Annotated in this window: 99 protein-coding genes, 3 tRNA genes, 1 other RNA gene and 1 pseudogene (2 of these 104 running past the window's edge); 64 read left to right on the plus strand and 40 right to left on the minus strand. The window is 70.0% G+C overall.

Going from position 1 to position 114,279, the window contains the following annotated elements; translation table 11 throughout:
• The 7 genes from nusG to QNI14_RS10165 all read left to right on the plus strand — a co-directional run.
• On the plus strand, positions 1–379 hold the 3' portion of the coding sequence (gene nusG / locus QNI14_RS10135) for a transcription termination/antitermination protein NusG (RefSeq protein ID WP_283716475.1). The gene continues 623 nt to the left of window position 1, outside the view; the window shows 379 of its 1,002 coding nt (coding positions 624–1,002); its start codon lies beyond the left edge, outside the window; it ends in the stop codon at positions 377–379.
• Positions 380–562: 183 nt separating this feature from the next.
• Complete coding sequence (gene rplK / locus QNI14_RS10140) at positions 563–994, plus strand: 50S ribosomal protein L11 (protein ID WP_184219227.1); 432 nt, start codon at positions 563–565, stop codon at positions 992–994.
• 13 nt (positions 995–1,007) lie between these two features.
• The gene (gene rplA / locus QNI14_RS10145; protein ID WP_283716476.1) at positions 1,008–1,697 is read left to right on the plus strand and encodes a 50S ribosomal protein L1; all 690 of its coding nucleotides are present in this window, start codon (positions 1,008–1,010) and stop codon (positions 1,695–1,697) included.
• Between the two features lie 70 nt (positions 1,698–1,767).
• Entirely contained in the window at positions 1,768–2,808 is a 1,041-nt protein-coding gene (locus tag QNI14_RS10150; RefSeq protein WP_283716477.1) for an NAD(P)H-dependent flavin oxidoreductase, read from the plus strand.
• Positions 2,809–2,927: 119 nt separating this feature from the next.
• Positions 2,928–3,725, plus strand: a complete 798-nt coding sequence (locus QNI14_RS10155) for an amino acid ABC transporter substrate-binding protein (protein WP_283716478.1) — start codon at positions 2,928–2,930, stop codon at positions 3,723–3,725.
• Between the two features lie 70 nt (positions 3,726–3,795).
• Positions 3,796–4,470: an amino acid ABC transporter permease gene (locus QNI14_RS10160; protein WP_283716479.1), complete on the plus strand. Its 675-nt coding sequence runs from the start codon at positions 3,796–3,798 to the stop codon at positions 4,468–4,470.
• On the plus strand, positions 4,457–5,227 hold the full coding sequence (locus QNI14_RS10165; RefSeq protein WP_283716480.1) for an amino acid ABC transporter ATP-binding protein: 771 nt from the start codon (positions 4,457–4,459) through the stop codon (positions 5,225–5,227). Before QNI14_RS10160 ends, QNI14_RS10165 begins: the two co-directional genes overlap by 14 nt.
• A 7-nt stretch (positions 5,228–5,234) precedes the next feature.
• Here QNI14_RS10165 and QNI14_RS10170 read toward each other — a convergent pair whose 3' ends face one another.
• The 4 genes from QNI14_RS10170 to QNI14_RS10185 all read right to left on the minus strand — a co-directional run bounded on the left by QNI14_RS10170 (position 5,235) and on the right by QNI14_RS10185 (position 9,455).
• Entirely contained in the window at positions 5,235–6,266 is a 1,032-nt protein-coding gene (locus QNI14_RS10170) for an NADP-dependent oxidoreductase (RefSeq protein ID WP_283716481.1), read from the minus strand.
• A 122-nt stretch (positions 6,267–6,388) separates the two neighbouring features.
• Positions 6,389–6,850, minus strand: coding sequence for a MarR family winged helix-turn-helix transcriptional regulator (locus tag QNI14_RS10175; RefSeq protein ID WP_347177834.1), 462 nt, complete (start codon positions 6,848–6,850; stop codon positions 6,389–6,391).
• The gene (locus QNI14_RS10180) at positions 6,843–8,510 is read right to left on the minus strand and encodes an MDR family MFS transporter (RefSeq protein WP_283716482.1); all 1,668 of its coding nucleotides are present in this window, start codon (positions 8,508–8,510) and stop codon (positions 6,843–6,845) included. Before QNI14_RS10180 ends, QNI14_RS10175 begins: the two co-directional genes overlap by 8 nt.
• A 267-nt stretch (positions 8,511–8,777) precedes the next feature.
• Positions 8,778–9,455 carry a YqaJ viral recombinase family protein gene (locus QNI14_RS10185; RefSeq protein WP_283716483.1) on the minus strand — a complete coding sequence of 226 codons (678 nt, stop codon included), beginning with the start codon at positions 9,453–9,455 and terminating at the stop codon, positions 8,778–8,780.
• Between the two features lie 328 nt (positions 9,456–9,783).
• Here QNI14_RS10185 and rplJ point away from each other — a divergent pair, with 328 nt between their 5' ends.
• Both rplJ and rplL read left to right on the plus strand, forming a co-directional pair.
• Positions 9,784–10,272, plus strand: coding sequence for a 50S ribosomal protein L10 (gene rplJ, locus QNI14_RS10190; RefSeq protein ID WP_283716484.1), 489 nt, complete (start codon positions 9,784–9,786; stop codon positions 10,270–10,272).
• Positions 10,273–10,323: 51 nt separating this feature from the next.
• Positions 10,324–10,704 carry a 50S ribosomal protein L7/L12 gene (gene rplL / locus QNI14_RS10195; RefSeq protein ID WP_283716485.1) on the plus strand — a complete coding sequence of 127 codons (381 nt, stop codon included), beginning with the start codon at positions 10,324–10,326 and terminating at the stop codon, positions 10,702–10,704.
• Between the two features lie 96 nt (positions 10,705–10,800).
• On the opposite strand, the gene QNI14_RS10200 is transcribed toward rplL, so the two are convergent.
• Positions 10,801–11,850, minus strand: a complete 1,050-nt coding sequence (locus QNI14_RS10200; RefSeq protein WP_283716486.1) for a LacI family DNA-binding transcriptional regulator — start codon at positions 11,848–11,850, stop codon at positions 10,801–10,803.
• 250 nt (positions 11,851–12,100) lie between these two features.
• Between QNI14_RS10200 and QNI14_RS10205 the strand changes: the two genes are divergently transcribed.
• The 3 genes from QNI14_RS10205 (at position 12,101) to QNI14_RS10215 (ending at position 15,498) form a co-directional block, all read left to right on the plus strand.
• The gene (locus QNI14_RS10205) at positions 12,101–13,456 is read left to right on the plus strand and encodes an ABC transporter substrate-binding protein (RefSeq protein ID WP_283716487.1); all 1,356 of its coding nucleotides are present in this window, start codon (positions 12,101–12,103) and stop codon (positions 13,454–13,456) included.
• Between the two features lie 129 nt (positions 13,457–13,585).
• A complete protein-coding gene (locus tag QNI14_RS10210) occupies positions 13,586–14,566 on the plus strand; it encodes a carbohydrate ABC transporter permease (RefSeq protein ID WP_283716488.1) in 981 nt (326 codons plus the stop codon).
• A complete protein-coding gene (locus QNI14_RS10215) occupies positions 14,566–15,498 on the plus strand; it encodes a carbohydrate ABC transporter permease (RefSeq protein ID WP_283716489.1) in 933 nt (310 codons plus the stop codon). The genes QNI14_RS10210 and QNI14_RS10215 overlap by 1 nt, the downstream gene beginning before the upstream one ends.
• 65 nt (positions 15,499–15,563) lie before the next feature.
• On the opposite strand, the gene QNI14_RS10220 is transcribed toward QNI14_RS10215, so the two are convergent.
• Both QNI14_RS10220 and QNI14_RS10225 read right to left on the minus strand, forming a co-directional pair.
• Positions 15,564–16,262 (minus strand): DUF305 domain-containing protein, encoded by a 699-nt coding sequence (locus QNI14_RS10220; RefSeq protein WP_283716490.1) that lies wholly within the window; start codon positions 16,260–16,262, stop codon positions 15,564–15,566.
• Positions 16,259–16,969, minus strand: a complete 711-nt coding sequence (locus QNI14_RS10225; protein WP_283716491.1) for a thioredoxin-like domain-containing protein — start codon at positions 16,967–16,969, stop codon at positions 16,259–16,261. Before QNI14_RS10225 ends, QNI14_RS10220 begins: the two co-directional genes overlap by 4 nt.
• A 160-nt stretch (positions 16,970–17,129) precedes the next feature.
• Between QNI14_RS10225 and QNI14_RS10230 the strand changes: the two genes are divergently transcribed.
• From QNI14_RS10230 to QNI14_RS10240, 3 genes are read left to right on the plus strand one after another with little or no spacing between them, the layout of a single operon-like run.
• The gene (locus QNI14_RS10230; RefSeq protein WP_283716492.1) at positions 17,130–17,777 is read left to right on the plus strand and encodes a phosphatase PAP2 family protein; all 648 of its coding nucleotides are present in this window, start codon (positions 17,130–17,132) and stop codon (positions 17,775–17,777) included.
• A gap of 10 nt (positions 17,778–17,787) precedes the next feature.
• Positions 17,788–19,656, plus strand: coding sequence for a helicase HerA-like domain-containing protein (locus tag QNI14_RS10235; protein ID WP_283716493.1), 1,869 nt, complete (start codon positions 17,788–17,790; stop codon positions 19,654–19,656).
• On the plus strand, positions 19,656–20,267 hold the full coding sequence (locus tag QNI14_RS10240) for a GNAT family N-acetyltransferase (RefSeq protein ID WP_283716494.1): 612 nt from the start codon (positions 19,656–19,658) through the stop codon (positions 20,265–20,267). Before QNI14_RS10235 ends, QNI14_RS10240 begins: the two co-directional genes overlap by 1 nt.
• A gap of 99 nt (positions 20,268–20,366) precedes the next feature.
• On the opposite strand, the gene QNI14_RS10245 is transcribed toward QNI14_RS10240, so the two are convergent.
• Entirely contained in the window at positions 20,367–21,872 is a 1,506-nt protein-coding gene (locus QNI14_RS10245) for an MFS transporter (protein ID WP_283716495.1), read from the minus strand.
• 161 nt (positions 21,873–22,033) lie between these two features.
• Between QNI14_RS10245 and QNI14_RS10250 the strand changes: the two genes are divergently transcribed.
• Entirely contained in the window at positions 22,034–23,569 is a 1,536-nt protein-coding gene (locus QNI14_RS10250) for an SDR family oxidoreductase (protein WP_283716496.1), read from the plus strand.
• Here QNI14_RS10250 and cydC read toward each other — a convergent pair.
• From cydC to QNI14_RS10275, 5 genes are all read right to left on the minus strand, one after another.
• Positions 23,566–25,224 carry a thiol reductant ABC exporter subunit CydC gene (gene cydC / locus QNI14_RS10255; RefSeq protein ID WP_283716497.1) on the minus strand — a complete coding sequence of 553 codons (1,659 nt, stop codon included), beginning with the start codon at positions 25,222–25,224 and terminating at the stop codon, positions 23,566–23,568. The two genes, QNI14_RS10250 and cydC, sit on opposite strands and share 4 nt — an antisense overlap.
• Entirely contained in the window at positions 25,221–26,888 is a 1,668-nt protein-coding gene (gene cydD / locus QNI14_RS10260; RefSeq protein ID WP_283716498.1) for a thiol reductant ABC exporter subunit CydD, read from the minus strand. Before cydD ends, cydC begins: the two co-directional genes overlap by 4 nt.
• A gap of 18 nt (positions 26,889–26,906) precedes the next feature.
• Positions 26,907–27,941, minus strand: a complete 1,035-nt coding sequence (gene cydB / locus QNI14_RS10265; RefSeq protein ID WP_283716499.1) for a cytochrome d ubiquinol oxidase subunit II — start codon at positions 27,939–27,941, stop codon at positions 26,907–26,909.
• Between the two features lie 9 nt (positions 27,942–27,950).
• On the minus strand, positions 27,951–29,378 hold the full coding sequence (locus tag QNI14_RS10270) for a cytochrome ubiquinol oxidase subunit I (RefSeq protein ID WP_283716500.1): 1,428 nt from the start codon (positions 29,376–29,378) through the stop codon (positions 27,951–27,953).
• Positions 29,379–29,513: 135 nt separating this feature from the next.
• The gene (locus QNI14_RS10275; RefSeq protein ID WP_283716501.1) at positions 29,514–30,197 is read right to left on the minus strand and encodes an ArsR family transcriptional regulator; all 684 of its coding nucleotides are present in this window, start codon (positions 30,195–30,197) and stop codon (positions 29,514–29,516) included.
• Between QNI14_RS10275 and QNI14_RS10280 the strand changes: the two genes are divergently transcribed.
• Positions 30,196–30,693, plus strand: a complete 498-nt coding sequence (locus QNI14_RS10280) for a DUF427 domain-containing protein (RefSeq protein WP_283716502.1) — start codon at positions 30,196–30,198, stop codon at positions 30,691–30,693. The two genes, QNI14_RS10275 and QNI14_RS10280, sit on opposite strands and share 2 nt — an antisense overlap.
• A gap of 142 nt (positions 30,694–30,835) precedes the next feature.
• Here the strand turns inward: QNI14_RS10280 and QNI14_RS10285 are convergent.
• From QNI14_RS10285 to QNI14_RS10300, 4 genes and pseudogenes are all read right to left on the minus strand, one after another.
• A pseudogene (locus QNI14_RS10285) lies at positions 30,836–31,015 on the minus strand (HNH endonuclease); the annotation flags it as partial.
• Position 31,016: 1 nt separating this feature from the next.
• Positions 31,017–32,570, minus strand: coding sequence for a serine/threonine-protein kinase (locus tag QNI14_RS10290; protein WP_283716503.1), 1,554 nt, complete (start codon positions 32,568–32,570; stop codon positions 31,017–31,019).
• A gap of 106 nt (positions 32,571–32,676) precedes the next feature.
• The gene (locus tag QNI14_RS10295; protein ID WP_283716741.1) at positions 32,677–33,705 is read right to left on the minus strand and encodes an LLM class flavin-dependent oxidoreductase; all 1,029 of its coding nucleotides are present in this window, start codon (positions 33,703–33,705) and stop codon (positions 32,677–32,679) included.
• An 81-nt stretch (positions 33,706–33,786) separates the two neighbouring features.
• Positions 33,787–34,647, minus strand: coding sequence for an SDR family oxidoreductase (locus QNI14_RS10300; RefSeq protein WP_283716504.1), 861 nt, complete (start codon positions 34,645–34,647; stop codon positions 33,787–33,789).
• A gap of 107 nt (positions 34,648–34,754) precedes the next feature.
• On the opposite strand from QNI14_RS10300, the gene QNI14_RS10305 reads away from it, so the two are divergent.
• From QNI14_RS10305 to QNI14_RS10340, 8 genes are all read left to right on the plus strand, one after another.
• Positions 34,755–35,117 (plus strand): winged helix-turn-helix transcriptional regulator, encoded by a 363-nt coding sequence (locus tag QNI14_RS10305; RefSeq protein WP_283716505.1) that lies wholly within the window; start codon positions 34,755–34,757, stop codon positions 35,115–35,117.
• A gap of 41 nt (positions 35,118–35,158) precedes the next feature.
• Positions 35,159–36,109, plus strand: coding sequence for an aldo/keto reductase (locus QNI14_RS10310; protein ID WP_283716506.1), 951 nt, complete (start codon positions 35,159–35,161; stop codon positions 36,107–36,109).
• A 47-nt stretch (positions 36,110–36,156) separates the two neighbouring features.
• Positions 36,157–36,888 carry a sulfurtransferase gene (locus QNI14_RS10315; RefSeq protein WP_283716507.1) on the plus strand — a complete coding sequence of 244 codons (732 nt, stop codon included), beginning with the start codon at positions 36,157–36,159 and terminating at the stop codon, positions 36,886–36,888.
• Positions 36,889–36,935: 47 nt separating this feature from the next.
• Positions 36,936–38,015, plus strand: coding sequence for a DNA glycosylase AlkZ-like family protein (locus QNI14_RS10320; RefSeq protein WP_283716508.1), 1,080 nt, complete (start codon positions 36,936–36,938; stop codon positions 38,013–38,015).
• A gap of 60 nt (positions 38,016–38,075) precedes the next feature.
• On the plus strand, positions 38,076–39,056 hold the full coding sequence (locus QNI14_RS10325) for a squalene cyclase (RefSeq protein ID WP_283716509.1): 981 nt from the start codon (positions 38,076–38,078) through the stop codon (positions 39,054–39,056).
• A 736-nt stretch (positions 39,057–39,792) separates the two neighbouring features.
• A complete protein-coding gene (locus QNI14_RS10330; protein WP_283716510.1) occupies positions 39,793–40,311 on the plus strand; it encodes a GNAT family N-acetyltransferase in 519 nt (172 codons plus the stop codon).
• Positions 40,312–40,608: 297 nt separating this feature from the next.
• Complete coding sequence (locus QNI14_RS10335) at positions 40,609–41,385, plus strand: isocitrate lyase/PEP mutase family protein (RefSeq protein WP_283716511.1); 777 nt, start codon at positions 40,609–40,611, stop codon at positions 41,383–41,385.
• A 45-nt stretch (positions 41,386–41,430) separates the two neighbouring features.
• Positions 41,431–41,519, plus strand: a tRNA-Ser gene (locus tag QNI14_RS10340).
• Between the two features lie 87 nt (positions 41,520–41,606).
• On the opposite strand, the gene QNI14_RS10345 is transcribed toward QNI14_RS10340, so the two are convergent.
• The 3 genes from QNI14_RS10345 to QNI14_RS10355 are packed head-to-tail and all read right to left on the minus strand — an operon-like array spanning position 41,607 to position 46,097.
• A complete protein-coding gene (locus QNI14_RS10345) occupies positions 41,607–43,859 on the minus strand; it encodes a transglutaminase TgpA family protein (RefSeq protein ID WP_283716512.1) in 2,253 nt (750 codons plus the stop codon).
• Positions 43,849–45,099: a DUF58 domain-containing protein gene (locus QNI14_RS10350; RefSeq protein ID WP_283716513.1), complete on the minus strand. Its 1,251-nt coding sequence runs from the start codon at positions 45,097–45,099 to the stop codon at positions 43,849–43,851. Before QNI14_RS10350 ends, QNI14_RS10345 begins: the two co-directional genes overlap by 11 nt.
• An 8-nt stretch (positions 45,100–45,107) precedes the next feature.
• Positions 45,108–46,097, minus strand: coding sequence for an AAA family ATPase (locus tag QNI14_RS10355; protein WP_283716742.1), 990 nt, complete (start codon positions 46,095–46,097; stop codon positions 45,108–45,110).
• A 93-nt stretch (positions 46,098–46,190) separates the two neighbouring features.
• On the opposite strand from QNI14_RS10355, the gene ffs reads away from it, so the two are divergent.
• The 5 genes from ffs (at position 46,191) to QNI14_RS10380 (ending at position 53,146) form a co-directional block, all read left to right on the plus strand.
• An RNA gene (ffs, locus tag QNI14_RS10360) (signal recognition particle sRNA small type) lies at positions 46,191–46,285 on the plus strand.
• 69 nt (positions 46,286–46,354) lie between these two features.
• Positions 46,355–48,490 (plus strand): phosphate acetyltransferase, encoded by a 2,136-nt coding sequence (gene pta, locus QNI14_RS10365; protein ID WP_283716514.1) that lies wholly within the window; start codon positions 46,355–46,357, stop codon positions 48,488–48,490.
• Positions 48,487–49,704 carry an acetate kinase gene (locus tag QNI14_RS10370; protein ID WP_283716515.1) on the plus strand — a complete coding sequence of 406 codons (1,218 nt, stop codon included), beginning with the start codon at positions 48,487–48,489 and terminating at the stop codon, positions 49,702–49,704. The genes pta and QNI14_RS10370 overlap by 4 nt, the downstream gene beginning before the upstream one ends.
• 60 nt (positions 49,705–49,764) lie before the next feature.
• A complete protein-coding gene (locus QNI14_RS10375) occupies positions 49,765–50,487 on the plus strand; it encodes an HAD family hydrolase (protein WP_283716743.1) in 723 nt (240 codons plus the stop codon).
• A gap of 40 nt (positions 50,488–50,527) precedes the next feature.
• Positions 50,528–53,146 (plus strand): glycoside hydrolase family 65 protein, encoded by a 2,619-nt coding sequence (locus tag QNI14_RS10380; RefSeq protein ID WP_283716516.1) that lies wholly within the window; start codon positions 50,528–50,530, stop codon positions 53,144–53,146.
• A 111-nt stretch (positions 53,147–53,257) separates the two neighbouring features.
• Here QNI14_RS10380 and QNI14_RS10385 read toward each other — a convergent pair whose 3' ends face one another.
• The gene (locus QNI14_RS10385) at positions 53,258–54,325 is read right to left on the minus strand and encodes an NAD(P)-binding domain-containing protein (RefSeq protein WP_283716517.1); all 1,068 of its coding nucleotides are present in this window, start codon (positions 54,323–54,325) and stop codon (positions 53,258–53,260) included.
• Between the two features lie 87 nt (positions 54,326–54,412).
• On the opposite strand from QNI14_RS10385, the gene QNI14_RS10390 reads away from it, so the two are divergent.
• Together QNI14_RS10390 and recR are read left to right on the plus strand one after the other, a co-directional pair.
• Positions 54,413–56,521 (plus strand): DNA polymerase III subunit gamma and tau, encoded by a 2,109-nt coding sequence (locus QNI14_RS10390; RefSeq protein WP_283716518.1) that lies wholly within the window; start codon positions 54,413–54,415, stop codon positions 56,519–56,521.
• Between the two features lie 15 nt (positions 56,522–56,536).
• Positions 56,537–57,130 carry a recombination mediator RecR gene (gene recR, locus QNI14_RS10395; protein WP_283716519.1) on the plus strand — a complete coding sequence of 198 codons (594 nt, stop codon included), beginning with the start codon at positions 56,537–56,539 and terminating at the stop codon, positions 57,128–57,130.
• A 32-nt stretch (positions 57,131–57,162) separates the two neighbouring features.
• On the opposite strand, the gene QNI14_RS10400 is transcribed toward recR, so the two are convergent.
• Positions 57,163–57,564, minus strand: coding sequence for a DMP19 family protein (locus tag QNI14_RS10400; RefSeq protein WP_283716520.1), 402 nt, complete (start codon positions 57,562–57,564; stop codon positions 57,163–57,165).
• Positions 57,565–57,584: 20 nt separating this feature from the next.
• Positions 57,585–58,973, minus strand: coding sequence for a threonine/serine exporter family protein (locus QNI14_RS10405; protein ID WP_283716521.1), 1,389 nt, complete (start codon positions 58,971–58,973; stop codon positions 57,585–57,587).
• 137 nt (positions 58,974–59,110) lie between these two features.
• On the opposite strand from QNI14_RS10405, the gene QNI14_RS10410 reads away from it, so the two are divergent.
• From QNI14_RS10410 to QNI14_RS10430, 5 genes are all read left to right on the plus strand, one after another.
• On the plus strand, positions 59,111–60,397 hold the full coding sequence (locus QNI14_RS10410) for an aspartate kinase (RefSeq protein WP_283716522.1): 1,287 nt from the start codon (positions 59,111–59,113) through the stop codon (positions 60,395–60,397).
• 1 nt (position 60,398) lies between these two features.
• Entirely contained in the window at positions 60,399–61,274 is an 876-nt protein-coding gene (locus QNI14_RS10415; RefSeq protein ID WP_283716523.1) for a phosphotransferase, read from the plus strand.
• A gap of 169 nt (positions 61,275–61,443) precedes the next feature.
• Positions 61,444–62,514: an aspartate-semialdehyde dehydrogenase gene (locus tag QNI14_RS10420; protein WP_283716524.1), complete on the plus strand. Its 1,071-nt coding sequence runs from the start codon at positions 61,444–61,446 to the stop codon at positions 62,512–62,514.
• Between the two features lie 105 nt (positions 62,515–62,619).
• On the plus strand, positions 62,620–64,125 hold the full coding sequence (locus tag QNI14_RS10425; protein ID WP_283716525.1) for a malate:quinone oxidoreductase: 1,506 nt from the start codon (positions 62,620–62,622) through the stop codon (positions 64,123–64,125).
• Between the two features lie 9 nt (positions 64,126–64,134).
• Entirely contained in the window at positions 64,135–64,773 is a 639-nt protein-coding gene (locus tag QNI14_RS10430; protein ID WP_283716526.1) for a thymidine kinase, read from the plus strand.
• A gap of 12 nt (positions 64,774–64,785) precedes the next feature.
• On the opposite strand, the gene QNI14_RS10435 is transcribed toward QNI14_RS10430, so the two are convergent.
• From QNI14_RS10435 to QNI14_RS10450, 4 genes are all read right to left on the minus strand, one after another.
• The gene (locus tag QNI14_RS10435) at positions 64,786–65,550 is read right to left on the minus strand and encodes an HAD-IIB family hydrolase (RefSeq protein WP_283716527.1); all 765 of its coding nucleotides are present in this window, start codon (positions 65,548–65,550) and stop codon (positions 64,786–64,788) included.
• 93 nt (positions 65,551–65,643) lie between these two features.
• Positions 65,644–65,717: transfer RNA gene (locus QNI14_RS10440), tRNA-Pro, on the minus strand.
• A gap of 16 nt (positions 65,718–65,733) precedes the next feature.
• Complete coding sequence (locus QNI14_RS10445; RefSeq protein ID WP_283716528.1) at positions 65,734–66,696, minus strand: metallophosphoesterase; 963 nt, start codon at positions 66,694–66,696, stop codon at positions 65,734–65,736.
• 1 nt (position 66,697) lies between these two features.
• Complete coding sequence (locus QNI14_RS10450; RefSeq protein WP_283716529.1) at positions 66,698–69,412, minus strand: transglycosylase domain-containing protein; 2,715 nt, start codon at positions 69,410–69,412, stop codon at positions 66,698–66,700.
• 95 nt (positions 69,413–69,507) lie between these two features.
• Here QNI14_RS10450 and sp36 point away from each other — a divergent pair, with 95 nt between their 5' ends.
• Both sp36 and QNI14_RS10460 read left to right on the plus strand, forming a co-directional pair.
• Positions 69,508–69,726: a Sp36 family protein gene (gene sp36 / locus QNI14_RS10455; protein WP_283716530.1), complete on the plus strand. Its 219-nt coding sequence runs from the start codon at positions 69,508–69,510 to the stop codon at positions 69,724–69,726.
• Positions 69,726–70,193: a RidA family protein gene (locus QNI14_RS10460; RefSeq protein WP_283716531.1), complete on the plus strand. Its 468-nt coding sequence runs from the start codon at positions 69,726–69,728 to the stop codon at positions 70,191–70,193. Before sp36 ends, QNI14_RS10460 begins: the two co-directional genes overlap by 1 nt.
• A 19-nt stretch (positions 70,194–70,212) precedes the next feature.
• Here the strand turns inward: QNI14_RS10460 and acs are convergent, their stop codons facing one another.
• Positions 70,213–72,177, minus strand: a complete 1,965-nt coding sequence (acs, locus tag QNI14_RS10465; RefSeq protein WP_283716532.1) for an acetate--CoA ligase — start codon at positions 72,175–72,177, stop codon at positions 70,213–70,215.
• Between the two features lie 409 nt (positions 72,178–72,586).
• Here acs and QNI14_RS10470 point away from each other — a divergent pair, with 409 nt between their 5' ends.
• The 10 genes from QNI14_RS10470 to QNI14_RS10515 all read left to right on the plus strand — a co-directional run bounded on the left by QNI14_RS10470 (position 72,587) and on the right by QNI14_RS10515 (position 81,596).
• Positions 72,587–73,573: a TadA family conjugal transfer-associated ATPase gene (locus tag QNI14_RS10470; protein WP_283716533.1), complete on the plus strand. Its 987-nt coding sequence runs from the start codon at positions 72,587–72,589 to the stop codon at positions 73,571–73,573.
• Entirely contained in the window at positions 73,570–74,448 is an 879-nt protein-coding gene (locus QNI14_RS10475; protein ID WP_283716534.1) for a type II secretion system F family protein, read from the plus strand. The genes QNI14_RS10470 and QNI14_RS10475 overlap by 4 nt, the downstream gene beginning before the upstream one ends.
• 37 nt (positions 74,449–74,485) lie before the next feature.
• The gene (locus tag QNI14_RS10480) at positions 74,486–74,689 is read left to right on the plus strand and encodes a DUF4244 domain-containing protein (protein ID WP_283716535.1); all 204 of its coding nucleotides are present in this window, start codon (positions 74,486–74,488) and stop codon (positions 74,687–74,689) included.
• Complete coding sequence (locus QNI14_RS10485) at positions 74,686–75,030, plus strand: TadE family type IV pilus minor pilin (protein WP_283716536.1); 345 nt, start codon at positions 74,686–74,688, stop codon at positions 75,028–75,030. The genes QNI14_RS10480 and QNI14_RS10485 overlap by 4 nt, the downstream gene beginning before the upstream one ends.
• On the plus strand, positions 75,030–75,353 hold the full coding sequence (locus QNI14_RS10490; protein WP_283716537.1) for a helicase: 324 nt from the start codon (positions 75,030–75,032) through the stop codon (positions 75,351–75,353). Before QNI14_RS10485 ends, QNI14_RS10490 begins: the two co-directional genes overlap by 1 nt.
• Before the next feature lie 102 nt (positions 75,354–75,455).
• Positions 75,456–78,122: a type I DNA topoisomerase gene (gene topA / locus QNI14_RS10495; protein ID WP_283716538.1), complete on the plus strand. Its 2,667-nt coding sequence runs from the start codon at positions 75,456–75,458 to the stop codon at positions 78,120–78,122.
• Entirely contained in the window at positions 78,119–78,742 is a 624-nt protein-coding gene (tmk, locus tag QNI14_RS10500) for a dTMP kinase (RefSeq protein ID WP_283716539.1), read from the plus strand. The genes topA and tmk overlap by 4 nt, the downstream gene beginning before the upstream one ends.
• Before the next feature lie 30 nt (positions 78,743–78,772).
• Positions 78,773–79,927: a DNA polymerase III subunit delta' gene (locus QNI14_RS10505; protein ID WP_283716540.1), complete on the plus strand. Its 1,155-nt coding sequence runs from the start codon at positions 78,773–78,775 to the stop codon at positions 79,925–79,927.
• Complete coding sequence (locus QNI14_RS10510) at positions 79,924–81,453, plus strand: alpha/beta hydrolase (RefSeq protein WP_283716541.1); 1,530 nt, start codon at positions 79,924–79,926, stop codon at positions 81,451–81,453. Before QNI14_RS10505 ends, QNI14_RS10510 begins: the two co-directional genes overlap by 4 nt.
• Before the next feature lie 70 nt (positions 81,454–81,523).
• Positions 81,524–81,596: transfer RNA gene (locus QNI14_RS10515), tRNA-Thr, on the plus strand.
• A 55-nt stretch (positions 81,597–81,651) separates the two neighbouring features.
• Here QNI14_RS10515 and QNI14_RS10520 read toward each other — a convergent pair.
• Positions 81,652–83,610 (minus strand): SpoIIE family protein phosphatase, encoded by a 1,959-nt coding sequence (locus QNI14_RS10520; RefSeq protein ID WP_283716542.1) that lies wholly within the window; start codon positions 83,608–83,610, stop codon positions 81,652–81,654.
• Between the two features lie 108 nt (positions 83,611–83,718).
• On the opposite strand from QNI14_RS10520, the gene QNI14_RS10525 reads away from it, so the two are divergent.
• The 7 genes from QNI14_RS10525 to QNI14_RS10555 all read left to right on the plus strand — a co-directional run bounded on the left by QNI14_RS10525 (position 83,719) and on the right by QNI14_RS10555 (position 94,677).
• The gene (locus QNI14_RS10525) at positions 83,719–84,105 is read left to right on the plus strand and encodes a hypothetical protein (RefSeq protein WP_283716543.1); all 387 of its coding nucleotides are present in this window, start codon (positions 83,719–83,721) and stop codon (positions 84,103–84,105) included.
• A gap of 36 nt (positions 84,106–84,141) precedes the next feature.
• The gene (locus tag QNI14_RS10530; protein ID WP_283716544.1) at positions 84,142–86,361 is read left to right on the plus strand and encodes an MMPL family transporter; all 2,220 of its coding nucleotides are present in this window, start codon (positions 84,142–84,144) and stop codon (positions 86,359–86,361) included.
• A complete protein-coding gene (locus QNI14_RS10535; protein WP_283716545.1) occupies positions 86,358–86,942 on the plus strand; it encodes an isochorismatase family protein in 585 nt (194 codons plus the stop codon). Before QNI14_RS10530 ends, QNI14_RS10535 begins: the two co-directional genes overlap by 4 nt.
• Before the next feature lie 19 nt (positions 86,943–86,961).
• Positions 86,962–87,939 carry a DUF2510 domain-containing protein gene (locus QNI14_RS10540; protein ID WP_283716546.1) on the plus strand — a complete coding sequence of 326 codons (978 nt, stop codon included), beginning with the start codon at positions 86,962–86,964 and terminating at the stop codon, positions 87,937–87,939.
• A 140-nt stretch (positions 87,940–88,079) separates the two neighbouring features.
• On the plus strand, positions 88,080–89,270 hold the full coding sequence (locus tag QNI14_RS10545; RefSeq protein ID WP_283716547.1) for a glycosyltransferase: 1,191 nt from the start codon (positions 88,080–88,082) through the stop codon (positions 89,268–89,270).
• Between the two features lie 131 nt (positions 89,271–89,401).
• Positions 89,402–93,322 carry a Pls/PosA family non-ribosomal peptide synthetase gene (locus QNI14_RS10550; protein WP_430539276.1) on the plus strand — a complete coding sequence of 1,307 codons (3,921 nt, stop codon included), beginning with the start codon at positions 89,402–89,404 and terminating at the stop codon, positions 93,320–93,322.
• Positions 93,319–94,677, plus strand: coding sequence for a M1 family metallopeptidase (locus QNI14_RS10555; RefSeq protein WP_283716549.1), 1,359 nt, complete (start codon positions 93,319–93,321; stop codon positions 94,675–94,677). The genes QNI14_RS10550 and QNI14_RS10555 overlap by 4 nt, the downstream gene beginning before the upstream one ends.
• Here the strand turns inward: QNI14_RS10555 and QNI14_RS10560 are convergent.
• On the minus strand, positions 94,637–95,176 hold the full coding sequence (locus QNI14_RS10560) for a 4'-phosphopantetheinyl transferase family protein (RefSeq protein WP_283716550.1): 540 nt from the start codon (positions 95,174–95,176) through the stop codon (positions 94,637–94,639). The two genes, QNI14_RS10555 and QNI14_RS10560, sit on opposite strands and share 41 nt — an antisense overlap.
• A 96-nt stretch (positions 95,177–95,272) precedes the next feature.
• Between QNI14_RS10560 and QNI14_RS10565 the strand changes: the two genes are divergently transcribed.
• On the plus strand, positions 95,273–96,781 hold the full coding sequence (locus QNI14_RS10565) for a SulP family inorganic anion transporter (protein ID WP_283716551.1): 1,509 nt from the start codon (positions 95,273–95,275) through the stop codon (positions 96,779–96,781).
• Position 96,782: 1 nt separating this feature from the next.
• Here the strand turns inward: QNI14_RS10565 and QNI14_RS10570 are convergent, their stop codons facing one another.
• Positions 96,783–97,058 (minus strand): hypothetical protein, encoded by a 276-nt coding sequence (locus QNI14_RS10570; RefSeq protein ID WP_283716552.1) that lies wholly within the window; start codon positions 97,056–97,058, stop codon positions 96,783–96,785.
• A gap of 44 nt (positions 97,059–97,102) precedes the next feature.
• Positions 97,103–97,765: a TetR/AcrR family transcriptional regulator gene (locus tag QNI14_RS10575; protein ID WP_283716553.1), complete on the minus strand. Its 663-nt coding sequence runs from the start codon at positions 97,763–97,765 to the stop codon at positions 97,103–97,105.
• A 124-nt stretch (positions 97,766–97,889) separates the two neighbouring features.
• On the opposite strand from QNI14_RS10575, the gene QNI14_RS10580 reads away from it, so the two are divergent.
• From QNI14_RS10580 to QNI14_RS10590, 3 genes are read left to right on the plus strand one after another with little or no spacing between them, the layout of a single operon-like run.
• Positions 97,890–99,170, plus strand: a complete 1,281-nt coding sequence (locus QNI14_RS10580) for an extracellular solute-binding protein (RefSeq protein WP_283716744.1) — start codon at positions 97,890–97,892, stop codon at positions 99,168–99,170.
• 5 nt (positions 99,171–99,175) lie between these two features.
• On the plus strand, positions 99,176–100,102 hold the full coding sequence (locus QNI14_RS10585) for a carbohydrate ABC transporter permease (RefSeq protein ID WP_430539268.1): 927 nt from the start codon (positions 99,176–99,178) through the stop codon (positions 100,100–100,102).
• 1 nt (position 100,103) lies between these two features.
• Positions 100,104–100,994: a carbohydrate ABC transporter permease gene (locus tag QNI14_RS10590; protein ID WP_283716555.1), complete on the plus strand. Its 891-nt coding sequence runs from the start codon at positions 100,104–100,106 to the stop codon at positions 100,992–100,994.
• 99 nt (positions 100,995–101,093) lie between these two features.
• Here QNI14_RS10590 and QNI14_RS10595 read toward each other — a convergent pair whose 3' ends face one another.
• A complete protein-coding gene (locus tag QNI14_RS10595) occupies positions 101,094–102,443 on the minus strand; it encodes an HNH endonuclease (RefSeq protein ID WP_283716556.1) in 1,350 nt (449 codons plus the stop codon).
• 223 nt (positions 102,444–102,666) lie between these two features.
• Between QNI14_RS10595 and QNI14_RS10600 the strand changes: the two genes are divergently transcribed.
• Positions 102,667–102,852 (plus strand): hypothetical protein, encoded by a 186-nt coding sequence (locus QNI14_RS10600; protein WP_283716557.1) that lies wholly within the window; start codon positions 102,667–102,669, stop codon positions 102,850–102,852.
• Positions 102,853–102,910: 58 nt separating this feature from the next.
• Here QNI14_RS10600 and QNI14_RS10605 read toward each other — a convergent pair whose 3' ends face one another.
• The 6 genes from QNI14_RS10605 to QNI14_RS10630 form a co-directional block, all read right to left on the minus strand.
• Entirely contained in the window at positions 102,911–105,151 is a 2,241-nt protein-coding gene (locus QNI14_RS10605) for an exo-beta-d-1,3/1,6-glucosidase (RefSeq protein ID WP_283716558.1), read from the minus strand.
• Positions 105,148–106,140, minus strand: a complete 993-nt coding sequence (locus QNI14_RS10610; protein ID WP_430539269.1) for an ABC transporter permease — start codon at positions 106,138–106,140, stop codon at positions 105,148–105,150. Before QNI14_RS10610 ends, QNI14_RS10605 begins: the two co-directional genes overlap by 4 nt.
• 15 nt (positions 106,141–106,155) lie before the next feature.
• Positions 106,156–107,238 (minus strand): ABC transporter permease, encoded by a 1,083-nt coding sequence (locus QNI14_RS10615; RefSeq protein WP_283716560.1) that lies wholly within the window; start codon positions 107,236–107,238, stop codon positions 106,156–106,158.
• Positions 107,235–108,047, minus strand: a complete 813-nt coding sequence (locus tag QNI14_RS10620) for an ABC transporter ATP-binding protein (RefSeq protein ID WP_283716561.1) — start codon at positions 108,045–108,047, stop codon at positions 107,235–107,237. Before QNI14_RS10620 ends, QNI14_RS10615 begins: the two co-directional genes overlap by 4 nt.
• Positions 108,044–108,862 carry an ABC transporter ATP-binding protein gene (locus tag QNI14_RS10625; protein ID WP_283716562.1) on the minus strand — a complete coding sequence of 273 codons (819 nt, stop codon included), beginning with the start codon at positions 108,860–108,862 and terminating at the stop codon, positions 108,044–108,046. Before QNI14_RS10625 ends, QNI14_RS10620 begins: the two co-directional genes overlap by 4 nt.
• Positions 108,863–108,949: 87 nt before the next feature.
• Positions 108,950–110,614 carry an ABC transporter substrate-binding protein gene (locus QNI14_RS10630; RefSeq protein WP_283716563.1) on the minus strand — a complete coding sequence of 555 codons (1,665 nt, stop codon included), beginning with the start codon at positions 110,612–110,614 and terminating at the stop codon, positions 108,950–108,952.
• Positions 110,615–110,792: 178 nt separating this feature from the next.
• Here QNI14_RS10630 and QNI14_RS10635 point away from each other — a divergent pair, with 178 nt between their 5' ends.
• Positions 110,793–111,452 carry a TetR/AcrR family transcriptional regulator gene (locus tag QNI14_RS10635; RefSeq protein ID WP_283716564.1) on the plus strand — a complete coding sequence of 220 codons (660 nt, stop codon included), beginning with the start codon at positions 110,793–110,795 and terminating at the stop codon, positions 111,450–111,452.
• A gap of 76 nt (positions 111,453–111,528) precedes the next feature.
• Complete coding sequence (locus QNI14_RS10640) at positions 111,529–112,398, plus strand: MerR family transcriptional regulator (RefSeq protein WP_283716565.1); 870 nt, start codon at positions 111,529–111,531, stop codon at positions 112,396–112,398.
• Here the strand turns inward: QNI14_RS10640 and QNI14_RS10645 are convergent.
• A complete protein-coding gene (locus QNI14_RS10645) occupies positions 112,379–113,752 on the minus strand; it encodes an HNH endonuclease (RefSeq protein WP_283716566.1) in 1,374 nt (457 codons plus the stop codon). The two genes, QNI14_RS10640 and QNI14_RS10645, sit on opposite strands and share 20 nt — an antisense overlap.
• A gap of 191 nt (positions 113,753–113,943) precedes the next feature.
• On the opposite strand from QNI14_RS10645, the gene QNI14_RS10650 reads away from it, so the two are divergent.
• A protein-coding gene (locus QNI14_RS10650) for a hypothetical protein (RefSeq protein ID WP_283716567.1) crosses the window boundary here: on the plus strand, positions 113,944–114,279 show its 5' portion. Its footprint extends 192 nt past the window's final position; only the first 336 of its 528 coding nucleotides appear in the window; it begins with the start codon at positions 113,944–113,946; the stop codon falls past the right edge of the window.

Raw genomic sequence — 114,279 nt, forward strand, 5'->3', positions numbered from 1 at the left:
CCGTATGGAACTCAACGAGGACACCTGGTCGGTCGTCCGTCACACGCCCGGTGTCACCGGCTTCGTGGGCAACGCCCACAACCCGACGCCGCTGCGCTTCGAAGAGGCCTTCAACATGCTGAAGTCGCTCGTCGAGGTCAAGGAAGCCGCTCCCGCCAAGGCCGCAGCCAAGGGTTCGGCTACGCAGGCGCGTTCGGTTGTCACCGAGGTCGACTTCGAGATCGGCGAGACCATCACGATCAAGGAAGGCTCGTTCGCCGGCCTGCCCGGGTCGATCTCCGAGATCAAGCCCGAGAGCGGCAAGCTCACCGTCCTCGTCTCGCTCTTCGAGCGCGAGACGCCGGTCGAGCTCAGCTTCGACCAGGTGACGAAGCAGTAAGCACAACGTCGCACGAAAGCCCCGCTCCGACGGGGCTTTCGTCGTTCGACCGGGATGCCGCGATGCGGTAGACTCATGTGGTTTGTGTGCCGCTTCGGCGTGCACGGAAACGGACACCGCGACCCGGAACCGCCGGGCCCGCGGGAGAACGGGGCATCCACCCCGCTCGTGAAAGGAAGAGGAATGGCACCGAAGAAGAAGGTGACCGGCCTGATCAAGCTTCAGATCAACGCCGGTGCAGCCAACCCGGCGCCGCCGATCGGCCCCGCGCTCGGTCAGCATGGCGTCAACATCATGGAGTTCTGCAAGGCGTACAACGCCGCGACCGAGTCGCAGCGCGGCAACGTCATCCCCGTGGAGATCACCGTCTACGAGGACCGCAGCTTCACGTTCATCCTGAAGACCCCGCCCGCCGCCGAGCTGATCAAGAAGGCTGCCGGCGTCGCCAAGGGCTCGCCGACCCCGCACACCACGAAGGTCGCGAAGCTCACCAAGGAGCAGGTCCGTCAGATCGCTGAGACGAAGATGCCCGACCTGAACGCGAACGACATCGAGGCTGCCTCGCTGATCATCGCCGGCACTGCCCGCTCCATGGGCATCACGGTCGAGGGCTGAGGGGAAGAACATCATGGCTAAGTCCAAGGTTTACGAAGCAGCCGCGGCGAAGATCGACCGCGACACGTTCTACAGCTCCGCCGACGCCGTCGCGCTCGCGAAGGAGACCGGCTCGAAGAAGTTCGACTCGACCGTCGAGGTCGCGCTGAAGCTCGCCGTCGACCCGCGCAAGGCGGACCAGATGGTCCGTGGCACGGTCATCCTGCCCCACGGCACCGGTAAGACCGCCCGCGTCATCGTGTTCGCGACGGGTCCGGCCGCTGAAGCCGCCCTCGCTGCCGGTGCCGACGAGGTCGGTGGCGCCGAGCTCATCGAGAAGGTCGCCGCGGGCTACACCGCGTTCGACTCCGCCGTCTCCACGCCCGAGCTCATGGGTCAGGTCGGTCGCCTCGGTAAGGTCCTCGGACCCCGTGGCCTCATGCCGAACCCCAAGACCGGTACCGTGACCCCCAACCCGGCCAAGGCCGTCGAGGAGATCAAGGGCGGCAAGATCGAGTTCCGCGTCGACAAGCACGCCAACGTACACTTCGTCGTCGGCAAGGCGTCGTTCTCGGCTGACCAGCTCAACGAGAACTTCACCGCCGCGCTCGAGGAGATCGTCCGCCTCAAGCCGTCGAGCTCGAAGGGCCGCTACATCCAGAAGGGCGCCATCTCGACCACGTTCGGTCCCGGCATCCCGCTGGACGTGAACGCGCTCGTCTGAACGCACTGAACGTACGGGGCTCCACCTTCGGGTGGGGCCCCGTCGTCGTTCCCGGGCGTAGCGTCGAAGTATGACCACTTCGCTCCAGCGCGCACTCGGTGTCGACCTGCCCGTCGTGCTCGGCCCGTTCGGCGGGCTCTCTTCGGTCGAACTCACGGCGCTCGTGAGCGAGGCCGGCGCCCTCGGCTCCTTCGGCCTGTACGGGTACGACGCCGACCGCATCGCGGCCACAGCCCGTGCGCTGCGAGCTGTCACGGATCGGCCGTTCGCCCTGAACCTCTGGCCTCCCACCGGTACAGAAGTGACACCCGACGACGTCGATCTCGCCGGCTTCGGCGAGGCGCTCGCGCCGCTCTTCGCCGCCGCGGGCGTCCCGATTCCTCCGGCGCCCGCTCGCTTCCTCCCTCCGTTCGAGGAGCAGGTCGAAGCGGTGTGGGCAGCCGCGCCCGCAGTGGTGAGCTTCGTCTTCGGTGTGCCGGATGCCGCCGTGGTGGACGAAGCGCATCGCCGCGGCATCCGCGTGATCGGGACCGCGACGTCGGTTGCCGAAGCGATCGCACTGGCGGCGGGCGGCGTCGATGCCGTCGTGGCCAGCGGCGCCGAAGCGGCAGGACATCGCGTGACGTTCCACGGTGAACCCGAGGACTCCCTCGTCGGCACGTTCGCCCTCGTGCCGCAGGTCGTCGACGCGGTCGACATCCCGGTGATCGCGGCAGGCGGCATCGCCGATCGGCGCGGCGTCGCGGCAGCGTTCGCCCTCGGCGCCGCGGGAGTCCAGGTCGGTACCGCGTTCCTCCGGACCCGGCAGTCGGCAGCATCGCCTGCGCACCGCGCGGCCATCTCAGCCGCCGCAGACACCGACACCGTGCTCACTCGCGCCATGAGCGGGCGCCTCGCGCGCGGCATCCCGAACCGGGCCGTCAGGGAGATCGAGGCCACGGGGCGCGTCGCGCCGTTCCCGGCGCAGAACTGGCTGACGGGCGTCTTCCGCGCCGCCGCGGCCGGCGACCCCGAGCTCTCGTCGTTGTGGGTGGGGCAGGCCGCCGGGCTCGCCGTGCGGGACGACGCGGCGGAGGTGCTGGCCGAACTCGGCGCCGGGCTTCCGAGCTGATCCCCGGGAAACAACACGTCACACGCGGGAAGATCCGAGGAGGCCTCGTGTTGTACTTGGGGGTCGCCGCGCGGATCATGCACGAGCGACCCGCACCACCAGCCCCACCAAGGAGTCCCATGTCCCGTCGTCTCGTCGCGCTCGGCGCGCTCACTCTGACCGCAGCCCTCGCCCTCTCCGCCTGCTCGTCCGGCGGCACCGAGCCCGGCGGCGATGCGGGTGACGACCTCGGTCTCGTGTCGGCGGGTACCCTGACGGTCGCGACCGAGGGCACCTACCGTCCCTTCTCGTACCACGACGAGACCGGCGCGCTCGTCGGCTTCGACGTCGAGATCATCGAGGCCGTCGCCGAGAAGCTCGATCTCGAGATCACCTTCGCCGAGACGCAGTGGGATGGCATCTTCGCCGGCCTCGACGCCGGTCGCTTCGACGTCATCGCCAACCAGGTGTCGATCAACCCGGAGCGCGAGGAGAAGTACCTCTTCAGCGAGCCGTACACCGTCTCGCCGAGCGTTGTCGTGGTGAAGGAGGACGATGACTCGATCTCGACCTTCGCCGATCTCGACGGCAAGAAGACCGCGCAGTCGCTGACGAGCAACTTCTACCAGCTCGCCGAAGAAGCCGGCGCCGAGGTCACCCCGATCGAGGGCTGGGCCCAGGCCGTCGAGCTGCTCCGTCAGGACCGCGTCGATGCGACCGTCAACGACAAGCTGACGTTCCTCGACTACGAAAAGACCGACGGTCCGACCGGTCTGAAGATCGCCGCCGAGACCGACCCCGCCCGCAGTGCGATCGCGGCGACGCAGGACAAGACCGCCCTCATCGAGGCGATCGACGGCGCGCTGGCCGAACTGCGCGAAGATGGAACCCTCGCCGAGATCAGCGAGAAGTACTTCGGGGACGACGTCACCGAGTGACACGCACCCCTTCGGGCTCGGCGTGGCGTCGTGAGGCGCGCGCCGAGCCCGTTTCCCGTTCTGCGAAAGGATGCCGGTGGACGCCGAGACCTGGCAACTGATCCTGACCTCGTTCTGGCCGATGCTGAGTGCGGGCCTCGCCGTGACGATGCCCCTCGCGCTCATCTCGTTCGCGATCGGCCTCGCGCTCGCGATCGCCGCTGCACTGATGCGGATCTCCGGGAGCCGCGTCCTCGCGGGTATCGCCCGCGTCTACATCTCCGCGATCCGCGGCACGCCCCTGCTGGTGCAGATCTTCATCGTCTTCTACGGGTTCCCGCAGATCGGCATCCGCATCGACGCGTTCGCCGCGGCGATCATCGCCCTGTCGCTCAACGTCGGCGGGTATGCCGCCGAGGTGATCCGGGCAGCGATCCTCTCCGTGCCCAAGGGGCAGTGGGAGGCCGCCTTCACCGTCGGGCTCTCGCGAGCGACGACGCTCCGACGCATCATCCTGCCGCAGGCCGCTCGAGTCTCGGTGCCGCCCCTGTCGAACACGTTCATCTCCTTGGTCAAGGACACGTCGCTCGTGGCCACGATCACGGTCACCGAGATGTTCCGCGTGGCCCAGAACATCGCCGCGTTCAGCTATGAGTTCATGGTCATCTACATCGAAGCGGCCTTCATCTACTGGCTCTTCTGCCTCGTCCTGTCCTTCGGGCAGGACCGCATCGAACGGAGGCTCGATCGCCGTGTCGCACACTGACGCTCCACTGCTCCAGGTCACCGGACTCGAAAAATCCTTCGGCGACAACCACGTCCTCCGCGGCATCGATCTGACCGTCGCATCCGGCCAGGTCGTCTGCCTCATCGGCCCGAGCGGATCTGGCAAGACGACAGTCCTCCGGTGCCTCAACGGACTCGAGACCCCCGACGCCGGTGTCGTCTCGGTGGGGGAGTGGCGGCACGACTTCGAGACCGCGCCGACGAAGACCCAGCGCGCGGCGCTTCGCGACGCGTCGGCAATGGTGTTCCAGCACCACAACCTCTTCCCGCACCTCACGGTGCTCGAGAACGTCATCGAGGGGCCGGTGCACGCGAAGCGGATGCCGCGCGCCGAGGCGATCGCCGAGGCCGAGCGGCTGCTCGCCCGCGTCGGCCTCGCCGAGAAGCGCGACGCCTACCCGCATGAGCTCTCCGGCGGTCAACAGCAGCGCGTCGGGATCGTGCGCGCGCTCGCGCTCGCACCCGACTTGCTGCTGTTCGACGAGCCGACGAGCGCGCTCGATCCTGAACTCGTCGGCGAGGTGCTCCAGGTGCTGAAGGAGCTCGCCGACGAGGGCTGGACGATGGTGATCGTCACCCACGAACTGCAGTTCGCGCGCCAGGTCGCCGACCAAGTCGTGTTCTTCGACGGCGGCGTGGTCGTGGAGCGCGGTGCGCCGGAAGACCTGTTCCGTGCGCCGGCGGAGGAGCGGACCCGCCGCTTCCTCGACCGGATCCTCCGCCCGCTCGAGGACTGAACCGGCGTCAGGCCTCGCTGACGTGCAGCACGAGCTTTCCGCGGGCATGCCCCCGCTCGAGCTCGCGGTGCGCCTCGGCGGCATCCGACAGATCGAACACCCGGTCGACGTAGACCTGGATCGCCCCCGACTCGAGCAGGCGCCCGATCGTCGCGAGCACGGTGCCGTCGGGCACCACCTTGTAGGTCGTCGCACGGACGCCCGCCTTCGCCGCGGCATCCGCGTAGTCGGGCCATCCGCCGGTGGGGACCATCACGTACAGGCCACCGGGACGCAGCACCGAGAGCGAGCGGGTGCCGGTGTCGTCATGGAGGTTCCCGACGAGGTCGATCACGACGTCCATCTCTCCGACGACGTCTTCGAATCGCGTGGTCGCGTAGTCGACGGCCACCGATGCGCCGAGCTCGCGGAGCCAGGGCAGGTTCCGCTCGGAGCCGGTCGCGGTGACGTGCGCGCCGAAGTAGGCCGCGAGCTGCACTGCGAAATGGCCCACGCCGCCCGAGCCGGCGTGAATGAGCACACGCTGCCCTTCGTGGGCGTGCGCCGTCTCGACGACGAGCCCCCAGGCGGTGAGAGCAGCCAGTGGAACGCCTGCCGCCTCGACGTGCGAGAGCGCGGCGGGCTTGCGCGCGACCGACAGGCTCGGCACGACGACGTACTCCGCGTAGCTGCCGCCTGAGCGGGGGAACGACACCATGCCGAAGACCTGTTCGCCGGGCTGCAGCGGGTGCGCCTCGTACGGGCTCTTCACCACGACGCCGCTGAAGTCGAAGCCGAGTCCGGTGGGGGAGTCGGTGATCTGGCCGCTCACGCCGCCGCCGGCACGCGTCTTCGCATCGATCGGGTTCAGCCCTGCGGCGACGACGCGGACCAACAGCTCGCTCATAACCGGGGCCGGGACCGGCACCTGGTCTTCGCGGAGCACGGCCGCATCACCGGGCTCGTCGTAGACGACGGCCCGCATCGTCTGCGGGGGCGCTGTCACATCGACGAGCTCCGCCCCTGGGGTTGCTGCGGATCGCAGCGGCCGGAATCGCATCGGTCGCTCCTGTTCCCCGCGCCGGTCGACGTCGGCCGCACGGTGATGCTCGGTGTAGGCACCAGTCAAGCGGGAGATTGTCTCGACGGTGTTACGCCGGTGCGACAGGGTGGAGAAGCCCGTCAGGCGCCCGGTGCATCTCCGTGCGACAGGGCGTGGAGCAGGCGCGAGAGCGTCGAGATGTCCTCGATGCGCCACGACTCCAGCGCCCCCGCGAGCGCGCGCTCGCGAGGCGCCCGGGCCTCGGTCAGGCGGGCACGACCGTCGGCGGTGACCGAGAGCAGGCTCGAGCGCTTGTCGCTCGGATCGGCGGTGCGCTCGACGAGCCCGAGCTCCTCCAGCTCCCGAACCGTGCGGCTCATCTGGCCCTTGTCGGCCATGAGCGACTCGGCGAGCTGCGAGAGCGTGATGCCGTCCTGACGGGCGATCGTGGTGAACACCTTGTATGCGCCGGGCAGCATGCCCGGGCTCACCCGCTCCGCGTTCTCGGCCATCGCCCGGCGGAAGATCGCGATGAGGCTCGAGAACTCGTCTTCGAGGGCGCGCACGGCGGCCATCCGCTCGGGATCGGATCGGTCAGTCACGATCGTCCATCGTAGAGCGCCCGCTCACCACCGACACGGAACCGGTCGCGGTCAGCACGCTCATGCCCTCGGGTACCGACACGGTCGCGAGGTCGGCCTCCGATGCGTTCCGACGCTCGGACGTCGTCATCCGGCTCAGCGAGGTGTTCGGCAGGAAGACGATCGCGATGATGCTCACGACGGCGAACGGCACGGCGATGAGGAACGCCGACGAGATGCCCTGCGCGTAGATGTCCTCGATGATGACGCGGAGCGACTCCGGCATCGCCGACACCTGCGGGAGCGCGCCCGACTGCAGCTGCTCGGCCCACTTCGCTCCCTCTGCACCGAGCCCCGCCAGGGCGGTGCCGATGCGCTCGCGCGAGTCGCCGAACAGGTCGGTCACCCGGGTTGCGAGCGCGGCACCCATGAGCGAGACGCCGACGGTTCCGCCGAGGCTGCGGAAGAACGTGACGCCCGAGCTCGCGACGCCCATCTCGCGGGGCTTCGCGGTGTTCTGCACGGCGAGGACCAGATTCTGCATCGTCATGCCGACACCGGCGCCGAGCAGGAACATGTAGACCGAGACGAGCACGAAGTTCGTGTCGTAGTGGATGGTCGACAGCAGGATCGCGCCAGCCGTGAGCAGGATGCCGCCGACGACGAGGTAGGGCTTCCAGTGGCCGTAGCGCGTGATGAGTGCACCGACGCCGACCGACGCCAGCAGGAGTCCCGCGATCATCGGGATCGTCATGAGGCCGGCCTCCGTGGGCGTCGCGCCGCGGGCCATCTGCATGTACTGACCGAGGAAGACCGACGCGCCGAACATCGCGATGCCGGTGGCGATCGAAGCGATCACCGCGAGGGTGAAGGTGCGGTCGCGGAAGAGGCTGAGCGGCACGAGCGGCTCGGCGGAGCGGATCTCGACGACGATGAACAGCGCCGTCGCGACGAGTGCGCCGCCGACCATGAGGATCGTCTCGAGGCCCCACCACTCGAACGAACCGCCGGCGCCCGTCACCCAGATGAGGAGCAGCGACACGGCGGTCGAGAGCAGCACGATGCCGAGGTAGTCGATGCGGACCTTGCGCTGCGCGGGGGCGGCGTGCGGGAGCGTGCGCTGCACGATGATCATCGCGGCGGCCGCGATCGGGATCGACACGAAGAAGTTCCAGCGCCAGCCGAAGCTGTCGGTGATGAGGCCGCCGAGGAGCGGGCCACCGACGGTTGCGACGGCCATGACGGCACCGAACAGGCCCATGTAGCGCCCGCGTTCGCGCGGGCTGATGATGTCGGCCATCAGCACCTGGCTGAGGGCGGCGAGGCCACCGGCACCGATGCCCTGGACGGCGCGGAACGCGATGAGGGTGCCGGGGTCCTGCGCGAACCCGGCCGCGGCGGTCGCGATCACGAAGATGACGAGGGCCACCTGGTACAGCACCTTGCGGTTCACCAGGTCGGCGAGCTTGCCCCAGATCGGCGTCGAGATGGCCGTGGTGAGGAGCATCGCGGTGACGACCCAGGTGAACACGCCCTGGTCGCCGTCGAGGTCGTGGACGATCACGGGCAGCGACGTCGAGACGACGGTCGAGGCGATCATCGACACGAACATGCCGAGGAGGAGGCCCGAGAGGGCGGTGAGCACGTGGCGCGGGGCCGCGGTGGGGGTGGCGGTGGACATGCGTCTCCGGGGTTCGAGAGCGAGGTGGTTGACAAAACTCAAAGGTTGAAGAATGTCAACTATATCCACTACTTGACGAAAGTCAACTGTCTCGATCCGGGGGCGACGGATGCCGCCGGGATGTCTGCGCGTCGCCCGCGCGCGAATGCAATGCCTTGCGCACGACACGCCGGGGACGGGATGTCGCGCCGCGGCGTGTCCGCCGCGATCCATTGCATCCGTGTGCGCGCGCCGCCGACGCACCGCCCCTCGGCCCCGCGGCGCGGGTCAGTCGGCGAGGGCGAGTGCGCGGAAGATGTCGCGCTCGCGCAGCTGCTCGCGGCGGCTCACCGGCTGGACGGCTTCGCGCACCGGCGGGGTCAGCCCGGTCGTGCGGTGGTACAGCTCGTCGATCAACGACGTGGCCAGGCGGACGAGCGAGCCGATCTCGTGCTCGTCGCGGTCGATCCACGCGCAGCGGGGCTCGTCGCGCAGCGGCACGAAGTCCTGGTGCTCCTCCCACACCACGAGGGTGCGTTCGGCGCCGAGCACGTGCTGCTGCCACCAGACCTGCCGCAGGTAGGTGCGGGGGATCGAGCGCCAGCTTTTGTTCGTGGTCTTGATCTCGGCGAGGGTGACGCGGCCGGTGGCATCCACCATGATCCCGTCCGGCGTGGCGAGGTGCCGCTTCTCGATCTCGGCGTGGAAGAGCGCCGACGAGGGCTGGATGCCGTGGGTCGCGGCGACCCACGCGGCGATCTCGGGTTCGCGGCGGCGGCCGTGGTCCGTGTAGGCGTTGCCGCTGAAGCCCGACCCGCCGAGTTTCGCGTCGGCGGCGCGAGCGATGGAGCGCTCGCTGGTGAGCCCGGCCACGTCGGTGGCGGTGATCCCACGGGAGCGGGCCCGCATCCACGCCACCCGGTCGCGGGAGTCCGCGACGATCCTGGCGGCGAGTTCGGGTGTCACCCGTCGAGCCTACGTTGCCTCTCCCGCACGCCCGCCCCGACCCGCCGCGCGTCGCGGATGCGTCGCGTGCAACCAGGATTTGGCGGGGCGCGGCGGGGCGCGTATGCTGGGGGACAAGCCAAAGACCGTCGGTCATCGGCGTGCGTTCTCGCACATCGATCGAAGCTCTGCAATGCAGGGGCCCACGCAGGTGTACGAAACGACTTCCGGGAAACCGGGCCAGAAGCTCCGTGCGCTTGCGCCGGAGCTTTTCTCATTGCCGGGTGACCGCGGGCCGAGGTGGGCGCCCCGCCGCCGCGGAGCGTCTCGTACACATCAAGGAGTGACCATGGCGCAGAAGGATGCATCGGTCGCCGAGCTCACGAAGAACTTCGAGGACTCGAACGCCGTTCTGCTGACCGAGTACCGCGGTCTGACGGTTGCCCAGCTCAAGCAGCTGCGCAACACGATCCGTCAGGACGCGCAGTACGCCGTGGTGAAGAACACGCTGACCAAGATCGCCGCGAACAACGCGGGGATCACGGCGCTGGACGAGGACCTCAAGGGTCCCTCGGCCGTCGCGTTCGTGCACGGCGACTTCGTCGCCACCGCGAAGGCCCTGCGTGACTTCGCCAAGGCCAACCCGCTTCTCGTGATCAAGGGCGGCATCTTCGAGGGCAACGCCCTCACTGCCGACGAGGTCAACAAGTACGCCTCGCTGGAGAGCCGTGAGGTTCTGCTGGCGAAGGCCGCGGGCATGATGAAGGCGACGATGGGCAAGGCTGCCGCCACCATCGACGCGCTTCGCGAAAAGCTGGAGACCGCTGAGGCCGCGTAAGCGCGCAGCGGATCTCTTCCCCACAACCCCCATCTATCTAGGAGATACATCATGGCGAAGCTTTCCACCGAGGAGCTGCTCGAGCAGTTCGCCGGCCTCACCCTCGTCGAGCTCAGCGAGTTCGTGAAGGCGTTCGAGGAGAAGTTCGAGGTCACCGCTGCTGCTCCCGTCGCCGTTGCCGGCGCCGGTGGCGGCGCTGCTGCCGAAGAGGTCGAGGAGAAGGACTCCTTCGACGTCATCCTCGAGGCTGCTGGCGACAAGAAGATCCAGGTCATCAAGGTCGTCCGCGAGCTCACCTCGCTCGGCCTCGGCGAGGCCAAGGCCGTCGTCGACGGTGCTCCCAAGGCCGTGCTCGAGGGCGCGAACAAGGAAGCTGCCGACAAGGCCAAGGAGGCCCTCGAGGCTGCCGGCGCGACGGTCACCGTCAAGTAAGGCACTTCACCTTCTGGGAACGCCCCGGATGCTTCGGCATCCGGGGCGTTCCTGCGTTCCACCGCGGATATTCGACAAGCGGATGCCGCGCGCGCGTCAGCCCGCCGTCGGGAACCCCGCGTCCAGCACCGCGGCCGAGGGTCCGCCGGCCACGCCGGTGGTCGAGCCCCGTACGACGAGTCGGGGCTTGATGCTGAGCGTGATGGGTTCGATGTCGGGCTGGTCGAAGTGTCGGAGGAGGAGCTCCACGGCGACGCGGCCCTGCTCGCGCGGAACCTGCCGCAGTGTGGTGAGGGCGAACATCTCGGCGTTGACGTGGTCGTCGATGCCGATGACGCTGAGCGCCGACGGCACGAGGATGCCGAGCCGGCGCGCCGCGATGATCGCGCCGATCGCCACCTCGTCGCACGCCGCGACGATCGCGGTGGGGCGCCGGGTCGCGTCGCCCAGCAAATCGACCGCGGCGGCGTAGCCCGCGGGCATCGACAGTTCGGCGGGCGTGCGGGCGATGGCGGACTCGAGCCCTGTCCGTCGCATCTCGGCCTCGTACCCCGCGAACCGAGCCGATTCGACGTGCGGCCAGTGGGTGGCATCCGTCCCGCCGAGGAACGCGATGTCGCGGTGGCCGAGTTCGACCAGATGTGCCGTGGCGAGGGATGCCGCGTGGGCGTCGTCGAGGGTCACGACACTCGTCGTGCGCTGCGTGCCGATGACGCCCACGACCGGCTTGCCGAGGCCCACGAGTGCATCGAGCTCGCTCTCGGCGGGCTCGAGGCCGACGGCGATGAGACCGTCGAACCGCTTGCGGGCGAGGAACTCCTCGAACACGCGGCGCCGGTTCTCGCTGCCCGGCGTCGCGTCGTACAGCGTCAGGTCGAGTCCGGCTTCGAGGAGCGCGACCTGAATGCCCTCGAGCACCTCGGCGAAGAACCACCGGTTCACGTGCGGCATGATCACGCCGACGTTGCGCGTGCGCCCGGTGGCGAGGCTGACTGCGCTCGTCGAGGGGACGTAGCCGAGCGCGGATGCCGCGGCGCGCACCCGATCGCGGGTGTCGTCCGACACCGAACCGATCCCGCTGAGCGCGCGGCTGGCCGTCGCCTTCGATACGCCGGCGCGGGCGGCGACATCCGAGATGCCCACCATGTGTTGCTCGTTCCTCTCTGAACGGGTCGAGAGTACCGCGCCCGGCGACAAAGTGGAACCGGTTACGACGGGAGCGCTCCCACTCGGGAGATATCGGATTGATCACGACCGCGAATTCTCGCGATTCGATGATTGTGTCGGGACGGTGCTTGCCCCTACGGTGTTCTGGAAGCGGTTCCAGTGCAGCCCGATTCTTCTCGACCGGATGTGCTGGGGCCAGGTTCCGCACCACTCAACGAGGAGGATCCACATGAACTACGTGCGACGGGGCCGCGCCGGCCTCGCCATTGCGGCACTGGGAGTCGCAGCACTGTCCCTGGCAGCGTGTACCGGAGGCGGCGATCCCGCGCCCGAGCCCGGCGACGCGGACTGCGCTGAGTACGAGGCGTACGGCACGCACGACGGCGAGACCGTCGAGGTCTACACGACGATCCAGGGCGTCGAGCTCGACGCGATGGTCACGACCTTCGACACGTTCTCGGCCTGCACCGGCATCACGGTCGACGTCGTCGGCACGCAGGAGGCCGAGACGCAGATCAACGTCCGCGCCGCCGCCGGTGACGCGCCCGAGCTGATGATCATCCCGCAGCCCGGTCTGCTGCAGCGCCTCGTCGCCGACGGCTACGTGCTGCCCGCGGCATCCACCGTCGAAGACAACGTCGACGAGTTCTGGTCGGAGTCGTGGAAGGGCTACGGCACCGTCGACGGCACCTTCTACTCGGCACCGCTCATGGCGAGCGTCAAGGGCTGGATCTGGTACTCGCCGGCTGAGTTCGCCGAGAAGGGCATTGAAGTCCCCGAGACGTGGGACGAGCTCATGGACATCACCGAGCAGCTCGCATCCGAGAGCGACTCGCAGACGTACCGCCCGTGGTGCGTCGGCTTCGGCTCGGGTGACGCGACCGGCTGGCCGGGCACCGACTGGGTCGAAGACCTCGTCCTGCGCATGGCCGGACCCGAGGCGTACGACCAGTGGGTCGCCGGGGAACTGAAGTTCAGCGATCCCGAGATCCGTCAGGCGTTCGACGCGGTCGGTGAGATCCTCCTCAACGAGGACTACGTCAACGGCGGCTTCGGTGGTGTCGAGTCGATCGTCTCGACCACGTTCAATGACGGTGGTCTGCCGATCCTGGACGGCAACTGCTCGATGCACCACCAGGCCTCGTTCTACGAGGCGCAGTGGCCCGAGGGCACGACGGTCGCTCCCGACGGTGACGTCTGGGCGTTCCTGACCCCGAAGACCGACCCGGCAGCCGGTGACGCGGTCACCGGTGGTGGCGAGTTCGTGGCGAAGTTCGTCGAGGGTGAGGCGGTCGACGCCGTCCAGACCTTCATGTCGAGCGACACCTGGGCGAACCTCCGCGTCGAGCTCGGCGGCGTCATCAGCGCCAACAAGGGCCTCGACGCGTCGCTGGCCGGCAGCGAGCTCGGTCGCGCGGCGATCGAGATCCTGCAGGCCGAGGACACCGTCTTCGCGTTCGACGGCTCCGACCTCATGCCCGCCGCTGTCGGCACCAGCTCGTTCTGGACCGGCATGAACGACTGGGTGGTCGGCACCATCTCGACCGACGAGCTCGTCGAGTACATCGACAGCACGTACCCGTAAGTCGGCACGTCGACTCGGCGGGCGTCCGGAGCACCGGGCGCCCGCCGAGCCGACACCGCGCGCTTCGCGCACACGGACACTACGAAGGGAAGTGCCCATGTCGGTCCTGCCTGTTCCGGAGGTGCGCGCATGCGCGTGAACTTCTGGGTTGATCTCTGGGAGAAGTTCGGAGTCCTCGTCATCGGTCTCGCCGCGTTCGCAGCGGTGATCGGACTCGTCCTCTTCCTCGCCGATCGCACGCCGAAGAAGGCGCGCGACATCGTACAACTGCTCGTCTTCCTGCTGCCGGCGCTCGTGCTGCTGGGCATCGGGCTCGTCTACCCCGCGCTCCGCACCGGGTACCTCGCATTCACGGACCGCCGTGGCGAGTTCATCGGGATCGAGAACTTCGTCTGGATGTTCACGCAGCCGGACATCCTCATCACGCTCGGCAACACACTGCTGTGGGTCGTGCTGGTGCCGACGGTCTCGACGCTCGTCGGGCTCGCGTACGCCGTCTTCATCGACAAGTCGGCGGGCGAGAAGGTCCTGAAGTCGCTGGTGTTCCTGCCGATGGCGATCTCGTTCGTCGGTGCCGGCATCATCTGGCGCTTCGTGTACGAATACCGAGCCGAGGGCTTCGAGCAGATCGGCATCCTGAACCAGGTCGTCGTCTGGCTGGGAGGCGAGCCGCAGCAGTGGCTCATCAACTCCCCGCTGAACAACGTGTTCCTCATCATCGTCATGATCTGGATCCAGACCGGTTTCGCGATGGTCCTGCTCTCCGCGGCGATCAAGGCCGTGCCGGTCGAGCACCTCGAGGCGGCACGCCTCGACGGCGCGAACGCGTGGCAGCAGTTCACGAACGTGACGGTGCCCTCGATCCGCGGCACGCTCGTGGTCGTCGTGACCACGATCACGATCGCGACGCTCAAGGTGTTCGACATCGTCCGCGCCATGACTGGTGGAAACTTCAACACCTCCGTCATCGCGAACGAGATGTACACGCAGGCGTTCAACCGCGGCGAGTTCGGCAAGGGCTCGGCGCTCGCGCTGGTCCTGTTCGTGATGGTGCTGCCGATCGTGATCTACAACATCCGAGTGATGCGCAAGCAGAAGGAGGTGCGCTGATGAGCGTGGCACCGACCACCACACCGGCCACCGATCCTCGCAACGACAGGGTCGTGGAGCCGAGCAAGACCAAGCGGGTCAAGCAGCGCCTCACCTCGCGCTGGGCGACGGCTGCGGCGCTCGTCATCGCGGTGATCTGGACGATCCCCACGTTCGGGTTGTTCGTCAGTTCGTTCCGCCCCGCCGCCGACATCCGGTCGTCAGGCTGGTGGACGATCTTCACGAATCCGGCGGTGACCCTCGACAACTACGCCGAGGTGCTCTTCGTGTCGGGGGCGTCGAGCGCGAACCTGGGCTCGTACTTCGTGAACTCGCTCGTGATCGCGATCCCGTCGGCACTGTTCCCGATCGCGCTCGGGGCGATGGCGGCGTACGCACTCTCGTGGATCCGCTTCCGCGGCGCATCGGTGATCTTCATCATCATCTTCGCGCTGCAGATCGTGCCGCTGCAGATGGCCCTCATTCCGCTGCTGCAGATCTTCTCGCAGAACCTCGGCATCAGCGGCACCTTCCCGGCGGTCTGGATCGCGCACACGATCTTCGGCCTGCCGCTGGTGACGTTCCTGCTGCACAACTTCATCGCTGAGATCCCCGGTGAAGTCATCGAGGCCGCGCGGGTCGACGGTGCCGGACACACCCAGATCTTCTTCCGCATCATCATCCCGCTGTCGGTCCCGGCGCTCGCGAGCATCGGCATCTTCCAGTTCCTGTGGGTGTGGAACGACCTGCTCGTGGCGCTCGTCTTCTCGGGCGGCACGATCGACGTCGCGCCGCTCACGCAGCGCCTCGCCGAGATGGTCGGCAACTTCGGGCGGAACACGCACCTGCTGCCGGCGGGCGCGTTCATCTCGCTCATCGTGCCGCTGATCGTGTTCTTCGGTCTCCAGCGCTACTTCGTGCGTGGCCTGCTGGCCGGTTCGACGAAGGGCTGAGCCCGGACTGACGACGAAGGGGATGCCGCAGCGCGCGGCATCCCCTTCGTCATGTCTCCGGCGGATCAGCCGCAGTCGAAGCGCTCCTGCATCGAGGTCATCGCGTCGATCTCGAACGTCTGCGCCTGCTTCATGCGCTCCGCGACCGCGAGGGTGCGCTCGTCGGAGCCGAGCTCGAGGACGGCATCGGCCATCGGGATCGCGCCCTCATGGTGGCGGATCATGAGCGTGAGGAACTGGCACTGCGCATCGTTCCCGGTCGCGGCGCGGAGGTCTGCGAGTTCCTGCTCGGATGCCATGCCCATGGCCTCCCGCATCTCCTCGTCGGTCATCGGCTCGGCGTCGGTGCCGCCGTGCTCGTGCCCGCTGTCTGCGGCATCCATCCAGGCCATCGGCTCGCCGTACTGAGGGAGTCCCCACTGCACGAGCCAGTCGTACATCTCGCCACGCTGGGCGGACTGACCGGTGGCGATGTCGTAGGCGAGGGACCGGAGCTGCTCGTCGTCGGTCTTCGCATACATCGTCATCGCCATGTCGACCGCCTGTGCGTGGTGCACCTGCATGTCACGCGCGAACCCCGCTTCGGCGGAGTCATCGGTCGGCGACCCGCCGAGGACGCCGAAGGTCGAGAACCGCCCGATCGCGAACGCGATGCCGGCGATCGCGAGCGCGACGAGGAGCAGGACCCACCACGGCGGGAGGGTGCGCTCCTCGGCGAGCTCGGGGACCTCGGCGAGGTCGTCGCCGTCCGCGGTGGCGGTCACTGCCGACCGGGGCCCTCGACCGCTCCGGAGCAGGCAGCGCCGGGCTCGGGCCCGTTGACGTTGCGCCAGTAGGCGCGCAGGAACTCGCCGATCCGCTCGTCGTCGGCGGAGTCGACCTTGATCTGGGCGTCCCAGGCGCTGACGGCGATCGGGGTGTCCATGTCCTCGTAGGGGGCGAGGATCGTGTAGCTCGAGGGCAGCTGGGCCTTCAGCGCCGACACCTCGGCGTCGTCGACCTGGGCCGGGTCGTACGCGACCCAGATCGCGCCGTGCTCGAGCGAGTGGACCGCGTTGATGTTGGGGACCGGCTCGGAGTAGACACCGCAGTTCAGCCACGCGGCGTTGTGGTCGCCACCGGCAGGCGGCGTCTGCTCGTAGTCGACTTCGCCCTCGACGTGGTTGGCGGTGTGGTCGTAGGTCTCGATGCCCTCGATGGCCGACCCGTCGCCGTCGCCGCGGTCGATGCTCACGGGGCGGGGCGTGAAGATGACGGATGCCACGACGAGGGCGATCACGGTGACCGCGGCGGCGCCGCCGACGATCCACCACGTGGCCTTCGTGCGTTTGCGCTTGGCGAGCTGCCGCTGGTACTCGGCGAGCTTCTGCTGCTTCTGCTGCTCGCGCTGCTGCTTGACGGTCAGGTTGATGTCGGCCTGCGTGGCGGGGTTGCCACTCTGACGCTTGCCGGACGGCGGGTTCGGGGTCATGGAATGATCTCGTTCTCGGGAGGGCGGCGCTGGTGCGCGGTCGCCTCGATTCTATGCGGCGGCATGTGCTGCGGGCCTGGGAAGTCGCGTGGGTACGGCTGGTTCATAGGGAGCGGTGTTTCGGCTGACACGCGAGCTGCGCCTCGGGCATGATGTCAGGATGAGCCGCCCCGCCGACGACCACGTGATCAGCATCGGACTGCGGATGGCGATCGTCGGCGGCGTGATGCTGCTGGCGGCGATCGGGATCGGCATCGCGACGGCGGTGACCGACTCCGATCTCATCGACCTCGACGCGTGGTGGAACGCGTACGTGACGACCTTCCTCCCCGGCTTCCGGGACGTGTCGTTCTTCATGAACACAGTAGGCGCGGGTGTCGTCGGGACGTATGTCGTCCCGCTCGCGGGTGCCGCGCTGCTCGCGCTCGCCCGCCGACCGTGGGGTGCGGTCTTCTTCCTTGCGGCTTCGGTCGTCGGCGCGCTCGTGGTGCAGGTGCTGAAGGGGATCTTCGGCAGGGTGCGACCCGAAGAGATGCTCGTGATCTCGGACCATGGCTCGTATCCGTCGGGTCACACCGCGAATGCGGCTGTGATCGCGACGGTCGCCGTGATCGTGTTCCCGCGTGTCTGGGTGGCGCTGATCGGCTTCGCGTGGGTCGTGCTGATGGCGTTCAGCCGGACACAGGTCCACGCGCACTGGCTCAGCGACACCTTCGGTGCGGCGACCCTCGGCGTCGCGACGACCCTGCTCGTCGCCGCCGCACTCGTCGTGCCGGTGACCGGTGAACGGGAGCGAATCGCTCGCTAGGCTGGGCGCCATGACCGCGCCCGATGATGTCGCAGCAGCCGAACTCGCCCGCCTCGAAGCGGAGGCCGCTGCGGCGGAAGCGGCGCTGAAGCTGGCGCAGGCGCAGGCGGCGCTCGCCGCCGCGCGGGCCGCCGCTGCCAAGGGTGGGGTCGTGCCGGATGCCGCGGACACTGCACCCGAGTCGGCGGCCGAGGCAGCCGTCGCACCGGCCGCAGACGTGCCCGCGCCTGCATCAGCACCGGCATCCGGGGACGGTCCTCTCGACGCCGACGAGGTCGCGAAGATCGTCGCGGGGTACACGTTCCAGGACGCCACGCTCGACCTCGGCGCCCTCGTGAACGGCGACCCGGTCGCGACGGCGCAGATTCGCATCCCGCTGGCGATGACCAACCGGCACGGGCTCGTCGCCGGTGCGACCGGCACGGGCAAGACCCGCACCCTGCAGGGCCTCGCCGAGCAGCTCGCCGCGAAAGGCGTCCCCGTGTTCGCCGCCGACATCAAGGGTGATCTCACGGGCGTCGCGACGGCGGGGGAGCCGAACGAGAAGCTCCTCGCGCGGACGGTCGCCATCGGGCAGGACTGGCAGCCCGCGGCATCCGTCACCGAGTACTTCGCGCTCGGCGGCGTCGGCAAGGGCGTCCCGGTCCGAGCGACCGTCAGCGGCTTCGGTCCGCTGCTGCTCAGCAAGGTGCTGGGGCTCAACGAGACGCAGGAATCGAGCCTCGGGCTCGTGTTCCACTACGCCGACGAGCATGGGCTCGCGCTCGTCGACCTCGCCGACCTGCGCGCGGTGCTCAGCTACCTCACGAGCGACGAGGGCAAGCCCGAGCTGAAGGAGCTCGGTGGGCTGTCGTCCGCGACGGCCGGTGTGATCCTGCGCGAGCTCATCACCTTCGCCGACGGCGGTGCCGACGTGTTCTTCGGCGAGCCGGAGTTCGACGTGCGCGACTTCCTGCGCACGGCCCCCGACGGTCGCGGCGTGCTGTCGCTGCTCGAGGTGCCGGGCGTCGCCGACAAACCGGAGCTGTTCTCGACGTTCCTCATGTACCTGCTCGCGGAGCTGTTCGAGATCCTCCCCGAGGTCGGCGACCTCGACAAGCCGAAGCTCGTCTTCTTCTTCGACGAGGCGCACCTCCTCTTCAATGGGGCGTCGAAGGCGTTCACCGACGCGATCGTGCAGACGGTGCGGCTCATCCGCTCGAAGGGCGTCGGCGTCTTCTTCGTGACGCAGACGCCGAAGGACGTGCCCTCCGACGTGCTCGGACAGCTCGGCTCGCGCATCCAGCACGCGCTCCGCGCCTTCACCCCCGACGACGCGAAAGCATTGCGTGCCACGGTCGGCACCTACCCGAAGTCGGGCTACGACCTCGAGCGGGTGCTGCAGGAGCTCGGCACCGGTGAGGCGATCGTCACGGTGATGAGCGAGAAGGGTGCGCCGACGCCGGTCGCGTGGACCCGGCTGCGCGCGCCGCAGGGGCTCATGTCGCCGACACCCGAGCCCGCGATCGTCGCCGCCGTGAAGGCATCGCCGCTGCTCGCGAAGTACGGCACCGCGATCGACCGCGAATCGGCGCGCGAGCTCCTCGCCGCGAAGATGGCCGAAGCGGATGCCGCCGCTGCCGCGGTCAAGGCAGCCGCCGAGAAGGCGAAGACCGACGCCGAGCTCGCGAAGCAGCAGGCCGCGATCGACAAGGCGAAGGAGAAGGCCGAGCGCGACGCGCAGAAGGAGTACGACCGGCTCCTGAAGAAGACCGCCGGCACGACCCGCACGACCCGCCGCGCCGAGAAGTCGCCGCTCGAGCAGATCCTCGGTTCGAAGACGACGCAGACGATCCTCTCCGGGGTGATCCGCGGCGTCTTCGGGAATGGACGTCGTTGATGGTCGGCATCCGCCCGTTCCGTCCCGGTGATGAGCCTGCGCTGTCGCGCATCTGCCTGCTCACCGGCGACGGTGGCACCGACGCGACCGGCGTGCTCGAGGACGACGACCTGTGGGGTGAGATCTTCGTGCTGCCGTACGCGACGCGGCATCCCGAACTCGCATTCGTGGTCGAGGGGAACGACGGCGTGCCGATCGGCTACGTCGTGGGCACGCCTGACACCCGCGCATTCGAGGAGTGGTTCCGCACCGAGTGGTGGCCGCAGTTCGCGGAGCGCTGGCCCGAGCCGTCCGGCGACCTGCAAGAGGGGGCCCTGACGCGCCAACAAGGACTGCTCCGGTACGCGTATGGGCGCAGACCCGGCGGCGAGCCGTACGGTGACGAGCACCCGGCGCACCTGCACATCGACCTGCTGCCCGAGGCGCAGGGGCAAGGCTGGGGGCGGAAGCTCATCGCCACCCTCACCGACGCGCTGCGGGCGCAGGGGGTGGAACGGCTGCACCTCGTCGCGGGGGCCGGGAACACCGGCGCGCTCGCGTTCTACACGCGGCTCGGCTTCACACCGCTGCCGTCGCACCCGGGCGCACAGGCGTTCTCGCTGCGGCTCTGACCTCGCGCGGAGCTCATAACTCAGGCAGAACGACCGCTCCGGCGACCCGATCGGGTCGCCGGAGCGGATCTGCCTGCGTTGTGCGCCGGGTGTGGCCGGTCAGGTTTTGACGAGTCCGATCGGCATGGTCGACGTGTCGATGAGCGGATCATCGTCCTGGCGCTCGACGAGCGCTTCGGCCTCGTCGCGGGTCTCGACGGTCGGCACCGATCCGAGCAGCGGCCGCTTCGCGGACTCGCGCATCGACAGCAGGGCCACACCGCCGAGTGCGGCGAAGAACATGATGTAGAACGCCGGCATGAACGGGTTGCCGGTCAACTCGATCAGGCCCTGACTGAACAGCGGCGTCGTCCCGCCGAAGAGCGACACCGACACGTTGTACGCGATCGCCATCGCGCCGAACCGGGATGCCGTCGGGAACAGCGCCGGGAGCGCCGACGCCGACACCGAGACGTAGAACGCGACGGGGATCGCGACCATGCCGAGCGCGACGAACACTGCCCACTCCTCGCCGATCTGCATGATCGCGAACGCAGGCAGCATGAGGACGATCGTCGAGACGGCGGCGATGAGGTACACCGGACGGCGGCCGATCCGGTCGCTCAGTCGACCGATGAGCGGCAGGCAGGCCGACATCACGATGAGGACGGGGACGGTCGCCACGGCGGCGCCGAGGTTGGAGATCCCGACCTCGTTCTCGAGGTACGCGGGCATGTAGCTCGTGAGCGCGTAGCCGGCGGTGTTGGTCGCGGCGACGATCGCGATGCCGATGAGCACTTCCCGCCAGTGATGACGGAGGATGCCGCCGATACCGTGGCGGGCGAAGATCCCGTCCTGCTCGGTCGAGGCCGCGGCCTCGCGCTCGTGCGCCTGCTCGAACGCGGGGGTCTCGGGAATCCGCAGACGGAACCAGATCGCGACGATGCCGAGGGGGATGGCGACGAGGAACGGGATGCGCCAGCCGTACTCGATCATCGCGTCGGGGCCGGAGATGCTCTGCGTGATGAGGGTCGTGAGGGCCACGACCGAGGCACCGGCGGCGAAGCCGACGTACGAGCCCACGTCGAGCCACGACGACCAGAAGCCGCGTCGACGGTCGGGGGAGAACTCGGCGACGTAGGTCGTCGCGCCGGCGTACTCGCCGCCGGTCGAGAAGCCCTGCACCATCTTCAGGAGGTAGAGGGGCACGATAGCCCAGAGCCCGATCTGCGCGCTCGTGGGGAGGACCCCGATGAGCGCCGTCGCGACGGCCATCATCGCCATCGTCAGGAAGAGCACCTTCTGGCGCCCGATGCGGTCGCCGAGCGGGCCGAGGACGAGGCCGCCGAACGGGCGCACGAGGAACGAGATCGCGAAGCCGAGCAGGGTGACCAGCAGGCCCCACGGATCGGGGAGGTCGGCGGTGAAGACGACGGCGAGTGTGACGGCGAGATAGCCGTAGATCCCGAAGTCGAACCACTCCATGAAGTTGCCGACGACGGTGCCGCCGATGGCGGTCCGGACCCGCTTCTTGTCGACGACGATGACGTCGTCGACCTCGAGTCTGGGGGTGTCGGGAGTGGGCTGAGAAGGCGGAACGGCGGACGGTCCTGACGGTGTACGCATCGTTCCACGCTACGCGAATGGCCGGTCCGGCGGCACTTTCGGGCCGAGGCCTTGACAACCACTGGTATCGGTGGGTGCGCGCCCGGGCGTGTCCGTACCCTCCCCGTGCGCGCCGCGCAACCCGTGCGACCGGCGGATGCTGCGCGCCTATCGTGGCCGGCATGAGTGAGCTGTCCGCCCCCACCGGCCGTGAACCCGCGCTCGTCGCCGAGCCCCGTTCGGACGGGTCCGCGCCGCGCGTGCTGGTACTCGGCGGCACCGGCTACATCGGTGGCCGCCTCGTACCGCGACTGCTCGCCGCGGGCTATCGCGTGCGCGTGCTGGCGCGCACCCCGGCGCGGCTCGCATCGTTCGAATGGGGTGACCAGGTCGAGGTCGTCGAGGGGTCGGCCGACGATCCCGATACCGTCCTAGACGCGTGCCTCGACGTCGACGTCCTGTACTACCTCATCCACTCGATGGGCGGTGGGAAGGACTTCGAAGAGCGCGACCTCGAGGCCGCCGGCGTCGTCGCGGGAGCTGCGGCCGCGGCATCCGTGGGTCGAATCGTCTACCTCGGCGGGCTGCACCCGTCAGGTGTCGAGCTCAGTCCGCACCTGCGTTCGCGCGTCGAGGTGGGGGAGACCTTCCTCGACGGCGAGGTGCCGGCGCTCGTGCTGCAGGCGGGCGTCGTGATCGGGTCGGGGTCGGCGTCGTTCGAGATGATCCGACACCTGACAGACGTGCTGCCCTACATGCCGGCGCCGCGCTGGGTGCGCAACCGCATCCAGCCGATCGCGGTGCGGGACGTGCTGCACTACCTGCTCGCCGCCGCGCGCGTCGACCCGGACGTGAACCGGGCCGTCGACATCGGTGGGCCCGACGTGCTCCGCTACGGCCAGATGATGAACGGCTACGCCGTCGAGGCGGGGCTGCCGCAGCGTCCGATCGCGGCGCTGCCGGTGTTCACGCCCGGGCTCGCGTCGCACTGGGTGAACGTCGTGACGCCGGTGCCGCGGTCGATCGCGAGGCCGCTGATCGCGTCGCTCCAGAACGAGTGCGTCATGGACGACCACGACGTCGACGACCTGCTGCCGCGGCCCGAGGGCGGGCTGACGCCGTACCGCGAGGCGGTCGCGCTCGCACTCGGACGCATCGACGCCGACACCATCGAGACGAGTTGGCAGGATGCCGAGATCTCGGGGGTGCCGAGCGATCCTCTGCCGAGCGACCCGGAGTGGACCGGCCGCACCGTGTTCACCGATGTCCGCTCGGTCACGAGTTCGGCATCTCCGGAGCGGTTGTGGAAGGTCATCGTCGGCATCGGCGGCGAGAACGGCTGGTACTCGTCACCCTTCCTCTGGGCCGTGCGAGGCTGGATGGACCGCCTCGTCGGTGGTGTCGGTCTGCAGCGCGGTCGACGCAGCCGCGGCCGTGTCACCGCGGGTGACGCGATCGACTTCTGGCGCGTCGAGGCGATCGAGGAGGGCCACCTGCTGCGGCTGCGCGCCGAGATGAAGGTGCCGGGCCTCGCGTGGCTGGAGCTGCGGGCGAGCCCCGACGGCGACGGCTCGCGCTACGACCAGCGCGCGGTGTTCTTCCCGAAAGGGCTCACCGGTCGGTTGTACTGGCTCGCGGTGCTGCCGTTCCACGGCTTCATCTTCACCGGCATGGCGAACCGCATCACGGCCGCTGCGGCCGCCGAAGACGAGGACTAAACGACCCGCCCCGCGTCGATCCGGACGGTGCGGTCGATGAGGCCCGCGGGTGGGGCTACGTGGGAGATCAGCACGACGGCCTGCTCGTCGCCGACGGCGCTCAGCAGGTCGGTCAGCAGGGCATCGGATGCCGCCGGGTCGACGCCCGCCGTCGGCTCGTCGAGCACGAGCACCGGGAACCCGTGCAGCAGCGCCCGTGCGAGGGAGAGCCGCTGCGCCTGTCCGCCCGAGATGAGGGCGCCGCGCTCGCCGACGCGGGCGTCGAGCCCGCCCCGGGCGCGCAGCCAGGAACCGAGGCCGACGCGATCGAGCATTGCCTCAAGCTCCGCGTCGGTCGCAGTGTCGCGAGCGAAGAGGAGGTTCTGCCGGATGTCTTCGTCGAAGAGCATCGGTCGCTGCTCGCACAGCCCGACGACGAGACGAACATCGTCGGGAGCGAGGTTCCGCACCGGGACGCCGCCGACGGTGTAGCTGCCACCTTCGAGTTCGAGGAATCGGACGAGGGTGTGGGCCAGTGTCGTCTTGCCGGCACCGCTCGATCCGGTGACGAGCAGGCGCTCGCCGGGTCGGACGTCAAGGTCGACGTCGTGCAGCGTCGGCGCGGTATCCCCGGGCCACCGCACCGTCGCGCCGCGCAGCGCCAGACCCGCGCCGAGGTGCGGTGCCGTGCCGGATGCCGCGACAGCCTCCGGGATCTGCGGCGGCACCGTCGCGGGCACGACGTCGGACACGCGCGCCGCAGCGGCCCGCACCTGCCGCCACGACGCCGCGGCGAGTGGAACGACCGCGAAGACCTCGAAGACGGCCATCGGGACGAGGACCGCGACCGCGAGCCCTGGGCCGCCGAGCACATCGGGCACGGCGGGCGCTGCGACGAGCACGGCGACGAGCGTCGCGAACCCGGCGAGCAGGGCGACGAGCGCGGTGGTCCCCGCCTGCGCGCCGGCGCGGCGGACGACGGCGCGCTGCAGGGCTCGGTCGGCGGCGGCGATCCGGTCGCGGGATGCCGCTGCTGCGCCGTAGGCGGCGAGGACGTCGAGGCTGCCGAGGTGGTCGACCACGGCGTCGCTGAGCTGGGCGCGGAGCGGGGCGACGGCGGCATCCGCTCGGGATCCGGCGGCCCAGCCCCACAGTGTCGAGACGGCGGCTGCGATGACGAGGCAGGCGAGCAGGGTCAGCGCGGCCGGCCACCAGACGAGCGCGACGAGCACGACGGCGCCGAGGGCGACAGTCGCCGACGAGACGAGCGGCAGCACGACGCGCAGCGGCAGGTTCTGCAGCTCGTCCACGTCGTCGACGAGCGCGGTGAGCGCCGAACCGCGCCGCGTTCGGGTGAGTCCCGCCGGCGCGTGGGGGACGAGGCGCCGGACGAGGTCGGTTCGAGTGCGGGCGAGCTGGTGCAGTGCGGCGTCGTGGCTCGTGAGTCGTTCGGTGTACCGGAACAGCGCGCGGGTGAGCGCGAACGCACGCACCCCGACGACCGCGACGGTGATGTACATGACGAGCGGCTGCTCGCTCGCGCGCACGATGAGCCACGCGCTCGTCGCGAGAAGGGCGACGGCGGATGCTTCGGAGGCGAAGCCCGACGCGAGTGCCGGCCAGAAGCGGCGCAGCGAGGGCATCGCCCCGCGGAGGACGGCGGCGGTCGTGGTCACGCGGTCACCTCCGCGGGCAGGTGCAACGTCACGACGGTGTCGGCGATCGTCCGGGCGGACGTGCGGTGGGAGACGAGCACGACGACGGCGCCGTCGTCGGCCAGGCGGCGGACTTCGCGCCAGAGCGCGGCCTCGGTCGTGGCATCCAGTGCGGCGGACGGCTCGTCGAGTGCGATCACCGGCGCGCCCGTATGCAGACGCCGCGCGAACGCCCGTGCGACCGCGACGCGCTGCGCCTGTCCGCCCGAGAGCCCCGCGCCCTGGACACCCAGCACGCGACCGGGGTCGAGCTCGCCGGCCTGCGCGCGAACGAGGGCGTCCGCGACGACATCGGCAGGCATCACGACGCTGCCGAGTGCGATGTTCTCGCCGACCGTGCCCGCGACGAGGCCGGCATGTTGCCCGGCCCACGCGAGCCACGTCGACGGGTCGAGTGCGCTCACCTCGTCGCCGCGCCAGGTGGCGGACCCGACGTACGGCGTCGCGCCGCGGAGCGCGGCGAGCAGGCTCGACTTCCCGCTGCCGCTCGGGCCCTCGACGAGGACGACTTCACCGGGCCGCGCGAAGAGATCGACCGGTGGGAGGTCGCGGACGCGCAGGGCGGTCACGCGCAGCTCGGGGGCGCCAGCGGCCGTCGCGGGGGCGGATGCCGCGGGGGCGGCATCCGCTGCATCGAGGACCGCGAAGACATCGCGGGTCGCGGCGACGCCCTCGCTCGACGCGTGGAACTGCACGCCGACCTGTCGGAGCGGCAGGTACGCCTCGGGTGCGAGGAGCAGGACGAAGAGCCCGATCGTGAGGGGGAGCGACCCGTCGAGCAGGCGGAATCCGATCGACACCGCGACGATCGCGACGGCGATGGATGCCAGGAACTCGAGCGCGAACCCCGAGAGGAACGACACCCGCAGCACCCGCATCGTCTCGCGGCGGTAGGTCTCGGTGACGCGCTCGATCGAGTCTCCGGCACGGTGCTGGCGGCCGAAGACGGTGAGGGTCGAGAGGCCGTTCACGGTGTCGGAGAAGCGGGCGGCGAGGCGCGCGAGCGTCTGCCACTGGCGTTGCTGCACGTGCGTCGTCGCGAGCCCGATGAGGATCATGAAGATCGGGATGAGCGGGAGCGTGAGGAGGACGGTGAGGCCCGAGATCCAGTCCTGCCACCACATCATCGCGACGAGGATCGGCGTCGCGAGTGCCGTGAGCACCAGCTGCGGCAGGTAGCGGCCGAAATAAGGACCGAGTGCTTCGAGGCCGCGACCTGCGACGAGCGCGAGTCGCGACGAGTTCGCCCCGGCGAGCCAGCCCGGCCCGAGCCGGTCGATCGCGTCGAGCAGGCGGTGCCGCAACTGCGCTTCGACGCGCGCGCCGGCGCGTGCGGCGACGCTCTCGCGCGCCCACGTCAGTAGCGCTCGCGCGACGACGACCGCGGCCAGGGCGACGAGGGTGCCGGTCAGCGGCGCGCCCGCGACCGCATCGACGATCGCGCGAGTGGTGAGCGCGGCGAAGCCGATGATCGCCGCGGTCTGCCCGAGGCCGACGAGGGCGATGGCGACGAAGAAGCCGCGCGACGCCGAGGCGTAGCGGAGCAGCCGCGGATCGACGGGCGTCCCCTGCTTCTCCCGTCCCTGCGTCACCGGGCCGGTGGGGGCGTCACCGTCGGCAGGCATGGCTCCCATCCTGCCCGATCAGTGGGCGCCGGCGGCCTCGGCCTGCTCGATCCGAGCGCGCGTGACCCGCTTGCGGAACACCCAGTACGTCCACGCCTGGTAGGCGAGCACGAGCGGCAGGAAGACGAGCGCTGCCCACGACATGATCGTCAGCGTGTAGTCGGTGCTCGAGGCGTTCTCGATCGTCAGGGAGAACGCCGGATCGGTCGACGACGGCATGACGTAGGGGAACAGTGCGAGCCAGAGCGTGAGCACGGCGAGCTTGATCGTGGCGGCGCCGAACCCGAAGGCCCAGCCGTCTGCGCGGCGGAGGTTCGCGATGACGGATGCCACGAGGCTTACCGCCGCGAGCGCACCGACGAGGACCACGAGCCACAACAGCGGTGCCTCGCGACCGGCCGCGATCATGATCGTCCAGACGACGGTGCCGGCGGCGAGGATCACGGTCGGGATGGCCGCGTGGCGGGCGAGGCGGTGGGCGTCCTCGCGGACCTGGCCGTCGGTCTTCAGTGCGACGAACAGCACGCCGTGGAGGAAGAAGAGGCAGAGCGTCGTCAGGCCGACCCACAGGCCGTACGGGTTCAGGAGCGTCAGCAGCGAGCCGGTGAACTCCTTGTCGGCGTCGATCGGCACACCCTGGACGATGTTGCCGAACGCGACGCCCCACAGGAGCGCGGGGACGACCGAACCGATGACGATCATCCGGTCGAAGCCGCGCTTCCATGCGAGCGAGTCGCGCTGGTGGCGGTACTCGAACGAGACGCCGCGGAGGATGAGCGCGAGGAGGATCAACAGCAGCGGCAGGTAGAACCCGCTGAACAGCGTCGCGTACCACTCCGGGAACGCGGCGAACAGGCAGGCGCCGGCGACGATGACCCAGGTTTCGTTGAGGTCCCAGATCGGGCCGATCGTGTTGATGACCTGTCGACGCGATACCTCGTTCTTGCCGAGGAACGGCAGGCTCATGCCGACGCCGAAGTCGAAGCCGTCGAGGACGAAGTAGCCGATGAAGAGCACTCCGACGATGAAGAACCAGAGGGTGGCGAGATCCATGGCGGGCTCCTAGTAGACCGTCGTCGGGGTCTGGTCGAGGGATTCGTCGTCCAAGTGGCGGGTCTCGTCGCCGGGCAGTGGCTGCGGCCCCGCCTGCGCGGCCTTCAGGATGAGACGGAACTCGACGACCGCGAGGGCGGCGTAGATCGCGGTGAAGGCGACGAGCGAGATGAGGACGGTCCACCCGGGCACGCTCGGGGAGACGCCGTCTTCGGTGCGCATGAGACCGAACACGATCCAGGGCTGGCGGCCCATCTCGGTGAAGATCCAGCCGACGAGGCTGCCGAAGAGGGGGAGCGGTGCCGACCAGATCGCGACGCGCCACATCCAGTCCGCGACCGGGCGCTTCGCCTTCTTGCGGGTGACCCAGAGACCGGCGACCGAGATGAGGGTGGCGATGCCGCCGAAGCCCATCATCCAGCGGAACGACCAGTAGGTGACCCAGATCTCGGGCATGTAGTCGATGCCGGCGCCGTAGATCTGCTCGTAGTCGGCCTGCAGGTCGTTGAGGCCTTCGACGCAACCGTCGAACGTGTGCGTCGACAGGAACGAGAGGAGGTAGGGCACGCGGAGCGACCAGACCTCTTCGGTGCCGTCGGGCGTGCCGATGGAGAAGATCGAGAACGAGGCATCCGCGCCACAGGCCGAGTTCCACAGCGCTTCGGCCGCGGCCATCTTCATCGGCTGCGTCTCGACCATCACGAGCCCCAGCTGGTCGCCGCTGATGGCGGTGCCGACGAACGAGACGATCATGAACCAGGCGCCGTAGCGGAGGGCGGGGCGCATCGTGTCGACGTGCTGCCCGCGGCGCAGGTGGAAGGCGGCGACGGCGACGATGACGGCGGCGGCGAACATGAACGCCGAGAAGATCGTGTGCGGGAACGCCGCGAGGGCAACCGGGTTGGTGAGGAGTGCGAAGAAGTCGACGAGTTCGGCGCGCCCGGTCTCGGCGTTGAACTCGTAGCCGACCGGGTTCTGCATGAAGGCGTTCGCGGTGAGGATGAAGTAGGCCGACATGATCGAGCCGAACGCGGTCGCCCAGATCGTCAGGAGGTGGATGCGGCGGGGCAGCTTGTCCCAGCCGAAGATCCACAGGCCGATGAACGTCGCCTCGAAGAAGAAGGCCATGAGGCCCTCGAAGGCGAGCGGGGCGCCGAAGACGTCACCGGTGAAGCGCGAGTAGGACGACCAGTTCATGCCGAACTGGAACTCCTGGACGATGCCGGTGACCACGCCCATCGCGAAGTTGATGAGGAAGATCTTGCCGAACAGTCGCGTCAGGTGCAGCCAGCGAACATCGCCGGTGCGGTGCCAGATCGTCTGGAACACGGCGACCGTGAGGGCCATGCCGAGCGTGAGCGGCACGAAGAGGTAGTGGTACAGCGTCGTTAGGCCGAACTGCCATCGAGCGAGGATGAGCGGGTCCAGAAAGTCCACGGGCTTGGTCCTTCCACGGGTATGTTCCGACCCTACGATCGGGCGGCTCACCCGTGGGGATATTCGGGCCGTGCAAAATAGCCGGTCGTGCGCGTAGGTGTCGAAGGAGGGGGGCGATGCGCGCCGTCGCGGGCCTCAGCCGCTGGTGTCGGGGCGGCGACGCATGAGCTGGATGACGCATTCGCGCGGGTCGCACGAGGGGCGCATCCCGACGACCTCGAGAGGACCGCCGACTTCGCGGAGGGTGCCGCGCATGAGACCGAGGTGCACCTCGCACAGCTTGTCGCGGTGTCCTGCCTGGGACTCAGCGTGCGCGCAGGGGGTGAGTTCGACGGTGAGGTCGTCTTCATCGACGACGGGGTCGAAGCCGCCGTCGAGCAGCTGTTCGACAAGGGCGTCGAGTTGGTGCTGGGACTCGCCGGTGAGGGCCCCGGCGGTCTCGGGCATGACCTTGCGCATCAGCTCGCCGCGGCTGATGGCTGCCTGCACTTTGCGGCGGTGCTCGTCGCTGGAGACCTGGGCGCCGTCGACGGCGCGGTAGAGCACTCGGGGGCGGCCGCGAACGGCGCGCTTCTCGGTTTCGGTCGCGACGAAGCCGCGCTCGATGAGGCGTTGGAGGTGCTCGCGGACGGTGTTGGCGTGGAGGCCGGTCGCGGTGACAAGGTCGCCGACGGTCTGGTGAGGGGTTGTCTGGAGCAGGTGGAGGATCTCCACGCGCGAAGCGGTGGAGATGGCGCTGTACGCGACTGGACGCCCCGACGTCATGCCTCCATTATCGCCCGCCCCGCGGGCGGTGGCGCGGTCGTAGGGTGAGGACATGCGGCATCCCGAACCAGATCCAGTCGGTCCCGGCCAGGAGAGCGTGTGGGACTATCCGCGCCCGCCGCGGGTCGAGCGTGTCGAGGGGCGCGTGACCATCACCCTCGGTGGTGAGGTCATCGTCGACACGTCGGATGTGGTGCGGATTCTCGAGACCAGCCACCCGCCGGTCTACGCCTTGCCGATCGCCGCGTTCGTGCCCGGTTCGTTGACGGATGCCGAGGGCTCTTCGGTGTGCGAGTTCAAAGGCGCCGCGCGGTACTTCGACGTCCACGGTGGCGGCAGGGTGCGGGAGCGGGCGGGGTGGGGGTATCCGTCGCCGGAGCCCGGCTATGAGGTTCTCGCCGACCGGGTGTCCGTGTACGGGCAGGGGATGGACGAGTGCACCGTGGCGGGCGAGGTCGTCGTACCGCAGCCTGGGAGGTACTACGGCGGATGGATCACGAGCTGGGTCGTCGGTCCCTTCAAGGGCGGACCCGGCTCGATGGGGTGGTGACCGCGTTGCGGGGTGCGGGCGCAGCGCGCGGTCGCCCCGCGAGCAGAGCGAGTCGAAGCGCCGGAACCGAGGCGGTTCAGAACGGCGGAAGTGTGATGTCGGCAGGGGTGAAGGCGACGGCCGGGGTGGGCGCGTCTTCTCTCTAGATCCTGCCGAGGGGTGAGGTCCATTCGATGACACCACCCGAAAGTTGTCGGACGTTCCAGTACGTGCAGTGCTTCATCGAGTGATGTCGCTGGCACAGGTGGCAAAGTTTGCAGGTGTGGGTCTTCCCGCCGAGCGCGTGATCCTCGTTGTGGTCGATCTGGCAGCGGACCGCAGCGTCAGGGAGCGGGTGTTTCGGGGGCAGGCGACGGTGCCACCGGGGCCGGCGTCTCGGCCGGAGTGGTCGGTTCCGGTTCGGGCTCGGGTTCGGGCTCGGTCGGCTCCGTCGGCTCCGGTTCGGGTGTCGTCGGTGTCGGTTCGGGGCTCTCGACCTCTTCGGTCGGCTCCGGTTCGGGGGTGGGGCTGGGTGATTCCTCTTCTTGCTCCACCGGTCGCTCGTTGCTCACGACCACCTCGGCGGGCACCGTCACGGTCGGGGTCGGGGTGCTGGCGGGGGAGGGCTCGGTGACAACCGGCGCGTCGACCGGGTCGTCATCCGGCGAGCCGAAGGCGCCGAGTCCCCACGCGCCGAGGCCGAGGGTCGCGATCGCGCCGACGGTGGCGGCACCGATCAGGAGGCCGCGTCGTCTGCCACGACGAACGTCGGATGCCGCGGCCGCGTCGGAACCATCGGTGCCGAGGTGCAAGATCGCGGTCCGCGGCGCAGCGGCATCCGTCGAGATTGCGGCCATGGCACCGGTCGCTTCGGGGTCGGGGGTCGGTGTCGCCACCGCCTCCGTCAACGCGGACGCGCCGTCGACCGGCGGCGCCACCGCGCCTGCGACGGCCGCTCCCGGGGCCACGACGCCTGCAGCCGGGATCACGTCGGTCACGGCATCGTCGCTCGCAGGTCGGCGGTCGACTAGCGGCGGCGAGACCGTGACCGCGCCGGTGACCGCCAGGGCGGATGCCGCGACCGCGACCTCGAGCGCATCGGGGCGAGCGTCCGGGTCGATTCGCGTCATCCGCTCGAGCAGGTCGCGCCACCCCGGCCCGAGTGTCGCAGGCAGCTCCGGAGCAGCGTTCAGGCGGGCCAGGGCCGAGGCGACCCCCACCGCGTGGGGGAAGGCCGGTTCGCCCGCGAGCGCTTCGATCAGCACCAGCCCGAGCGCGTAGATGTCCGCCGGCGGCGCGGGGACGGCGCCGTTCACCTGCTCGGGGGCGAGATACGCGGCCGTCCCGATGATGTCACCCGGGTTCGTGACCCGCGTGTGGTCGACGAGGTACGCGATACCGAAGTCGGCGAGCTTCGCGCGGAACGCGCGCCCCGGGAGTTGCGCCGGGGTGAGCAGGATGTTCGACGGCTTGAGGTCGCGGTGCACGATGCCGGCGGTGTGGGCGACGTGGAGCGCCTCGGCGAGTTCGGCAGCGAGGTGGGAAGCATCCTGCTCGTCCAGGGGGCCGGTCGCGAGTCGTTCCCGAAGCGTCGGGCCTTCGACCAACTCCATGACGAGGTACTCGTGGTCGGCCTCGCCGTCGAGGTGGGCATCGAGCAGCATCACAAGGGACGGGTGGTTCAGCGCCGCCAGCGCCGCCATCTCGCCGCGAGCGCGTTCCGGCGCGGTCACACCATCGGCCCCGGCGCGGATGATCTTCACCGCGACATCCCTCCCGAGGATCACGTCGAATGCGCGGAACACGTCGGCCATGCCGCCGCTGCCCAGGCGGTCGCCGAGGCGGTACCTGCCGTCGAGCAGTTCGGTGTGGGTGGAGCGGTCGTCTGGGTCGGCCATCCTCGTCCTCCGTGCGCGTGCTGGTCGCGCGGTTTCCTCGACGATAGTCAGCCATCGCCAGGCGGCAACCCGCCTTGACGAGTCTCCGCCGACCTGCAAGGGGCGATCAGGCGCGGGTCGACTCCCACCCGAGGCTCGGCGCGACGTATTTCGCGAACGCCTCGACGATCCGGAGATTGAACTCGACGCCCAACTGCGAGGGGATGGTGAGCATCAGGGTGTCGGCGGCTGCGACCGCGGCATCCTGCTGCAACTGCTCGACGAGCCGGTCGGGGGTGCCTGCGTAGGTGCGGCCGAAGGTCGCGTGCATGCCGTCGATGACGCCGATACCGCCCTGCTCGGCAGAGCGACCGAAGTACAGGTCGTCCTCGGCCGTCGTGATCGGGAACACCGAGCGGCTCACCGAGACGCGCGGGGTGCCGGGGTGACCGGCATCCGACCAAGCCTGGCGGAACCCGTCGATCTGCTCAGCCTGCAGCAGGTCGAACTCGCGGCCGTCGGCCTCGGTGAGGAGGGTCGACGACATGAGGTTCACACCCTGCTGCCCGGCCCAGACCGCCGTGTCGCGGTTGCCCGCACCCCACCACACGCGCGAGCGCAGGCCGGGGGAGTGGGGCTCCACCCGCTGCGGCCCGCTCGCCCCGCCGAACGGGCTCGACGGGTCGCCCTCGGCCATGCCCTCGCCGTCGATCGCGCGAAGGAACGTCGAGAAGTGGTCGCGGGCGATGTCGGCGCCTCGGGGATCCTGCGAACCGGTGTACCCGAACGCCTCGTAGCCCTTCACGACGGTCTCGGGTGACCCGCGGCTCACGCCGAGCGCGAGTCGCCCGCCCGAGATCAGGTCGACCGATGCCGCCTCCTCGGCGAGATACAGGGGGTTCTCGTACCGCATGTCGATGACCCCGGTGCCCACCTCGATGCGCTCCGTCTTCGCGGCGATGGCCGCGAGCAGCGGCATCGGCGAGGACTGCTGGCGCGCGAAGTGATGGACGCGGAACGCGATGCCGTTCACACCGAGGTCGTCCAGGCCCTGCGCGAGGTCGATGGCCTGGAGCATCGAGTCACCGGCGGTGAGCTCGCGACCGCGACCGAGCGGGCCGTAGTGGCCGAAGGAGAGGGTGCCGAAGCGCTGCATGCCGGATGCAACGCGGCATCCGCTCGGTGCATTCCGGCGCATGGAACGAGGGTGGCCGAGATGGCCACCCCCGTCGCCGGATCAGTTCGCGCGGGCGGCGCGGATCGCCTCGGCGAACGGCGTCGTCGGACGGCCGATGAGGCGGGCGAGCGTCGGGTCGGCGTCGGCGAGCACGCCGCGGGCGATTCCCGTCTGCATCGCGGTCACGAATTCGACGGTGCCCGCGTCGAGGCCGGCGGCGGTCAGGCCGGCGCGAAGCTGCGACTCGTCGATCGGCACGAAGGTCACCTCGCGACCGAGCGCCTCGCCGAACGCGGCGGCCATGTCGTCGTACGACACGGCGGTGTCGCCGGAGAGCTCGTAGACCTGGCCCAGGTGACCGTCCTCGGTGAGAACGACGGCCGCCGCTGCGGCGTAGTCGGCGCGGCTCGCCGCCGCGATCCGCGCGTCGCCGCCGACGGCTGAGAACGAGCCGGTGTCGGCTGCGGCCGCGGCGTCGCCGAGGTGGTTCTCGATGTACCAGTTGTTGCGGAGGATCACGGCGGGCACACCGCTCGCGGCGATCGCCTCCTCGGTCGCCTTGTGGTCGGGCGCGAGCACGAAGTCGACCGTGTCGGCGTGCGCGAGGCTCGTGTACACGAGCTGGGCGACGCCCGCCTCGCGGGCCGCATCGATGACCGTGCGGTGCTGGGCGAAGCGCGAACCGGGCTCCGAGCTCGAGATGAGCAGCACGCGGTCGACGCCCTCGAGGGCGGTCGTGACGGATGCCGCGTCGTCGTAGTCGAGCGGGACGACGCGGATGCCGCGGTCGGCGAGGTCCTGCGCCTTCGACACCGTGCGGGCTCCGGCGACGATGTCGCCCGCGGCGACGCCGCGCGCGAGGAGGGCATCGACGACGAGGTGTCCGAGGTGGCCGCTGGCGGCGGTGACGAGGATGGTCATGGGGGAGTCCTTTCGCTGGAGCGCGGTGTCGCGCTGCAGATCCGGAACGAGTCGTCGATCGTCCGCATTCCGAGACGGAGGTACCCACCTTTCGGTAAGGTACCTACATGGCGGTGAGTTTCCGGCAATTGCGCGAGTCCGCGCCCGGTGTCTTCGGGGACGGGTGTCCGACGCGCACCGTGCTCGATCACGTCATGAGCAAGTGGGGCGTCCTCGTGCTCATGGCCTTGACCGACGGCACGGCCCGATGGGGCGAGCTCAAGCGCACCGTGGACGGCGTGAGCGAGAAGATGCTCGCCTCGACGCTCCGCACCCTCGTCGACGACGGTCTCGTGGCGCGCGTGTCATACCCCGAGGTCCCGCCGCGCGTCGAGTACTCGCTGACGGCGCGCGGCGAGGAGCTTATGGCGCGGATGATGCCGCTCATGGCCTGGATCGGCGACAACGCGGACGACATCCTCGCCCGCTGAGCGCGACCCGACCTCCTGTCTGCGCGTGTCAGGATCGAAGGATGACCACGCTCGGAACCAGTGACCTCGACGTCTTCCCCCTTTCTTTCGGCGGCAACGTGTTCGGTTGGACCGCCGACCGCGACACCTCGTTCGCCCTGCTCGATGCCTTCGTCGCCGGCGGCGGCGACTTCGTCGACACGGCGGACGTGTACAGCGCGTGGGTGCCCGGGAACGCGGGTGGCGAGAGCGAGGTCATCGTCGGCGAGTGGCTCGCTTCGCGACGTCCCGAGCGCGTCGTCGTCGCCACGAAGGTGAGCATGCACCCGGAGTTCAAGGGGCTCTCGGCCGCGAACGTCCGCGCCGCGGCCGAAGCATCGCTCCGCCGCCTCGGCGTCGACACGATCGACCTGTACTACGCGCACGCCGAAGACCCCGAGACGCCGCTCGAAGAGACCGTCGCCGCATTCGGTGCCCTCGTAGCGGACGGCCTCATCCGCTACCCCGCGATCTCCAACTTCTCGGCCGAGGCGACGCGCGAGTGGATCCGCATCGCGAGCGAGCTCGGCGTCGCGGCGCCGGTCGCGACCCAGCCGCGCTACAACCTCGTTGCCCGCTCGGTCGAGGCGGACGTCCTCCCCACGGCCGCCGAGGCCGGCCTCGCGGTCGTGCCCTACTCGGCGCTGGCGAGTGGCTTCCTCACCGGCAAATACCGCTCGTCCGATCCGACCGGCCAGTCGTCGCCTCGCGCCGGCACCGCCGCGTCGTACGCGACCCCCGAGGGCCTCGCGATCATCGCCGCGCTCGAGCAGATCGCGGCAACCCACGACGTGACCGTCGCATCGGCCGCGCTCGGCTGGCTGCGTGCGAAGGGCGCCGTGCCGATCGCGTCGGGCTCCCGCGTCGAGCAGGTGGACGGTCTTCTCGCCGGTGCCCGGCTCGAGCTCTCGGCCGACGAGGTCGCCGCGCTCGACGCCGCGTCCGACGCCTACGCCGCAGCGAAGGTGGCCTGAGCCGCAGGACGGATGCCGCGCTCTCGCGCCCCGGATACCCTGGGGGCGTGGCATCCGTCCTGAACATCTCGGCCTATCTCTTCACGCGCATCGACGATCCGTCGGTGCTGCGTGAGGTGCTGCTCGCGCGCGCCGAGGAGCGGGCGCTGAAGGGGACGGTCCTGATCGCCGAAGAGGGCGTGAACATGTTCCTCGCCGGGACGGCGGATGCGGTCCGCGGGTTCGTCGACGAGCTGCGCGCAGACCCTCGCTTCGTCGAACTCACGACGAAGGAGAGCTGGTCGGACGATCAGCCGTTCCGCAAGATGCTCGTCAAGGTGAAGCGCGAGATCATCCGGATGGATCGCCCGACGATCCGCCCGGAAGCCGGCCGCGCGCCGGCGGTCGACCCGAAGACCCTGCACCGCTGGCTCGAGCAGGGACACGACGACGCCGGCCGCGAAGTGGTGATGCTCGACACGCGCAACGCCTTCGAGGTCGACCACGGCACGTTCGCCGGTGCGCTCGACTGGCGGATCGAGAAGTTCACCGAGTTCCCGGATGCCGCCACCCGGCACCGCGCCGACCTCGAGGGCAAGACCGTCGTCAGCTTCTGCACCGGCGGCATCCGCTGCGAGAAGGCTGCGATCCACCTCCGCGAGGAGGGCGTCGACGCGCTCCAGCTCGACGGCGGGATCCTCGGCTACTTCGAGCACGTCGGCGGCGACCACTTCGACGGCGACTGCTTCGTGTTCGACGAGCGCCGTACCGTCGACGCCCGCCTGGCGCCGTCGACCTGAGCGCTGACGCCCCGGGCACTGTCGGCGCCGACCGCTAGCCTCGACGCATGCACCGGCTCACGAGGGACGAGGCGCGCCGCATCGCCGTGCGCGCGCAGCTGCTCGACGCCGATCGGCCCGCCGACGTCGTCGAGGTCGCGGAGCAGCTCGGCGCCGTCAAGATCGATCCGACCGCGACGATCGCGCCCAGTGAACAGACGATCTGCTGGTCGCGCATCGGGTGGTCGTACGAACCCGGGCAACTGACCAAGGCCGTCGAGGACGATCGACAGCTCTTCGAGTACGACGGCAATTTCCGCCCGGTGAGCCTGCTGCCCGCCATGTGGCCGCTCATGCGGGCGCGGAAGGTGCGCGAGGTCACGCGGCAGTACCTCGACGCGAACGCCGACTTCCGGGCCGACATCCTCCGCCGGCTGACCGCCGACGGGCCGCTGCAGGCGTCGGACATTCCCGACACCAGCGTCGTGCAGGCGAAGGACGAGGGCGGCTGGTACGGCTCCAATCAGGTGCCCCGCATGCTCGACCTCATGATGTACCTCGGTGAGGTCGCCGTGACGGGCCGCGTCGGGCGGCAGCGCGTGTGGGACCTCGCCGAGCGTGTCTACCAGGGGCACGGCGCTGAGCTCGACCTCGAGGCCGCGGAGGAGTACCTCGCGCACCGGCGCCTGCAGGCGCTCGGCATCGCGCGCCAGAAGTCGTCGTGGAGCGGCGTCGGCATGGCGGGGGAGGCCGCCGAGGTCGAAGGGAGCGACTGGAAGTTCCGCGTCGACCCCGAGGCGGTCGCGTCGCTGCAGGACGACCCCGGCGGCCGTGCCGCGATCCTCAACCCGTACGACCGGATGCTCTTCGACCGGCCGCGGCTGGTCGAGATCTTCGACTTCGAGTTCGTGCTCGAGCAGTTCAAGCCCAAGGCACAACGCGTCTACGGCTACTTCGCCCACCCCATCCTCGTCGGCGACCGGTTCATCGGGTTGCTCGATGCCGCGCTCGACAAGAAGAAGGAGACCCTCGTCATTGGTGCGGTCCACGAGCTGCTCCCGTTCGACGACGACGAGCGCGAGATGGTGCACGCCGAGATCCGTGACCTCGGCGAATGGCTCGGCGTGCCCGTGCGCGGCCTGGAATAGGCACCAGGTGTCTCCGGGAAGGGGCTGCGCCGTGTCGGCGCCCGGCGCTACCCTCCCGGCATGATCGAACGCGACGTGCTCGACTGGCTGCTCGACACCGACCCCTCGCTGCGGTGGCAGGTCGAGCGCGACCTGCTCGGCGAGCCGCCGGAAATATGGGCGCGTACGAGGGCGCGGATCGCGACCGAGGGGCATGGTGCCGCGCTCCTCTCGCACCAGGACCCCGACGGACAATGGGCGGGCGGCGCGTTCTTCCCGGCCGACGTCGTCGCACGCTTGCAGGCGGGCTTGCCGCCTGAGGGTGACGGTCAGCCGTTCACGGCCACGACGTGGTCGCTGACGTTCCTTCGGGAGTGGGGCCTCGATCCGGCGGTGCTGGCGGACACGGACCGGAAGCTGGAGTCGGTGGTCTGGGAGTACGAGGACATGCCGTATTGGGGCGGTGAGGTCGACGTCTGCATCAACGCGATGACGCTCGGCAACGGCACGTGGCTCGGCCGTGACATGTCTGCGCTCGCCGACTGGTTCGTCGCGCACCAGCTGCCCGACGGCGGCTGGAACTGCGAGTGGGTCGAGGGTTCGACCCGCTCGTCGTTCCACTCCACGATCAATGCCGTCCGCGCACTGCTCGAGTACGAGCAACGCGTCGGCGCGACACCCGAGATGATCGCGACCCGGCGGCGCGGCGAGGAGTACCTCCTCGCACGGCGGCTCCGCTATCGGCTCTCGAACGGCGAACCGCTCGGTGGTTGGACCGACGTGCTCATGTATCCGCCTCGAGCCCAGTTCACGACCCTCAAGGCGCTCGACCACCTCACCGCGGCCGCGCTGCACGACGGGATCCCGTTCGACGAACGGATGACCGAAGCGGTCGAGTCGATCCGTGCGCGGCGTCGCCCGGACGGAACGTGGGTGCAGGAACACGTCATCCCCGGTCGGGTCTGGTTCCCCCTCGACGTCGCCGAGGGCGAGCCTTCGCCATGGCTGACCTTCCAGGCGCTTCGCGTGCTCTCGCGTTGGGATGCCGCCGCGTCCGGCTGAGCACAGACGGTGACCTGTAGGGCGTGGATGGGGATCGGACGCCGTCCCTCCGGCATCCGATCCCGCCATGTCCCGCTGGTCGGACAGGTGTGCCAGGCGTGACGGGCCCGACCGTCAACGCGCTCTTCCCCCCAGAAGAGGCACATTGGAATGGTACGTACCTCAGATGACGGAACTGTCACGAAGTGGCGATTCCGGACGAGCCCGGACAAGATTCTCGGCCGGTCACACTCGTGAGGCGCACCGGCGGCGAACAGGGGGCACCGTGCGATGAACACCGATCACGACGATTCGTCGGCAGAGACGCCGGCCGATGTCGCGACCGCGCTGCAGGCGCTCCGCGCCGAGTCGAGCGCGACGTATGCCGATAACGCTATGCATATCGCTGCGCGTCGCGCGGCCGACGGTGCCGCGCCGTCGGCGGCGCGAGTCGCCCGGTCGACGGTCTTCGACGCGTTCCGTGCGGATCGATCCCGGCTGAACCCGACCCTCGTCGCCGAGATCGTCGTCGCGCTCGGCGAGTCCGCGGAGGAGGGCGAGCGCTGGCGCGAGCGTGCGCGGCTCGCCAATGCGACCCGCCGCGGGGTCGTCGCGACATCGGAGCGCGCGGTGCGCTCGATCGGCTCGCCGAGTCGCTCCTCGACCCGACGCACAGTCCGTGGTTGGCCGTCCTCGGCTCGGGCATGTCTGCTGCCGGCGGTGACGGGCGCGCCGGGCGTTCGCCTACGCTCGACGTATGACCTCCGCGGCATCCACCCCGTTCCGAACCTTCGACGACGGTGCAGTACTCCGTGCAGCTGCGCTCGGTGATGAGGAGGGCATCCTCGCCGCGATCCGCGCGCTCGCCGAGTACGAGCGCGAGCCGCACGCCGTCGAGAACACGGCCGCCGAGATCGCGGCGCGGCTGTTCGGCGACCACCCGCAGGCGTTCGCACACGTCGTGGAGCGGGGCGGCGACATCGTGGGGATCGCCGTCTGGTTCCTCACCTACTCGACGTGGACCGGTCGGCACGGCATCTGGCTCGAGGATCTGTTCGTCGACGAGGCGCAGCGGGGCCGGGGCTACGGCAAAGCGCTCATCGCGTCGCTCGCCGCTGTTGCCGTCGAGCGCGGGTATGCCCGCCTCGAGTGGACGGTGCTCGACTGGAACGCCCCGTCGATCGCGTTCTACCGGTCGCTGGACGCGGTCCCCATGGACGAATGGACGACACAGCGACTCTCCGGTGACGCGCTCGTGGCGCTCGCCTCTGCCTGAGCCGCGCGAGCCGAACCCCTGATGATCACAGAGATCGTCGGGTCGAGGCAACCCCTATCGGCGTCGCGCGCCGCAGGGCACGATGGCTCGCGAGGGGGGATTCCTCGACAACTCCCGTGGCGCTGCATCCGGTGCCTGGAGTGGCGACACGGGCCGATCGGTCGGATTCGTCCGGCCGTGACCGGCGACCCGGTGGCGGGCCCGCGAGGGCCGTGGTCACCGGGTCGTCCCGTGCGCGTGTGGACTTCTGAGGACACGGGCGACCCTCCGTCGCCGAATCGGTGGCACGGTGGAGACATGACCACTCTCAGCACCCCCGACCGCGCTCGCCGCCTCCGCGAGCTGCACGCCGCTCCCGAGATCCTCCGCGTCGTCAACGTGTGGGACGTCATCTCTGCGAAGGCGGTGCTCGATCTTCCCGAGACGAGGGCCATCGCCACAGCGGGGCACTCGATCGCGGCATCGTTCGGCTACGCGGACGGCACCATCCCGCTCGACGTCACCCTCGACATGGTCGGGCGCATCGTCGAGGCCGCAGGCGACGTCCCGGTCAGCGCCGACCTCGACGACGGGTACGACGACACCGCCGACACCGTGCGGCGTGCGGTGGGCGTCGGCATCGTCGGCGCGAACATCGAAGACCGGCTCCGCCCCTTCGAGGAGTCCGTCGCACGCGTCGCTGCGGCCGTTCGTGCGGCCGAAGCCGAGGGTGTGCCGTTCGCGCTGAACGCCCGCACCGATGCGTTCGTGCGTGGCGGCGACCGGCCCGCCGAAGAATCGCTCGCCGACGCGATCGCGCGCGGGCGCGCGTTCATCGACGCCGGCGCCGACGTCGTGTTCGTTCCCGGCGTCTTGGATGCCGCGACGGCGGCCGCGCTGGTCGAGGGCATCGGCCGGGTCAGCGTCATCGGCCTGCCCGGCGCGCTCACAGCCGCCGAGTACGAGCGGCTCGGCGTCGCACGCATCTCGTACGGCCCGCTCACCCAGCGTGTGGCGCTGACCGCATTCCAGGATGTCGCGAAAGACCTCTACGCCGACGGTGTCGTGCCGCCGAGCACCCGCGCGCTCAACTGACGCCGCGCCGGGAGCGCACTGTCCTGCGTGATAACCTCGACCTTTGGAAGCGTGTCCGAGCGGCCGAAGGAGCATGGCTGGAATCCATGTAGGCGGGGTAACTCGTCTCGCAGGTTCAAATCCTGTCGCTTCCGCGGAAGATGAAGTCCCCCACCGGGTTCCGGTGGGGGACTTCTCCGTTCCAGGCCACGGTCCGTTCCAGGCCACGGTCCGTTCCAGCGTCAGGGCGCCGATACCTGCTCCGCCGACGCGAACGTGGACCCCGGGCGGATGAGCAGCGAGCGCGGCGTAGCCAGCGCGAGGAACCTCGTCCTGCCACTCGCGCCCTCGCGGAGCGCATCGCGCACGGCAGCGGCATCTGCTCGCAGTCGTTCCGCCGATTCGGATGCCGGTGTCCCCGGTGCCGCGTAGCTCGAGAGCTCGACCGCCTTCACCAGGCGATCCATCGACGCGCGTGGCGCGCCGAACGCCACGCTGAGCCGCCTCCCGAACGCCCGCGGTGACTCCGCGGCGCGCACCTCGATGCCGTGATCGATCGCGGCGTCCTGGACGAGCCGCCACGCCGCCGCGACACTGCCGGCCGCCGCGCGGCGCGCTCGTGCCGCGTCACGCGCGATGCGGGTCACGCCCGGTGCCGCGACGAGTGCGAGCGCGCCGAGGGTCCAGGCGAGGACGGGAAGGATGCCGCGGAAATCGAACCCGCCGGTCGCTGCGCCGGAGGACGCGCCGTCCTCCGGATCGCGCGGCGGGGCGCTCGTCTGCGGTGAGGCGCTCGCAGTGGGCGACGGCGACGCCGACGGAGTCGGGTCGCCCGGGTCGACGGACTCGGCGTTGAAGCGCTGCGCGGTGCCGAGGCTCTTCGTCGGTTCGAATGCGACCCAGCCGATGCCCTCGAAGTGCACCTCGGGCCAGGCGTGCAGCTGCGCGGTCGTCGCCTCGTACACGCGCTCGTCGTCGCGTGTCTCGCCCGTCGGGTTCCCCGGGAGGAAGCCGACGACGACACGGGACGGCATGCCGAGGGTGCGCGCCATCAGCGCGAAGGCCGAGGCGTAATGGACGCAGTAGCCCGAGCGCGCCTCGAGGAATGCGCCGACGGCGTCGGCACCCGAACCGTCGAAGCCGGCCTCCACCGGCGTCTCGAGCGAGTACTCGAACGACGTGCCGCGGAACCAGGATTGCAGCGCGAGCAGGCGGTCGTAATCGGTCGTGGCATCCGCGGTGACCTCGGCGGCGAGCTCGCGGATGATCGGGGGGAGCGGTGCGGGCAGGCTCGTCGCACCCGCAACGCTCGCGCCACCGAGCCCCGCCTCGGCGGCGCGAGCCTGCTCGAGCGTTGGCAGTGGTTTCGTCGTGACGACCTTGAACTGCTGCCCGCGCGCGGGGGTCGCAGCCGAACGGACTGTGAGGTTGTCGGGGGCGACGATCCATTCGTCGCCGAGACCGTCGAACGACGTCGCGGGGTAGGGGATCGGGAGCGTGGTCGACGAGAGGTCGAGCACCTCCACGTTCGTCGTATCCTCGCGGACGCGGATGTCCTCGCCGGCCTCCGGCACGTCAGCCGTCCAGGAATCGAGCGGCACCGTCCGGCCGCGGTCGGGGACCCACGACGAACTGTCGAGTCGCGTGAGCGTCGCGATCCGCAGGTACGGGGGAGTGGGCGCCTCGCCCCAGGTGCGGACGACCGGCGTCTCCGACGGACGCCGCAGGTCGTCGCCGAGTTCGAGGGATGCGTCGATGCTCGTCCCGCCCACGGCGCCGCCGCCGGCGACGGACGGCGGCAGGTTCGGCGCGGCGACGACCGAGATGACGATGGCGGCGACCGCGATCGTCGCCGACACCGCACCCACGCGGGTCCGCGTCTTCGCGGCGAGCGCGGACGTGCGCGACCTCGTCTCGGCGCGGATGAGCCACAGCATCGCCGCGGCCAACACGACGAACGCCCAGACATCGACGCTCCGCCGGACCGCGAGTGAGGGGATGAGCCACACCGCGACCAGCGCGACCGTCGCGAGCAGCGGCATCCGAGCGGTCAGCACAACGTGATCGAGCGCGATCGTGAGGAGGCCGATGGCCGCAACGATGAGGAACGACAGCGACGGGGTGGCGTCGAGCGGCGCGACGCCGACCGCGATCGCTGTGGACGCGTCCTCGACGAGGAGGGGCACCCGCTCGATGGCTTCGACGGTCGGGATGACGAGCAGCCACGCGGCATCCGAGAAGAAGACGGCCGTCGTCCCGCCCACCCAGAGCACCGCCTGCAGTGCCGTCACCCCGACCGCGGGCAACCCGAACCGGCGGGCGAGATACCCCGCGATGAGCAAAGCCGCTGCCCCGGTGATCGAGAGGAGCGTCCACAGCCCGGGCGAGATCACCGTGACCAGGGGGAGCAGCGCCGCGACGATCGCCACGAGCAGTGCGATCGTCGAGCCGCCGTCGTGGCGCGGGCGCGCTGACGTGCGCGACTCACCCGACACGACCGGCACCTCGTTCTGAAACGGTTGCCCAACGGGCCCAGAGCGTTCCGAGCTCGTCCTCGGGCTCGAGCGCGACCGCTCGCCACCCCGCGGCGCTCGCGGCGCGGACCCCGGTCGAGTCGGCGCCTACGCTCAGCAGCACGGGGAGCGAGGTGTGCGTCGTGATCGGCGCGAGCACGGCGACGTCGCGGTCGTCGATCGGCCCCGTCACGATGACGACCGGTCCGAGGGTCGCCCCGACGAACAACGGCGGCGCATCGGCGAGGGTGCCGTCGCGACGCGCTGTGAGCGTCGCGAACGACACGATCATCGCCTCGACGGCCGCGCCGTCGCCCGCGTCGATCGGTTCCGTCAACTCACGCCCGTCGACGTCGATGACCGCGACGGAGTACCCCTCGCGGACGAACCTCGCGACGGCGGATGCCGCAGCTGACACCGCCACCTCGAACGCCGGGTCTTCACCGGGCGCACGCAGCGCCTCGGCGCCCCACCGAGACATGGAGCGGTCCAGGACCACGACGGCCTCGGGGTTCGACTCCTGCTCCTCCTGCCGCACCATCAGGTCACCGCGGTGGGCGCTCGCGCGCCAGTGGATGCGCCGCATCGAGTCGCCGGGGACGTACACGCGGGGGATGAGGTTGTCGGCGCCCTGCCCGAGTCGGTCGGTCTGCGTCTGCATCGTGCCACCGGCGTTGCCGGGGAGCTCTTCGAGCGATCCGAGCTCGATGAGCGCGGGTGCGATCGTGAGGGGGACCGGTTCTCCCTGGCGCACCGTCCGCCGCGCGAAGCCGAACGGGTCGGTCGTCGTCACCTGCAGGGGACCGATGTGACGGATGCCGCGCCGCCGGGCGATGAGCCGGTACCGCAGGTCGACGCTGTGGCCGCCCGTGACCAAGCCTGATCGCAGCCCCGGGAACACGCCCGATGCGTCGCCCTCGAGCCCCACCGGCAGCGTCTCTTGCCATGTGCCGACCACGGTCGGCAGCACGGTGCGGCATTCGACCCGCGCGTGCACGGTGACCGCGTCGCCCACAGCGGCGACTTCGGGGGAGAACGTGCGGCGCACCCGATCGGGCCGGTGCCCGAGGTGCAGCGACACCAGGCCGAGCGCCGTGACCGCGAGCAGCAGGACCCCGAAGAACAGCAGCGCCGGCACGGCGAGGGCGCCCGCCAAAATAAGTGCGAGCACGCCGAGGACGACCGCACCGGTTCCCCGGAGCGTGAGCGGCCAGCGTGACATGCGGATCGTCAGTGTGCTGCGAGCGGAACGCGGACCGCGGCGGCGATGCCCTGCAGCGCGGCACTCACCGTGTCGGCGCCGGAGCGGCCTCGCGAGATGCCGCGGGCCGCGATCAGCCGGTGCGCGAACACGGGTTCGAGTAGCGTCGCCACGTCGTCGGGGATCACGAACTCGCGGCCCTCGAGCGCCGCCCACACCTTCGCGGCGCGGACGAGCTGCAGTGTCGCGCGCGGGCTCGCTCCCAGGCGCAGCTCCGGGTGCGCGCGGGTGGCCCGGGCGAGCCCGACGGCGTACTCCTCCACAGAGGGCGACACGTGGATGCCACGCGCATAGGTGATGAGCGATGCGATGCGCTCGGCGGTCACGACCGGGGTGAGTGCGTGCAGGGGGTTCTCGGTGTCGCGCTGGCGCAGCATGAGCGCTTCGTCCGCGGCATCCGGATATCCCATCGAGATGCGCATCATGAAGCGGTCGCGCTGCGCCTCGGGGAGGGCGTAGGTCCCCTCCATCTCGAGCGGGTTCTGCGTCGCGACGACGAGGAACGGGTCGGGCAGGTGGCGGCTGGTGCCGTCGACGGTGACCTGTCGCTCCTCCATGGCTTCGAGGAGCGCGGACTGCGTCTTGGGGGAGGAGCGGTTGATCTCGTCGGCGATGACGATGTGGGCGAAGATCGCGCCCGGCTTGAACTCGAAGCGGCGCTCGACGGGGTCGTAGACGCTGACGCCGGTCACGTCGCCGGGGAGCAGGTCGGGGGTGAACTGGATGCGGCGGACGGTCGCGTCGACGGTCGCGCCGAGCGCCCGCGCGAGCATCGTCTTGCCGACGCCGGGGACGTCCTCGATGAGCAGGTGTCCCTCGGCGAGCAGGCACACGAGCGCGGCCCTGACCGCACCCGGCTTGCCGTCGATGACCTTCGAGACGGATGCCCCGATCGCGGCCGTCGCCTCGGCGAAGGTCTCCGCGGTCTCGTTCGTCCGCCCCAGCGTTCCGTCGGTCATCCGTCCCCCTCGCAGCCGGCGCGCGTCGGCGCGCATGGCACCGATGCTAACCCGGGCCGCGCGTGCCGCGTCCGGACGTCGGGTAGACTTCCAGGAGCTCTCCGCGAGACGGCATCCAGGCCAACTCCCCCAGGACGGAAACGTAGCAAGGGTAACTTGGCTCTGCCGGGTTCGCGGAGAGTCTTTCTTTCCCCGGTGCGCGGATTCGCCCGTCGTTCCCAGGTGGCCCAGAAGTGAGGTCGTCCTAAGCTGGGACCGTGGCTCAGAGCATCTACATCACGTCCGCTGCAGGTCACTCCGGGAAGTCGACGATCGCCCTCGGCGTGCTCGACACCCTCATCCACACGTCGCCGCGTGTCGGGGTGTTCCGCGCGATCGCGCGCTCGACCGAGGAACGCGACTATGTCCTCGAGATGCTCCTCGACCACGACGGCGTCGATCTCGGCTACGACGAGTGCATCGGCGCGACCTACGACGAGGTACGCGCCGACCCCGAAGCTGCGCTCGGCCGCATCGTGGAGAAGTACAAGGCTGTTGAAGCGCAGTGCGACGCGGTCGTCATCGTCGGCAGCGACTACACCGACGTCGGGAGCCCCGCCGAGCTCGGCTACAACGCGCGCATCGCCGCGAACCTCGGGGCGCCAGTCCTGCTCGTCCTGAACGGCCAGTCCGACGATCCCGATGCCCGGGCGGATGCCGCGGCCCTGTCGCCCGAGCAGGTCGCGAACCTTGCCACCCTTGCGCTCGCCGAGGTGAAGCACGAGCGCGCCGGCCTCTTTGCCGTCGTCGTGAACCGCGCCGATCCGGGCCGGCTCGACGAGATCATCGCTGCGGTGAAGGCCGCGCCCGCCGCCCGCGGTGATGTGGGCGTCTGGGCCGTGCCCGAGGACGCGTACCTCATCGCCCCGTCGGTGAAGGACGTCGCCCGCTCCCTGGGTGCGACCGTGGTCGGCGGTGACGAAGCGCTGCTCGACCGCGAGGTACTGCACGTCGTGGTTGCGGGCATGTCGCTGAACAACGTGCTGCCCCGCCTCGAGGAGGGGGCGATCCTCGCGGTCGCCGCCGATCGCACCGAGGTGCTCCTCGCCGCGCTCCTCGCCAACGCGTCTGGCACGTTCCCCGCCTTGTCGGGAATCGTGCTCTATGGGCCGTTCGAGCTGCCCGAGCCGGTCGTCCGGCTGATCGAGGGCCTCGATTCGAACCTGCCCATCCTCGCGACCGACGAGGGCACCTACGAGACGGTCCGCGGCATCATGAGCGCGCGCGGACGGATGGCCGCGCACTCGCAGCGTCGGTACGACACTGCGCTGTCGCTGTTCGAGCAGCACGTCGACACCGAGGAGCTGCAGCGCCGCCTCGGACTTGCGACCTCGACGGTCGTGACGCCGCTCATGTTCCAGTACCGCCTCGTCGAGCGGGCGCGTGGGGAGCGCCGGCGCATCGTGCTGCCAGAGGGAGACGACGATCGCATCCTCCGCGCGGCGGCCACCGTGCTCGCGCGCGGCATCGCCGACATCACGATCCTCGGCGAGCCCATCGAGGTCCGCGCACGCGCGCTCGAACTCGGCCTCGACATCCAGGACGCCGAGGTGCTGAGCCCGTTCGACGCCGTCCACGTCGACAAGTTCGCGACCGAGTACGAGCGGCTGCGCGCCCACAAGGGCGTCACCTACCGGCAGGCGACCGACACCGTCACCGACGTGTCGTACTTCGGCACGCTCATGGTGCACCTCGGCCTCGCCGACGGCATGGTGTCGGGTGCCGCACACACGACAGCGCACACGATCCGCCCCGCGTTCGAGATCATCAAGACCAAGCCCGGCGTGAAGGTCGTCTCGAGCGTCTTCCTCATGGCGCTCGCCGACCGCGTGCTCGTCTACGGTGACTGTGCGGTCATCCCCGACCCGACCGCCGAGCAGCTCGCCGACATCGCGGTGTCGTCGGCCGCGACCGCGCAGCAGTTCGGCATCGAGCCGCGCGTCGCGATGCTGTCGTACTCGACGGGGGAGTCCGGTTCCGGCGCCGACGTCGACAAGGTGCGCGAGGCCACCGCGCTCGTGCGCGCTCGCGCCGCTGAGCTGCTCGTCGAGGGCCCGATCCAATACGACGCGGCGACGGATGCCGCGGTCGCGGCGACCAAGATGCCCGGATCCGACGTGGCCGGCCGCGCCACGGTGTTCGTCTTCCCCGACCTGAACACCGGCAACAACACCTATAAAGCGGTGCAGCGCAGCGCCGGAGCGGTCGCGATGGGACCTGTCCTCCAGGGCCTCAACAAGCCGATCAACGACCTGTCCCGCGGCGCCCTCGTCGAGGACATCGTCAACACCATCGCGATCACCGCCATCCAGGCGCAGAACGTCGCGCCGTCCTCCGAAGGAGCATCCGAGTGACCCCCGTCCTCGTCATCAACAGCGGCTCGTCGTCGTTCAAGTACCAGCTCGTCGACGTCGACACCGAGCGCGCGCTCGCCGCGGGCTTGGTCGAGCGCATCGGGGAGTCGGTGGGCGCGGCATCCCACACCGTGTACTTCTCGGGTGCGGCCGTCGCAGCGACCAAGGCGACGACGACGCAGGAGCTCCCGATCGCCGACCACACCGCCGGGTTCGAGGTCATGCTCGGTGCCTTTGCAGCCCAGGGGCCCTCGCTGCAGGAGCCGCGTCCCGTCGCGGTCGGGCACCGCGTCGTGCAGGGTGGTGCGCGGTTCTTCGAGCCGACGCTCATCACGCCGCTCGTGGAGATCAACATCGACGAGCTCAGCGCCCTCGCGCCGCTCCACAACCCCGGCGCGCTGCAGGGCATCAAGGCCGCGCGGGCCGCGTTCGGCGATGTCCCGCACGTCGCGGTCTTCGACACCGCGTTCCACCAGACCATGCCGGCTGCGGCATCCACGTACGCCATCGACCGGGAGACCGCGGAGCGTCACCGTATCCGCAAGTACGGCTTCCACGGCACGAGCCACAAGTTCGTCAGCGAGGCCGCCGCCGCGTTCCTGGAGCGCCCGCTCGGTGACCTGCGCCAGATCGTCCTCCACCTCGGCAACGGAGCGTCGGCGACGGCGATCGCCGGCGGTGCGTCGGTCGACACCTCGATGGGGCTCACGCCGCTCGAGGGTCTCGTCATGGGAACGCGCTCGGGCGACCTCGACCCGTCCGTGCTCGGCGTGCTCGCACGTCGCGATGAGATGAGCCCCGCCGACCTCGACGCGTTCCTCAACAAGCGCAGCGGCCTGCTCGGCCTCGCCGGCGCGTCCGACATGCGCGACATCACCCGACGGCGCGCCGAAGGCGACCCGCACGCGACGCTCGCGTTCGACGTCTACATCCACCGGCTCCGCGCCTACATCGGCGCCTACTTCGCGCAGCTCGGCGGTGTCGACGTCATCTCGTTCACCGCCGGTGTCGGCGAGAACGCGCCGCTCGTGCGCGCCGAGGCGCTCGCGACTTTCGGGTTCGCCGGGGTGCGGATCGACCCCGAGCGCAATGAGGCCGCCGAGCGCGGCATCCGCGTCATCTCGACCGACGACTCGGCCGTCACGGTGCTCGTCGTCCCGACCGACGAAGAGCTCGAGATCGCCCGGCAGGCGTACGCGGTCGCCGGCGCCTGATCCGACCGGCCGGCGATTGGACGTCGGACGGGGGTGCGCCGATACGCTGGGAGCGTGACGATGGACGAGCTCCCCGACCTCACCACCTTCGACGGCGTGCTCTTCGACCTCGACGGCGTGCTCACCCCGACCGCAGAGGTCCACATGCACGCCTGGGCGACGATGTTCACTGAGCTGTTCACAGCCTGGGGGATCGAGCCCGTCTACACCGAGCGCGACTATTTCGAGTATCTCGACGGCAAGAAGCGCTACGACGGCGTCGCGAGCCTGCTCCGTTCGCGTGACGTCGAGGTGCCGTGGGGAGACCCGTCGGACGACCCGACCGCCGACACCGTGTGCGGCATCGGCAACCGCAAGAACGCCGTGTTCGAGGCGGTGCTGCGCGCCGAGGGGATCGCGCCGTATCCCGGGTCGCTCGCGCTGGTGCAGAAGCTCCAGGATGCCGCCGTGCCGATCGCCGTCGTCTCCAGTTCGAAGAACGCCCGCGAGGTGCTCACCGCCGCCGGCATCATCGACCGGTTCCCGGTGATCATGGACGGCGTCGTCGCCGAGCACGAGGGGCTCGCCTCGAAGCCTGCGCCCGACGTCTTCGCCCGCGCTGCCGTCATGCTCGGCGTCGACCCCGCGCGGAGCGCCGCCGTCGAGGACGCGCACTCCGGTGTACAGTCGGCCGTCGCGGCGGGATACGGTCTCGTGGTCGGCGTCGATCGCGGCGTCGGTGCCGAAACCCTCCGCGCCGTCGGTGCGCACGTCGTCGTCGACGACCTCGCCGTCTTCGTCTGATCCCGCAGTCCTTCCACCTCCTTTCCCGAAGAGGACCCGAATGATCGATCGCCTCCGCTTCCCCGTCGACCCCTGGCGCCTCGTCGAGACCGACTTCTCGCTCGACGACGTCGGGGTGACCGAGACGCTGTTCGCCGCAGGCAACGGCTACCTGGGGCTCCGCGGCAACCACCCCGAGGGGCGGCAGGCGCAGGAGCACGGCACCTTCATCAACGGGTTCCACGAGGTGTTCCCGATCCGCCACGCCGAGCAGGCGTTCGGCTTCGCCGAGGTCGGGCAGACGATCATCAACGCGCCCGACGCGAAGGTGATGCGGGTCTACGTCGACGACGAGCCGCTGTCGCTCGACATCGCCGACGTCCGCGAGTATGAGCGCGCGCTCGATTTCCGCACCGGTACGTTCACGCGCCACGTGCGGTGGATGACGCCCAGCGGCAAGGACGTCGTCATCGACTTCGAGCGGATGGTCTCGTTCGAGGAGCGCCACGTCGCGATCATGCGGCTCTCGGTGACGGTACTGAACGCGGATGCCCCGGTGACGATCAGCTGCCAGCTCATCAACCGGCAGGACGGCCAGGACGTCTACGGCGGCGGCGGGAATCTCGGTAAGCAGAAGGCTGTCGGGTTCGACCCGCGCAAGGCCGAGAAGATGTCGGAGCGCGTGCTGCAGCCGCAGGAGTACTGGCAGGACGGCACCCGCTCGGCGCTGTCGTACAAGGTCACGGCATCCGGCATGACGATCGCCGTCGTCGCCGACCACATCGTCGCAACTGACAACGAGTACTCCGCCCGCGGCCTCGTCGAGCCCGACATCGCGAAGAACGTCTTCCGGGTGCAGGCCAAGCAGGGCGTTCCGGTGACGGTGGCGAAGGTCGTGAGCTACCACACGTCCCGCGGCGTGCCGGCGCGCGAGCTCGTCGACCGAGGCCGCCGCACCCTCGACCGCGTCGCGCAAGAGGGCGTGCAGGCGCAGTTCGACCGTCAGCACGCCTGGGTGCAGGCGTTCTGGGAGCGTTCCGACGTCGTCATCGAAGGCCAGGACGACCTGCAGCAGGCCACCCGCTGGTGCCTGTTCCAGCTCGCGCAGGCCGCGGCACGCGCCGACTCGATGGGCGTCCCCGCGAAGGGCGTCACCGGGTCGGGCTACAGCGGCCACTACTTCTGGGACACCGAGGTGTACGTCCTGCCGTTCCTCGCGTACACGACCCCGCTCTGGGCGCGCAACGCGCTGCGGATGCGTGCGCTCATGCTGCCCGCCGCCCGCAAGCGCGCCGGTCAGCTCAACGAGGCGGGCGCACTGTTCCCGTGGCGCACGATCAACGGCGAAGAGGCATCGGCCTACTACGCCGCCGGGACCGCGCAGTACCACATCAACGCCGACGTCTCCTTCGCCGTCGGCAAGTACGTCCGCGCCACCGGCGACACCGAGTTCCTCTACCGCGAGGGTGTCGACATCCTCGTCGAGACCGCGCGTCTGTGGGCGACCCTCGGGTTCTGGCGCTTCTCGGAGGGCGGCGACCCCGAGAGCTTCCACATCCACGGCGTGACCGGCCCCGACGAGTACACGACGGTCGTCAACGACAACCTCTTCACGAACGTGATGGCGCGGTACAACCTGCGCTACGCGGCGCGGGTCGTCCGCGAGATGTCGGTCGACGAGCCCGAAGCGTACGCGGCCCTCGCTCAGCGGCTCGACTTCGACCCGGCAGAGGCCGAGGCCTGGCAGGCGGCCGCCGAGGCGATGCACATCCCGTACAGCGAGGCGCTCGGCATCCACCCGCAGGACGCCGTGTTCCTCGAGCGCGAGGTCTGGGACCTCGACAACACGCCCAAGGAGCAGCGACCGCTCCTGTTGCACTTCCACCCGCTCGTGATCTACCGGTACCAGGTGCTGAAGCAGGCCGACGTGGTGCTCGCGCTGTTCCTGCAGGGCAACCAGTTCACGCCTGCCGAGAAGCTCGCCGACTTCGAGTACTACGACGCGCTCACCACCGGCGACTCGACGCTGTCGGCGGTCGTGCAGTCGATCCTCGCCGCCGAGGTCGGCTACCAGGACCTCGCACTGGAGTACTTCCGTGAGTCGGCGTTCGTCGACCTCGGCGACCTGCACAACAACGCGTCGGACGGCGTGCACGTGGCATCCGCCGGCGGCGTCTGGACCGCGCTCGTCTGCGGCTTCGGCGGCATGCGCGACCACCGTGGTGCGCTCAGCTTCGACCCGCGCCTGCCCGCCGACTGGCCGTCGCTGTCGTTCGTGCAGCACTGGCACGGCACGCGTCTGAACGTCACGGTGCGCCGCGACGAGATGACGGTCGTCGCCGGTCCCGGCGAGGCGGTCTCGTTCACCGTCCGCGGCGCTGGGTACACGGTCGCCGGCGGCGAGCAGGTCACGATCCCGCTCGACGGGCAGGGCACGGTGATCCCGGGGCGTCCTACGCTGCGGCAGATCGGCGAGCAGCTGCGCGAGGACGGCACGCTGCTGTCGGCCTCGGTGCCTGATGCCACGGCCGCGACATCGCTGCCGGTGCACACCGGCACGATCCCGGTCGTGGGCGGCGACACCGCCGACGTGCCGGAGCAGTCGGCGCCAGAGCCGGACGACGCGAAGACGCGGGCGATCTCGACGGTCGACGCGAGCGACGTCGGTATCGACACGTAACGCGGGCGCGGAGGGCGGCGCGTAACTCAGGCAGAACTGCCGCTGAAGACGTCGAGCGGCTCCGCGAGCGCCGATCAGCCTGAGGTATGGCACCCGCGCGGACGACGCGCGTCAGCCGTCGGCGATGATCGCGCGGACGGCTGCCCGGCCGGCGCGGTTCGCGCCGATCGTCGACTGCGACGGTCCGTAGCCGATGAGGAACAGGCGGGGTTCGTCGATCGCGCGCGAGTCCGCGACGCGGATGCCGCCCGCGGCCGTACGCAGGCGCAATGGTGCGAGGTGCGCGATGTCGGCGCGGAACCCGGTCGCCCACAGGATGACGTCGACCGGTTCGAACGACCCGTCCGGCATCCGGACGCCGTGCTCCTCGATCGCCGTGAACATCGGATGCCACACGAGTGCACCCCGGTCCCGTGCCGACTGCGCCCAGGGCGACCAGTGCGCGCCCGTGACCGAGACGACACTGCCCGGTGGGATGCCCTGCCGCACCCGCTCCTCGACGCCCGCGATCGCCTGGATGCGCGCGGCGGTGTCGAAGGCCGTGGCATCCCACTGCGGTTCGGTGCGGGAGACCCACAGGGTGTCGGTGACGGCCGAGATCTCGTCGAGCAGTTGGATCGCCGAGACGCCGGCGCCGACGACCCCGACGCGCCGACCGGCGAACGCCTCGGCCGACACGTAGTCGTGCACGTGGAGCTGCTGCCCCGCGAAGCGTTCCGTTCCGGCGACGTGCGGCCAGAACGGGCGGCGCCACGTGCCCGTCGCGTTGATCACGTATCGCGCCGCCCAGGTGCGTCCGTCTGTCGCCTCGACGAGAAGTCGCCCGTGCGGGTCGTCGGCCGCGCGGCGCACGGCGGTGACGCGCACGGGGCGCTGCACGTCGAGGTCGAACATCGCCTCGTACTCCGCGAAGTAGGCGGGCAGGACTTCGCGGCTCGGCGCCGCGGGGTCGGCGGGTGGCACCGGATGGCCGGGCAGCTCGTGAATGCCGTTCACCGTCCCCATGCGCAGCGTCGCCCACCGGTGCTGCCAGGCGCCGCCAGCGCGCTCCTCGGCGTCGAGGACGACCATCGACGGACCGTCGCCGCCGACCGGGCCGTAGCCCCGGCGGCGGAGGTGATGCGCCGCCGAGAGGCCGGCCTGACCTGCGCCGATCACCACGACGTCGACGAGTTCCACGCCGGGTGCAACGCCGACACCGCGGTGCGATGTTCCCGAGCCCGGATCCGTCCGCCCCGTGTCGGTGCCACGCCGTAGTCTGTTCTGGTGACCACCGCCCTGTACCGCCGCTACCGCCCGGAGACGTTCGGCGAGATGATCGGGCAGTCGCAGGTCACCGACCCGCTCATGACCGCGCTCCGCGGCGACCGCGTCGGGCACGCGTATCTCTTCTCCGGCCCCCGCGGCTGCGGCAAGACGACGTCTGCGCGCATCCTGGCCCGCTGCCTGAACTGCGCGCAGGGGCCCACCGACACCCCGTGCGGCACGTGTGACAGCTGCGTCGAACTCAGCCGCGGCGGCGGCGGGTCGCTCGATGTCGTCGAGATCGACGCGGCATCCCACAACGGTGTCGACGACGCCCGCGACCTCCGCGAGCGCGCGGTGTTCGCACCCGCCCGCGACCGGTTCAAGATCTTCATCCTCGACGAAGCGCACATGGTCACGGCGCAGGGCTTCAACGCGCTGCTCAAGCTCGTCGAAGAGCCGCCGGCGCACGTCAAGTTCATCTTCGCGACGACCGAGCCCGAGAAGGTCATCGGCACGATCCGCTCGCGCACGCACCACTACCCGTTCCGCCTGGTCGCCCCCGCCGCGATGCTCGAGTACATCGAGCAGCTCTGCGCGCAGGAGGGTGTGCAGGTCGAGCCCGGCGTGCTTCCGCTCGTGGTCCGCGCAGGTGGTGGCTCGCCTCGTGACACCCTGTCGCTCCTCGACCAGCTGATCGCCGGATCGGATGCCGGAGTCGTCGCGTACGCGCGCGCCGTCGCGCTCCTCGGGTACACGCACGCAGAGCTCCTCGACGAGGTCGTCGACGCGTTCTCTTCGCGCGACGCCGCCGGTGCGTTCGGCGCCGTCGACCGGGTCGTGCAGACGGGGCAGGACCCGCGCCGCTTCGTCGACGACCTGCTCGAGCGCCTGCGCGACCTCATCATCGTGGCCGCGACCGGCGCCGGCGCGAGCGCCGTGCTGCGCGGCATCCCGGCCGACGAACTCGAGCGCATGGGTCGTCAGGCGTCCTCGTTCGGCACCGACCGGCTCTCGCGCATCGCCGACCTCGTCGTGACCGCGCTCGACGACATGACCGGCACGACGTCGCCGCGGCTGCAGCTCGAGCTCCTCGTGGCGCGCGTGCTCGCCGCTGGGGATGCGCCATCGGGCGTCGGTGCGGTCGCAGCCCCTGCGGCTGCTGCTCCGCCGGTGACGTCGGCGCCGACCGTGCCCGCGACAGCTCCCCCGGCCTCGACGCCTTCGGCGGCTGCTCCGGTGGCAGCCACGCCTGCCGCAGCCGCTCCCGTCGCCGAGGCGCCGGCGCCTTCGGTTCCCGCACTGCCCGAGCCGCCGGTCCCGACCGGACCGATCACCTTCGAGCAGGTGCGGGATGCGTGGCCAGAAGTGCTGCGTCGCCTCGAAGACATCAGTCGCACCTCGTGGATGATCGCGACGATCTCGCGCCCGGTCGCCTACGACGACGAGGTGCTGACGCTCGCCTTCCAGAGCCAGTCCGACGTGCAGTCGTTCAAGAAGCTCAACGCGGGCAAGGGGCCCAGCGAAGACCTCCGCGTCGCGATCCACTCCGTGCTCGGCGTGCGGGTGAAGTACCGCGCGCACCACGACGGCGACCCGACGCCGCCCTCGGGCGGCTCGGCGCCGCAGTCCGACCCGACGCCCGGCGGTGGGGCGCCCTCGCGGCAGCCGCCCGCGGCTCCGTCGAGCCCCGTAGGCGGCACGCCCGCGCCGTCGGCGGCGCCCCGCGCTTCCGCGCCGCGACCTGCGGCCGCTGCGGCGGCGCCCGTCACCGAGTGGGCGGTCGCACCGATTCCCGGCGGCGACGGCCCCAGTGCGCAGTTCGCTGTCGACGACGAGCCCGAAGACGCGGCATCCGCCCCGCAGCGCACCCTGACGGTCGAGCGCGAGGGCGATGTGTTGTCGGCCGAAGCACCCGAGCCCGACGACGACCGTGACGAGGACGAGATTCCCCCGCCGGTGGATGCAGACGCCCCGATCCCGGTGCGCGTGGTCCCCGAGCGCGTCGCTCCGGTCACGCCGATCCGTTCCGGCGGCATCGAGCGCGTCGGCGAGGCGGCCGTGCGGCAGCTGCTCGGCGCGCGGTTCGTGCGCGAAGAGCCGTACACGCCGCCGACCAGATTCAACTGAAGGACCGCCTGAACCATGTACGACGGCATCGTCCAAGACCTGATCGACGAGTTCGGGCGCCTGCCCGGCATCGGACCGAAGTCCGCGCAGCGCATCGCGTTCCACATCCTGCAGACGCCGACGTTCGACGTCTCCCGGCTCGCGCACCTGCTGTCGGAGCTGCGCGAACGCGTGCGCTTCTGCGAGATCTGCGGCAACGTGTCCGAGCAGGACCAGTGCGGCATCTGCCGCGACCCGCGCCGCGACCGAACCTTCATCTGCGTCGTCGAAGACGCGAAGGACGTGTCGGCGATCGAGCGCACGCGTGAGTTCCGCGGCCTGTACCACGTGCTCGGCGGCTCGATCAGTCCGATCGCCGGCATCGGGCCCGACGACCTCCGCATCGCCCAGCTCATGCAGCGCCTCGCCGACGGCACGGTGACCGAGGTCATCCTCGCGACGAACCCGAACCTCGAGGGCGAGGCGACGGCGACCTACCTCAGCCGACTGCTGCACACGCTCGAGATCAGCGTCACACGCCTCGCGTCCGGATTGCCGGTGGGCGGCGACCTCGAATACGCAGACGAAGTCACGCTCGGCCGCGCGTTCGAGGGGCGTCGCGCGATCTGACGGCGCGGCCCGCTGCTCAGCGTTTCGAGAATTCAGTCGAGCGGTGCGAAGAGTTCCGGCTCCTGCGTGAGCGTGCGCTCGAGCGCGTCGCTGAGGTCGTCCGACTCGAGGGTGTATTCCTCGGTGATCCGCTCCTCGGCGTCGGCCCAGGCCTCGTCGTCGCCGATGCCGACGGTCTGCTCGTACTCCTCGTGGGCGCGCTCGACCGTGTGCGCCGTCGTCTCGAGCCCCAGCGTCCGATAGCCGTCCACGATCGCCGCGATCGGGAACTCTTCGTCGGTCGCGTGCACCTCGACCGCGTACCAGAGGCCGCCATTCTGCACCATGCCGTCGAACGTCAGCACGTTCCGCAGTGCGACGTCGCCGCCGAGCGTGGCATCCCAATCGAAATCGAGTGCCCGGTTCCAGATGTCGTCGGTCGCAGCAGAAGCCATACGTCGAGCCTATTGCCCGCTCACACCCGCACGCGGGCGCGGGTGCGGGTGACAGATGCGAGCGATGCGCGCAACGGCTGGCCGACGTAGATGCCGAGCGAGGCGCCGACCGCGAGGGCGATGCCGATCGTGGCCGCGGCGGCCAGCGTCGTGAAGCCCGTCAACAGGACCGCGGCATCATCGCCCGATTCGACGATGCCGAGCAGTCCTCGGAAGACAGCGGCGCCGGGCACCATCGGCAGGATCGCGGCGGTCGTGATTGCGACCGACGGCACGTGCAGTCGGTAGGCCGCGACGACGCCGACGAGGCTGCCGACGAACGCGCCGACGCCGCTGGCTGCCGCGGTCTCGAATCCGATGGCGGATGCCGCGAGGTACCCGCCCCACGCGACGAGGCTCAGCACGATGCTGACGACGACGATCCGCAGGCCCGCACCATTGAACACGGTGACTGCGAGTGCGATGAGTCCCGCGCCGACGAACTGTGCGGGAACCGGCCCCAGGGGGAGGACGTCGTCCGGCGCGGTCATGCCGAGCCCGATCACGCGCGCGGTCTCGAGCCCGGCGAGAATGCCGAGTACGACGCCGAGCGTCTGGGTGGTGAGCTCCAGGATGCGGCCCATCGCGGTGAGCGCGAAGCCGTCGATCGCGTCTTGCGCAGCGCCGACGACGGTGAGTCCGGCGAGCATGAGGACGATGCCGGATGCCACGATCACCGACGGGCGGATGTCCACGGCCAGCTCCCATCCGGTCGCCCGGAGGAGTGTCGCGGTGGCTGCGACGAGGGTGAGGACGAAGGCGCCGGCGATCTGGCTGAAGAAGAACGGGACGCGCGCTCTTGCGAGCAACTGCTGTGTGATCGAGGCGGCTGCCGCGGCGAAGAACGACAGCGCGATGACGAGCACGTTGCCGCCGAACATCACGGCGACGCCGACGGCGAGGAGCGACTGCGCCACGACGACGACGGGCGCGTGGTAGCGGAACGGCGTGCGGCGGATCACCCGGAACGCCGCGACGGCGTCGTCGAGCGCGGCGCCGGCGCGGATGTCGATGACGAGCGCCTGGAGTCGCTGCAGTCGCTGATGATCGGGTGCCGATCCGCGCACGACGCGCAGCAGCGTGATCGGCCGGTCGGCGCCGCTGCGGTGGTGGGCGACGGTGATCGAGTTGTACGTCACGTCGACATGGACCGGATCGAGCCCGTAGGCGCCCGCGACGCGGACGATCGTGAGTGTCACTTCGCTGGCGGATGCCCCGGCCACGAGCATCGTCTCGCCGATCCGGATCGCGAGGTCGAGGACCCGGACCGCGAACGCGTCGTCGAGGATCGGGAGCATTTCCGTCGCGGGGGAGGCATCCGACGTGCGGACGAGCGAGGTGAGCGACGAGAGGATCCGTCGACGTGCCATGTCGCCAGCCTAATCACGTCTCGCTCCGAGGGCGCCGTCACATGGCCGCGGTCGCATGACCGGCTCCCTAGGATGGGAGCCAGGGCGTGCGTCACCGCCCGCCGGTGCGCCGGCATCCACCCGGGAGTTTCCGACCTATGGCCCTGATCGTCCAGAAGTACGGCGGTTCGTCCGTCGCCGACGCCGAGAGCATCCGCCGCGTCGCGAAGCGCATCGTCGACGCCCGCCGTGCCGGCCACGACGTCGTCGTCGCCGTCAGCGCGATGGGCGACACCACCGACGAGCTGCTCGACCTCGCGTCGCAGGTCTCGCCGCTGCCCGCGCCGCGCGAGCTCGACATGCTGCTCTCCAGCGGTGAGCGCATCTCGATGGCATTGCTGGCGATGGCGATCAACTCGATGGGCTTCGAGGCGCGCTCGTTCACGGGCAGCCAGGCCGGCATGATCACCGACAGCTCGCACGGCGCCGCCCGCATCGTCGACGTCACCCCGGTCCGGGTGCGTGAGGCGCTCGACGAGGGCGCCATCGTCATCGTCGCCGGCTTCCAGGGCTTCAGCCGCGACACCCGCGACATCACGACCCTCGGTCGCGGGGGATCCGACACGACCGCCGTCGCGCTCGCCGCCGCGCTGAACGCCGACGTCTGCGAGATCTACAGCGACGTCGACGGCATCTTCACCGCCGACCCGCGGGTCGTGCCGAAGGCCCGAAAGCTCGCGACCGTCCAGTCCGAGGAGATGCTCGAGCTCGCCGCGAACGGGGCCAAGGTGCTCTACATCCGCGCCGTCGAGTTCGCCCGCCGTCACGGCGTCATGATCCACGCCCGCTCGACGTTCTCGTCGGGCGTCGGCACCTACGTCCTCGGGGCCGGTATGACCGCGCCCGACCAGCAAGAGGGAGCAGAGATGGAAGAGCCCATCGTCACCGGTGTCGCCACCGACCTCAGCCAGGCGAAGATCACCGTCGTCGGCGTGCCCGACGTGCCCGGCAAGGCCGCCGAGATCTTCAAGATCGTCGCGAAGTCGGGCGCGAACGTCGACATGATCGTGCAGAACGTGTCGGCCGCCGCGACCGGACGCACCGACATCTCCTTCACGCTGCCCAAGGCCGAGGCATCCACCGCGCTCCGCGCCCTCGCGGCGGAGCAGGGCTCGGTCGGCTTCGACAAGCTCGTGCACGACGACCAGATCGGCAAGCTGTCGGTCGTCGGCGCGGGCATGCGCACCCACTCCGGCGTCTCGGCGACCCTCTTCGAGGCGCTCTCGACGTCGGGCGTGAACATCGAGATGATCTCGACCTCCGAGATCCGCATCTCGGTCGTGGTGCGCGGCGACGACCTGGCCGACGCCGCACGCGTCGTGCACACGGCCTACGGGCTCGACGGCGACACCGAGGCGGTCGTCTACGCGGGGTCCGGCCGCTGAGATGCCCCGGCCGCGGCTCCACGTCGGCCGGATCGAGGTGACCCCCGCGGTCGTCCGTCGCCTGCTCGCGCAGGTGCCGGCATTCGCGGACGAGCCGCTGCGCGAGGTGCCTTCGACGGGCACCGTCAACGCGCTGTACCGGGTCGGTGAGCGCGCGCTCGCACGCCTGCCGATCATGGCCGAATGGAGCGATGCGGCCGCCGAGGCCGAGACGCTCGCGTTCGTCGCGCCGCGGCTCCGCGTCGAGGTGCCGACGGTGTTGCACGTCGGCGCGCCGGATGCCGCCTACCCGAAGCCCTGGCTGCTGCTGAGCTGGCTCGGCGGGACGATCGCGACACCCGGTGCAGGGGGAGCGGCACTCGCGGACGACCTCGCCGCGTTCCTCGGCGACCTGTGGCAGCTGCCCGTCGAGGATGCCCGCGCCGGCTACCGACAGGGGCTCGATCAGTACGACACCGCGGTGAAGAACTCGCTCGCCGCCGCAGCGGATCTCGTGGAGGTGGCGGCGCTCGAGCCGCTGTGGGCCGACGCACTCGCGGCGCCGGGGTGGCGGCATCCGCTTCGGTGGACCCACAGCGACCTGCTCGCGAACAACGTGCTGCTGGACGCCGATGGTCGGCTGCACGCCGTCCTCGACTGGGAGGCAGCCGGTGTCGGCGACCCCGCCTGCGACCTGATGAGTGCCTGGAGCATGCTCGACGGCAGCGGACGAGCGCGCCTGCGTGAGCTGCTCGACCTCGACGATGACACGTGGCGCCGCGGCCGCGGGTGGGCGCTGCTCCAGGCGATCATCGCCCTGCCGCACTACCGCGAGACGACCCACGGGCTGGTCGCCCACTCGCTGCACGTGCTCGGGGTGCTCGCCGCCGACGGCTGAGCGCCGCTGACGCAGATCGGCAGGATGGCGCCGCCTCGAGGCAGTTCACGCACGGTCATCTCGGCGATCGGGCGTCGCGCGGACCGATAGAATCGCCGAAACCCGCCCGACATTCGCCGTCTCCCGGCGTGGGCGCGGCATCCGTCCCACCGCAACGCAAGGACCGCTCATGACCGTCATCTCCGAATCCGGACTCTCCGTCGCCGTCGTCGGCGCCACCGGCCAGGTCGGCACCGTCATGCGCGAGATTCTGCTGGAGCGCGGCTTCCCGATCCGCTCGCTTCGCCTCTTCGCGACTGCGCGGTCCGCCGGCAGCACGATCGTCTTCGATGGTCACGAGATCGTCGTCGAGGACGTCGCGACCGCAGACCCGTCCGGCATCGACATCGCGCTCTTCTCGGCCGGAGCCACCGGCTCGCGTGCGCACGCGCCCCGCTTCGCCGAGGCCGGCGCCGTCGTCATCGACAATTCCAGCGCCTGGCGCATGGACCCCGAGGTCCCCCTCGTCGTCAGCGAGGTCAACCCGCACGCGACGCTGAACCCGCCCAAGGGCATCATCGCCAACCCGAACTGCACCACGATGGCCGCGATGCCGGTGCTGAAGCCGCTGCACGTCGAGAGCGGCCTCGTCCGCCTCACCGTCAGCACCTACCAGGCGGTCTCGGGCTCCGGCCTCGCCGGCGCCGAGGAGCTCCTCGGTCAGGTCGAGGGTGTGCTCGCGCAGGGCAAGACGCTCGACCTCGTCCACGACGGTGCCGCGGTCGAGTTCCCGGCACCGCAGAAGTACGTCGCCCCGATCGCCTTCGACGTGATCCCGTTCGCCGGCAACCTCGTCGAGGACGGCGACAATGAGACCGACGAGGAGAAGAAGCTCCGCAACGAGAGCCGCAAGATCCTCGAGCTCCCCGACCTCCGGGTCGCGGGCACCTGCGTGCGCGTCCCGGTGTTCACCGGTCACTCGCTGTCGATCCACGCCGAGTTCGACCGCGACCTCACCCCCGAGCGTGCGCGCGAGCTGCTGGCCGACGCCCCCGGTGTCGAGCTCGCTGAGGTGCCGACGCCGCTGCAGGCCGCCGGTGCCGACCCGAGCTTCGTCGGCCGCATCCGCGCCGATCAGTCCGCGCCCGAGGGCAAGGGTCTCGTGCTCTTCGTGAGCAACGACAACCTGCGCAAGGGCGCGGCGCTCAACGCCGTGCAGATCGCCGAACTCGTCGCCGAGCGTCTCGCCGCCCGCGTCTGAGCGGATGCCGCGGCATCCGCTTCACGTCCGCGTAAGAACGCGCATTGTTGCGGACGTCGGCGGCCGGTGTGCGACCGGGAGGCCACGGCGCGCCGCGTAGACTGGATGACCGTGACTGAGAACGAATCGGCGAATCCAACGGCGGGGACGTACGACGCCGTGCTCATCGGCGGCGGCATCATGAGCGCCACGCTGGGCACCCTCCTGCAGCAGCTCGAGCCCGACTGGAAGATCGCCGTCTTCGAGCGGCTCTCGGACGTCGCGCAGGAGTCGTCCAACGCCTGGAACAACGCCGGCACCGGTCACGCCGCGCTCTGCGAGCTCAACTACACGCCCGAAGGCCCCGATGGGTCGATCGACCCTGCCAAGGCGATCGGCATCAACGAGCAGTTCCAGCAGTCGCGCCAGCTCTGGTCTGCCCTCATCGAGCAGGGCGTCCTCGACGAGCCGTCCACCTTCATCAACCCGACGCCGCACATGACGTTCGTCCGCGGTGAGAAGGACGTCGCCTTCCTCAAGAAGCGCTACGAGGTGCTCAAAGAGCAGCCCCTCTTCGCGGGTATCGAGTACTCCGAGGACTCGCGCGTCATCAACCAGTGGGCGCCGCTGCTCATGCACCGTCGCCGCGCGGGGGAGCCGTTCGCGGCGACCCGTGTTCCCGCCGGCACCGACGTCGACTTCGGCTCGCTTACGCGCCAGCTCTTCGACCACCTCGGCGCGCAGGGCGCCGACGTCGTGGTCAACCGCGAGGTGCGAAACCTCACCAAGCAGAAGGACGGCACCTGGAAGGTGTCGTACCGCAACTCGGTGGGCCGCACGCCCGGCTCTGTGAACGCGCGTTTCGTGTTCGTCGGCGCGGGGGGCTGGGCGATCAAGCTCCTGCAGCGCTCCGGCATCCCCGAGATCAGCGGCTACGGCGTCTTCCCGATCGGCGGCCAGTGGCTGAAGACCTCGAACCCCGAGCTCGTCGCGCAGCACAAGGCGAAGGTCTACTCGCAGGCATCCGTCGGCGCACCGCCGATGTCGGTGCCGCACCTCGACACCCGTGTCGTCGACGGCGAGGCTTCGCTGCTGTTCGGTCCGTTCGCGACGTTCAGCCCGAAGTTCCTCAAGCAGGGCCGCCTCACCGACATCGTCGCGCAGGTGCGTCCGGGTAACCTCTGGCCGATGCTGAAGGTCGCCATCGACAACCCGGGACTCATCAAGTACCTCGTCAGCGAGCTCCTGAAGGGCCACGCGAAGAAGGTCGACTCGCTCCGCGACTTCATGCCGAGCGCCCGCGACGAGGACTGGGAGCTGCTCCAGGCCGGTCAGCGTGCCCAGGTCATGAAGAAGGATCCGAAGAAGGGTGGCGTGCTGCAGTTCGGCACCGAGGTCGTCAGCTCCGCCGACGGCTCGATCGCCGGACTCCTCGGCGCCTCGCCGGGAGCCTCCACCGGGGCATCCATCATGCTCGGGCTCCTCAAGACGTGCTTCCCCGACCGCATCGCCGGCTGGGAGCCGACGCTCCGTGCGCTCATCCCCACGTACGGCGAGACGCTGAACGGCGATGCCGCGACCGCGTCGCAGGTGCTGCAGAAGACGGCGTCCGCGCTCCAGATCAACGCCTGAGCCGGCGGCATGGCGAAGCTCTACTTCCGCTACGGGGCGATGAACTCCGGGAAGTCGACCGCGCTCCTGCAGGCCGCGTACAACTATGAGGAGCGCGGCCAGCACATCCTGCTCGCCAAGCCCGAGATCGACACGAAGGGTGCCGATCAGATCTCCAGCCGCCTCGGCGTCGAGCGGACCGTGGACTTCCTCATCCGGCCAGACGACGACGTGCGCGCGCTTTTCGCCTCGCACCGCGAGCGCGTCCAGCGGACCGCCGACGAGGCACTCGTGCCCGATGAGCACCACGACGTCGCCTGCCTCCTCGTGGACGAGGCGCAGTTCCTCACTCCGGCGCAGGTCGACGATCTGCTGCGCATCACGGTCGAAGACGGCGTGCCTGTGCTCGCGTACGGCATCCGCACCGACTTCCAGACCCGCGCGTTCCCCGGGTCGGCTCGGCTCATGGAACTCGCGCACAGCCTCGAAGAACTGAAGACGATCTGTCGCTGTGGCAGCAAGGCGCTGTTCAACGCGCGCCTCGTGGGCGGACGGTTCGTCTTCGACGGCGATCAGGTCGCGATCGACGAGCTCACCGCCGACCGGGTCACGTACGAGTCGATGTGCGCGCGGTGCTATCTGCGCGAGTCTGGCGGCCGCCTCCGCTGACCGCGACCGGCCTCAGTGGGTCGGCAGCGTCGGGATCAGTCCGTCGAGGAACACTGCGGTGTCCTCCCAGCCCTCGACTGCCTGGCAGGTGACACCCATCGCGAGGACGGGGTAGTCGTTGCCGTGCTCGTCGAGGCGGTCACCGACGAAGAGCATGTCGTCGAGGTGGATGCCGGTCTGTTCGGCGAGCTTGCGCATGCCGTAGGCCTTGTCGATGCCGCGGTGGGTGATGTCGACCGAGGTCGACCCGCCGGAGCGGACTTCGAGGTCGGGGATGCGTGCGGCGACGGCGTCGCGAAGGGCGTTCTTCTTGGCCCCGTCCGGGTCCCAGGCCATCTTGGCGTCGAGCGGTGCGCTCTGGCCGAGCGCCGAGAAGGTGATCTGCGAGCCGCGGTCTTCGAGGATCGGCCCCCACGTCTCGGACTCCCAGACACCGAGGCGCTTCGCCTCTTCCTCGACGGCGGCGAGGGCGCGGGCCTTCTCGTCGTCGGACAGGGTGTGCGCGTAGACCGTCTCGATCCCCGCGTCGGTCAGCCGGTAGTACTGCGTGCCGCACGTGGGCATCAGGTGCATGTTCGCGAGCACCGTCGCCGTGGTCTCGGGCAGACGCTCGACGACCTGGGTCTTGAACTGCTGCAGCTGACCGCCGGAGATGATCGCGACCTGCACCCGCTCTGCGAGGGCGAGGAGCAGGTCGCCGATGCGCGGATCGATCGCGCTCTTGGACGGTGCGAGCGTGTCGTCGAGGTCGAATGCGACGAGTCGAGGCGTGGTCATGGTGAGCGTGCTCCGTTCCCCCGGGGAGTGTGCGATTCCCCGGCGGACCGGGGGATGCGAAAGGCCCCGCCTTGCGGCGGAGCCTCTCTGCTGTCGGGGTGACAGGATTTGAACCTGCGGCCTCGTCGTCCCGAACGACGCGCGCTACCAAGCTGCGCCACACCCCGTGGCAACCCTCCGAGTCTACCCTCTCGGATGCCCGTCCGACGAATCGTGGGACGATCCCGCTCGCAGTGTGAGGACGGATGCCTCGGGGAGACACGCGAACCGTACGGGTGCGTAGATCGAGTGCCCGAGCCCCGCACTGACGTTGAGCGGGACGGCGCGGTGGTCGTGCCGCCAGGTGCTGAGTCCGCGGGCCTGATCGAGCGGGATGTCGCAGTTCGCGACGAGCGCTTTCGACGAGAACGGGATGCGAACCTGCCCGCCGTGCGTGTGCCCGGCGAGGATCGCTGCGACACCGGCATCCGTGAATCGGTCCAGCACGCGACGGTACGGCGCATGGGTGACACCGAGGCGGAAGGCTCCGTCCGTCGCGAGTCCGTCCAGTGCGGCCAGGGCGCCGTCGAGGTCGTCCCAGTCACGGTGTGCGTCGTCGACGCCGACGGCGTCGACGCGGAGGCCGCCCACGTCAAGCGTCGTCGCGGTGTTGTTGAGGTCGGTCCAACCGAGCTCAGCGGTGAAGTAGTCGTCCATCGCTGCGGTATCGAGCGTCCCCGATCGCTTGGCGTAGGCGGAGGGGCCCCGGAAGTACATGAACGGGTTCCGACCGCTCGGGGCGGTGACGTCGTTCGAGCCGTGGACGAAGACGCCGGGGATGCCCGCGAGCGGGGTGAACGCCGCGCGGATACCGCGCAGGCCGTCCTCGTGGCCGAGGTTGTCGCCGGTGTTGACGACGAGGTCGGGCTGGGTGAGGTCGGCGAGGTCGGCGATCCACCGCTGCTTGCGGCGTTGCCACGGCGCCATGTGCGCGTCGGACAGGTGCAGCACCGTCAGCGACGGCGAGCCGGCGGGAAGGATCGCGAGCTCATGCCGACGCAGCGTGAAGAGGTAGCGCTCGATGCCGAAGCCCCACACCGCCGCGCCCAGGCCGACGGCCCCCACCGCGCCGAGCGCGGTGAGGGCCGTCCGTGCTGGTGGACGCACGTCAGTTGCCGTCGCCGGGGCCGGGGATCACGCCGCCGTCTCCGCCGCCGTTACCGCCACCGCCGTTGCCGCCTCCGTTCCCGTTGCCGTCGCAGTCGGACGACTGGTATCGGATGGTGATGCGGTCGCCGCGCGACACGGTCTCGCCCGCGGACGGGTCGGTACCGGTGACGACACCCTCGGCGGGCGCACCTTCCGCGTCGGAACACAGCGTGCGGACATTCGTGAAGCCGGCTGCCCGCAGCGCCGCCTGTGCGTCCTCGGGCGTGCCGCCCACGCCGGGCACCGTCGCGCCTTCGCCGTTACTCGGGCTGATCGTGACGGTCGTCCCCGAGGGGACGCGACCCGCACCGGGGGACTGTTCGACGATCGTGCCCGCTTCTTCCGTCGCGTCGACCGGGTCGCCGACGGTGACGGAGAACCCTCGCTCTTCGAGGACGTCGGTGGCCTCTTCGACGTCCATGCCGACGACGTTAGGCAGATTCACGTACTCGCGCTTGGTGAGATCCTTATCGGGCTGGGGGAAGGCCTGTCCGCCGTACTCCGCGTTCGCCGCGCGCTGCATGACCGGCCAGATCGCGTTACGGATGCGGGATAGGCGCCAGCCGTTCTCCCAGTGCTCGTCCAACTTGATGTTGGCCCACCGGTCGTCGTCCTTCGTGTCGGTGCCGACCCCGGCGATCTGCGTCGCCTTCTCATTGCCGACCCAGACCACGGTGGCGACCTCGGTGCTCGCACCGTCCATCCAGGTGTGCTCGAACTGGTGGATACCGGTCTTGCCCAGGATCGGGACGCCGTCGTAGGTCCGCGATCCCGAGCCGGTACCGTCGCCCTGCATGACCGCCTGCAGTGCGTAGGCGGCGGTCGAGGCCACTGCCTCGCTCATTCCGCGCTCGCACGTGCGCTCGGGGATCGGGTGCTCGCTCCCGTCGGCGTTCAGGACCTTGTCGATCGCCTTCGACTCGCAGAGGATGCCGTTCGAGGCGACGGCAGCGTAGACCTGCGCCATATCGAGCGGTGCGACGTTGCCCGAGCCGAGGACGTCGTAGGGGACGTTCTCGTTGTCGAGCGGATCGCCCGTGCCGCGCATGACGCCGAGGTCCATCGCGACCTGGTTCGTGCTGCACACTGAGATCCGCTCGGCCATCGCGAGGAAACCGGAGTTCAGCGAGTCCTTCGTGAAGTTGTACGGCGTGCCGTTGTAGCCCGAGCTCCCCTCGAAGTTGCCGATGTGGTTGGTCTGTCCGGAGTTGTCCGCGGGCTGCTGGACGATGTTGCCGTTACAGGTCTCGACGTTCTTGATGCCGACCCGGCCGTTCACGTTGGCGTTGACCGAGTTGCCTTCCTGGAGCCAGTTGATGAGGCTGAACAGCTTGTACGTCGAGCCCGCCGAGAACCCGCTCGCGCCACCGTCGACCTGGCGGACGTTGTAGTTGAGCTGTGTGGTGTTGCGGTTGCCGGTCTCGACGCTGTAGGGCCGGTTCTGCACCATCGACAGGATGCGGCCCGTGCCCACCTCGACCTGGGTCCCGGTGGCGCCGAGCTCCATGTAGTCGACCGATGACGGCACGATCGAGATCGCGTCGCGCGCCGCGGCCTGCAGGCTCGCGTCGATGGTGGTGTACACCTTCAGGCCGCCGCGACGGAGTGCCGCCGTGCGCTCTTCGGGCGTCTCGCCGAACGCCGCGTCGCGCTTGATCTGCGAGACGACGTACTCGCAGAAGAACTCCATACCCTTCGCCTGCTGGCATCCGGTGCGTCGCGGGTTGATCTTCGGGGTGATCGTGCCCTCGTTGTAGAGGTCGAACTCCTCTTGCGTGATCTTGCCGTCCTTCAGCATGCGGCCGAGCACGTACTGCTGCCGGTCCTTGGTGAGCGCGTACCCGTCGGCGGCCGTGTTGATCGGCTCGCCCTCCGAGTTGGTCACCGACCCCCGCTCGGGACGGTCGATGCGCAACGTGTTCGGCTCGACGACCATGCCGGCGAGCGCCGCGGACTGGCCGATGCTCAGCTTGTCGACGGTCGTGTTGAAGTAGTAGCTCGCGGCGGCGCCGATGCCGTACACCGATCCGCCGAAGTGCGCGATATTGAGATACCCGATGAGGATCTCGTCCTTCGAGTACTCCTTCTCGAGCTGGATCGCGTAGCGCATCTCCTGGAGCTTGCGCTCGTAGCCCGCGGTGCCCGAGTTGACCGTGGACTCCTCGTAGCAGACCCGGACCTCATCGTCGGAGGTCGCTTCGGCCTCGCAGTTCTGCTGCAGCACGTTCTTCACGTACTGCTGCGTGATCGACGAGCCACCGCGGTTCGTGCCCGAACCCAGGTTGCCCGCGAGTGCGCTGAGGGTACCGATCAGGTCGATACCGCCGTGCGTGTAGAAGTTCTTGTCCTCACTCGAGAGGATCGCGTCGTAGAGGACCGGGTTGACCTCGTCGAACGTCACCGGAATGCGGTTCTGGTCGTAGAACTCGGTCATGACCGTCCAGTCACCGGCCCCGTTCTTCGCGTAGAGCTCGGTCGGCAGCATCAGCTTGTCGATCTTGAGGTAGCTCGGCATGTTGTCGAACATCTCGATCGCGCTGGATGCCGCGTAGCCGGAAACGGCGATCGCCGGGGTGACCGTGGCCGTGACGAGAACGCCGGCGACGGTGCTCAGGCCGATGAGGCCGAGCACGCCTCCGAACACACCGGTGGCGGTCCTTTTCGAGTGGGGCATAGGCTGATCGTAGGGGAGTTACCTGGGGGATGCCTCGGATGGACGACCCGTTTCCGCGGTCCGCCGCGACACCCGCCGAGCCTCCGGGAGCCTTCATGACCACGTGGGAGTACATGACCACGCCGCTGCTGATTCACAACACCGCCGCGATCCTCAACAACTGGGGCAAGCAGGGGTGGGAACTGGTGCAGGTGGTGACCGGGCCCGAGGGCGGGCTCGTCGGCTACTTCAAACGTCCCAGCGGCGGCGGTGCGTCGAACTCTGCCGGACTGGATGCCGCAGCGCAGGCGGCGCGGCAGTTCGGGCAGGGCTGATGTCGGTCTCCGCTCGCCTCGCCGAGCTCGGCATCGAGCTCCCCGCGGTCGTCCCCCCGGTGGCGGCGTACATCCCCGCGAAGGTCCACGGCGACCTCGTCTACACCTCGGGGCAGCTCCCGATGGTGGACGGAGCACTGCCCGCCACCGGCAAGGTCGGTGAGGGTGAGGGACTGGTGCCCGCCGCCGACGCGACCGCGTATGCGCGGCAGAGCGCGTTGAACGCGATCGCTGCGGCCGCTGCGGTCGTCGGTGGCGTCGATCGGCTCACCGGCGTGCTGAAGGTCACCGGGTTCGTGGCATCCGTCCCCGAGTTCACCGGCCAGCCCGGCGTCATCAACGGCGCGAGCGGCCTGCTCGGCGACGTGTTCGGCGACGCCGGCCGGCACGCGCGCTCCGCAGTGGGCGTCCCCGTCCTCCCGCTCGACAGCCCAATCGAGGTCGAAGTCATCTTCACCCACGCCTGACGACCGGCGCCGTTCCGACCTACTTCACCTGGGCGCTGATGACGCTCATCACGGCGGTGTCGGCGAGGGTCGTCGTGTCGCCGACCTCGCGGCCCTCGGCGACATCGCGGAGCAGGCGCCGCATGATCTTGCCCGATCGGGTCTTCGGAAGCTCGCCCACGATGTAGATGTCGCGCGGCCGCGCGATCGGGCCGATCTGCTCGCCGACCCACTTGCGGAGCGTGTCTGCGAGGCCCTCGGGGGAGTGCTGATCGAGGTAGCTCTGCTTCACGATCACGAATGCCACGACGGCCTGGCCCGTCGTCTCGTCGCTCGCGCCGACGACCGCGGCTTCGGCGACCGCCTCGTTGCCGACGAGCGCCGACTCGATCTCGGTCGTCGAGAGCCGGTGGCCCGACACGTTCATGACGTCGTCGACGCGACCGAGGAACCACACGTCGCCGTCCTCGTCGAGGCGTGCGCCGTCGCCGGCGAAGTAGTAGCCCTGCTGCTCGAACTTGTCCCAGTAGGTCTCCTTGAACCGCTCCGGGTCGCCCCAGATCCCGCGCAGCATGCTGGGCCACGGCTTGGTGAGGACGAGGAGTCCGCCGCCGCCGTTGCCCACTTTGTTGCCGCTGTCGTCGACGACGTCGACGCCGACACCGGGGAGCGGCACCTGTGCGCTACCGGGCTTCGTCTCGGTGACGCCTGGGAGGGCGGAGACCATCATGGCGCCGGTCTCGGTCTGCCACCACGTGTCGACGATCGGGGTGCGGTCGCCGCCGATGACGTGGCGGTACCACATCCACGCCTCCGGGTTGATGGGCTCACCCACGGAACCGAGGAGGCGCAGCGACGACAAGTCGAACTTCTCGGGCACCTGACGCCCGAGCTTCATGAACGAGCGGATCGCCGTCGGGGCCGTGTAGAGGATCGTCACGCCGTACTTCTCGACGAGCTCCCACCAGCGTCCCGGGTGCGGGGTGTCCGGCGTGCCTTCGTAGAGCACCTGCGTCACGCCGTTCGCGAGCGGCCCGTAGGTGACGTAGCTGTGCCCCGTGATCCAGCCGATGTCGGCGGTGCACCAGTAGACGTCGGTCTCGGGATGCAGGTCGTGGACGACCTTGTTGGTGAACGCCGCCTGCGTGAGGTAGCCGCCGGACGTGTGGAGGATGCCCTTCGGCTTTCCGGTCGTGCCCGAGGTGTAGAGGATGAAGAGCGGGTTCTCGGCCGGGAACGGCTGCGCCTCGTGATCGGCGGATGCCGCGGGGACGACGTCGTGGTACCAGACGTCGCGGCCCTCGGTCCACGAGACCTCGTTCTCGGTGCGGCGCACCACGAGCACGTGCTCGACGCTCTCCTGCGGGCCCTGCCCACGGTCGCCGAGTGCCTGGTCGACCGCGGGCTTCAGCGGTGAGACGCGTCCCTTGCGGTAGCCGCCGTCGCTCGTGATGACGAGCTTCGCGCCTGCGTCGTCGATACGGGCGCGCAGGCTGTCGGCGGAGAACCCGCCGAAGACGACGGAGTGGATCGCGCCGATGCGTGCGACGGCGAGCATGGATGCCACGGCCTCGGGGATCATCGGCAGGTAGATCGCCACGCGGTCGCCCGCCTCGACTCCGAGGTCGGTGAGGACGTTCGCGAGGCGCTTCACCTCGTCGGTGAGCTCGGCGTAGGTGACCCGGCGCTCGTCGCCCGGTTCGCCTTCCCACAGCAGCGCGAACCGGTCGCCGTTCCCGGCTTCGACGTGCCGGTCGAGGCAGTTGTAGGCGACGTTCAGCTCGCCGTCCTCGAACCAGGTCGCGAACGGCGGGTTCGACCAATCGAGCGTCTTGGTGAACGGCGTGTGCCAATGGAGCTCGCGTGCCTGGTCTGCCCAGAACGCCTCGCGGTCTTCGGCTGCACGTGCGTAGAGATCAGCGGTCCCGATGGCGGCTGCGGCGAACTCGGCCGACGGTGCGAAGCGGCGTGTCTCGGTGAGGAGGTGATCGATCTGGCTGCTCATGCGGCGCTCCTTTGCGTCAGGCGGCGGTGCCACGCGGACCGGCATCCGCGCCGCCGCGATGTCGCCACTGTAGGTTCGTGCAGCCCGACCGCACTACCGCCGATAGTGGGTGCGCTGGCGGATACATGGACTGAGGCTGAGAAGTCGTGATGCGAACGTATCGGTGGTCGCTGAAAAGTGTCTCGGGGTCGTAGTATTACAACGCCCGAACATTCGCTTCGGCCTCGCAGCCCGCCGATCCCCCCTGACGCGCGGCTGCCGGGCGGCATCCTTTCCCCCAAAGGATGCCGCCCTTCTCCGTTTCCGGCGCCTCCGCGGTGGTTCCTCCACACCGGCGCCGACCCGGGCGCTGTCCACGGGACCGTCGCCGCGGCGGTCGCGCGGCATCCGCTGTCCATAGCGTCGGGGCATGTCGCTCTCGTTCGTCGCCGCGCCGCGTGGTGGGGCCTCCGCGCACCCCAGATCGGTGCCGAGGCATCCGGTCGTCGAGACACTCCGGCCGTACCTCGCCGACCCCGACGTCACCGACGTGTTCGTCAACGGCGACGGCGCCCTCTTCATCGACCGGGGTCGCGGCATCGCACGGATCGACGGCTGGAGCGTCGACGCAGCCGCGGCACGCGACCTCGCGGTGGGGCTCATCGCGCTCGGCGGCAGACATCTCGATGACGCCACGCCCTGTGCCGACGTGCGCTGGGACGGTGGCATCCGCGTGCATGCCGTGCTGCCGCCGATCGCCTGTGCTGGGACAACGATTTCGATCCGACTTCCCGGCACGGGCGTCCCCGACCTCGACGATCTCGGGCGTCGCGGCGCCTTCGACGCTGCGACCGGTGACCGGCTGGCCGGGCTCGTCGCCGGGCGCGAGAATGTGCTCGTCACCGGCGCCACCGGTGCGGGCAAGACGACGCTCCTCGCGGCACTGCTGGGCCGAGTTCCCCCTCACGAGCGGATCGTCACGATCGAGGACGTCGCGGAACTCCGGATCGCCCACCCGCACCATGTGCGGCTCGAAGCGCGGCAGGCGAACCTCGAGGGCGTCGGTGCAATCCCACTCGGCCGGCTCCTGCGCGAGGCGCTCCGGATGCGCCCCGACCGGCTCGTCGTCGGCGAATGCCGCGGCGAGGAGGTGCGCGAACTGCTCACGGCGCTCAACACGGGGCACGACGGCGGCGCGGGCACGGTGCACGCCAGTGGGCTCGACGAGGTGCCGGCGCGGCTCGAGGCGCTCGGCGCGCTCGCCGGGATGGACGATCGCGCCCTGGCACGCCAGGTCGTGAGCGCGATCGGCGCCGTGGTCCACATCGAACGGGGTGCCGACGGCATCCGTCGGGTCACCGGCATCGCGCGGCCCGTGCTCGACGGCGACCGCCTGGGGATGCGGGTGCGGTCGTGAAACCGGTCGACGTGCACTCGGATGCCGCGGCCGTGGCATCCACCGTGGAACGCCTCGCCGTGCTGCTGCGGGCCGGGCTCGCGCCGGCGGCGGCGTGGGAGCACCTCGCGTCCGGCGGCGACGAGACGGCGGTGCTCGTGCGTGATGCCTGGGCGTCCGGTCGTCCCGTGGCGACGACCCTCGCCGAGCGTGGCGACGCGTGGCGGCGGATCGGTGCGGCATGGCACGTCGCGACGACGGTCGGCGCGCCGCTCGCCGACAGCCTCCGCGGGCTCGCCGAAGCCCTCCGCGACGCGCACCAGGCCCGTGACGACGTGCGGATCGCGCTCGCCGAGCCGCAGACCACGGCGCGCCTCATCGCCTGGTTGCCGCTCGTCGCGCTGGCGCTCGGCGGCGCGCTCGGGTTCGATCCCCTCCGCGCATTCACCCAGCCGATCGGAGTCGCGTTGCTCGTCGGCGGCATCCTCCTGATGTTCGCCACGCACCGGTGGACTCGCGCGCTCGTGCGGCGTGCCCAGCCCGAGCCGGGCATCCCGGGACTCGACGCCGAGGTTGTGGCGATCGCGCTGTCGGGCGGAGTGTCGATCCCGCGTGCCCTCGAGGTGGTCCAGGCCGCGGGCGAAGCGGCGCCCGACGCGGCCACGCTCGCCGTGCTCGACCTCTCGCGCACCGCCGGGGTGCCGGCGGTCGACCTGCTGCGAGCGGATGCCGCCTCCCGACGCCAGCGAGCCCGCACCGAGGGGCGCCTGCGTGCCGCCGCGCTCTCAGGGCGGCTGCTGCTCCCACTCGGGGTCTGCACGCTCCCCGCCTTCCTGCTGCTCGGCGTCGGTCCGATGCTGCTGTCGGTCCTCACGACGACGCCGCTGACGCTGTGAACACGTGCCCATCCACCACCGAAGAAGAGGAGTCCCCATGACCCAGCACGACCTGCCGCCCCTGACCGCGAAACGAGCGGCATCGCTGTTCGCCGACGAGACGGGTGCGGCCACCGCCGAATATGCGATCGCCACAATGGCCGCCGTTGCGTTCGCCGGCCTCCTCGTCATCATCATGCGGTCCGACGAGGTCCGCGAGATCCTGACGGACCTCGTGCGTCGGGCGCTGACGGTCGCATGATCCGCGACGAGCGGGGATCGGCCACGGCGGAGTTCGCCGTGGTCGTCCCCGCCGTCGTGGTCGTCATCGCGCTCGCCGTCGGCGCGCTCGGCGTGGGCGCGCAGCAGGTGCGGCTCGAGCAGGGTGCCGCGCAGGCGGCGCGGCTGGCGGCGCGCGGCGAGGATGCCTCCCGCGTGCGCGACGCGGTGCGCGTGCTCGCCGGCGACGCGACCACCGACGTTCGGGCCGACGGCGACTTCGTCTGCGTGGATGTCTCGGCAGCGGCGCGCATCGCGTTGCCGATCCCGCGGCTGCGTGCGTCGTCGTGTGCGCTCGACTCCTCCGTGGCAGGCGACGACTGATGGCGGGGAGCGCCCTCGCGGTCGGGTCCGTCGCCGTCGTCGCGACCCTGCTCGTCGGGTTCGCGGGCGCGGGCGTAGCCGCCGCGACCTCGGCACGGGTGTCGGGGGCAGCGGATGCCGCAGCGCTCGCCGCCGCCGACACGGCATCGGGTCGCGTCGTCGGCGTCCCCTGCGAGCACGCGGCATCCGCTGCCCGACTCGGCGGTGCAGACCTCGCGTCCTGCGCGGTCGACGGCCTCGTCGCGACCGTCGAGGTCTCGGCCCCCTTCGGTGCCTTCACAGCGCGCGCCCGTGCTCGCGCCGGTCCGCCTCCGTCCGGGTGACGTGCGACGGCGCGTCGCCACGTCGCGAACGGAGCGGAGCCGCCTCCCAGCCCACTCTTGACAAACCGGTGTGTATGGTGTGCATCGAAGAAAGGACGCCACGTGGCACAGGGCAAGAAGCTCGTCATCGTCGAGTCGCCGACGAAGATGCGCTCGATCCAGGGGTACCTGGGTGACGGATACGAGGTGATGAGCTCGGTCGGGCACATCCGCGACCTCGCCGACAAGAAGGACATCCCCGCCGATCTGAAGAAGACCTCGGTGGGCAAGTACTCGATCGACATCGAGAACGACTTCACTCCTCTCTATGTGGAGAGCGATCGCGGCAAGAAGACCGTCTCCGAGCTCAAGCGCGCCCTGAAGACCGCGGACGAACTCCTGCTCGCCACCGATGAAGACCGCGAAGGCGAAGCCATCGCGTGGCACCTGCTCGAGACGTTGAAGCCCAAGGTCCCCGTCAAGCGGATGGTCTTCCACGAGATCACGAAGGACGCCATCCAGGCGGCCGTCAAGAACACCCGCGAACTCGACCACGCACTGGTCGACGCGCAGGAGACCCGCCGCATCCTCGACCGGCTCTACGGGTGGGACGTCTCCGACGTGACCCGCCGCAAGGTCGGCCAGGGCACGAGCGCCGGCCGCGTGCAGTCCGCCGCGACCCGCATGGTCGTCGAGCGCGAGCGCGAGCGCATGGCGTTCGTCTCGGCGTCGTACTGGGACGTGGATGCCGACGCGGTGAAGGGTGCCGATGCCTTCGGCATCCGCCTCACCCGCGTCGACGGCGCACCGCTCGCCCGCGGCACCGACTTCGACGACACCGGCGCACTGAAGAAGGCCGTCGTCGTCCTCAGCGAGACCGAGGCCCGCGAGCTGGCCGCCGCCCTCGAGGCATCGGGCACCGCGACCGTCACCGCCGTCGAGGCCAAGCCCGGCACGCGCAGCCCGAAGCCCCCGTTCACGACCTCGACCCTCCAGCAGGAGGCGGGTCGCAAGCTCTCGATGAGCGCCAAGCACGCCATGGGCGTCGCGCAGCGGCTCTACGAGAAGGGCTACATCACCTATATGCGTACCGACTCGACCGCACTGTCGGCGCAGGCGGTCACCGCGGCGCGCACCCAGGCCGTCGCGCTCTACGGCGACAAGGCGGTGCCGGCCAACCCGCGCAGTTACCGCAACAACGCGAAGAACGCGCAGGAGGCGCACGAGGCCATCCGCCCGTCCGGTGAGCACTTCCGCACGCCCAAGGAGGTCACCTCCGGGCTCGATCGCGACGAGGTGCGGCTCTACGAGCTCATCTGGAAGCGCACCGTCGCGAGCCAGATGGCCGACGCGAAGTACGAGACCACGACGGTCACGATCGATGCAGATGCCGCGGGCAAGACGGCCACGTTCACCGCGTCGGGCACCGTGTACACCTTCAAGGGCTTCCTCGACGCGTACGAAGAGGGTCGCGACGAGAAGCGCGGCGACAACGATCGCGCCGACGACCAGTCGCTCCCGGCGCTCGCCGTCGGCGACGCGCTGACGCTGCGCGACATCGAGCCGAAGGGGCACAGCACCAGCCCGAAGCCCCGCTACACCGAGGCATCCCTCGTCAAAGCGCTCGAGGAGAAGGGCATCGGCCGCCCGTCGACGTTCGCGAGCATCATCGACGTGATCCTCGACCGCGGCTACGTGTCGAAGCGCGGCCAGGCGCTCGTGCCGAGCTGGCTCGCGTTCAGCATCATCCGCCTGCTCGAGGGGCACTTCGCCGACCTCGTCGACTACGATTTCACGGCGGCGCTCGAGGACGACCTCGACGCGATCGCCCGCGGCGAGCAGAACCGTGCCGCATGGCTCAAGGAGTTCTACTTCGGGTCGAAGGACCATGTGGGCCTTCGCAACATCGTCGACAACCTCGGCGACATCGATGCGCGCGAGATCAACTCGACGAAGATCGGCGACGTGGCGGTGCTGCGATTCGGCCGGTACGGTCCGTACCTCGAGGTCCCGGGCGACGACCCCGAGACCCCGCGACGGTTGAACGTGCCCGACGACCTCGCCCCCGACGAGCTGACGCCCGAGAAGGCGCGCGAGCTCATCGAGGCGCCGATCGGCGGCGACCGCGTGCTCGGACAGAACCCCGACAACGGCCGCGACGTCGTCATCAAGGACGGCCGGTTCGGTCCGTACCTCGAAGAGGTGCTGCCCGAAGAGGAAGCCCCCGCCGAAGAGGTCAAGCCGAAGCGCGGCGCCAAGAAGGTCACCCCGCCCAAGCCCAAGCGTGCCTCGCTCTTCAAGAGCATGTCGCCCGAGACGATCGACCTCGACACGGCGCTGAAGCTCCTCTCGCTGCCGCGCGAGGTCGGTGCCGACCCCGAGACGGGCACCGTCATCACGGCGCAGAACGGCCCGTACGGTCCCTACATCAAGAAGGGCACCGACTCGCGGAGCATCGCGAGTGAGGACATGATCTTCGACATCACGCTCGAGCAGGCGCTGGAGATCTACTCGCAGCCGAAGTACGCGAACCGTGCCGCGACCTCGCTCAAGGAATTCGAGGCAGACCCGGTCAGCGAGAAGCCGATCCGTATCAAGGACGGTCGCTTCGGGGCCTACGTCACCGACGGCACCACGAACGTCACGATCCCGCGCGGGCAGACGCCCGACGACATCACGTTCGAGATCGCCGTGCAGATGCTCGCCGACAAGCGTGCGAAGGGCCCCGCGCCCAAGCGCACCACGCGGCGCGCCACGACGACGCGCAAGGCGCCGGCGAAGAAGAAGTGACGCGCGGCATCTGGGTCACGCTCGAGGGCGGCGACGGCTCGGGCAAGACCACGCAGGCGACCCTGCTCGAGCGTTGGCTCGCCGAGCAGGGCCGCACGGTCGTGCGCACCCGCGAACCCGGCGGCAGCGAGGTGGGTGTGCTGATCCGCGAGATCGTGCTGCACCACCGGGGCGACATCGCCCCGCGCGCCGAGGCACTGCTGTACGCCGCCGACCGCGCGCACCATGTCGCGACCGTCGTGCGCCCGGCGCTCGCGCGCGGCGAGGTCGTCATCCAGGACCGCTACCTCGACTCGTCCGTCGCGTATCAGGGTGCCGGCCGCGTGCTCGACGGCGGCGAGATCCGCGACCTGTCGTTGTGGGCGACCGAGGGTGCGCTTCCCGATCTCACGGTGCTGCTCGACCTCGACCCATCGGTCGCGCGCGGTCGATTGGATGCCGCCGACAAGCCGTTCGACCGCCTCGAGGCCGAGAAGAGCGCGTTCCACGAACGCGTCCGCGCGGCGTTCCTCGCGCTCGCCGCAGCCGAGCCCGAACGGTTCCTCGTGCTCGACGCATCCCGGCCGGTCGATGAGCTCGCCGCCGCGATCCGCTCCCGCGTCGCCGACGCGCTGGAATGACCGTCCGGGGCACGCCGTAGGCTGGTCGGCATGACGATCGCCGCGCCCCAGGTCCTGCCGTGGGGCGACGTGTGGGGGCAGGACGAGGCGGTCGCACAGCTGCGGGGCGCGGCATCCGATCCGGGACAGCTCGCGCACGCGTGGCTCATCACCGGCCCGCCGGGGTCTGGTCGCTCGACGCTCGCGTACGCGTTCGCGGCGGCGCTGATCGCCGAGCCCGGCGACGAGGCGGCGATGCGCCAGGTGCTCGCCGGCACCCACCCCGACCTGACCGCACTGCGCACCGAGGGCGTCATCATCTCGATCAAAGACGCCCGCGCCCTCGTCGAGCGGTCGTACTTCTCGCCGTCGCTGGGGCGCTACCGCGTCATGGTGATGGAGGACGCCGACCGCATGGTCGAGCGCACCAGCAACGTGTTGCTGAAAGCCCTCGAAGAGCCGCCTGAGCAGACCGTCTGGATCCTCTGCGCCCCGAGTGACGCCGACCTGCTGCCCACCATCCGATCGCGGGTGCGGATCCTGCGTCTGCGTGAACCCGAGGTGGCCGACGTCGCGCGCCTCATCGTGCAGCGCACCGGTGTGAGCGAGGCCGTGGCCGAGCAGTCCGCGCGCCTCGCGCAGCGCCACATCGGTATGGCGCAGCGCCTGGCGACGGATGCCGCGTCGCGCGAGCGCCGTGAACAGACCTTGCGCGGGGTGCTCGGCGTCCGCGGGGTGGGGGACGCCGTCGAGGTGGCGGCCCGCATCGTGCAGCTCGCGACCGAGGATGCCAAGGCGCTCACCGCGAGCCGCGACGAGAGCGAGCGAGAGGCACTGCTGCGGACGCTCGGCGTGACGCCGGGCGGCGCCGTGCCGCCCGCGGTCCGCGGCCAGTTGAGCGCACTCGAAGACGACCAGAAGCGTCGGGCCACGCGGAGCCTGCGCGACGGCATCGATCGCGTGCTCACCGACGTCGAGTCGCTCTACCGCGACACGCTCATGCGGCAGTTCGGGCAGGAGACCGACCTCATCAACGTCGAACTGGCATCCGATGTCGAGGCGCTCGCCACGGCATGGACCCCGCAGCGCACGCTCACGGTGATCGACGCGATCGCGGTGACCCGCGAGAACCTGCAGCAGAACGCCGCACCGGCGCTCGCGCTCGAGTCCATGCTCATCACGGTCGCGACCGGGAGGGCGATGTGAAGCCGCTCCGCCTGCTCGGCTCGGTCGCTGCTGTGGCGGCGCTGGCCGCCGCGCTCCTCGGTTGCACGCCGAAGTCGCAGCCGGCACCCGACCGCGACCCGGTCACCGACGGCGTGCCAGCCGAGGTGGCCGACTACTACGGGCAGGACGTCGACTGGGAGCGGTGTGCCGGCGGCGGCGAGGGCACCTTCTACTGCGGCGACATCACCGCGCCCATCGACTGGTCCGATCCGGATGCCGGTGATCTCGAGCTCGCCGTGATCGTCCGGGTCGCGGCGGGGGAGTCGCGGGGCTCGCTGCTGGTGAACCCGGGCGGTCCGGGCGCCAGCGGCGTCGACCTGGTGCGGACCTCGGCGGCGTACGCGGTGGGGAACACCCTCCTCGACGAGTACGACGTCGTCGGGTTCGATCCGCGCGGCGTGGGCGACTCGACTGCGGTTCGCTGCCTGGATGCCGCGGACATGGACGCCTACCTGTTCGACGTCCCCGCGGCCGAGCGCGGGAGCGCCGAGTGGGAGGCCGAGCTCACCGCCCGCAACGAGGACTTCGCCGCCGCGTGCGAGGCGAACAGCGGTGGCATCCTGTCGCAGGTCACGACGGCGAACGCCGCCCGCGACATGGATCTGCTGCGCGGCGTGCTCGGTGACGAGCAACTGCACTATCTCGGGTACTCCTACGGGGCGTACCTGGGCGCGATGTACGCCGAGCTCTTCCCGGAGCGGGTCGGCCGCGTCGTCCTCGACGGCGGCATCGATCCCTCGATCCCCGGGGCGCTCGTCGGCGCCCGGCAGGCGGTCGGCTTCGAGTCCGCACTGCGGGCCTACCTCGCCGCGTGCCTCGAGTCCCACGACGACTGCCCGTTCTCGGGCACGGTCGACGACGCCGCGACCGCGCTCGCCGATGGCCTCGCCGCTGTGGACGCCGCGCCGATCGAGGCGACGGACGGCCGGGTGATGAACGCCGACGCGATGGTGATGGGCATCATCACGGCGCTCTACGCCGAGGGGAACTGGCCGTATCTCACGACGGCGATCGCGTCAGCGCTCCAGGGGGATGCGGACCCGATCTTCACGCTCGTCGACTCGTATTACAACCGCGCCGGCGACACGTACCTCGACAACTCGACTGAGGCGTTCTCGGCCTACAACTGCATGGACTACCCGGTCGATTCGCCGGAGGCCGTGGCCGACTCGGAGGCGCTGGTCGCCGAGCAGGCGCCGACGTTCGCCCCGTACTGGTCGGGCGTCGACCTCTGCGAGTCGTGGCCGTACCCGCCGAGCGGGACACGCGACCGCATCACGGCCGAGGGTGCCGACCCGATCCTCCTGGTCGGCACGACGAACGATCCCGCCACGCCGTACGAGTGGTCCGTGGCGCTCGCCGACCAGCTGTCCTCCGGCGTCCTGCTCACCCGTGTGGGGGAGGGGCACCTCGGGTTCAACAAGGGCAACCTGTGCATCGACGAGGCGGTAGAGGCGTACTTCCTCGACGGGACCGTCCCGCCGTCGGATGTCACGTGCGAGTGATCCCGCGGTTCGCGGCATCCGTTCGGCTCCTGTAGGATCGTTGATCGTGCAACGCGCGAGCGGAGCGCACGCCACCTTAGCTCAGACGGCAGAGCGATTCACTCGTAATGAATAGGTCAAGGGTTCGATTCCCTTAGGTGGCTCCGCAGCGAAAGCCCCGTCTTCTGGCGGGGCTTTTCGCATCGGATGCCGCGCGGGTCAGGTCCGCGCGACGAGCACCGCGGTGATGTCGTCCCGCTCTGCGGCGGCATCCGCATCTGCGCAGAGGGCGTCGATGATGTCCTGCGTCGTGCCGCCCTGCTGCGCGAGGGCGCCGAGCTCGCGCTCGATGTTCTCGACGGCGTCGTCCCAGAGGTCGAGGATCCCGTCGCTGAGCAGCACGAGCGAGTCGCCGGGCTCGAGTCGCGCGGCGATCGGATGCCAGTCTTCGGAGAGCCCGAGCGGTAGGTCGGTCGACGCGATGCGCTCCACACTGCGGCCGTGGTCGCGGACGATGAAGATGAGCCCGTGCCCGGCGTCGACGAGCTCGACCTCACCGGAGGTGAACTCGACCGTGCAGTGGGCGAGGGTCACGAAGGCGCCGACGCGGCCGAGGTCCTCGTCGACGAGCTGCGCCGTGCGCGACACCGCGTCGACCGGGTCCTCGTCACCGACCTGCAGCCGCAGCGCCGTGCGCGTCGACGCGGCGAGCATGCCCGATCCGATCCCCTTGCCCATGACATCGCCGACTGTGACGACGGCGCGACCGGCGAAGACGCGGATGTCGTAGAAGTCGCCGCCCACCTGACGGGCGGGGATCGAGCGTGCGGCGAACCGCCAGTCGGGGACGGAGGGCAGCGACAGCGGCGCGAGCGCGCGCTGCACCTCGGCGGCACGCTCGAGCTCTTCGTGCTCGAGTCGGCGCGCCTGGAGGATCTGGGTGATGTCGAGGAACTGCAGCGCGTAGAGGCGGTCGGAGGCGTCGTTGTCGATGTGCGAGAAGCTGACGTCCAGATTGCGCCCGCTGCTCGTCTCGGCGCGGAGTCGGGTACCGCTCCCGTCGCCGGCGTCGACCGCGGTGGCGAGTGCCTGGATGGATGCCTCGTCGAGATGATCGGAGAGCGCGCGGCGGTGCTCGGTGTCGCCGAGGATCGCGCGCGCCGCGTCGTTGCTGCGGAGGATCCGCCACGCGTCACCGTCGAGCCGGCGGAGGATGAGCATCCCCGCGACCGACGTGTCGAAGTTGCGGCGGAAGATCTCCTCGCTCTCGTGCAGCATCCACGTCATGCTGCGCTCGTGGCTGATGGTCAGCGAGAGGACGAGGAAGACGCAGACCATCGACAATTCGAAGACCTGGAGCATGACGCTGCCGGTCATCGCGCCGAGCCGTTCGAACGAGAACGGGCCGTGCCCGCTCGCACTGCCGTACGAGGCGATCGCCGCGATCGCGAGCATCTGCGCGATGACCGTCTTGGTCGACAGCCGGATCGCGGCCCACGCGAGCGGTGTGAGCGCGAGGAAGGTGATCGGCAGGGTCGTATCGGTGAGGAAGACGGCGAACGTGACCGCGGCGCAGGCGGCGAACTGCAGTGCCGTCTCCCACCACGAGCGTCGTCCACGCGTACGCCGGATGACGAGGTACAGCGGCGTGATGAGCAGGACGCCCGCGGCGTGCTTCGACGGTGCCGTGATGAGTCGGTCGAGCGCGGCCGCCGGTCCCGCAGAGACGAGATCGACGAGCGCCGCGAGGATCGCGAACGTCAGCGCCGACGCGACGGCCGCCACGAGGAGGCGACCGACGTCGGCCTTGCGCTCGAGGCGCGGGACGCGCGATGACCGGCCGCGGAGGATGAGGACGCCGACCGCCATCTCGACCGCGACGACGACCGCGAGCGCGAGGGCGACGGCGATCGGTCGACCGGCGATCAGCGCCAGCGGCAGTGTGGTCGCGCCCACCAGCGGTGCGAGAAGCCAGAGGCGTGCGGCGCGGAACTGCACGCCGAGTCCCAGGGCGATGCCGGCTGCCGGCCACCAGGCGGAAGAGGCGAGGGATGCCGGGGTGGTCGCGAGTGACAGTGCGCCAAGGAGCACGATCAGAAGCAACGATCCACCCGCGACGATGCGGCGCGCTCTGCCCGAGATCGCGCGTCCTTCGTGCTCTCGCAAGAAGAAGCTCACCTCCTCACTATTACAGTTGGGTGAGGAATTCGGGCACCCTCTGGCGGGGTCGCGCCGAACCGGATACGGATCGTGCTGACTGGTCGGCACCGAACAGAGGACACACGGGTGGCGAACGCCCTGGACGCGATACTCGAGATCCTCACGTGGGTGGGGTTCGGTGCTGCCGTCGCCTTCGGTGTAGCGGCAGTGGTCGTCTGGGCCGCCGACGGCAGCTGGCTGCCCGTCGAGGCGTACCTCGACGACGACGACCGCACCGTGCGGTGGATCGATGGCGACGGCGAGGTCAACGCGGCACCGCTGTCGCCGGACGATCGCGCCGAGTGGCAGGGAGATCGCGCGCAGATCTGGTACCGGCACGGGTGGCACGATCGGATGCGGCTCGCCCCGCGTCCGCCGGTGCTGAAGCTCCTGTGGGGGCTGGCCATCGGAGGGCTTGCTGTCGGGGCCGTGTCGACGGTCGGGTCGATCATCGCGATCTTCGTCCGAGGCTGATTGCTGAAAAAGCGTATTGCTAGATAGTCTAGCAATATGAGCGCTTCCCGAACCCCGTCCCCCTGGCTGCGGATCGCCCTTCCGATCGTCCTCGTCGTCATCTGGCTCGCGGGCGGCTCGATCGGCGGCCCGTACTTCGGCAAGGTCGACGAGGTCGCGACGAACGATCAGTCGAGCTTTCTCCCGCAGAGCGCCGAGTCGACGCAGGTGCAGCAGCGCCTCGACGATTTCACCGGCGGTGACACCATCCCGGCGCTCGTCGTCTTCGAGGGATCGAGCGCGCTGGATGCCGCCGACCTCGAGCAGCTGCAGTCCATGGCCGAGACGCTCGGGGGCGTCGAGGGCGTCGACGAGGTGTCGCCTGCGATCCCGTCCGACGACGGCGAGGCGGCGCAGATCGTCGTGTCGATCGATTCGTCCGGCGAGATCACCGAGATCGTGACCGCGCTGCGCGAAGCGGTCACAGCCGACGCACCCTCCGGGGTCGAGGGGTGGGTAACCGGCCCGGCCGGATTCACCGCCGACCTGGCATCCGGCTTCACCGGGATCGACGGACTGTTGCTGCTGGTCGCGCTCGGCGCCGTGTTCGTGATCCTCATCGTCGTCTACCGGTCGCCGCTGCTGCCGATCCTCGTGCTGCTCACCTCGGTGTTCGCGCTGTGCGTGGCGCTGCTGACGGTGTGGTGGCTGGCCAAGGCCGAGGTCTTCGTCCTGAACGGCCAAGTGCAGGGCATCCTGTTCATCCTCGTGATCGGCGCCGCGACCGACTATGCGCTGCTGTACGTCGCCCGCCATCGCGAAGCGATCGGTGAAGGGAGATCGCGGTGGGATGCCGCGGCGACGGCGTGGAAGGGATCGGTCGAGCCGATCCTCGCGTCGGGTGCGACGGTCATCGCGGGGCTGCTGTGTTTGTTGCTCAGCGACCTCGCGAGCAACCGCGCGCTGGGCCCGATCGCCTCGATCGGCATCGTGTTCTCGATCCTCGCCGCGCTCACGTTCCTGCCCGCGCTGCTCGCGCTCGTCGGGAAGGCCGCGTTCTGGCCCTTCATCCCGACGCACGGCGCCGTCTCGTTGCCCGACGACCTCAGCGCGCCCGCGCGCGGCGGATGGGCGCGGCTGGCGCGGTTCGTGGCGCGCCGCGCACGTGTGGTGTGGATCGTTTCGACCGTCGTGCTCCTCGTCGCGGCGGTGGGGCTGACCCAGCTCAAGGCCGATGGCGTGCCCGCGAGCGAGCTCGTGCTCGGGCAGTCGGAGGCACGGGACGGGCAAGCGGTGCTCGGCGAGCACTTCGCGGCCGGATCGGGCAGCCCGCTGTACGTGCTGGCATCCGAGGAGGCAGTCGCAGACGTCGTCGGCGTGCTCTCGGACGAGGACGGCGTCGATGCGGTCGGCGCGGTCTCGGCGGACTCGGCGACCGGCCAGATCGGCGTCGAGCTCGACGGCGGCGACGTCGTGTACACGGTGCAGGGCCCGCCGGGCGAGGCTCCCGCACCGACGGTCGACGCCGGCGACGTGCTGCTGGTCGCCACCCTCGTGGATGCGGCCGATTCTCTCGCCGCAGAGGAGACCGTGCGCGACCTTCGTGCCGCGTTCGCCTCGGCCGACATCGCGGCCCTCGTCGGCGGCACGACCGCGACCGACCTCGACACCAATGACACCTCGATCCGCGACCGGACCGTCATCATCCCGGTGATCCTCGTCGTCGTGCTGCTGATCCTCATGCTGCTGCTGCGCTCGGTGCTCGCGCCGGTGCTGCTGATCCTCAGCGTCGTGGTCTCGTTCGCGGCGGCGCTCGGCGTCAGCGCACTCGTGTTCGACGGGGTCTTCGGGTTCCCGGGCGCCGATCCGTCCGTCCCGCTGTACGGATTCGTGTTCCTCGTCGCGCTCGGGATCGACTACAACATCTTTCTCATGTCGCGTGTGCGCGAGGAGTCGATCGCGCACGGGACGCGCCGTGGCATCCTCCGCGGACTCGTGACGACGGGCGGGGTGATCACCTCTGCGGGACTCGTGCTGGCGGCGACGTTCGCGGCGCTCGGGGTGATCCAGATCCTCTTCCTCGTGCAGATCGCGTTCATCGTGGCGTTCGGTGTGCTGCTCGACACATTCGTCGTGCGGTCGCTGCTCGTTCCGGCGCTCGCGTACGACATCGGGCCCGCGATCTGGTGGCCGTCGAAGCTCGCGTCGGCCCCGGAGAACCCGCGTGATCCTGCGACTATGAGCCGAGCGGAATACCGTCGTACGCTCAACACATGAGCCGAGCGCTGTTCATCGTCGATGTGCAGAATGATTTCACCGAAGGCGGGGCCCTGGGGGTCGCCGGAGGCGATGCCGTCGCACGCGCCGTGAGCGCGTTCCTGGCCGCTCGGGCGGGCGACTACGCCCTCGTGATCGCCTCGCGCGACTGGCACGACGCGGACGGTGACAACGGCGGGCACTTCGCGGCGGCGCCCGATTTCGTCGACACGTGGCCCGTGCACTGCGTCGCCGGCACCCCGGGTGCCGACTACGACGACGGCCTCGACACGTCGGCGGTGACCCACCATGTGAAGAAGGGGCAGGGGATTCCCGCCTACTCGCTGTTCGAGGGGGTGACGGATGCCGGTGGCACGGTCTCGGACCTGCTCACCGAGCACGGCGTGGTCGAGGTCGACGTCACCGGCATCGCGACCGACCACTGCGTTCGCGCATCCGCGCTCGACGCGATCGCCCACGGTCGTCGGGTGCGCGTGTTCACCGACCTGATCGCCGGGGTGGCACCCGACTCGAGCGAGGCGGCGCTGGCCGAGCTCGCCCACGCCGGCGCGGAGCTCGCGTCGTCGGGGACCTCCCGGTGAGCCGCGAGGGGACCTCCCGGTGAGCCGCGGCGCGCCGGCGGGCTGGTACCCCGATCCGGGCGAGCCCGGGCAGAAGCGCTGGTGGGACGGCTCCGGGTGGTCGGACGAGGTCGTCGCGCCGTTCGAGACGATCCCCGAGGTGCCGGCGGACGAGGCTGAAACGGATGCCGCACCGCTGCCCCCAGCCGAAGCCGAGCCGGTCGCGCCCGAACGAGCGCCGGCGACCCCGGCTGCCGTCCGACCGCAGCCTGCCGCTGCCGCGGAGCCCGCGCCGACCGCTGCGGCGCAGCCTGCGCCGACCGCTGTGGCGCAGCCCGCGCCCATGCCCGAGCCCGTCGTCGCGACGCCCGCCGGTGGTCCGGCCGTCTTCGAGAGCCGGACCGTCGCACCTCCTGCCGCCGGCGTCCGTGCGCAGCGCGGACACCACGCCGCGCACGGGCGGCGTCCCGTGCACCGGCCGGCGCCGGCCCAGCCCGCCGTCGACGACCCGCCCGCGCCGGCCACGGAAACGCCGGCGCGCGCCCCGCGACCGGGCACCGTCTGGGTGTGGCTCGCCATCGCGGCATCGGTCTTCCCGTTCGTCTCGCCCTTCGTCGTCGACACCGTGACCGGCGCACGTCTCATCGGCTACTTCGTGCTGCCGCCCGGCTACGACCCCGGTGCGACCGGCTGGGTGCTCGCCGGGCTCGTGTTGCTGAGCTTCGTGAACGGCCTTGCGCTCGCGGCATCCGTCCTCTTCGCCTGGCTCGACGCACGGGCACTCCAGCGGCGCGGCGTGGAGCGTCCGTTCGGGTGGGGCTGGGCCGTGCTCGTGTTCGTCGCGACGCTGGCGGTCTACGTCACCGGGCGGACGGTCGTCGTGCGACGGCGGACGGGCCGCGGCGCGGCGCCGTTCTGGGTGTGGCTGTGCGCGATGGTCGTCGGGCTCACCGCCTTCACGCTGTGGCTGGCGTCGTTCGTCGACACCCTCTGGGCGCTGGTGGCGACCACCGCCTGAGCCGCCGCCGGCGCATGTTTCGGGCAGCCGGCGATCCTTCACACGATGGTCATCTCGGGTTCATCCGGGCGAGCCGCCGCACCCTGAGCATGGGACGAATCGCGTCTTGCGACGATCCCGAACCGCTCGAGAGGTGTCCGATGACCCGACCCGTCCGCGTGCTCTCGCTCTACGAAGGCCTCTTCGCCGGGGGCGCCCGTGTGCTCCACACGAACGTCGTGACCGCGCTGCACCGCGGCGGGACGCAGGAGCACCGCGTGCTCTCGATCGCGTCGCAGGCGGCGCGCGAGGGGACCGTGCAGCGGATGGAGGACGACCTCCGCCATCGCTGGCTCACCGACGCCGGCGTCGCGGTCTGGACGCTCGGTCGGACCGCCGGGAGCGTGCCGCCCGCGCCCGAGGACTTCAGCGACGCCGAGCTCGAGCGTGCGGCGGAGCTGGTCGCCGATGCGGACGTGATCCTCACGCTCAAGGAGCAACCGCTCGGACTCCTGCTCGCCCTCGAACGCCGGGGGTGGCTGTCGGATGCCGCGATCGCGGCGTGCCTGCACCGGTCCGACCCGACCCACTCGGGCCCCGCGATGCGGTGGATCTCGGAGCTCGCGGCATCCGGTCGACTGACCTCGACCATCTCGTGCGCCCACTCCACGAGCGATGCGTACGCTCGCTTCACCGGACCCGCCACGAGCCGCATCGTGATCCCGAACGGCGTCGATACGCGTCGGTTCCGCCCGGACGGCATCGACCGGGCGCGCATGCGTGAGGAGCTGGGCCTCGGCCCGGGGACGCCGGTGGTCTTGTTCGCGGCGCGGTTCGACGCCATGAAGGACCCCGAACTGTTCCTCGGCTCGGTCGCGGCGCATGCGGCACGGGATGGGAACGCGCAGTACCTGCTGTGCGGTGCCGGGATGACGCCCGAGAATCCCGCCCTCGTCGAGGCGATGGCGCGGGCCGGCGTGCCGGCCGAGCGGATGCGACTGCTCGGCATCCGCGACGACATGCCGTCGGTCTATCGCACGGCCGACGTGGTGGCGCTCACCAGCGCGTTCGGCGAGGCGTCGCCGCTCTGCCTCATCGAAGGCGCGGCGAGCGGCGCGATCCCGGTGACGACCCCGGTCGGCGATGCGGCGCGGAACATCCGCGGCTTCGGCGTCGTGACGCCGCGCGATCCGGCGGCCATCGCGGCCGCGTGGGCGAAGGTGATCTCGCGCCGCGACGTGCACCGCGCCGCGGCGCTCGCCGCCCGCCCCCGGTTGAGCGACGAGCGCATGCTGCATGCGTACCGGTTCGCGATCGAGGGTCTCGCCGGCGTCGCCGAGGTCGCCGCCTGACGCCGCGTTCGCCGAGCGTTTCCGTCGACCCGATACCCTAAGCGCCCGAACCACCGGGGCGCCCGCGCGACGCGAGCGCCCGACCGGCCGTCCGCGTGCATCGCGGACGGCGCGAACGAAACGAGAACACCCTGTCCGCTGCGCACTCCGGCTACGACCGTACGGGCGAGGTCACGCCTCCCCGCACCCTCATCGATGTGCTCCGGGAGACCGCCCGGCGGCATCCCGAGGCGTCGGCCATCGAGGACCCCGACGGCGCGCTGAGCTATGCGGAGCTCCTCGCCCGCGTCGGACGCGGCGCCGCGCGTCTCGCCGAGCAGGGCGTGGTCCGCGGTGACCGTGTCGGCATCCGGATGCCGTCGGGCAGGCGTGAGCTGTACGTCGCGATCCTCTCCGTGCTCGCCGCCGGCGCCGCCTACGTCCCGGTAGACGCCGACGATCCGCAGGAGCGCGCCGACCTGGTGTTCGGTGAGGCGGGCGTGCGCGGAGTGATCGGTGCGGGTGGCGTGTTCGCGGCATCCGAGTCGGGAACCGGTGCGCCGTTGCTCGGCGACGATCCGCACCCGGCGACGGCGCCGATCGCACTGCCCGGTGAGCCGACGGTCGACGACGACGCGTGGATCATCTTCACCTCCGGGTCGACGGGTGTGCCGAAGGGCGTTGCCGTCTCGCACCGATCCGCCGCGGCGTTCGTCGATGCCGAGGCGCGGCTGTTCCTGCAGGATGCGCCGCTCGGGCCGGGCGACCGCGTGCTCGCGGGGCTCTCGGTCGCGTTCGACGCCTCGTGCGAGGAGATGTGGCTCGCGTGGCGTCACGGCGCGTGTCTGGTGCCGGCGCCGCGATCGCTCGTGCGCTCGGGGGAGGACCTGGGCCCCTGGCTCGTCGGGCACGGCATCACCGTCGTCTCGACGGTGCCGACGCTCGCGGCGCTGTGGCCGCAGGACACCGTCGAGAACGTCCGGCTGCTGATCTTCGGCGGCGAGGCGTGCCCGCCCGAGCTCGTGGCCCGCCTCGTCGGCGAGGGACGTGAGGTGTGGAACACGTACGGTCCGACCGAGGCGACGGTCGTCGCGTGCGCCGCGCTCATGGGCGGCGAGGGGCCGGTGCGTATCGGCCTGCCGCTCGACGGCTGGGCGCTCGCCGTCGTGGACGGCGAAGGGCAGCCCGTCGGTGAGGGCGAGATCGGCGAGCTGATCATCGGCGGCGTCGGACTCGCCCGGTACCTGGATCCGGCGAAGGATGCCGAGAAGTACGCACCCATGTCGACGCTCGGGTGGGAGCGTGCGTACCGTTCCGGCGACATGGTGCGCGCCGACGCCGAGGGCCTCGTCTTCCAGGGACGCGTGGACGACCAGGTGAAGATCGGCGGGCGACGGATCGAACTCGGCGAGGTCGAGGCGGCGCTCCAGGATCTCGACGACATCGCGGGTGCGACCGTCGTCGTCCAGAAGACCGAGTCCGGCGTATCGGTGCTCGTGGGATACCTCGTGCCGCGCGAGGGCTTCGATCGTGCCGCCGCTCGCGCGCAGCTCGCCGAGGCGCTGCCGGCGCCGCTCATCCCGATGCTCGCCGAGGTCGACGACCTCCCCGTGCGGACGTCGGGCAAGGTCGACAAGGCCGCGCTCCCGTGGCCGCTCGAAGACACCGGCGCGGCCGATTCGACGCTCTCGGGCACGGCCGCGTGGCTCGCGGAGCAGTGGTTCGCGGTACTGGGCTCCCGACCCGACGACGAGGACGCCGACTTCTTCCAGCTGGGTGGGGGGTCGCTCGCTGCGGCGCAGCTCGTCTCGCGCATCCGCGCGAAGGCGCCCGAGTTCACGATGGCCGACGTCTACGACCTGCCGCGCCTCGGTCGCATGGCGGGTGCGGTCGACGAGGCCGTCGACGATGCGGCCGAGCGCGACTACTCCTCGGCCACGCCGACGCCGCGGCGGATGCAGTGGCTGCAGACGCTGCTTGGCATCCCGCTGTTCATCGTGAGCGGCGCGCGCTGGATCACGTGGCTGCTCACTGCGAGCCTGCTGTTGCAGCTCGGCGACGGGTTCGACTTCCTGCCCGATCCGCCGGTCGCGCTGGTGGTCGCCGCGCTCCTCCTGTTCGCGACGCCGTTCGGTCGTATGGCGATCGCCGCGATTGCCGCGCGGATGCTGCTCGCCGGCGTCCGGCCGGGCGACTACAGTCGCGGCGGGGGCGTCCACCTGCGGCTGTGGCTGGCTGAGCAGCTGTCGCAGCAGATCGACCCGATCGGCCTCTCCGGGGCGCCGTGGGTCGTGCTCTACGCCCGCGCGCTCGGGGCTCGGATCGGGCGCGGCGTCGACCTGCACTCGCTCCCGCCGGTGACTGGGATGCTGCACATCGGCGAGGGCGCCGCCATCGAGCCCGAGGTCGACCTCGCCGGCTACTGGATCGACGGTGACACGGTCCGCGTCGGCCCGATCCGCATCGGCGCCGGCGCGACGGTCGGCGCGCGCAGCACCCTCGCCCCGGGCACGAAGATCGGCCGCGGCGCCGAGGTCTCGCCCGGCTCGGCCGTATTCGGCCGCGTGCGCGCCCGACAACGGTGGGCCGGCTCGCCCGCCGTCCGCGTCGGCGGCACCTCGTCGCCGTTCGCACCCCACCGCCCGCCCGCGGGTCGACGCTGGCTGTGGGCCTACGGCGGGTCGTCGGCGCTGCTCGGCCTCCTCCCGTTCGCCGCGTTCGCAGCCGGCGCCGCGGTGGCCGCGAACGGCATCCGCGGGGCCGAGTCGCTCGGCGAGGCGCTCATGGGCGTCGTCGCGTGGCTCGTGCCGGGCGTGCTCGTGGCAGGCGTGGTGTTCGCGGCGGCGGTGCTGGTGTTCGTCCGGCTACTGTCGATCGGGCTCGTCGAAGGCGTGCATCCGGTGCGCGGCCGCGTCGCGTGGCAGGCCTGGACGACCGAGCGCCTGCTCGACTCGGCACGGACGGTGCTCTTCCCGATCTACTCGAGCCTGTTCACGCCCATCTGGCTGCGGCTGCTGGGTGCGAAGGTGGGCCGCGAGGTCGAGGCATCCACCGTCCTCCTCATCCCCTCGATGACGACGATCGACGACGGTGCGTTCCTCGCCGACGACACGATGGTCGCCACCTACGAGCTCAGCGGCGGGTGGATGCGCCTCGGCCCCGCCCGCATCGGCAAGCGCGCGTTCCTCGGCAACTCGGGCCTCGCCGCGGCGGGCCACCGTGTGCCGAAGGACGGGCTCATCGCCGTGCTGTCGGTCGCGCCCGAGAAGGCGAAGCCGGGGTCGTCGTGGCTCGGCTCACCCGCCGTGCGGTTGCGCCGCGTCGTCAACGACGCCGACCTCGAACGCACGTATCGCCCTGCACCGCGACTGCGCGTCGCCCGCGCCCTGTGGGAGCTCACCCGCATCGTGCCCGTCATCGTCACCTGCGCGATCGGGCTGGGCGTATTGTTCACGCTCGCATGGCTCGTGGATGCCGCGAACCTGTGGGTGGCGACGCTGCTCTCGGGCGCCGTGCTGCTCGTCGCCGGCGCCGTCGCCGCGGGCATCACGACGGTCGCGAAGTGGACGCTCGTCGGTCCGATCCGGCCGGGAGAGCACCCGCTGTGGTCGAGTTTCGTCTGGCGGACCGAGACCGCCGACACGTTCACCGAGATGGTCGCGGCGCCCTGGTTCGCGAACCACGCCGCGGGGACGCCGGCGCTCGCCGTCTGGCTCCGCACCCTCGGCGCGAAGATCGGGCGGGGCGTCTGGACCGACAGCTACTGGTTCCCCGAACCCGACCTCGTCACCCTCGGTGACGGCGCGACGGTCAACCGCGGATGTGTGGTTCAGACGCATCTGTTCCATGATCGAGTGATGAGTACCGACACCGTGACCCTCGAATCCGGTGCGACCCTCGGGCCGCACTCGGTCGTGCTCCCCGCCGCGACGATCGCCGGGGACGCGACCGTGGGGCCCGCGTCGCTCGTGATGCGCGGTGAGACGGTGCCCGCAGGCAGCCGCTGGAGCGGCAACCCGATCGGCCCGTGGCGCGCGGTGAAGGTGCGGGCGTACGCGGACGTCGACGGATGACCGTCGACGCGTACACCCCGCAGAGCGGCGACGCCTCGTATCGGGCCGTCCACTACGACCTCGACCTCGACTACAAGCTTGCGACGAATCGCTTGGAGGCGACCGCGATCGTCGACGTGCGCGCGAGCACCGAGACGTCGTCGATGTCGTTCGACCTCGTCGGGCTCCGCGTCACGAAGGTGCGGGTGGCGCACGACGCACAGGCGAAGTTCCGACAGACCGATCGCAAGGTGAAGGTCACGTTCTCGGCGCCGGTCGCCGCGGACGAGGCGGTCCGTCTCGAGTTCGTCTACGCCGGCGCGCCGAAGCCGCGCCGCACGCGGTGGGGGCTCCTCGGCTGGGAGGAGCTCGAGGACGGGCTGATCGTCGCGTCGCAGCCCACCGGTGCGCCGACCTGGTTCCCGTGCAACGACCTGCCTGCCGACAAGGCGACCTACGACATTCGCGTGGCGACAGACCCCGGCTACACCGTCGCGACCGCCGTGTCGGGCGAGCAGCGGCGCGCCGGGCGCAAGACGGCGTGGACATTCCGGATCGAGGCGCCGACCCCGACGTACCTCGTGACCCTGCAGATCGGTCCCTACGCCGAGGAGCGGCGGACCCTCGGTGACGTGCCGGCGCGTGTCCTGTTCCCCGCGGCCATCCGTGACCGGGTGCGGGCCGACTTCGCCGGGCTCGAGCAGATGATGCGCACCTTCACCAACGCGTTCGGGCCGTACCCGTTCCCCGAGTACACGATCGTCGTCACCCCAGATGAACTCGAGATCCCGCTCGAAGCGCAGGGCATGGCGATCTTCGGCGCCAATCACATCGACGGCGTCGGCGGGCTCGAACGGCTCGTCGCCCACGAGCTCGCGCACCAGTGGTTCGGCAACAGCGTCGGCGTCGCCAGCTGGCAGCACATCTGGCTCAACGAGGGATTCGCCTGCTACGCGGAGTGGCTGTGGGCCGAGGCATCCGGTGGTCCGACTGCGCACCAGAAGGCGCTCGCACACCACGCGCACCTGCGCACGCAACCGCAGGACCTCGTGGTCGGTGATCCCGGTGCCGACCTCATGTTCGATGACCGCGTCTACAAGCGCGGCGCTCTCACGCTTCACGCCCTGCGGCTGACGGTCGGCGACGAGACGTTTTTCGCCGTGCTCCGCGATTGGGTGCGCTCCTTCGCGTATCGGTCCGCGACGACGGAGGACTTCACTGCGCTCGCTCAGCAGCACGCCGACGTGCGGTTGCAGGGCCTGTTCGCGGCGTGGCTCGGCGCGGCGGCACTGCCCGACCTGCCGGCATCCGATCTTTCGGGCGAACCCGCGACGATCACGGCGTCGATCGGCCGCCGCGATCGATGGCAAGGCTGACGACGACGTTCTCGATCGCCTCCACGTCGAAGAGTTCGACGATCGGGCCGTCCGGCACGGTCGCGGTCATGCCGTCCAGTCGCACCTCGCGCGGTTCGACCCGGAGCCCTCGGCCGTCGGCCTTCAGCGTGGCTTCGATGCGCGTCCATTCGCGGAGGGTGGGCGGATGCCGCGGTGCGAACAGCCCCGCGAGGTCCGGCATCTGGCGGTCGGGTCCCGCCTCGGCATCTACGCCGATCGCGCGCACGGTCGATGCGGGTGCCGCCGCAACGACGGCGAGGTCGGCTGCGTAGGCGACCGAGACGACGTGCGCACCATCGGCGGTGCGGGGGCGGCCGTGGTCGGACGAGCCGCAGTGATCGCAGCGGGTGACGACGGTGGCATCCGCTGCGCCGAGGGCTTCCAGCACCTCGTTGAGGAGCGCGCGGGAGGTTGCCCGGCGGTCGCCGTCGACCTCGCACCACGCGAGCGCGGCGGGGCCGAGGCGGAGGATCGTCACCGCCTCACGGTAGCGCCCGGCGGTAGGATCGAGCGTTCTTTCCGCGCAGTGCTGCGCCGTCCGCGAGCCGCCGCTCGCACCACCGACAGGAGCAGCATGACCGCTGTGACCCACGCCCGCGATGACGCGTCGCGCTACCGCATCGAACCGACGGTGCTGCAGGCGCTGCGGAGTCCCAGGCTGCTGACGCGCGAGGTGCTCGCCGGGCTCGTCGTCGCGATCGCGCTCATCCCCGAGGCGATCGCGTTCTCGATCATCGCGGGCGTCGATCCGCGGCTCGGGTTGTTCGCGTCGTTCATCATGGCCGTCGCGATCGCGTTCCTCGGTGGCCGGCCCGCGATGATCACGGCCGCGACCGGCGCCGTCGCGCTCGTGATCGCTCCGGTCGCCCGCGAGTACGGGATCGACTACTTCATCGCGACGGTGATCCTCGCGGGCATCCTGCAGGTGCTGTTCGCGGTGCTCGGGGTCGCGAAGCTCATGCGGTTCATCCCGCGGAGCGTCATGGTCGGCTTCGTGAACGCGCTCGCGATCCTCGTGTTCATGGCGCAGATGCCGCACCTCATCGGCGTGCCATGGGCGGTGTACCCGCTGACCGCGGCGGGGCTGCTCATCCTCTTCCTGCTGCCGCGCGTCACGAAGGCGGTGCCGGCGCCGCTCGTGACCATCGTCGTGGTGACGGCGGCGGCGCTCGTGATCGGCGTGAACGTGCCGACCGTCGGTGACCAGGGCGCGCTGCCCGAGAGCCTGCCGTCGCTGTTCATCCCGCAGGTGCCGCTGACCGGCGAGACGCTCGCGATCATTTTCCCGTACGCGATGGCGATGGCCGTGGTCGGTCTGCTGGAATCGCTGATGACCGCGAAGCTCGTCGACGACATCACCGACACGCACTCGAACAAGACACGCGAGGCGTGGGGACAGGGTGCCGCGAACATGCTGTCGGGCTTCTTCGGCGGCATGGGTGGCTGCGCGATGATCGGCCAGACGATGATCAACGTGAAGGCGTCGGGCGCACGGACCCGTATCTCGACGTTCCTCTCGGGCGTCTTCCTGCTGGTCCTCGTGCTCGTGCTCGGCGACGTCGTCGCAGTGATCCCGATGGCGGCGCTCGTCGCCGTCATGATCGTCGTGTGCATCGCGACGTTCGACTGGCACAGTGTGCGGCTTTCGACGCTGCGACGGATGCCGCGCAGCGAGACCCTCGTCATGGTGCTGACCGTCGTCGCGACGGTGTGGTCGCACAACCTCGCGGTGGGTGTCGGGGTCGGCGTGGTCGCCGCCATGGTGCTATTCGCGCGGCGCGTGGCGCACTTCACGAGTGTGACGCGACGGGTCGAGGGTGAGACCGTGCACTACGCGGTGGACGGCGAGCTGTTCTTCGCGTCGAGTAACGACCTGACGACGCAATTCTCGTACAGCAAGGACCCCGCCGATGTCGTCATCGACCTGTCGCGCTCGCACGTCTGGGACGCGTCGAGCGTCGCGGCGCTCGATGCGATCTCGGCGAAGTACGCGGCGCAGGGCGCCCGCGTGACCTTCACCGGGATGAACGACGCGACGGCGGGCTTCCACGGCCGGCTGACCGGTGGCCTCGGCGGGGAGTAGGTCAGGCGGTACGGAGCGGCTTCTGGCGGTGCGCGCGCACTGCGCGAGTGATGCCCGTCCAGGCGCACACGAGCGAGGTCGCGACGAGCGCGGCAGCGACCACGGTTGACGCGACGAGGACGACGCCACCCGCGGGAGCCTCGGCGTAGACGAACGTGTCGTGCGCGGCATCCCAGACGAGGCGTTCCACGCCGTACGCCGTGCCGATCGTGAACATCACCATTGCGAGGGTGGCGGCACCGACCGCGCCCGCCCCCCAGACGGTCGCTCGTGTCATGCCGCGAGCATAGGGGTGCAGGGTGAACGGCGGATGCGCTGCGATCAACGATCAGGTGTCGCGTCGCGGCGGGGGATCTCGAGCAGGTGGAGGAAGTCCTCGAACAGGCCCTCCATGTCGACCGCGTCGGGGTCGAGGAGCCACTGCAGCTGCAGGCCGTCCATCATGGCGGTGACGAGTTGGCCGACCCGCTCGGGGTCGAGGTCGGTGCGCAACTGCCCTTCCTGCTGGAGGCGTGTGAACGACTCGTCATCCTGGTGCCGGATCTGGCGGTAGCGCTCGCGGAACGATTCGTGGGCCGGATGCTGCGGGTCGGTCGCTTCGGCCGAGAGCACGACGTGCAGCGCGACGAGCCCGGGGGAGTGGCTGTTGCGGGCGACTTGGTCGCGCATCGTGTCGACGAAGGTCGCACCGGCTGCTTCGTCGGCTTCGCGCCGGACACGGTCCATCTCGTCGCGGGCCTCGATGGTCGCAGCCAGCAGGCCGACTTTCGATCCGAAGTGGTGGAGGAGACCGGCATCGGAGATCCCGACTCGACGCGCGATCTCGCGGAGTGACGTGCCGCGGTAGCCCTGTTCGCCGAAGACCTCGACGGCCGTCTCGACGATGCGCGTGCGCCGCTTGTCGCCGCGCACTTTCCGCAGGTCGGCGCGACCGGTACGGGTGAGGTCGGGGTCCGTCGGAGCGGACTGGGCATCGGTGCTCATGCGCTGCTCTCTTGCGAGGGGTCGTGCGGACAGTTTATGCTCAACAAACTAAGCGAGCAGTTGCTAAGTTACTTTTCCCGCTCAACTGCTCCGCGTCAAGACTCAATGAGGAGGAATCGTGAAGATGCATGGTCGTGCACTCGCGTTCGGTGCAATCGGACTGGTGGGCTTGCTCGCCCTGGCTGGCTGCGGCCGCGCCGAGACCGGGCCCGACACGGAAGGCCCCGAGGCGGCCACCGTCGACGACTCGCCCGCGACGGGCGAGATCGAGGTCTGGGCGATGGGCGAAGAGGGCGAGAACCTCGCCGATTTCGCCGACGCGTTCGTCGAGGAGAACCCCGACGCCAGCGTGACGGTGACCTCGATCCCGTGGACCGACGTCATGACGAAGTACCAGACCGCCGTCGCCGCCGGCACCGTGCCCGACGCGATCATGATCGGTTCTTCGTTGCTGCCGTCGATGGTCGCCGCAGGTGGACTCGCCGTCGTGCCGGATGACCTCGTCGACACCGACTCGTTCAACGAGACTGCACTCGAGTCGACCGAGGTCGAGGGCGTCGGCTACGCCGTGCCCTGGTACGTCGAGACGCGCGTCATGTACTACCGCACCGACCTCGCCGAGGAGGCGGGCGTCGAGGCGCCGACCACGTGGGACGAGCTCACCGAGTTCGCCACCGCGATGACCGAGAACGGCGCCGACTACGGCCTGCAGCTGCCGATGGGCGACGCCGAGGACTCGACCCAGCTGATCCTCCCGTTCTACGCACAGGCCGGCGGCGACGTGCTGAACGACGCCGGTGACGCGTACGCGTGGGATGAGGCGGCGCTGACCGAGGCGCTCGAGTACTACGCCTCGTTCTTCCTCGACGGCCTCGCCCCGACGTCTGGCTATGGCGACGAGCAGACCGCCGCATTCGCGAACGGCTCAAACCCGGCGTTCGTGTCCGGCCCGTGGATGGTCGGCGTGCTCGGCGACCAGGAGTCGCCCGAGTGGGTTGACGAGAACGTCGGCACCGCGCCGGTTCCCGCCGGCGCCGACAACAACGACTCGTACCTCGGTGGTGGCCACCTCGGTGTGTTCGAGGGTGCCGAGAACGCCGACGGTGCGTGGAAGCTGATCCGCTGGCTGTCCGAGGCTGAGACCCAGCAGGCATGGTTCGAGACCGTGAACGCGCTGCCCGCAGTGACCTCGGCGCTGGATGCCGAGCCGTTCACCTCCGACCCCCGTCTGTCGGTCCTCAACGAGCAGCTCGAGAACACCGTGGCGCCCCCGTCGGTGCCGAGCTGGAACGAGATGTCGGCGTTCATCGAGACCGAGGCCGAGAAGGTCGCGAACGGCAGCGACGCCGCCGAGTCGGCATCCGCGATCATCGCGAAGGCTGAGTCGCTCGGCACGGGCTGGTAAGCACCATGGCGCTCGCTACGACGAGCGCGGCTGGGCGGCGAGGAGGATTCGCCGCCCAGCGGCGCCGTACGGCGGTGGTGGCGTGGCTGTTCGCGCTGCCGTTCCTCGCGATCTTCGCGGTCTTCATGCTCGGGCCGCTCGTCGGCTCGTTCGCGATGTCGTTCTCCGACCTGACGGTTCGCGACCTGCGCTCGCCGTTCAACGTGAATGTCGTCGGGTTCGAGAACTTCGTCACGCTGTTCCAGGACGAGCTGTTCGTGAAGTCGATCGTGAACACGTTCTACTTCGTGGGCGTCGGCATCCCGCTGACGATGGCGCTCGGTCTGCTGCTGGCGGTCGCGCTGAACTCGGGGATCGAGAAGTTCCGAAGCGTCTTCCGGGTCGGTTTCTACACGCCGGTGGTGACGTCGATCGTGGCCGTCGCCGTCGTGTGGAAGTTCATCCTGCAGGACTCCGGACTCGTGAACACCGTGCTCGCCTGGGTCGGCATCAACGGCCCGGACTGGTTGAACGACCCGTTCTGGGCGATGCCTTCGATCATCGTGATGGGTGCCTGGCGCAACATGGGCACGCTGATGATCATCTTCCTCGCAGGTCTCCAGGCGATCCCGCGGGACGTCTACGAGGCCGCCGAGGTCGACGGCGCGAGCGCGTGGCGCCGGTTCACGAGCATGACGCTGCCGCTCATGCGCCCGACGCTGCTGCTCGGTGCGGTGCTGCTGTCGGTCGGCTTCCTGCAGGTGTTCGAAGAGCCGTTCGTGATGACGCAGGGCGGCCCGCTCAACTCGACGCTGACCATCAGCTACTACGTCTACAACCAGTTCGGCTACGGCGACTACTCGGTCGCCTCGGCCGCCGCCTACGTGCTGTTCGCGTTCATCGCGGCGCTGTCGGCGGTGCAGTTCCGGCTGCTGCGTTCGAAGGACAACTGACATGGCCATCACAACCGTGACCGAACCCGCGAAGTCTCCGCTGACGGATGCCGCGCCCCGACGCCGTCGGCGCTCGTTCAGCTGGTCACGCAGCGGCACGTACCTCGCGTTGACGATCGGGCTGATCCTGACGCTCGCCCCGTTCCTGTGGATGCTGCTCGGCAGTTTCAAGACGCAGGGAGAGCTGCTGCAGCGGCCCATCACGTGGTGGCCCGAGCAGGCGACGCTCGACAACTACTCGCGGTGGCTGACCCAGCTCGACTACGGGCAGTTCTTCTTCAACTCGGTGGTCGTGGCGCTCGTCGTCGTGGTCGGCAATATCGTGTTCTGCTCGATGGTCGCCTACGCGCTCGCCAAGCTCGAATTCCCCGGCAAGAAGGTGCTGTTCGCCCTCGTGCTGCTGACGCTGATGGTGCCGGGCGTCGTGACGCTGGTGCCGATGTTCGTCCTCGTGGCGAACATGGGGCTCGTCAACACGTATCCGGCGCTGATCCTGCCGTTCCTGGCCGGTCCACTCGGGGTGTTCCTGATGCGGCAGTTCATCATGGGCGTGCCCGACGCGCTCATCGAGGCGGCGCGTATCGACGGTGCGGGGGAGTGGCGCATCTTCCTGCGCGTCGTGCTGCCGCAGTGCGGTCCGCCGATCGCGACGCTCGCGATCTTGACGTTCCTCGGGTCGTGGAACAACTTCCTTTGGCCGCTCGTGGTCGCGCAGACCGAGCAGATTTACACGCTGCCGGTGGCGCTGTCGCTGTACTCGGTCGGCTCGAACGGCACGTACTACGGGCTGCTCATGGCGGGCTCGGTGCTCGTTGTGACGCCGATCCTGGTGCTGTTCCTCTTCCTGCAGCGCTACTTCGTGCAGGGCATCGCGATGACCGGCCTCAAGTAAGCCTGAGCTGCGAGACGAAACGCCTGGCGACTGCTCGGGCGTTTCGTGTCGGTCGCCCCGCGGGCGGAGCGAGTCGAAGCGCCTGCGCCGGGTGCTGCGTCAGAACGGCGGGAGTGTGAGGTCGGCAGGGGTGAACGCGACGGCTGGTTGCGGTGCGTCTTCTCTGTAGATCCTGCCGAGGGGTGAGGTCCATTCGAGGACGCCACCCTTGAGTTGTCGCACTCTCCAGCAGGTGAAGTGCTTCATCGAATGATGCCGTTGACACAGGTGGCAGAGGTTGCAGACGTGGGTCTTCCCGCCGAGCGCGTGATCTTCGTTGTGATCGACGTCGCAGCGGACCGCCGCTTGTCGGCAGCCGGGGAACCTGCAGTGCTGGTCGCGAGCCTGGAGGTACCGCCGCATCTTCTCGGGGACCCGGTACGAGTCCACGGCGAGGACCGCGCCGGTGATCGGGTGGGTCACGAGCCGTTCCCATTGGCTGTTCCCTGCCGCCAACTGACGAGCGGTGGCTGCGTCGATCGGTGAACGACCCACCAGGTCGCACGCGTCGTGATCGTCACCGGCGAGAGCGTGCGCGGGGATGACGACCTGGATCCGTGCGCGGATCTTCCCGAGGGGACCTGCCGACGTGTCGCGGGTGTCGTCGAGCGCGGGCGTCCCGGCGAGGAGGAGGTCAGCGAGCAGGTCTGCGCGGACCTGGTCCATGCTGCGCGCGTCGGTTGACACGATCTCGGCGCGGGACTCGTTCTCGCCATCGATTCCGAGGGACAGGCCCATTGCCGTGGCACGCTCGCTGCGGGTGTCGATGATCGCCCGACCCATCTGGGTGAGGCGGTCGTGGATGCCTTCGGCGATTGCGGTCGGCATCTTCGCGATGAGCTCGGACATCCCGTCCGACCCGGGCACGATCCGCACGCATCGGCCGGCGGCGGCTGCTTCGTGGCGTTCCGCGAACGACCTTGGGTGCAGGTGCTGGGCGAGCATCTCGAGCGCTGGGCGGACCCGATTGGGGGTGTCGCGTTCACATCTGGGGATCGCGGCATCCGCGAACTGACCCCGCAACTCCGGCGGGAGGATCGACCCGGCGGCCACGATCGTGAGGACGTGGCCGCGCACGATCCGCCCGGCCTCCCACGCGTCGAGCGCCGCCGGGTAGTCCTCGACGATCGTTCGTGCCTCATCGATCCGGCGCTGCATCGTCCGGTCCGCGACCCGCATGATCCCGCCGAGCTCCGCGGAGATCGACCGCAGCACCATGTCCTGCTCGCGAACCCTCGCGGAGGAACCTGCTGCGGTCTTCTCGGCGAGGGCTGCCGCGGCGGCGAGGAGACGGACCTCGTCGATCTGCGCCGCGGTCGCCCGCGCGAGCACCCCTTCAGCCCCGTGAGCCAGCCCGGCGAGAGACGCCATGAAAGCGTCCGATCCGGGAGTCTCTGCGGGGCTGGTCATACCTCCATTCTGGTGAGGGGGTACGACATTGAGAGGGCTCGATTGGGCCTCTCAACCCCAGATCAAGATGAGAAAATCTTCATCCTCCAGACCACAGGATCGCCCCGTCCCAGACACGTGGTCGGCGCCGTGGCATCCGCGAATCGGCGAGCGCGACGTCGCACGCGGCGCAGTTCACCGATCGTTCACGGTGGGCGGCGCCGCGGCGGGTTAGCCTGCGGTCATGACCAGGTCTCGGATGATCCGCAGCATCTCCGCGTTCTTCGATCGCGTGCTTGGGCCCGCCACGTCGAGTCGCCGCGACGACACGCAGCGCGCCGGCGGCCCCGCATCGGTCGACCGCATACAGGCTTCGCGTCGCGCCGAGGGCAGCACCGCGTGGACCCGTATCGGCGGTGGCGGGGTCTGACCTTCGCAGCAGACAGCACGACGGGGACGGGCGCAGGGGCCCGTCCCCGTCGTTGGTCTCAGCGGATCTCGAAGCCGACCGGCAGCAGCGCGGCGTCGCGCGAGGACGGGCCGATGAGCAGCTCGAACGCGCCGGGCTCGACGATGCGGTTGCCGGCGGCATCCACGATCGTGCAGTCCGCGGCGTCGACCGCGACCTCGACGGTGGTCGATTCGCCGGGCGCCAGCTCCACGTGCCGGTAGGCCTTGAGCTCCTTGTCGGCCCAGCTCACTGAGGTCACCCGGTCGCGCACATAGACCTGCACGATCTCGTGCGCCGGACGGTCGCCCGTGTTGCGGAGCGTCACGCGGGCCCGCACGGTGTCGCCCACGCCGACGGCGGGGGTGAGGATCGTGGCATCCGTGTACTCGACGGTGGAGTACGACAGGCCGTCGCCGAAGGCGAAGGCCGGCTCCTGGGTGAGGTCGGCGTAGCGGTCGCCGTGTTGCCCGCGGATCTGGTTGTAGTACGTCGGCTGCTGGCCGGCGTGACGCGCGAACGAGATCGGAAGGCGCCCGGTGGGCTCGATCTGCCCGAGCAGCAGCTCGGCGATCGCGCGCCCGCCCTCCATGCCGGGGTTCCCGACCCACACGAGCGAGGCGTCGCGGACGGTGCTCGGCAGCACCAGCGGCTTCGACGCGAGCAGCACGACAACGAGGGGCTTCCCGGTCGCGGCAAGTGCCTCGAGCAGTGCCCGCTGCCCGCCGACGAGCTCGAGCGTGGCGGTCGAGCGGCCCTCGCCGACGAGCTCGATCCGGTCGCCGACGACGGCGACGACCACGTCGGCCTGTTCGGCGGATGCCACGGCCGCGGCGATCTGCGCAGCGTCGGGCTCACGCGGCACGACGATCGGGGGTCGGGGCTGTCCGTCGGGGAATGTGCCTGCCGGGTCGTCGGTCAGGTCGAGGATCTCCGCGCCGCGGTCGTACGTGACCGTGCCGGGGAACAGCGCCCGAAGCCCGTCGAGCACGGTCGTGATCTGCTCGCGGGGGTGCCCGTCCGGCATCCAATCGATCTGGCCCGAGGAACCCGCCCAGTCGCCGAGCTGCGTCTGCGCGTCGTCGGCGAGCGGGCCGACGACAGCGATGCGCTGGGTCGCCGGAGCGAGGGGGAGGGCGCCGTCGTTGCGGAGCAGCACGAGCGAGCGCCGAGCGGCCTCGAGGTTCAGCTCGGTGTGCGCGCGCGAAGCGATGACCTCGGCGATGCGCGCCGTGTCGGGCAGCCGCGGGTTCTCGAACAGCCCGAAGCGGAACTTCAGCGACAACACCCGCGCGACCGCCTGGTCGATGTCTGCTTCGCTGAGGAGGCCGGATGCCACGGCCTCGAGCGCCCCTTCGAAGAAGCCGGGCGTCGACATGATCATGTCGTTGCCGGCCTTCACGGCGGCGGCGGCCGCGTGGGCGTAGTCGGGCTGCACGTGCTGCTCCCACACCATGCGGCCGACGTTGTCCCAGTCGGTGATGAGGGTGCCGGCGTAGCCCCATTCGCCGCGCAGCACGTCGCTGAGCAGCCAATCGTTCACGGTGATCGGCACGCCGTCGGTGGACTGGTAGCCGAGCATGAAGGTGCGGCATCCCTCGCGGGCGACGCGCTCGAACGGCGGCAGGAACCACGACCGGAGCTTGCGGCGCGACATGTCGGCCTCGCTCGCGTCGCGGCCGCCTTGCGTCTCGGAGTACCCGGCGAAGTGCTTCGCGGTCGCGAGGATCGCGTCGGGGTCGTCGAGTCCGCCGCCCTGGTAGCCGCGCACCATCGCTGAGGCGAGCTCGCCGATGAGGAACGGGTCTTCGCCGAACGTCTCGTTCACGCGCCCCCAGCGCAGGTCGCGCGCGATGCAGAGGACGGGGGAGAACGTCCAATGGATGCCGGTCGCCGCGACCTCCGCCGCGGTGGCACGGCCGACGCGCTCGACGAGGTCGGTGTCCCATGAGGCGGCCATGCCCAGCTGCGTGGGGAAGATGGTCGCCCCCTCCCAGAACGAGTGCCCGTGGATGCAGTCGTCGGCGACGAGCAGGGGGATCCGCAGGCGCGTCTGCGCGGTGAGCTCCGCAGCCCGGACCACCTTCTCGGGCGAGGTGTGGAGGATCGAACCGGCGTGGTGGTCGAGGACGATGCCCTCGAGCTCCTCGCGGGCGTCGAACTGCATCATCTGCCCGACCTTCTCGGGCAGCGTCATGCGACCGAGCAGGTCGGCGACACGGGCTTCGAGGTGGAGGGTGGGATCGAGATAGGGGGCGACCTGGAGGTCGACGGAGGTCATACGGTGCTGTCCTTGGAGGTGGTGGTGGGGCGGACGACGGTGACGGTGTCGTTCACGTCGAGCCCCTTCTTCTTCATCGCGCGCGCCCGCTCGCCGGCCGAACGCAGGCGCGGATTGACGTACTCGTCGATGCCGAAGTTGATGAGCGAGAGGGCGACGCCGATCGCGGCGATGCAGAGCCCCGGGGGCAGGTACCACCACCACTGGTTCTGCCGGAACGCGCCCTGCGCGCTGGCCCAGTTGAGGATGGTGCCCCAGTTGTAGGTGTCGACCGGGATCACGCCGATGTACGACAGCGTCGTGAGCCCGAGGATCGCGGCGGTGACGGTGCCGACGAAGCTCGCGGCGATGAGCGCCATGAGGTTCGGGAGCATCTCGACCGCGATGATGCGGCGGAGCGGCTCCCCGTTGGCACGGGCCGCCTGGATGAAGTCGCGGTTGCGCAGCGACATCGTCTGCGCGCGCAGGACGCGCGCGCCCCACGCCCACCCGGTGAGACCGAGCACGCCGGCGATGAGCACGAGCGGCGGGTCTTCGAACATGGATGCCACGATGATGATGAGTGGCAGACCCGGGATCACGAGGAAGACGTTCGTCAGCGCCGAGAGGCTCTCGCTCTTCCACCCGCGGAGGTAGCCGGCGATGACGCCGACGACGATCGCGATGAGCGTCGCGATGATCGCGGCGAGGAAGCCGACGACGATGACGCCGCGGGTGCCGTGGATGACCTGGCTGAGGACGTCCTCGCCGATGTGGGTGGTGCCGAGCCAGTGCTCTGCCGACGGAGCCTGGAAGCGCGCGGTGTTGTCGACCTTGGTTGGCGAGTACGGCGCGAGCACGTCGGCGAAGATCGCGATGAGGACGAAGAAGCCGAGGATCGCGAGCCCGGTGATCGACTTCGGGTTGCGGAACATCGCGAAGGCGGCGCCCAGGCGCGCGAGGAACGTCGTCCGCGGCGGCTCGGTGGGCTTCGCGGTGCGGAGGGTCATGGTCGCGGACATGGTTCAGGCCTCCGTCTGGCGCGTGCGCGGGTCGAGGAATGCGTAGGCGACGTCGGCGAGGATGTTCGCGACCAGCACCGACAGGGTGATGACGAGGAAGACGCCCTGCATGAGTGCGTAGTCCTTCGCGTTCGTGGCATCCAGGAGCAGCTTGCCCACGCCCGGGTAGCTGAAGACCATCTCCATGACGATCGTGCCGCCGACGATGAAGCCGATCGAGAGGGCGAAGCTCTGGATCTGGGGGAGCACCGCGTTGCGGGCGGCGTAGCCCCACAGCACGCGACCGCGCGGCATGCCCTTCGCCTGCGCGACGGTGATGTAGTCCTCGTCGAGGACGGTGAGCATCATGTTGCGCATGCCGAGCATCCAGCCGCCGAGCGAGGCGATGATGATCGTCACCGCAGGCAGCGTGCCGTGGTGGATCACCTGCCCGATGAACTCGGGGGTGAACTCCGGCGAGACGCCGACGCCGTAGGCCTTGCCGATCGGGAACCACTTGAGGTTGACCGAGAACACCGCGATGGCGAGCAGGCCGAGCCAGAAATAGGGGATCGTGCTGAGGAACGTCGTGATCGGGATGAGCGCGTCGGCGCGGCTGCCGCGGCGCCATCCGACGATCGCGCCGCCGATGGTGCCGATGAGGAACGACACGATCGTGGCGAAGCCGACGAGGCCGATCGTCCAGGGGAGCGACTGCGAGATGACCTCGGTGACGGGGCGAAGGCCGTGCAGCAGCGAGACGCCGAGGTCGCCGCGCAGCAGCAGCGCCCAGTACTCGCCGTACTGCTGCAGCAGCGTCTTGTCGGTGTCGAGCCCGAGAAGGGCGCGGAGCGCGTCGGCGGCCTCGGGGCTGACGGTGCGGTTGCGGGCGAGGTACGCGTCGACCGCGTCGCCCTTCATGAGGCGGGGGAGGAAGAAGTTGATCGTGATCGCTGCCCACAGCGTGAACAGGTAGAACGCGGCACGGCCGCCGAGGAAGCGCCACGGGATGCGCGAGCGACCCTTCACCGCGGTCGTCGCGGTGGTGCCGACCTCGAGTGCGTCGGGGCGGGCGTCGGTGGGGATCTGGGGTTCGACGGCGGTCATCGGGCACCTCCGGTCGGTGCTGCACTTCCCGGTGTCGCGAAGTGTCGTTCGGGATCGGGGGACGCGGCGCGCAGCTCCTGCGTGTACGGGTCCTGCGGGCGGAGGATCACGTCGTCGGCGGTGCCGTGCTCGACGATGCGACCCTGGTTGAGGACGATGATCTCGTCGCTGAAGTGGCGCGCGGTGGCGAGGTCGTGCGTGATGTACAGCACGCCCAGTCCCTCTTCGCGCTGCAGGTCTGCGAGCAGGCCGAGCACGCCCATGCGGATCGAGACGTCGAGCATCGAGACGGGCTCGTCGGCGACGAGGAGGCCGGGACGGGATGCCAGGGCGCGGGCGATCGCCACGCGCTGACGCTGTCCGCCTGACAGTTCGTGGGGGCGGCGGTCGATGACGTCGCTGTGGAGACGCACTCGGTCGAGGAGGCGGTGCACCTCGGCATCGACCTCGCCCTTCGGCACGACGTTGTCGAGGCGCAACGGACGCTCGATGTGGTGACGGATCGAGTGGTACGGGTTGAGCGAGGCGAACGGGTCCTGGAACACCATCCGGAGCTGCTGCCGGTACTTCCGGAGGCCCTTGCCGCGGCGGGGGATGGGGGTGCCGTCGAGGCGGATCGCGCCGCTCGTGGGCGTCTCGAGCTGGGTGAGGATCTTCGCGATCGTCGACTTGCCGCTGCCGGACTGGCCGACGAGGCCGATCGTCTGCCCGGACGTCAGCGTGAAGCTGACGTCGTCGAGCGCCCTGATCTGGCCCGCGCCGCGGACGCTGTAGACCTTCGTGACGCCGTCGAATTCGAGCGTGGTCATCGGGCCACCTTCTCTCCGGTGAGGCGGGGGAACGACGACAGCAGTGTCTTCGTGTACTCGTGCTGCGGGGCGTTCCAGATGCGCTCGGCGGTGTCGAGTTCGACGATCTCGCCCTCGCGCATGATGGCGATGCGGTCGCTGATCTCGAGCAGGAGCGGCAGGTCGTGGGTGATGAAGATGACCGAGAACCCGAAGCGCTCGCGCAGCTGGGAGATCTGCCGGAGGATCTCGCGCTGGACGAGGACGTCGAGCGCGGTCGTCGGCTCGTCCATCACCATGAGCTGGGGGCGGAGGGCGAGGGCCATCGCGATCATGACGCGCTGGCGCATGCCGCCGGAGAGTTCGTGCGGGTACGAGCGGACGCGCGCGGCGCCGACCTTGACGATCTCGAGCAGTTCGGCGACCGCTTCGCGGCGCTGCGTCTTCGTCATCGACGGGCGGTGGACGGCGAAGACGTCGTCGAGTTGCGAGCCGATGGTCGCGACGGGGTTGAGGGCGTTCATCGCGCCCTGGAAGACCATGGAGATCTTGTCCCAGCGGAACCGCCGCATCTCTTCGATCTCGAGTGCGTTGACGTCGATGTGTTCGCCGCCCTTGTCGTGGAAGACGACCGATCCGCTCGAGATCACGGCGGGCGCCTTCAGCAGGCGCTGCACACCGTACGCGAGGGTGGTCTTGCCGCAGCCGCTCTCGCCGGCGAGACCGAGGATCTCGCCGCGCTGGAGCTCGAGGCTCACGTGCTTGACGGCTTCGACGGGGGGATCGACGTCGTACACGACCGAGAAGTCGTGCACGGTCAGCAGGGGATCGTGCATGGGTTCGCTTTCGTGGGTGTCGTGGGGGGGGGGGGGGGGGGGGGGGGGGGGGCGGCGCCCCCCCCCCCCCCCCCCCGCCACCAGGGATTACTCTGCGGGCTCGAGCTGCGTCAGGATCTGCACGATCCCGGGCTGCGTCGGGTCGCCCGAAGCGTAGAGGTCGTCCTCGGACGGCCATCCCACGTAGTTGCGGGTGTTGAACTCACCCAGCAGGGGGTGCGCGCCGAGCGGGATCGCCGGGACGTTCTCGGCGAAGGCCTGCTGCAGCACGGCGCTGGCGGCGGCGCGCTCATCGTCGGATGCCGCGTTCGCGTAGGTGTTCAGCGCCTCGGTGACGGCCGGGTCGTCGAACCGGCCGAAGTTGAACGCCGCCTTGCCGTCGACGATCCACTTGGGGTCCATGGTCGAGGTGTAGAGACCGTAGACGTTCCCGGTGTCCTCGAGCCAGTGGATGATCGCGTCGAACGTACCTTCCTGGCGTGCGGCATCCCAGCCGCCCCAGTCGGGCTGGTCGACCTTGACCTCGATGCCGAGGCCTTCGTCGAGCTCTTCGGCGAGCAGTGCCTGCTCGGTGTTCCAGTCGCTCCAACCGGCCGGGACCGAGACCGAGAACGAGACGACCTCACCGTCGGGGTCGACGAGCTTGTCGGACTCCCAGGTGTAGCCGGCGTCCTCGAGGATGCCGCGGGCCTTGTCGACGTCGACCGAGTAGTCCACGCCCTGGTACTCGTCGATGATCGAGTCTTCGAGGACGCTGCCGAGACCGGTGACGTTCCAGATCGGCTCGCTCGCGCCTTCGCGGGCGATGTCGACGTAGGCCTGGCGATCGATCGTCCACGCGAGGGCCTCGCGCAGCGCCGGGTTGTTGAACGGCTTCTCCTGCAGGTTCATGAACAGGGTGCCGGCGCCCGCGGTGGGCGAGACGAGGAACTGGTTGTGCTCGTCGGCCGAGAGGTAGCTCGACTCGATCTGCGGGATGAAGGCCTGCGCCCAGTCGGCCTCGCCCGAGACGAGCGCGGTGGTGAGGGCCGCGTTGTCGCCGTACGAGACGTAGTTGAGCTGGGGCACCGAGAGCTCGCCGCCCCAGTACTCGGGGTTGGCGGTCAGCGAGACCGACTCGGTCGACCAGTTCGAGAGCACGTAGGGGCCGGTGCCGACGGCCTGACCCTCGCCCGTGAGCGGGTCGGTGTTCGGGTCGGCGATGTCTGCCCAGATGTGCTCGGGGACGATCTGGAAGTGCAGCACGCGAGCCTGCTGCGTGAACTTCGAGCTGTTGAAGTCGATCGTGACGGTGTCGCCGTCGACGGTCACGGCCTTCAGGTCGAGGGCGTTGGTGTCGTTGAGCTTGCCGTCGAGCACCTGGTTGAACGAGAACGCGATGTCGTCGGCGGTGAAGTCTTCGCCGTCGCTCCACTTCACGCCGGCGCGCGCCTTTGCGGTGAGCTGCGTGTAGTCGTCGTTCCAGGTGACCTCTTCGGCGAGCCACGGGGTGGTGCCGAGGTCGCCGGTCGGGTTGACGAGGGCGAGGGATTCGAAGATGACCTTGCCGTAGCCGTACTTCGCGGCGGACGAGTCGCCGAGGTACGGGTTGTTCGACTCGGTGGTGATCGCGCCGTCGGGCTTGGCGATCGTGAGGGCTGCGCCCGACGCGTTGCCGTTGCTGTTGTCGGTGTCGCCCGAGCCGGCTGCGCAGCCGGTGAGCACCAGCGCCGTGGCGAGGCCCGCGGCGGCGAGGGAGGTTTTCAGCCTCATTGCTTCTCCTTCATGAGTGGGTCCCCTGCGTCGTGAGGCCTCGAGAAGGAAGGCCACTCGCCGCTGAGTGGTGATTGCAGTTGAGAACTTACAATCAAGTAAGTAAGTTCACAAGCGCAACCTGCGACGCCGCGTTCGATGCCGGCGCTACGCTGATCCCGCATCGAGAGGAGTGACCATGGTCGACGCCAAGCGGCAACCGCGTTCGCGGCCTGAAACCCTTGCGCGCCGTCGGGTGATCCTCGATGCCGCGGTCGACATCTTCGGCGCGAAGGGGTTCGCCGGCGGGACGCTGCAAGACATCGCCGACCAGGTCGGGATGACCCATGCCGGCATCCTGCATCACTTCGGCTCGAAGGATCAGTTGCTGCTCGAGGTGCTCACGCACCGCGACGAGACCGATGTCGCGAACCTCGAGGGGCAGCACATCCCGGGCGGGATGGAGCTGTTCCGGCACCTCGTGCGGACGGCGTTCGTCAACGCTCAGCGTGCAGGCATCGTGCAGGCGTTCACCGTGCTGTCGGCGGAGTCCGTCACCGACGGGCACCCCGGTCACGCGTACTTCCTCGAGCGGTACCGCAACCTCCGCGCGGAGGTCACGGCGGCGTTCGAGGTTGTGTGCGCCGAGCACGGCGTCACCGATCGGCATGCGGTCGCGGATGCCGCGGCGAGCATCCTCGCAGTGATGGACGGCCTGCAGGTGCAGTGGCTGCTGTCGCCGGACGCCGTCGATCTGGGTCGGGCATCGGAGTTCGCGATCGAGGCGATCGTGTCGGCGGTGCTCTCTCCGCAGGCCTCGCCGCTGGCCGATCCCGAGGGCGTGGCCCCCGGTCGTTGAGCGAGCGCAGCGAGACGAAACGCCCGCACCAGTCGGTGCTTGACCTCGCCCCAAGGGCAGGGTGGAGGGTGACGGTGTGACGCACGATCAGGACGACATGACCGCCGGCAGGTTCGCGGCTGCGACCCTGTTGACGCCGAAGGCGCTGCGGGTCTACGCGGAGCGCGGGTTGCTACGCCCGAGCCGAGTGGATGTCGAGAACGGCTACCGCTACTACTCGCCGAGCCAGGTCGCGACCGGGTGGTTGATCGGCCTGCTCCGGTCGGCCGACCTGTCGCTGGACGACGTCGAGGCGATCGTCGCGGCGGCATCCGTCGACGAACAGGGTGCGATCGATGCGCTCGATGCGGTCATCGAGGCATCGAACCGTCGGAATGACGCGTGTCGTGCCGTGCTCGCCCGAGCGCGGCTGCATCTGCGAAAGGAAGCGACCGTGACCACGGTGCACGCTGGATTCGAGACCGACCGACCTGTGCTGAGTGTGATGCGTCGGGTGGCGCCGCACGAGCTCGATCACGTGATCTGCGACGCAGTGTCAGCGTTGCGAGGGGTGGCTGCCGAAGCCGGAGTCGCCGAAGCGGGTGACCCGTTCGGCATTTTCCATGCGCCGGTGACGGACGACTCCGATGGACCGCTCGAGATCGTCTTGCCCGTGGAGGGGCTGATCGACGCGGGAGCGGACGTGCGGAGTTATCGGCTGTCGGGTGGCGCGGTCGCGCTGCGGTCGGCCGAGGGGACTGAGACGGACTTCCCAGCGGTACTCGCGCTGTACGACGAGGTGCATTCCTGGATCACAGATGCCGGTCGGACACCTGTGGGTCCGCCGCGGGAGATCTGGCACACCTCGCCGAAGGCCGACGGCGGGCTGCGGCTGACCGTCGCGTGGCCGTTCGCGGAGCGCGGGGATGCCCGCACGGGGGAGACCGTCAGAACGGCGGGAGTGTGACGACGGCAGGGGTGAAGGCGACGGCCGGGGCGGGTGCGTCTTCTCTGTAGATCCTGCCGAGGGGTGAGGTCCATTCGAGGACGCCACCCGACAGTTGTCGGACCCTCCAGCAGGTGAACTGCTTCATCGAGTGATGTCGCTGACAGAGATGACAGAGGTTGCAGGTGTGGGTCTTGCCGCCGAGCGCGTGGTCTTCGTTGTGGTCGATCTCGCAGCGAACCGCGGCTTGGCGGCATCCGGGGAACCGGCAGTGCTGGTCGCGAGCTTGCAGATATCGGCGCATCTTCTCCGGCACCCGGTACGAATCGACTGCGAGCACCGTTCCGGTCACGGGGTGGGTGACGAGCCGTTCCCACATCGCGTTCCCGCCCGCGAGGATACGAGCCGTTGCGGCGTCGATAGGGGAGCGGCCCACGAGGTCACAGGCGTCGTGGTCGTCGCCAGCGAGGGCGTGCGCGGGGATCACGACCTGGATGCGTGCGCGGATCTTCCCGAGCGGCCCAGCGGTGCTGTCGCGGGTGTCATCCAACGCCGGGGTGCCGGCGAGGAGCAGGTCGGCGAACAGGTCCGCGCGGACCTGATCGGTCGTGCGCGCATCGGTCGAGATGATCGAGGTACGGGGCTGCTCGTCGTCGCTTGCGTCACTCGCGTCCTCGAGCCCGAACGACTCGCCCAGCCCGGCAGCTGCGGCTCGCTCCCCGCGGGTGTCGATGACGGCCCGTGCCATCTGGGTGAGCCGGTCGTGGATACCCTCGACGATCACGGTGGGCATCGTCGCAATGAGGTCGCTCATCCCGTCGCGTCCGGGAACGAGTCGCACACACCGCTTCGCGGCGGCTTCCTCGTGGCGTTCGGTGAACGAGCGGGGGTGCAGGTGCTGCGCGAGGATCTCGAGCTCGCCTCGCACGCGGTTCGGTGTGTCGCGCTCGCACCGCACCACCGCGGCATCCGCGAAGGCACCACGAACTTCGGGCGGCAGCACCGACCCGGCATCCACGATCGCCATGACGTGGCCGCGGACGATCCGGCCCGCTTGCCACGCGTCGAGCGCGGCGGGGTAGTCCCGCACGATCGTCACGGCTTCGTCGATGCGGCGCTGCATCGTCCGGTCGGTGACCCGCACCACACCGCCGAGTTCAGCGGCGATCGCTCGGAGCACCATGTCGCCTTCGCGCACACGCGCGGGCGAGCCAGCGACGGTCCGCTCCGCGAGGGCGCCCGCCGCGGCGAGCAATCGAACTTCGCGGATCTGCCCCGCAGCGATCTCGCGCGAGGCACCTTCGACCCCGTGCACGAGCCCGGCAAGGGACGCCAAGAAGGCATCCGATCCGGGGGTCTCGACGGGGGTGTTCATGCCTCCATCATGGTGAGGGGTTCCGACATTGAGAGGGCCGATTCCGCGCTCTCAACCCCAGATCAAGATGAGAAACGTCTCACGTTCGCAGATGCGGAGGAGATCGTCGAAACGGAGGATCGAACCCCGCGAAAGCATCCTCCGAATCCGCGATCTCCTCCGTTCGTGAGAAGCCCCGATAGCGTGCTGACATGCCCCGCATCGAGCCAGCTTCGCTCCGTCTGTGCGCCGCGCCGACGCTCGAGCACATCGACCGCGCCGCGCTCGCGGAGTATCCGCCCTCGTATCGCGCGTTCATCGAGCACGCCGGGTGGGGTCGACTGTTCGGGCTGTGGCTCATCTATCCGCCGGTGCGGGACGGCATCGTCGGGCGCGGCGCCCACCTCGACGAGCAGTTCCGGCTGGCGTACGAGGACGGCCGTGAAGAGGACTTCGACTGGATGATCGAGCCCGACGGCGACTGGCAGACGGCCGCCCGTCTGCGCGTGTTCGGCTGGAGCGAGAACGGCGACGCGCTGCTCTGGGAC

Source organism: Microbacterium dauci, from assembly GCF_030065535.1.
Taxonomy (GTDB): Bacteria; Actinomycetota; Actinomycetes; order Actinomycetales; family Microbacteriaceae; genus Microbacterium; species Microbacterium dauci.

What these genes read in the sequence shown, in the direction of transcription:
- rplK (WP_184219227.1), top strand. Translation starts at nt 563, where the DNA reads ATGGCACCGAAGAAGAAGGTGACCGGCCTGATCAAGCTTCAGATCAAC.
- rplA (WP_283716476.1), top strand. Translation starts at nt 1,008, where the DNA reads ATGGCTAAGTCCAAGGTTTACGAAGCAGCCGCGGCGAAGATCGACCGC.
- QNI14_RS10150 (WP_283716477.1), top strand. Translation starts at nt 1,768, where the DNA reads ATGACCACTTCGCTCCAGCGCGCACTCGGTGTCGACCTGCCCGTCGTG.
- QNI14_RS10155 (WP_283716478.1), top strand. Translation starts at nt 2,928, where the DNA reads ATGTCCCGTCGTCTCGTCGCGCTCGGCGCGCTCACTCTGACCGCAGCC.
- QNI14_RS10160 (WP_283716479.1), top strand. Translation starts at nt 3,796, where the DNA reads ATGCCGGTGGACGCCGAGACCTGGCAACTGATCCTGACCTCGTTCTGG.
- QNI14_RS10170 (WP_283716481.1), bottom strand. Translation starts at nt 6,266, where the DNA reads ATGCGATTCCGGCCGCTGCGATCCGCAGCAACCCCAGGGGCGGAGCTC.
- QNI14_RS10180 (WP_283716482.1), bottom strand. Translation starts at nt 8,510, where the DNA reads ATGTCCACCGCCACCCCCACCGCGGCCCCGCGCCACGTGCTCACCGCC.
- rplJ (WP_283716484.1), top strand. Translation starts at nt 9,784, where the DNA reads ATGGCGCAGAAGGATGCATCGGTCGCCGAGCTCACGAAGAACTTCGAG.
- rplL (WP_283716485.1), top strand. Translation starts at nt 10,324, where the DNA reads ATGGCGAAGCTTTCCACCGAGGAGCTGCTCGAGCAGTTCGCCGGCCTC.
- QNI14_RS10200 (WP_283716486.1), bottom strand. Translation starts at nt 11,850, where the DNA reads ATGGTGGGCATCTCGGATGTCGCCGCCCGCGCCGGCGTATCGAAGGCG.
- QNI14_RS10205 (WP_283716487.1), top strand. Translation starts at nt 12,101, where the DNA reads ATGAACTACGTGCGACGGGGCCGCGCCGGCCTCGCCATTGCGGCACTG.
- QNI14_RS10210 (WP_283716488.1), top strand. Translation starts at nt 13,586, where the DNA reads ATGCGCGTGAACTTCTGGGTTGATCTCTGGGAGAAGTTCGGAGTCCTC.
- QNI14_RS10215 (WP_283716489.1), top strand. Translation starts at nt 14,566, where the DNA reads ATGAGCGTGGCACCGACCACCACACCGGCCACCGATCCTCGCAACGAC.
- QNI14_RS10225 (WP_283716491.1), bottom strand. Translation starts at nt 16,969, where the DNA reads ATGACCCCGAACCCGCCGTCCGGCAAGCGTCAGAGTGGCAACCCCGCC.
- QNI14_RS10230 (WP_283716492.1), top strand. Translation starts at nt 17,130, where the DNA reads ATGAGCCGCCCCGCCGACGACCACGTGATCAGCATCGGACTGCGGATG.
- QNI14_RS10235 (WP_283716493.1), top strand. Translation starts at nt 17,788, where the DNA reads ATGACCGCGCCCGATGATGTCGCAGCAGCCGAACTCGCCCGCCTCGAA.
- QNI14_RS10240 (WP_283716494.1), top strand. Translation starts at nt 19,656, where the DNA reads ATGGTCGGCATCCGCCCGTTCCGTCCCGGTGATGAGCCTGCGCTGTCG.
- QNI14_RS10245 (WP_283716495.1), bottom strand. Translation starts at nt 21,872, where the DNA reads ATGCGTACACCGTCAGGACCGTCCGCCGTTCCGCCTTCTCAGCCCACT.
- QNI14_RS10250 (WP_283716496.1), top strand. Translation starts at nt 22,034, where the DNA reads ATGAGTGAGCTGTCCGCCCCCACCGGCCGTGAACCCGCGCTCGTCGCC.
- cydD (WP_283716498.1), bottom strand. Translation starts at nt 26,888, where the DNA reads ATGCCTGCCGACGGTGACGCCCCCACCGGCCCGGTGACGCAGGGACGG.
- cydB (WP_283716499.1), bottom strand. Translation starts at nt 27,941, where the DNA reads ATGGATCTCGCCACCCTCTGGTTCTTCATCGTCGGAGTGCTCTTCATC.
- QNI14_RS10280 (WP_283716502.1), top strand. Translation starts at nt 30,196, where the DNA reads ATGCGGCATCCCGAACCAGATCCAGTCGGTCCCGGCCAGGAGAGCGTG.
- QNI14_RS10275 (WP_283716501.1), bottom strand. Translation starts at nt 30,197, where the DNA reads ATGTCCTCACCCTACGACCGCGCCACCGCCCGCGGGGCGGGCGATAAT.
- QNI14_RS10290 (WP_283716503.1), bottom strand. Translation starts at nt 32,570, where the DNA reads ATGGCCGACCCAGACGACCGCTCCACCCACACCGAACTGCTCGACGGC.
- QNI14_RS10295 (WP_283716741.1), bottom strand. Translation starts at nt 33,705, where the DNA reads ATGCAGCGCTTCGGCACCCTCTCCTTCGGCCACTACGGCCCGCTCGGT.
- QNI14_RS10300 (WP_283716504.1), bottom strand. Translation starts at nt 34,647, where the DNA reads ATGACCATCCTCGTCACCGCCGCCAGCGGCCACCTCGGACACCTCGTC.
- QNI14_RS10305 (WP_283716505.1), top strand. Translation starts at nt 34,755, where the DNA reads ATGGCGGTGAGTTTCCGGCAATTGCGCGAGTCCGCGCCCGGTGTCTTC.
- QNI14_RS10310 (WP_283716506.1), top strand. Translation starts at nt 35,159, where the DNA reads ATGACCACGCTCGGAACCAGTGACCTCGACGTCTTCCCCCTTTCTTTC.
- QNI14_RS10320 (WP_283716508.1), top strand. Translation starts at nt 36,936, where the DNA reads ATGCACCGGCTCACGAGGGACGAGGCGCGCCGCATCGCCGTGCGCGCG.
- QNI14_RS10325 (WP_283716509.1), top strand. Translation starts at nt 38,076, where the DNA reads ATGATCGAACGCGACGTGCTCGACTGGCTGCTCGACACCGACCCCTCG.
- QNI14_RS10330 (WP_283716510.1), top strand. Translation starts at nt 39,793, where the DNA reads ATGACCTCCGCGGCATCCACCCCGTTCCGAACCTTCGACGACGGTGCA.
- QNI14_RS10335 (WP_283716511.1), top strand. Translation starts at nt 40,609, where the DNA reads ATGACCACTCTCAGCACCCCCGACCGCGCTCGCCGCCTCCGCGAGCTG.
- QNI14_RS10350 (WP_283716513.1), bottom strand. Translation starts at nt 45,099, where the DNA reads ATGTCACGCTGGCCGCTCACGCTCCGGGGAACCGGTGCGGTCGTCCTC.
- QNI14_RS10355 (WP_283716742.1), bottom strand. Translation starts at nt 46,097, where the DNA reads ATGACCGACGGAACGCTGGGGCGGACGAACGAGACCGCGGAGACCTTC.
- QNI14_RS10375 (WP_283716743.1), top strand. Translation starts at nt 49,765, where the DNA reads ATGGACGAGCTCCCCGACCTCACCACCTTCGACGGCGTGCTCTTCGAC.
- QNI14_RS10380 (WP_283716516.1), top strand. Translation starts at nt 50,528, where the DNA reads ATGATCGATCGCCTCCGCTTCCCCGTCGACCCCTGGCGCCTCGTCGAG.
- recR (WP_283716519.1), top strand. Translation starts at nt 56,537, where the DNA reads ATGTACGACGGCATCGTCCAAGACCTGATCGACGAGTTCGGGCGCCTG.
- QNI14_RS10400 (WP_283716520.1), bottom strand. Translation starts at nt 57,564, where the DNA reads ATGGCTTCTGCTGCGACCGACGACATCTGGAACCGGGCACTCGATTTC.
- QNI14_RS10405 (WP_283716521.1), bottom strand. Translation starts at nt 58,973, where the DNA reads ATGGCACGTCGACGGATCCTCTCGTCGCTCACCTCGCTCGTCCGCACG.
- QNI14_RS10410 (WP_283716522.1), top strand. Translation starts at nt 59,111, where the DNA reads ATGGCCCTGATCGTCCAGAAGTACGGCGGTTCGTCCGTCGCCGACGCC.
- QNI14_RS10415 (WP_283716523.1), top strand. Translation starts at nt 60,399, where the DNA reads ATGCCCCGGCCGCGGCTCCACGTCGGCCGGATCGAGGTGACCCCCGCG.
- QNI14_RS10420 (WP_283716524.1), top strand. Translation starts at nt 61,444, where the DNA reads ATGACCGTCATCTCCGAATCCGGACTCTCCGTCGCCGTCGTCGGCGCC.
- QNI14_RS10425 (WP_283716525.1), top strand. Translation starts at nt 62,620, where the DNA reads ATGACCGTGACTGAGAACGAATCGGCGAATCCAACGGCGGGGACGTAC.
- QNI14_RS10430 (WP_283716526.1), top strand. Translation starts at nt 64,135, where the DNA reads ATGGCGAAGCTCTACTTCCGCTACGGGGCGATGAACTCCGGGAAGTCG.
- QNI14_RS10435 (WP_283716527.1), bottom strand. Translation starts at nt 65,550, where the DNA reads ATGACCACGCCTCGACTCGTCGCATTCGACCTCGACGACACGCTCGCA.
- QNI14_RS10450 (WP_283716529.1), bottom strand. Translation starts at nt 69,412, where the DNA reads ATGCCCCACTCGAAAAGGACCGCCACCGGTGTGTTCGGAGGCGTGCTC.
- sp36 (WP_283716530.1), top strand. Translation starts at nt 69,508, where the DNA reads ATGACCACGTGGGAGTACATGACCACGCCGCTGCTGATTCACAACACC.
- QNI14_RS10460 (WP_283716531.1), top strand. Translation starts at nt 69,726, where the DNA reads ATGTCGGTCTCCGCTCGCCTCGCCGAGCTCGGCATCGAGCTCCCCGCG.
- acs (WP_283716532.1), bottom strand. Translation starts at nt 72,177, where the DNA reads ATGAGCAGCCAGATCGATCACCTCCTCACCGAGACACGCCGCTTCGCA.
- QNI14_RS10470 (WP_283716533.1), top strand. Translation starts at nt 72,587, where the DNA reads ATGTCGCTCTCGTTCGTCGCCGCGCCGCGTGGTGGGGCCTCCGCGCAC.
- QNI14_RS10480 (WP_283716535.1), top strand. Translation starts at nt 74,486, where the DNA reads ATGACCCAGCACGACCTGCCGCCCCTGACCGCGAAACGAGCGGCATCG.
- QNI14_RS10485 (WP_283716536.1), top strand. Translation starts at nt 74,686, where the DNA reads ATGATCCGCGACGAGCGGGGATCGGCCACGGCGGAGTTCGCCGTGGTC.
- QNI14_RS10490 (WP_283716537.1), top strand. Translation starts at nt 75,030, where the DNA reads ATGGCGGGGAGCGCCCTCGCGGTCGGGTCCGTCGCCGTCGTCGCGACC.
- QNI14_RS10505 (WP_283716540.1), top strand. Translation starts at nt 78,773, where the DNA reads ATGACGATCGCCGCGCCCCAGGTCCTGCCGTGGGGCGACGTGTGGGGG.
- QNI14_RS10530 (WP_283716544.1), top strand. Translation starts at nt 84,142, where the DNA reads ATGAGCGCTTCCCGAACCCCGTCCCCCTGGCTGCGGATCGCCCTTCCG.
- QNI14_RS10535 (WP_283716545.1), top strand. Translation starts at nt 86,358, where the DNA reads ATGAGCCGAGCGCTGTTCATCGTCGATGTGCAGAATGATTTCACCGAA.
- QNI14_RS10545 (WP_283716547.1), top strand. Translation starts at nt 88,080, where the DNA reads ATGACCCGACCCGTCCGCGTGCTCTCGCTCTACGAAGGCCTCTTCGCC.
- QNI14_RS10555 (WP_283716549.1), top strand. Translation starts at nt 93,319, where the DNA reads ATGACCGTCGACGCGTACACCCCGCAGAGCGGCGACGCCTCGTATCGG.
- QNI14_RS10565 (WP_283716551.1), top strand. Translation starts at nt 95,273, where the DNA reads ATGACCGCTGTGACCCACGCCCGCGATGACGCGTCGCGCTACCGCATC.
- QNI14_RS10570 (WP_283716552.1), bottom strand. Translation starts at nt 97,058, where the DNA reads ATGACACGAGCGACCGTCTGGGGGGCGGGCGCGGTCGGTGCCGCCACC.
- QNI14_RS10575 (WP_283716553.1), bottom strand. Translation starts at nt 97,765, where the DNA reads ATGAGCACCGATGCCCAGTCCGCTCCGACGGACCCCGACCTCACCCGT.
- QNI14_RS10580 (WP_283716744.1), top strand. Translation starts at nt 97,890, where the DNA reads ATGCATGGTCGTGCACTCGCGTTCGGTGCAATCGGACTGGTGGGCTTG.
- QNI14_RS10585 (WP_430539268.1), top strand. Translation starts at nt 99,176, where the DNA reads ATGGCGCTCGCTACGACGAGCGCGGCTGGGCGGCGAGGAGGATTCGCC.
- QNI14_RS10590 (WP_283716555.1), top strand. Translation starts at nt 100,104, where the DNA reads ATGGCCATCACAACCGTGACCGAACCCGCGAAGTCTCCGCTGACGGAT.
- QNI14_RS10595 (WP_283716556.1), bottom strand. Translation starts at nt 102,443, where the DNA reads ATGACCAGCCCCGCAGAGACTCCCGGATCGGACGCTTTCATGGCGTCT.
- QNI14_RS10600 (WP_283716557.1), top strand. Translation starts at nt 102,667, where the DNA reads ATGACCAGGTCTCGGATGATCCGCAGCATCTCCGCGTTCTTCGATCGC.
- QNI14_RS10605 (WP_283716558.1), bottom strand. Translation starts at nt 105,151, where the DNA reads ATGACCTCCGTCGACCTCCAGGTCGCCCCCTATCTCGATCCCACCCTC.
- QNI14_RS10610 (WP_430539269.1), bottom strand. Translation starts at nt 106,140, where the DNA reads ATGACCCTCCGCACCGCGAAGCCCACCGAGCCGCCGCGGACGACGTTC.
- QNI14_RS10615 (WP_283716560.1), bottom strand. Translation starts at nt 107,238, where the DNA reads ATGACCGCCGTCGAACCCCAGATCCCCACCGACGCCCGCCCCGACGCA.
- QNI14_RS10620 (WP_283716561.1), bottom strand. Translation starts at nt 108,047, where the DNA reads ATGACCACGCTCGAATTCGACGGCGTCACGAAGGTCTACAGCGTCCGC.
- QNI14_RS10625 (WP_283716562.1), bottom strand. Translation starts at nt 108,862, where the DNA reads ATGCACGATCCCCTGCTGACCGTGCACGACTTCTCGGTCGTGTACGAC.
- QNI14_RS10630 (WP_283716563.1), bottom strand. Translation starts at nt 110,614, where the DNA reads ATGAGGCTGAAAACCTCCCTCGCCGCCGCGGGCCTCGCCACGGCGCTG.
- QNI14_RS10635 (WP_283716564.1), top strand. Translation starts at nt 110,793, where the DNA reads ATGGTCGACGCCAAGCGGCAACCGCGTTCGCGGCCTGAAACCCTTGCG.
- QNI14_RS10645 (WP_283716566.1), bottom strand. Translation starts at nt 113,752, where the DNA reads ATGAACACCCCCGTCGAGACCCCCGGATCGGATGCCTTCTTGGCGTCC.